Genomic DNA, 100,839 nt, shown 5'->3' on the forward strand with positions numbered 1-100,839 from the left:
AAGCTGCGGGACCGCCACGCCAAAGGCGGCAACGAGGGGCGCGAGCGGCAGCGTAATCTTATCGCCAACGCCACCGGTAGAGTGCTTGTCTGTGGTCTTCTTAGACAAGGACTCAAAGCTCATCGTCTCACCGGAGGCAATCATCGCCTTGGTCCACTGCGAGATTTCCTCGCGATTCATGCCGTTGAGGAAGATCGCCATGTTGAGTGCGGCCATCTGCTCATCGCCCACGACACCGCGCGTATAGGCATCGATGACCCAGTCGATTTCCTCCGGGCTAAACACCCCCTTATCGCGCTTGGTGCGAATAACATCTACCGCATCGAATTTCTCGGCCATGACGACTCCTCCTGTACTGATTTGGAAACCGAAACATACAAGCACATAATGTGATTTACTGCACTATATATAGCGGTTGTACACTCCACCACGTCCAATTATTATTCCCTATAGAACAGATGTCAATGAGTATTTTTCTTTTTGTTCTAATGGAGAATTAACGCAGTCTCTCTTCACCCCGTAGAAAGAAAGTCCATACCGCAATGAACGCCACCCCGGATTCGCCTCCCACCGATGCCGAATTGCTCAGCCTCGCAGAAGACGCAGCCCACCACGCCTGGGCGCCCTATTCCTCTTTCCCAGTCGGTGCGGCTTTGCTGCTTGCCGATGGCCGCATTGTCACCGGCTCCAACGTCGAAAACGCCTCCAGTCCGCTAGGCATTTGCGCCGAACGCAATGCCGCCGCGCACATGGTCACCACCGCAGACGTAACGGCCACCGATGGCCACTTGCCCAGCATCCCGCAGATTAAAGCGGTTGCTATCGTCGGTTTGAAGTCCGCACCTTGCTACCCTTGCGGTGCCTGCCGCCAGGTCCTGCGGGAGTTTAATTGCGAGCGCGTCATCGTCTCCGTCGATGGAAAGCCCCGGAGCCACGACTTTGCCGAGATCCTCCCCCTCTCCTTTGGCCCAGAGTCACTCTAATTAAAAAGTCCCTTCAAAGAACGGTCAGAAAATATGGAACGCTTCCAAGGATTGCTCGGCATCATCGCCATTCTTGCAGTAATTTACGTCCTGTCGAGCTCGCGTAAAAATATCAAGTGGCGCACCATTGGCGTGGGCCTTGTCCTGCAGGTGGTCTTCTGTTTCTTGGTCCTCGCGTGGGAACCTGGATTCAAAGCCCTCAAGGGCATCGCCAATGGGCTAACTAAGCTCACGGAATTTACCAACGAGGGCACCCAATTCGTCTTCGGCGGCCTCTTCGGTGATGACTTCGTTTTCGCCCTCAATGTGCTGCCCGTGATCATTTTCTTGGGCGCCATCATCGCCGCCCTGTACTACCTCCGGGTTATCCAGTACTTCGTGGAATACGTCGGATCCGCCATCAAGTGGCTCATGGGCACCTCCAAGGTGGAATCCGTCTGGGCCACCACCGTGATCTTCCTCGGGCAATCCGAGGCCCCACTGGTGATTAAACCCTACCTTCCCAAGCTCACCCGATCCGAGCTTTATACCTGTATGGTCGGCGGCTTTGCCTCCGTGGCCGGATCCACGTTGATCGGCTATTCGCTCTTGGGCGCGCCCCTGGAATACTTGCTCGCCGCATCGCTCATGAATGCGCCGGGCTCCCTGCTCGTCGCCAAGGGCCTTATGCCAGAGACGGAAGAGACGAACCTCGACGCCACCGTTAAAGACGTCCGCGATACCGAATCTAAAAACATCATTGACGCCATCAGTAGCGGTGCCATGGCCGGCGGTAAGATCGCCATCTCGGTTGCCTGCTTGCTCATCGCCTTCATCGCCTCGATCGTGATGCTCTCTGCCATCCTCGGCGGCATTGGTTCCCTCTTCGGCCAGGATAACTGGTCGCTCGAAGGCCTCTTCGGCATCATCTTCGCCCCAGTGGCCTGGCTTATCGGTACGCCTTGGAACGAGGCCCTCGAGGTGGGTAACTTCATCGGCCAAAAGACCATCCTTAACGAGTTCGTTGGCTACACCGCCTTTGGTGAAAGCGTCGATGAGCTCAGCGATAAGGCCATCTTGATCTCCTCCTTCGCCCTCGCTGGCTTCGCCAACCTGTCGTCCATCGGCATCCAGATTGGCTCCATCGGTGGCCTCATCCCTGAGCGCCGCGGTGAAGTAGCAAAACTTGGCCCGCGCGCACTCTTCGGTGGCTTCCTTACCAATATGCTCAATGCCGCCATCGTCGGCGTCATCGTTGCACCAATGGTTCTCTAACCCGCCCGGCCAGATTCGATAACTAATCACGCCAAAATTTCCCAAAAGCAACCGCGTTTCCACAAAAATCAGGGCCGAAAATGGCCAAACGCGGTTGCTTTTAGACGTTTCCGCGAACTAGGTATGCAGCGACACAATTAATTGGTTGCGTCCTCTAGCTTTATACACCTTGAACCGTACGGAGTTTGTGTCAGCTCACGGCGCAGACGAGCATTCTCAGCGCGAAGATCGGGCTAGCTTAGCCCATCGGAGGATCCTCGGCGTTCGCGCTCATTTTGCCCCACCGGCCTAAAAGAACCTCGGCAGTGGGAGTGTCTAATGGTTTGTGTGTGGCAATCTATCCCGAATCAAATACTGGGCTCGACGAGAAAGAGAAACCTGTGATCCGATTCGCCATGAGAGATTACGGCACCCTAAAACCTCTAGACAGGCTCTTGTGACTTACATGCCAGGCACAAGGAGCCAAGCCCATCAATAGAACAGGAACGCACAATCATACCCAAGGTTTTAATCCAAGATTACTTCCTGAAACAATTGAATCGCATCAAAGCTACCGCCCCCTAGGGCCAGCCACCTGTCTGCTAACCTGGCAACGATGTTGACAATAGATGCAGACTACGGACATTCCGCCGCCTTGGGGCACCTCAATCGCAGCTTTAATGCCGGTCGCGTATACGGCCTAAAAGGCCCGAATGGTGCGGGTAAATCTACGCTGCTGCAGACGTTGAGCGGCGAGATTGCCCCACTAAATGGCACCGTTTTCATCGACGGTGCCGCGCCCGGTAGCGCTGCGGCGGCCGGTTCCGTCATCTCCGTCGGGGACCCAGTCTTCCTCCCCGATCTCACCGTGGGTGAGCACTTTAGCTTGCTATCCCGCCGCTCCGGCGTAAACTTTGCCGAGGTCCATGAGCTCTGGGCCATCGACGACGCCATCCGGAACTCCGCTGTCAGCAGCCTTTCTTCTGGCCAGCGCCAGCGGGTCTACCTCGCAGCCCAGCTTTATCAGCCGGCCAAAGCCTTGCTTATCGACGAACCCGAGCGCCACCTCGACCACACCTGGACCGCCTTCTTGGCCGAGGAGCTACGCCACCTGGCAGCCAATGGCCGCTGTGTGGTGCTCGCTTCCCATTCTCCGGCCATCTTCGCTGCCTGCGACGAAGTAGTGAAGATTTCATGAAACTTCTCTCCACAGCTTCCTCAGCCATCTATTACGCCTTCATCGCGGCACTTATCGCGAGCGTCAGCGTCTACGCCTGGCACAATGCTGCAGCGCTTCTGCCCTCGCTAGCACAGCGCACGGCCGCTGCTCTGCCCGCAACCGCGACCATTGGTGCCGGGCTCGGCTCGCTCGCCCTCATCATCCTCCTCGAGGCGCTCTATCCGCTGCGCAGCCTTTCGCTCGGGCGTTGGGTCTATGCGGATAGGCCGCGGGGGCGCATGGGAGGCGTCGATAAGCTGTCTATTGCCCAGCTCGCCGGCGTGAGCCTCCTAGGTCTTGCCCTGTGTGCATCGCTGCATCTTCCACTCTATGCGGCGATAACCCTCCCCCTGCTGCGGTTTGCCATCGGCTGGCGATCCTTCGAACTCGCCTCGCTCCTCCGCGCGGGCCGTACCCGTGCCATCGGCTCGTCCTCCTTTGGGCTACTGGATTCTGAGGTTTCTGCCGATGCTATCGCCTCCCAATCCGCTCGCCTGCGCCCGCGCTCACATGCCACGGCTTCGCTCAGTCTCCTCTTTGCTCGGCGCCTGTTTCGCCGGTGGTACATCCCCCTCGGTGCGGTCGCCGTCATGGGACTGACCCTAGCGCTAGCACCTCAGCTCGGCGGCCTTGCTCTTATTGGATTTGCTGCCGCTTGGACCATTGTCGGCGCCGCTACTGGCCGCGCCGCCTCCTTCGGCCGCATCGTCGATGGTGCGTGGCCCGACTGGGGACTGCCACTGGCTGCCACCGCAGGTGCTGCCGTTGTCGGCACCGCCTTCATCGCCACCGTGTGGAAGCTGTCCCTGTTCACGCTCGCAGCATGTTGTTTGGGGCTTAGTTACACCGCTTTTAAGCGCTCCCGTCCCGCACGCGTTACCACCATGAATATCATCGATACCGGCGGCTTCGGCGCCTCCTTCTCTCCCGAGGTCTTCGGTTACTTCATGCGCGGGAGCTACGGTATTGCTGCCATCGCTGGGGCCCTTTTTCTCTAGTCTCCCTGCCCCGCAACCCAGGTACGTCACTGCATTAAGTCGCAGGTACCTGGGATTCTTTTTGCCCTCTTTTCTGTACCACATAAAATAATACAGCTTGTGTTACAGCAAGTAATACAGAAAAAGATTGGAGGTGACAGATGTTCATTACCCTTCACCCCGAATCTGACGTCCCCGTTTTTCAACAGATTCACGATGAAATCGTTTTGGCTATCGCTCGCGGACAGCTTTCCGATGGCGACAAGCTAGATCCCGTCCGCCGCGTTGCCAAGGATATAGGCATTAACCCTGCCACCGTGAAGAAGGCATACGACCTCTTGGTTTCCGAGGACCTTGTAAAACCGCCGGACGCTCCGGCTCCATCGTCAGGCCTGGTGCTCGCACCACCGCGCAAGAAAAACAACTGGAAGAGCAATTAAGCCGCATAGTCGCACTCGCCCGCGCCCAAGGCTTTAGCCCAGATGAGCTCCACGCTCGACTCAGCTCCACCCTTAATGACCTGGAAGTATCACCATGATTTTCACACTCATAATGGCCGCCACCACCCTGGTTATCACCTGGATCATGGCCACAGCCCCCTCCCTGGCCTCACCTGGCACACCGCTCGGAGTGCGCGTGCCCAAGGCTTATCTTTCTGATCCTGCGGTTACCTCCGCCCTCGCCGGATTCAAGATACGCACGTGGAGCTGCGGCATCGTGGCAACGGCCATGTCCCTCTTTGCCTGGAAACTGCCGTTATTAACCGCACTACCTTCCCTCGTGGTGGCGCTCGGTGGCATGTGGGCTTATGCGTCCCAACGCCGCCGTATCATCGCGGCTAAAAAGGCGGGCGGCTGGTTCGACGAGGTTGAAACCAGCATCGCTGCCCGTGTTTCCACCACAGCCATTGATGCGCCCGAATTTCGCGGCATCCCTACCCCGACCTTTCCGTGGGTAACCATGCTCTCTTCCCTGCTGTGCATCGCGGCCGGTGCCATCATCGTCGCTTCCCACTGGTCCGCCATTCCGGACCCCGTTCCCGTGCACTGGAATGAATCCATAGAGGCCGACAATTGGAGCGACAAATCAATTGGGAGCGTATTTTCCTCCTCATTCGTCGCTTTAGCATTGCTGGGCCTATTTGCCATTATCTGCTCTTTTATCGCGCATAGTGAGGTGTCCCCACGCTCTGAGCGCAGCATTAAAGCGCGGCTGCGTAACGAAGCAAACCTCGCCCTGACGAACACCGGCATGGGAGTCCTCACCCTGCTCATCAGCGCCGGGATGGCGCTGATGCAGGTAACCGGCCCTATCCCGCATTATCAACGCTTCAACGGCGCCGCGATCACCACAATGCTGATTCTCACCATTGGTGGCAGCATCGGTCTAGTTGTATTTCTTCTCTACAAGCAATCCCGGTTATCCGAACAATTGCGCGGTATTCACTTCGCTGATGAAGACAAAGAATCACCGGACAATGACCACCTCTATAAATGGGGAGTAATATATTACAACCCGGATGATCCGGCGGTACTGGTAGATAAGCGCTTCGGTACGGGAATGTCATTTAATTATGCCCAGTGGCAGGCCAAAGTCTTTTTCGGCCTCGTGGTACTCATCTTGGTCGGCTCGTTAGCATTGCCCGTCATCCTTGGTTAAGGCGAGCCTCCGCCATCCTCGCGAATCAACGATTTCGTCCATCTAGAGCAAGGATTTCGTCGACGGTTGCGGTCATTTGGATGGACGAAATCGTTGATTTTTAGCACAGCTAGACACCAAAGCGCCCCGCTGCCTCGAGATAAATCGAGGGAAGCGGGGCGCTTGAGTGTGCAGACTAGTTGATTACGGCAATGAGGTCGCCGCCTTCCACCTTGGTGGCCTGGCCAATGGCCACGCGGTCCACCACGCCATCCTTGGTGGCGGAAATGGAGGCTTCCATCTTCATGGCCTCGATGACCGCAACTTGGTCGCCGGCCTTGACCTCGTCGCCTGGCTCTGCCGTGGGGTTGACCACACCGGCGAACGGGGCCGCCACGTGACCGTCGTTGGACGGATCCGCCTTCTCCACCGTGGCCACGGTGGACTCGGCGTTTTCATCGCGCACCTTCATCGGACGGATTTGGCCGTTGACGTTGAGCACGACATTGCGCATGCCCTTCTCATCCGGCTCGCCCACGGCGTCGAGGCGCACCACGATCTGCTTAAGGTTGGAGCGATCGGTGGAATCTTCTGGGAAGAAGTGCACCACCTTCTCTTCACCTTCGGTCAGGCCGTAGAAGAAGGTCGTATCCGTCAGCGCCTCGGTATTGCCATACTTGCGGCGGAACTCGTTGAATTCCTCGAACTGCTTGGGGAAAAGCAGGCGGTTCAGGCTGGCGCGGCGCTCATCCGAGTTATCCGATTCCAGGTGCGGCTGCTCCTCTGCCGGGACATCGTTAATCTGCGCACCGGTTTCGGCGCGACCATCGAGGACCTTATCGCGCAGCTCCGGCCAGCCACCCGGAGGGGTGCCCAGCTGACCGCGCAGGAATTGCTCCACGGAATCCGGGATATCGTACTTCGTCGGGTTGGCCGCGAAGTCTTCCGGAGCAACGCCGGTGCCCACGAGGTGGAGCGCCAAGTCACCCACCACCTTGGAGGACGGGGTGACCTTTGTGGGGCGACCCAGCATCTCGTTGACGGCAGCGTAGTTATCCTCGATGACCTCGAAGCGATCCGCCAAGCCCAATGCGACGGCCTGCGCGCGCAGGTTCGACAGCTGACCACCCGGAATCTCGTGCTTGTACACGCGGCCGGTCGGGCCAGGGATGCCGTTTTCAAACGGAGCGTATAGCTGGCGCACGGCCTCCCAGTACGGCTCCAAGTCCGAGACTGCTTGCAGGTCAATTCCGGTATCGCGCTTGGAGTTGGAGAATGCAGCGATGAGCGCGGAAAGCGAAGGCTGCGACGTGGTGCCGGCCAGCGGCGCCGAGGCGCCATCGACGATATCGGCGCCGGCGCGCGCCGCCGCGAAGTAGGTAGCGATCTGGCCACCGGCGGTATCGTGCGTGTGGACGTGGACCGGCAGGTCGAATTCCTTGCGCAGCGCGGTCACCAGGGTGTGCGCGGCCTCTGGACGCAATAGGCCCGCCATGTCCTTAACGGCCAAGATGTGCGCGCCGGATTCTACGATCTGCTCGGCGAGCTTCAAGTAGTAATCCAAGGTGTAGAGGTCTTCCTTCGGCGAAGAAAGGTCACCGGAATACGCCATGGCCACCTCGGCCACGGTGGTATTCGTCTCGAGCACGGCATCGATGGCCGGGCGCATCTGGGAGACATCGTTAAGCGCATCGAAAATGCGGAAGACATCCACACCGGACTTGGCCGCTTCCTGCACGAAGGCGCGGCAGACCGAATCCGGGTACGGGGTATAACCCACGGTATTGCGCCCGCGCAGGAGCATCTGGATGTTCTGATTCGGCATGGCCTCGCGCAGCAGATCCAGGCGCACCCAAGGATCCTCGTGGAGGAAGCGCATGGCCACGTCATAGGTAGCACCGCCCCACGCCTCCACGGAGAAGAGGTCTGGGGTCAGGCGCGCCACGGCCTCCGCCGCGGACACCAAGGCGGTGCTGCGCACGCGGGTGGCAAGCAGGGACTGGTGGGCATCGCGGAACGTCGTATCCGTGACCATCAAAGGCTCTTGAGCGCGAATCTTTTCCGCGTACTTCTGTGGCCCCAGCTCCAAGAGGTCATCGCGGGAACCGCGCGGGAGCGGTTCTTCCGCATTAAACTTCGGCAGCTTATCAAAGGGGCGCAGCGCGGTCGGCCTATCGCCATTGGGCTTATTCACAGTGACATCCGCGATGTACTCCAAGATACGGCCGGACTCATCTATAGCTGGTGGGGCCTTGAGCAGATCTGGGTGCTCGGTAATGAATCCGGTATCGACGCGGGTATTGACGAAGTCGGACTCATTGAGCAACGCGCGCAGGAAGCCGATATTGGTCGCCACTCCGGACACATGGAACTCATTCAGCGCGCGGCGGGCACGGTGGACGGCCTGCTCGAAAGTGGTGCCGCGGCAGGTCATCTTCACCAACAGGGAGTCGAAGTTGGGCGATACTTCAGCACCCACGGAGGTCGCACCGTCCAGGCGCACACCAGCGCCGCCCGGCGAGCGGTACGCGGTCAACGTACCCGTATCCGGGCGGAAGCCGTTATTTGGGTCTTCGGTAGTAATGCGGCACTGCAGGGCGGAGCCGGTAATGGTGATATTTTCCTGCGACAGGTTGATGTCTTCCAAGGACGCACCTGCGGCGATATTCATCTGCGCCTTGACGATGTCCACACCGGTAACCTCCTCGGTCACGGTGTGCTCCACCTGCACGCGTGGGTTCATCTCAATAAAGACGTGGTTGCCGCGCTCGTCCACGAGGAATTCCACCGTGCCGGCGCCCTCATAGTTAATGTGCTCGCAGAAGTTCACGGCATCCTGGCAGATGCGATCGCGCAGCTCCGGATCCAGCGACGGCGCGGGAGCGATCTCTACGACCTTCTGGTGGCGGCGCTGCACGGAGCAATCGCGTTCAAAGAGGTGAATGACATTGCCCTGGGCATCCGCGAGCACCTGCACCTCAATGTGTTGCGGATTAATCACCGCGGTCTCGAGGTACACGCTGCCATCACCAAAGGCCGCCTCGGCCTCGCGCGAGGCTTCTGCCGCCCGTTCGCGCAGCTCAGATTCTGATTCCACGTAGCGCATACCGCGCCCGCCACCACCGGAAACGGCCTTGACAAAGACCGGGAAGCTGAAGTCACCGGCGTCTGCTACCAGCTTATCGATGTCCGTAGTCGGCTTCGAGTCCTGCAGCGTCGGCAACCCCGCTTCCTTCGCGGCATTGACGGCTGCGGATTTATCACCGGTGAGATCTAGCGTGCTCGGGGTGGGGCCAATGAACTTAATGCCATTGTCCTCGCAAGCACGGGCCAAATCGGCGCGCTCGGACAAGAAGCCGTAGCCCGGATAGATCGCATCCGCTTCAGACTTCTTGGCAGCGCGGATGATTTCCTCGATATCGAGGTACGCCTTGACGGGCTGTCCCTCGTCACCAATGCGCACTGCTTCATCCGCAAAGGCGCGGTGGAAAGAGTTGCGATCTTCACGAGGATAGACGGCGACGGTCTTCGCCCCCGTTTCAAAGGCAGCGCGGAAGGCACGCACGGCGATTTCACCGCGGTTGGCTACCAAAATCTTGTCGAACGATGGAAGGGCGGAATTGGCCACTTGGGTGTTCCTTTCAACTTGGAAGACACTGCGTTGCAATGTCCCCACTGGGGTGATCCGTCTCTCAGTTTAGAGATAAAAATAGTTTTTATCATCCCTTTTTTGAACGGAATTTTCTACACTCACCTGCAACTTAAACCCCGCGAAAGCAATTTCTGCCAGTCAACCAGTAATAACAGGCCTAACAATTTTGCAAAGTCTGCAAATTTCATCTGGCAAATTTTTCGCAGCCGGTACCGCAGCCGCAGCTGGATCCGCAGCCGCAGTCGGGGCCGGAGCTGCAGCCGCTACATGCGCATCCTCCTATGCAATACCTGAGGCGAAAATGCAACATCTGAGGGCGCGGGTCGCTCAGTTATACCGTAGAAGGATGCACATATAGCGTAGGAGGATGCGCAAATGCTCCCCACGCAGGCATGGGGAGCATGGACGGCTCACTACCCGGTTACACGGACCGCCCGAACCGCGCGGGAAGCCGAGTGTTTAGAAGGACTTCGGTGGAACGGAGCGCTGGTCTTCGCCGACGTAGGCGGACAGCGGGCGAATCAGCGAGTTGTTTTCGTTTTGTTCCACGATGTGCGCGGTCCAGCCGGTGATGCGGGCCATGACGAAGATCGGGGTGAAGAACTGAATATCGAACCCGAGGATGTGGTAGGCAGGGCCGGCCGGGAAGTCTAGGTTCGGCTTGATCTTGATCGAGGTGTTTTCCTCCATGGTCTTGGCCATGATGTCGTACATCTCGATCCACTTGGTCTGGTCGTGCTGCTCGGCCAGCTCCTTGAAGGCGGCCTCCATAGTGGGAACGCGGGAGTCACCGTTCTTGTACACGCGGTGACCAAAGCCCATGACCAGGTCCTTATTGGCCAGCTTGTTCTTGGTCCACTCCTCTGCCTTGGCAGGATCGTCTACCTCGAGGAAGTTCTTCATGACTGCTTCGTTAGCACCACCGTGCAGTGGTCCCTTGAGCGCACCAATGGCGGCGACGATGGCGGAGTAGGTATCAGACATCGTAGAGGTAACCACGCGTGCCGAGAAGGTGGAGGCATTGAAGGAGTGCTCGGCGTAAAGGATGAGGGACTTATCAAAGGCCTCGATATCGGCGCGGTTTAGCGCAGGGGAGCCTTCTTCGTCGCCGAAGACCATCCACAGGAAGTTTTCAGCAAAGCCCTTCTTGCGGGAAGGCTCAATGTAGCCTTCACCGCGGCGGCGACGGATGTCGAGCGCGATGATGGTGGGGATCTTCGCCATGAGTTCGAGCGCGGTACGGCGGACGTGCTCGGAGTCCCTGGTGTATTCCTCCGCATCCTGAGCGCCAATGAAGGAAATCGCCGTGCGCAGCACGTCCATGGGGTGGCAGCTTTGCGGCATGGACATGATGAGGTCAATGAGATGGCGGTCCAGGTGACGCAATGCCTTTTCACGCGCGGAGAAACGGATGAGGGATTCTTGGCCCGGCAGCTTGCCATTCCACAAGAGGTACGCAACCTCTTCGAAGGAACAGTAGCGGGCGAGTTCTTGCACCGGGTAGCCGCGGTAGGTCAAGGAGTTGGTCTCAGGAACAACCTTGGAAACGGCAGTTTCATCAACGACGACGCCGTAAAGGCCCTTGCGGATTTCTGGGGTTTCGTTTTTCTTATCGGACATGGTCACTGGCTCCTTAGCTTTCAAAAGTGGGTTGATAATTGTCTTTGGAATAGGTGAATACGGACTGGTCGAACTCGTTGTATTCTTGGTAGCGGACCAGCTCGTACAGGCGGGAGCGGTGCTGCATGCGCTCTAACCATTCGGTCTGGATACCGGTTTCCTGCAAGTCGCGCAGGAATTCTTCGGTAGCTCCCATGGCCACGCGGAAGCTGGAGACCGGCCAGATCACAGCGTTGTATCCCAACCCGTCGAGGGTCTTTGCTGATTGCAGCTCGGTTTTGCCAAACTCCGTCATATTCGCCAACAGCGGCGTATCCACGGCGGCGCGGAACTTTTCAAAGTCCGCAGGGGAATACAGCGCCTCGGTGAAAATCAGATCCGCACCGGCTTCGGCATAGGCCTTAGCGCGGTCGATGGCGTCATCGATGCCATTGACACCGGCGGCATCGGTACGCGCGCAGATGATGAAATTAGGATCGCGGCGCTCGTTGACGGCCGCGCTGATGCGGCGGACCATGACCTCCTTGTCCACCACCTCCTTGCCGTCGAGGTGCCCGCAGCGCTTCGGGTTGACCTGGTCTTCCAGGTGGCAGCCGGCCAGCCCGGCATCCTCGAGGGCGGCGACGGTGCGGGCGGCGGACATGGGTTCGCCGAAGCCGGTATCGGCATCGACAAGCACGGGCAAGTCCGTAGCGCGCGCAATCTGCCCGGCGCGCTGGGCCACCTCCGTCAAGGTGGTAAGTCCAATATCGGGTAGGCCCAAATCGTTAGCCAGCACCGCGCCGGATACGTAGACGCCATCGAAGCCGCCGATGTCCTGGATAAGGCGGGCGGTAAGCGGATTAAACGCGCCCGGCAGGGTAGTAATCGATCCGGATTCGATGGATTTGCGGAAATTCGCGCGCTTTTCTGCGTTGGTGATTGTAGAACCAAATAGTCCAGCCATTAGAAGATTCCCTCCGGTTTCTCGGGCGCGGTGGCGAGGTGCTCATCGCTGACCCGCACGTTGAGTTCGGTTAAATCGGTGAGGTTTTCTAGGTCTTGCACGGCGGTGAGGAAGCGCTCTTGCTCGGCCTCGTCGACGACGCCATCGGCAAGCTTTTTGAACTTGGCAATGTACTGCTCGAGGGCGAAGGGGCGGGCGCCCAGCGGGTGGGCGTCAGCTACGGCGCGCTCATCCTCGATGACGGTGCCGTCCTTGAAGGTGATGACGGCCTTGCCGCCGAAGGCTTTTTCCTCAAGGTCGTTGGAGTGATAGCGGCGCGTCCACTCGGGATCCTCGACGGTGGAGATCTTCTGCCAGAGCTCGATGGTCTCCGGGCGGTTGGAGCGCTCAGGGGAATAGGAGGTTTCGTGGTCCCAAACGCCATCCTCTAGCGCGACCGCGAAGATGTACATCACAGAGTGGTCCAGCGTTTCGCGGGAGGCGGATGGATCCATCTTTTGCGGATCGTTCGCTCCGGTACCGATGACGTAGTGGGTGTGGTGGGAGGTGTGCAGCACGATGGACTCGATATCCGCCGTCTTCAGGCCCTTGTCCTCCAGCGTCTTTTTCAGCGCAAAGGCCATATCGATGGGAGCCTGCGCCTGGTATTCCGCGGAGTGTTCCTTGGTGTAGGTATCCAGGATGGCGGTCTTGGCCTCACCGTTTTCTGGCAGGGGCACGGTGTAGGTGCGCTCTGGTGAATGCAGCATCCAGGCGATGAACCCGTCCTCACCCTCCCAGATCGGCGCCGGGGCGCCCTCGCCGCGCATGGTGCGGTCGACGGCCTCGATGGCCATCTTGCCGGCGAAGGCTGGCGCGTAGGCCTTCCACGAAGAAATCAGGCCCTTGCGGGACTGGCGGGTTGCCGTGGTGGTGTGCAGCGCCTGGCCGACGGCCTGGTAAATCGTGTCCCTATCCAGGCCCAACATGGTGCCAAGCCCTGCGGCTACCGATGGCCCCAAGTGCGCCACGTGGTCGATCTTGTGCTCGTGTAGGCACATGCCTTTGACCAGGTTAACCTGGATTTCATAGCCGGTCGCGATGCCGCGGATAAGGTCGCGGCCGCTCAGGCCCTTGTGCTGTGCAGCGGCAAGAAGCGGTGGAATATTGTCGCCGGGGTGGGAATACTCGGCGGCGAGGAAGGTGTCGTGGTAGTCCAACTCGCGGACCGCAGTGCCATTGGCCAGTGCTGCCCACTCCGCGGAATACGTGCCATCGATGCCGAAGATGGTGGATCCGCCCTTGTCCACGGGGTGGGCTTCTGCCATCACCCGCGCGGATGTGACGGGGCCACGGGCAACGGAGGCCATAGCTACGGCGGCGTTGTCGATGATGCGGTTGATGATCATCTCGGTGGTTTCTTCCGGAACCTCTATGGGGTCCGCGGCCACCTCGGCCACCTTGTACGCCAAGTGCTCCTCGTAGGGGAAGTCCTCGGCGGATTTATGAGTGCGTACCTCATGGTTTTTCACTGGTTGCGTCCTCCTTTATCAAGAATGCGTTGCACATCACAGTAAATGCTTGCATGTGGTGCACGCTATAGGTAATGTTTGTGGAAATTAGCGGACTTCTTTTGTGAAATCTGCAAAACTTGTGATTTTCACAGCGCATGGGCCTTAAAGAAAGGACGGGGACGCATGACCAAGCACTACGCGGGGGCACGGATTCACGCTTTGCGCAAACAGCGCGGACTCACTCAGGTGGCGATGGCTAAGAAACTCGGGTTATCCACGAGCTACCTCAACCAGTTGGAAAACGACCAGCGCCCGCTTACCGTGACCGTGTTAATGCAGCTAGCCCAGCGCTTTACCGTGGATCCCAGCTACTTCGCCGAAGACCGCGATATCCATACGATTACCGAGCTCCGCCATATCTTCCCTGATGCCTCTGAAGAAACGCTTTCGGATCTCGCCTCCCGCTTTCCCGAGTTGATGCCGCGGTTTGTTGATGTTGCTTCCCGCGCGCCCGCTGCGGACCCCTCCCCCTTTGAAGTGGTGCGGGACTTCTTTTATGACGCGCATAACTACATCCACGAGCTCGATGTGCTCGCAGAAGAACTCGCCGGCCAGTTGGGCGATCGCGTCCTGCGCCGGGGCCGGCTCGCCTCCCGCATGCATGAGGATCTGGGGGTTACGGTGCGCTTTTCCCGCCCCGGCCCTCGGCGCAGCTTCGATCCAGACACGCGCGAGCTTTCGCTGCGCGATGGATTATCTGAGGCACAATTGGTCTTTGAAATGGCCCTGCAATACTGCCTGCTGGCCTACGGCGATATCTGTGACAACCTCGTGTCTGAACTGCCCGAAGGCGAATCCCAGGATCTGGCTACCTTGGGCCTTGCGCAGTATTTCGCGGCGGCTGTGACCATGCCCTACCAGCGCTTTCTCACCATGGCAGAGGATACCCGGTACGATATCGACCTGCTGTGTAACTACTTTGGAACCGGGTTTGAAACAACGGCGCAGCGCCTCGCCACGCTCCAGCGCCCAGGGCTTAAGGGCGTGCCGTTTTCCTTCATCCGCACCGACCGTGCGGGCAATATTTCTAAGCGGCAGTCCTCTACCGCCTTTCACTTCGCGCGCTCTGGTGGTTCCTGCCCCCTGTGGGTGGTCCACCGCGCCTTTGAAACCCCGAACCGCATTACCCGCCAGGTAGCCGCCATGCCAGACGGCCATGCTTACCTGTGGATCGGGCGTTTCGTGCAGGGAACGGCCAAGTCGTGGGGTACCCCGCGCAAGGAATTCGCGGTAGGCCTAGGCTGCGATATCGCCCAGGCGGATCGCATCGTCTATGCCGATGCCCTGAACCTGGACATTTCCGCCGCCACCCCGATTGGCCCAGGCTGTACCGCCTGCCCCCGCGAATTCTGTCCACAGCGCGCCCTGCCGGAGGCAGATAGGCCGATCAAAATCGAGCTCAACCGCACTGCAGAGCAGGCCTACTCCACGTTCTAGGAACGAGGTTTACTCCAGGTCATCGTGGGCCACCAAGCGGCGGGCGGCCTCGGTAATGGTGCCGGAAAGCGATGGGTAGACCGCGAAAGAATCGGCCAGCTGGTTCACCGTGAGCTGGTTGGTCACCGCCATCGCAATCGGCAGGATGAGCTCGGAGGCAGTCGGTGCGACGATGACGCCACCAATCACGCGGCCAGAGGTAGCACGGCAGAATAGCTTGACAAAACCGTGCTGCAGCGAGCGCATCTTTGCACGCGGGTTGGTATTCAGCGGCATGGTAATGGCGCGGGCGGCGACCTCACCGGCCTCGATCTCGGCCTGGGTAAAGCCGACCGCGGCGATCTCCGGGCGGGTAAAGACCGCGTTAGCCACGGTCTTCAGGCGCAGCGGCGAGACGCCTTCACCAAGCGCGTGGTACATCGCCACGCGGCCCTGCATTGCGGCCACGGAGGCAAGCGGGAAGAGATCGGAGCAGTCACCGGCGGCGTAGATGCCGGCGATATTCGTGCGCGAGACGCGATCCACCTGGATGTGCCCAGACTTCGCGGTTTCCACGCCCACGTTTTCCAGCTTCAGATCCTTGGTATTCGGGACGGAACCAATGGACATGATGACGTGCGAACCGTGAATCTCGCGCCCGTCCTGCGTGGTCACCACCACGTTGCCGTCCTCGGTGCGGTTAACGGTTTCCACGCGGCAGTTCTTTTCCAGCTCCACGCCGCGCTCGCTCAGCACGGTTTCGAGGACGTCGGCGGCATCGGCATCATCATGCGGCAAGATGCGATCGCGCGAAGCCACCATCGTGACCTTGACGCCCAGCTCGGCAAAGGCGGATACAAACTCGGCACCGGTGACACCGGAGCCAACCACAATGAGGTGCTCCGGCAGCTCGGTGAGGTTATATACCTGCTGCCAGGTCAGGATGCGCTCGCCATCCGGCTGGGCGCCGGGCAAAATGCGTGGGGTGGCACCGGTAGCCACCAAGACGAGGTCCGCATCCAGCGTCTCCTCGTGGCCATCCTCGTTGAAGACCGCGGTGACCTTGTGCCCACCAAACGCATCGGCCTGCTGATCCTCCGGGAAGTGCGCACGGCCATCGATAACGCGGGCACCCAAGGAATCCATGGTATTGCGGATATCACCGGATTGCTTAGCCGCCAAGTCCTGCACGCGCTGGTTCAGCGCGCTGATGGAAAGCTGCGCCTTGCCGATGCCCTCGTTCAGCTCCATGTCATCCGCGCGGCGCAAGTCCGTTTTAATATTGGCGCCGGCAATGAAGGACTTGGAGGGAACACAGTCCAGGACCACGCTATTGCCGCCCATGCCTTGGTCTTCGATGATGGTGATTTCCGCGCCGTACTTGGCGCCAGCCAGCGCTGCCTCGTAGCCCGCCGGGCCACCGCCGATGATGACAATTCGCTTGGTCTGGTTCAACACGCAATTGCTCCTTTATAGGCTCCACTTTTAAAGTCGCCTACGAGTCTAACCCGTAGGTAACCCCAGCGCGTTAGTCCGCCTGCGCATTCTCCCCCATAAATTGCTCGACAACGGCACCGAAAAGCTTAATGCCCACACCAATTGCCCGCTCATCCACGATGAGGTCGCCCATGTGCAGATCGTGCTGTTCCCCCTCCCCGGACCAGCAACCAAGGCGCGCCATGGAACCGGGCACCTTTTCCAAATACCAGGAAAAGTCCTCGCCGCCGGAAGACTGCGGGGCCTGGACCACGGCTTGCGGGTCGATGGACTGTGCGGCAGAAGCGAGCATGGCGGTTGCGACGTCATCGTTAAGCACCGGCGGCACGCCGCGGTTATAGGACAATTCGTACTCTACCCCCACCGGCGCAAGGATCTGATCCACTAACTCCGCGAAGAGTTCCTGCATCTGGCGCCAGATGGTGATATCCGCGGTGCGCATCGTGCCGGTCAGCATGCCGGTTTCCGGGATTGCGTTAGGGGCGTAGCCGGAATTGACCTGGCCAAAGACCAAAACCGTGCCGGTGCGCGGGTCGACGCGGCGCGACAGCAGCGCCGGCAGCTCAGTAATAACCTTGCCCAGCGCATAGACCACGTCCGCGGATAGGTGTGGGCGCGAAGTATGCCCGCCCGGCCCCTTAATCTTGAGTTCCACTACGTCGGTTGCCGAGGTAATGGCCCCAGCGCGGATTCCGATGCGCCCCACGCGCAACTTCGGCTCGGCGTGGATGGCGAAGATGGAATGCACGCCTTCTAACGCGCCCCAAGAAATAACGTCGGTGGCTCCGCCGACCCATACTTCCTCCGCCGGCTGGAAGATGACGCGAATACCCAGCTGCAGCTGATTAACCCGCTGAAAATCCGCCAGCGCGCACGCCAAGCCGAGCGCCACGGTGGTGTGCACGTCGTGGCCGCACGCGTGCATGGTACCGGGCTTCTCGGAGGTAAACTCCAGCCCTGTTACCTCCGTGATGGGCAGCGCATCGATATCGGCGCGGAAGGCCAAGCGGCCAAGCTCCGTGTTTGGGCCGATGTCCACCATCAGGCCGGTGTGCGGGAAGCGCTGCGGCTCAAGCCCGTAATCCGCAAGGATATTCGCGATGTAATTGGTGGTTTCCACCTCTTGGTTCGCCGTTTCCGGATTGCGGTGGATATGGCGCCGCCACGCGATGACCTCCGCACGGTGAGCATCGAACCACTCGCTAATAAACTCCGAGATCACGCGCACGCCTCCCTGTTGCTGGACTATCTCTTGGAGGCAGTCTACAACTAGACCATGCGGTTCAGTAAGTCAGGGTGGTTAGCCCCGCGCATTACTAAAGCGCCGCTGGTTGATGTAGTCCTGCGGAAAGGGCGCCACATCTTCTACCCCGAGCACGGCGGAATCCGCCAAGTGGCCCTCCACCACGTCCCCACCGGCCGGCAAGAGGACCGCCGGCGGGATCTCTAAAGCCAGCGCCAGCTTGTACACCGTGGACAATTGCGGGTCCGCCATGGTATGTAGGCCATTTTCGTTGCGTTCCAGATTGGAAATCTGGCTGCGCGATACCCCCGAAATATCCGCAAGCACTTGCTGGGATACCCCGCGCCGCTCGCGCACGCGGCGCAGTTGTTGCGAAAATCCGTAGCCGTAGCTCGACCACATTAGTTGAATAAAACTCACGATCTTTTCCCCCTTTTGAAAGCCACCTTCGGGCTTTCAGGGAGAAATACTAGCTTAAAGATCGATATTGCGCGGGCCGTAGAGGCGATCGCCGGCATCGCCAAGCCCCGGCACGATATAAGCATCCGCATTGAGCTTAGGGTCGATGGCAGCTGTTACGAGGCGCACAGGAAGGCCCGATTCTTCCAGCGCATCCACACCATTTTGGGCCGAGACCATGCAGATGGCGGTGATATCGGTAGCGCCGCGAGCAGCCAACAGGCGCAAGGCGTGCAGCAAGGAGCCGCCGGTGGCCAGCATAGGGTCAACGACAAAGACGGTGCGCCCCGTCAGGTCTTGCGGCAGCGCCTCCAAGTACGGCACGGGTTCGTGGGTTTCTTCATCGCGCGCCATGCCAATGAAACCTACCTGGGCATCAGGGATCATCGACAGGGCGGGATCCACCATGCCGAGCCCGGCGCGGATAATGGGCACGATGATGGGCGGATCCTGCAGGCGAGTGCCCTGCGCGGTGGCAACCGGCGTTTCGCAATCGAAGTTTTCTACCGCCAAATCGCGGGAAGCTTCATACACGAGCATGGTTCCCAAGTCCTTGAGCGCGGCGCGAAAAGCGGAGTTATCGCTGCGCGCATCGCGCATCAAGGTCAGGCGGGAAGCGGCAAGCGGGTGGTCTACGACGTGGATATCCATGCCCACTACTTTAAACTTTTTGGGAACCACTTGGGCTATTGGCCAGTCCAATAGCCCATGAGACCATTTCAAATTGATACCGCCCACGCCCGCCATTTAGCCCGTGACCTGCATTCAAACGCGCAAGGAGAAAATCCGCCCCACCCGGAATTGCCCGAGGCTCCGGCCTTTACCGCGTTCAATGAGGCCGTCCATGCCGCCTTAGACAATATTGGGGCGCGGATGACCATGCTGCGCCGCGATATGGGCCACATCGCGCAGTCTTCCTTTCAGATGTCGCGCGAGGCTGAAGACTCCGATGCGGCGTTGCGCGACTTACTCGGGGCGGCGATGTAAGTGCTTGCTACCGCCATTAAAAATATTGCCGCGCTGCAGCCCTCGCCGCTTCCCGATGTCCAGCTTCCCCGCGTCCCAGATATCTCCGCCGCGCAGCCACTGGCGGATATCGCGCACGGTGACGCCTCCCAGCTTATCGCCGCCGCGGATCTCCTCACCGGTGATAACGAGACCGTCTCCGCCGTACTTGGCCAAGCGCGCAGCCTTATCGCGGTGGCCGCCGGCGATATCTTCGGCATCGGCACGCGGCTTATCCGCGCCGCGGCACCAATCGCGATGGGATTAATCTCCCTCGACCCCGCCTCTCGCGCCGCAGCACTTGCCTCACTTCGCGCCGTGATAGATGAGCATATTGGCTTGGCGATGGCCCGGGTTAAACGTCTGAAAGACGAACTCACTAACGCCGCTGCGGCCCTGTTGCCTATCTCCCAGCGCCCGGTGGAATCCGCCGTGGGCCAGCCCCAGCAGCTAACGGCTGCCGCGGCGACGCACACGGCCGTGGCCCCTCCACCAGAACTGGGCCCTGCTCCCACACCGAACCCGCCGGCGAGTACCGAAGCCGGATCGGGCGCAGGCCGGGCGGCCGTTGCCGCGGCCAAGAGCCAATTGGGCCAACCTTATACCTGGGGCGGAACCGGAAATGGCGGCTTTGACTGCTCGGGGCTTACCCAATGGGCCTATTCCCAGGCGGGGGTGGATATTCCGCGCACGGCGGACCAGCAGGCCATCGGCAAGCAGGTCAGCGCCGATCAGCTCCAGCCCGGCGATCTGGTGGTTTGGGATGGCCATGTGGCGATGTATTCCGGCAATGGTGAGATTGTGGAGGCCGGCGACCCCGTGCAGACCAACCCGCTGCGAACGAATAATATGGGCATGCAATTTAAGGGCTTTTGGCGGCCGACTGCATGACAAGCGCCCGGCAATTCCGCGCGGCAGCTGGGGCGTTGGGTAGACTAAAAGGCCATGAGTAACCGTGCGATTGTGCCTATTAAGCTCTCCCTGACTGAGGGCGATTTTTATACCCTCTGGGCGCCCAAGTGGCGCGAAAGCGGCTCCGAATGGCAAGCCTTTTTGGGCGACGATGACTCCGTCTTGGTCTTCGACTCCCCCGCTGAGATGCTGTGCTACCTGGAGTCCGATGCCAAGCATGACCTGCTAGATCACCCGCAGTGGGAGCAATTTTCCGCCCGCCCGGCGCACCGCGTCACCCCAGCCAAGCGCGATGAATACGATCTCATCGGCATGCCGGAAGCCCTCGCCGGCCGCCCCAGCCACGCCAATGTCTCCACCGTGGCGCGCGACCTCGAGGTGGCATCCGCGCTTGCCGATGTCGCCGCTGCCGAACAGACCACCATCTTCTTCGCCACTCACTCCATCCTGCGCAACGTCTCCCGCGGCGCCGATCACTACTCCGGCGAGCAGGGTATGAACGAGTGGACCGGCGTCGGGCGGGTCATCTTGACCAACTGGAAGAAGGTCATCGCGGATCTGGATAAGCACGTCCACGTGGTTCCGAGCGATGAATTCGACGCCGCCGCTATCTCCGATGCCGAAACCCGCATCTCCGAGGCAGCGAGTGCCGCCGACGCTGCCGCCAAGGAAGCCGAAGAAAAGCGCAAGGCTGCAGCAGATGCCGCCGACCCCTATGACGAGTCCCCCTGGGCCGCCGCCGGAATCGACCCGATTAAAATCACCGCGCAGTCCAAGTCCGTCTACACGCTGCGCACCTACTTGGACGGCAATCCCATCTTCTTAGGCAAGTGGGGCGAAATCTTTACCTTCGATTCCTCCAAGACGCTGGTGCGGTGGCTCATCGATAATGATGACCACGACTTGGCGCGCGTCTCTACCTGGCAGGACGTCGTCACCGCCGCCAATGCCGGTGAGCTAGAGGTCCAGGTCCACCCGGATAACCAATATTCCTTTAATGGCATCGTGCGCGATATTGAAAAGGGACCGGAAGCGGTCGACTCCGACCAGCTAGCCCGCTGCTACGAGGTCTGCGCCGATGCCGCGGACTGGGCCGGGGATGATTCCATTAATTCCTATATGCTGGCCAATCCGCGTTTGCAGGACTACCTCGGCTACATGCTCGGTTCCACCGAACACGCCGGTTACGTCCCGTCCAAGCCGTATAACGAGCATGCCGAGTCTTGGAAGGGCCTCGAGAGCATGCTAATTAAGCGTTTTTCCCGCTTTTAGTTTTCCTCTGCTCTGCGGACTACCGGCCCTAGCGACCTCAGCTGCCGGTAGCCGCTGCTAACCGAAAACCGCCCCAGCCCAACCACTCCTCAAACTGGAGCGTGGGCTGGGGCGATTGCTGTATTTTTACCTACACCTCAATCCGCAAATCGTGCGGCTAGAGGTGAGAGCCGAGGTGCTCGATAAGATCTGCCAGCATTCTGCGCGACTGGGGCGCACGCGGGCGTACCTGATCGAAGCCGTGATAGGCGCCTGCATACACATCAAGTGTGGTCTCGACTCCGGCGTTCTGCAGTGCGGTAGCAAAGGCTACGGATTCATCATGAAAAAGGTCGATGTCTCCCACGCCGATCCACGTGGGCGGCATCCCCGAGTGATCCGAACGCGTCGCCGGCGATGCATACCGTGGCAGCGGGGTTCCTAAATGGTCCTTGCCTAAGTACATATCCCAAGCGCCGCGATTTAAATTCGGAGGACAAATAAACTGCCCCACCGCACCCTCTTTAACAATGGTGCGGTGATCAAGCATTGGATAGACCAATCCAAGCGCTCGAATGGAATGACCTTCATCCACCGTGCGCTGGGCAAGGCCTGCGGCCAAGCCACCGCCGGCGCTATCGCCAGCGACCGCAATGCGCGAAGTATCCGCGCCTAAAAGCTCGCCATTTTCCTGCATCCAGCGCAAAGCGGCATAACACTCTTCCAGATCCGCAGGAAAAGGTTCCTGCGTGGATTTGTGATAGCGCGGCGCGATGACAATGGCCCCCAGCTCCGATGCGATGAGCGAAGTTTGGGGATCATGCATCGCGGGACCACCGAGCAGGTGACCTCCGCCGTGAATCCACATCACCACGGGACGTGGCTCGGCTGGCGCTCCATCTCCGCGTGGAGTAATAACGCGGGCACGGAATGCTTGGCCTTCAAAAGAACAAGATAGCTCTTCGATGTCCACCGGACGCCACTTCGGACGTGCCACGTCCATATTGGCAAATAGCCTGCTCGTTCGAGCGAATCGATCACCCGAAAGCAAGTGCAGCGGCAGGTACAGTAATGGGCTGCGAAGCTCAGGAGCAACGCTGCGTAGATAAGGACGGCGGCTCTTTATATATGCCGCCGCCCCTACTACCGCGCTACCTGCAGCGAGAGCTTTCAGCGCCCGCATTAAAAGTCGCGCAGGATGCGCTGTGCCAAAGGCTCAGAGGATGCTGGGTTCTGGCCCGTGTAGAGGTTGCGGTCAACCTCGACATAAGGCTGCATCGGATCGGTCTGCTTGAAATCAGCGCCGAGCTCGCGCAGGCGGGTCTCAACAACCCACTTGGCAGCGGCGATGGTCTCCTCGCCCTCTTCGGCGTTGGTAAAGCCGGTCATGGTGTAGCCCTTGAGTGGCCAGTTGTCATTGTCCAGCGCGAGCAATGCAGCCGGTGCGTGGCATACCAGGGACAGTGCGCGACCGGACTCGATGCGCTCCTGCAGCAGCTTGGCGGAGTCCTGGTCATAAGCCAAGTCCTCCATCGGGCCGTGGCCGCCGGGGTAAAAGACGAGGTCGTAGTCGGCTTCCTTAACATCGGCCAAGTTCAGTGGGTCTTCCAGGTCTGGACCGATTTCTGCGAGGTAGTTCTCCTGCTCTGCGCGGTCGCCCTCAGACAATACCTCGAGGCTGTACTCGTCTACCACTGGAGCCTTCGCGTTCGGCGTAGCAAAGTCGATATCCCAACCAGCGTTTTTAAAAACGCGGTGCGGAGCAATGAGCTCCTCGGCCCAGTAACCGGTAGGGCGGGCGCTGCCATCAGCAAGCGTCCACTTATCAGCGGCGGTAACAACGAATAGTGCGGAAGGCATGTCTTCCTCCTTTTTGTAGATTAACTCTCTATTACTCTTCGGAAGCGTTGTCATTCAGGTTCACTGAGAACCCGGAATCTTGGAGCGACTCCTCAGTATCGGGGCCGGCAAGTTCCGGATCGGAGAGGTCCTCGTAGGCCGGAAGGACAACGGTCTCAGGGATACGCTGCCTTGTTTCTTCGGTGTCGAAAATATTCTCAATCGCCTTCACGGTAAGATCGAAAAACTCCTCCAGTCCGTACCCAAAGGTCTCGCTCAAGGCGAGAAACTGCCTGCTCAGCGTGGAATCGCCGGAGGAGACCGAGCAGGTAAAACCGAGCTGCTGTAACAGCGGCAGCGGATGATCCGTCAGTTCCTCAACGTCATCCAAGGGCGAAAATACCAACGGGATGTGTCGGTCGCGGATCCATCCGGAGGCCTTGCCTGGGCGGATTCCATCGACATCGGCGGTGAAATCATCAATCATATTCACCGGTCGCAGCAAGCGGTTCACGCCGGCCTGCGCCGCGCTTTCGGTGGCGGCGAAATCCTCGCCCACCGCGATCTGGGTAGGCAGGTACTTCGTGCGGAACTCCGCCGCGGCGGCAGCATTCCCCTCCGGCAGGGTGTAGCCAGCAATGCCTGCAGAGTCCTCGGCATTAGCCGCCGGCTCTGCCGCCTCGAGGACAAACCGTACCTCGAGTTCTCCGAAGCGTTCCGCGGTCACCTCGCGCACGACTGCGGACGTATCGAAAGAGTAAGCCGCGGGGTTGAGCTGCAGCTCGGCGTAGACCACGTGGTCATCGGCAAGCTGGGCACACTGCTCGCGAATATCCGCGTTCAATTCCTCCGCGGTGCTGGCCTGCGAGCGAACCGGTTCCCACAGGGATACCTTTGGAAGTTGTTCCACCACGCTCTCGGCGGAATCCTTATTTTCGGGGCTAATTAATGGTGCATCATGCATGCGCACCATCGTAGGTATCTGCCCGAAGTTGCGCCATGCAGCGTCCTACTTGCGCGGCTTCCTCTTGACCACTTCTGCGTTGGCGAGCTCGTCATGGGAACCGCGCCGGTTGTTTTCCTCATTAATGGTGGTTGTGTGCACCACCGCGCCCACCAGTCCCGCCAATTGCCCAATTCCCGGGACCACGTTGATAAGGCGCCACCACTGGCGCTTTGCGGACTGGCTGAGGCTGAGCTTTTTCTTCGTATCCACGTCCCGCACGGTGTACCCGGCAAGAATTTTTGCTGGGCTGGCACCCATCCACACCTCGCTGCCCACAACGTAGACCACCATCACGATGCAGGCGACGACGTAGTACAAAGTGTCCGCATCCACGAGGTCGTCTACGCCCGCAGCAAACGCACTGCTGATGCCACCGGCCAAGAAGAAATCCACAATGCCCATGCCAATGCGCGTACTTTGCGATGGCCGTTCCTGTGCCTGGTGCTGGAACGGCGCCGGCGCGGCAGCGAACGACGGCGACATTTGCTGCTGCGATGATGCGTGCTGACCGAATGGGTTGTGCGTGTACGGGGAGCTATACGGGCTGGGTTCGGCAAAATCCGGCGCCTGCTCCGGACCACCCTGCGGTTGATTGTGGAAGCTCGGCTGCGGGCGCGGCGCCGGAGACCACTGCCCCACCGAACTCAGCGTGCCGAGCTCGCCCCACGTCGGGCGAAGACCTGTGCGCAATGCTTCATCATATTCGGCCCTCTTCTTCGCCGAACCCAAAATGCTGGATGCTATGCGCAGCTGGACACGTCGCGGCTCATCGGGGTTATACCCTTGTTGCCCGAGCTTGATATCTTTTGCTTCCAATAAAACGAAAAGCTCATCCTCGCCACCACTGCGGTCGAGGTCCCACTTTTCGTAGAGATCTGGGGCAATATCATCGGCGTTCATAGTGTCCTATCTTAAAGGTAAAGAGCGCGGCGGCCCTCACCCGTAGGGAGGATTTTTATTTCCGGCGGAAAAGCTTCGTCGCGCCCACAGCCGCAGCGCCCAGAGCGGCGCCCACACCGAAGACCGCACCTGCTGGTGCACCCTCGCGCACCTCGTTGCGCACGCGAATAACGGCAGGTTCTGGAACCGGCGGGTGCGCGTACTTCAGGGATTCTGCGGTCGTCGCGGTCCATGCGGAAATATACAGCACCACGCGCCACACCAAGTACATGACAATCATCAGGACGATGACCGGGCCAAAGACCGCACCGGCCGGGCTGCCGGTGGCAGAGGCCATGATCATCGTGGACAGCTGTTTAATGGCCTCGAACGCTACCGCACCGATGGCGGCACCGATAAAGCCGGACTTCTTAGGCACCTTCGTGCGCGGCAGGATCATAATCAGCCACCACATGACGATGAAGTTGGCGATAAGTCCCAGCAACAAGCCGCTGAAGAAGAAGACATAACCCATGCCGGGGAAAGAATCGATACCTAAGAGGTCAAATATCTTCTGCGTAAGGCCGGAGGAACCCGCCGCGGTCACGCCGAAGGCGACGACAAAGGCAATGATCAGGCCGATAAGCCCCAGAAGGTCAGAGAACTTCTTTTTCAGGAAGGAGCCGCCATCATTGGCATCGATGCCCCACATGGCGGAAATGCCGATGCGCAGGTGGTTCATCCACCCCAGTCCGGACCACAGAGTAGTCAAACCACCAATACCGAACATGGCGCCGCGCTGGTCGATGGCCGTATCCAAGATCTCATTGACCGACTCGCTGAGGTTCCCGTCAATGGAGTCGGTGATATAGGACTGGAGATCATTGAGTAGGTCCTCACGGTTAGCAAGGACAGCGGCGATGGTGGCCACCAGCAGCATCGCCAACGGGAAGATGGACAGGACCGAGTAATAGGTAATGCCAGCAGAAAACTGGTTGCCGCCCTCTGCGGCATAGCGCTCCTGCATGCGCATGAGGTGGTCAACAAAGGGCGATTTACGCCGTACCTTATCTATCGCTCCCGGATCATCGGCGTTCGCACGCTCGATGCCGTAATGGTCCGTCTTCTTAGATGAGGATTGCGTGGTGGTGGACACGTGCTTCCCTTCTTGTTCGCACAGCGCTTATCCCGTATAGCGTAGCTGGCAAACACCCACTTGTCCCTCGGTGGGGTGGGTTAAGGGGTACCTACTACCTGCGCGGGCGAGGAAGGAAGCCGACTTTTTCATAGACGGCATCGACAAGCGGCTGCGCTACTTCCTGTGCGGTCTGGGCACCGCGCTCCAAGATGCGCTCCAGCTCGCCACGATCCGCCATGAGCTCGTCATAGCGCTGCTTGAGCGGCGTGGTGAAGGCCTCGAGCGCCTCCGCGGTATCCACCTTCAGGTGCCCGTAGCCCTTGCCGGCGTACTTTTCCACCAAGGAGTCGATGGACTCGCCGGTCAGCGCAGACTGGATGACCAGCAGGTTCGATACGCCCGGCTGGTTTTCCCGGTCGAAGGCGACCGAGCCCAGGTCATCGGTCACGGCGGACTTAATGCGCTTGGCAGAGGTCTTCGGGGCATCGAGCAGGTTGACCAGGCCCTTCGGATTCGGGCCGGACTTGGACATCTTGGACGTCGGGTCCTGCAGGTCATAGATCTTCGCCGCGCCCTCTGGAATGAACGGCTCTGGCACGTGGAAGGTCTCGCCGTATTTATTGTTGAAGCGCTCAGCCAGATTGCGGGTGAGCTCCAAGTGCTGGCGCTGGTCCTCGCCCACTGGCACGTAATCCGGCGAGTACAGCAGGATATCGGCCGCCATCAGGATGGGGTAGGTAAAAAGCCCCACCGAGGTGCGATCGGCGCCGCGCTTGGCGGATTTATCCTTGAACTGCGTCATGCGGGAGGCCTCACCGAAGCCGGTCAGGCACTGGAATACCCAGGTCAGCTCCGCATGGGCGGGCACGTGGGACTGGACGAAGAGGGTGGATTTCTCCGGGTCGATGCCCAGCGCGATGAGCTGCGCCGCACCGGCCATGGTGCGGTTGCGCAGCTCCTCCGGATTCTGCTCCACGGTAATCGCGTGCAGATCCGGGATGAAGTAAAAGGCATCGTAGCCTTCCTGCAGATCGATCCACTGCTTGAGCGCTCCCAAGTAATTTCCCAAGTGATAGGAATCAGCGGTGGGCTGAATGCCGGAAAGTACGCGGGATGCAGAATTAGATGCAGTGGAATCAGTCATGTCAGGTAATGTTACTCCGTCATTTTTGCTTGTTGATTGGCCGCCCCAAGATGCTGCGCGGCATCATCAAAAATCGAGACCAGCCGGACACCGCGGGTAACGTGCGGCGTCCACGAGGTGTCGATCACGTCATCGAGCTTGTCATCCTCCAGCGAGGTCACATACGCCTTGACCTGCTCCAATGCTTCCTGGGTATAGCTGCGGAGCTTGCCGATGTCCTGCGTGGTCACGGCACGCGCTTCCTCCGCCGATTGGCCATAACCCATGGCGTCCGGCAGGTCGAGGTCGTAGCGCTGCCACAGCTCTTCTTCCCCGGTCAGTTGCGCAAGCTGCAGGTCTGCCATGCGGCCGGTGTGCCATAGCAGCCACGTGATCGAGTTCGGGTGATCACCAAAGTGCGCATTGGCGGTCTCGTTGCTCAGCTCCGGCAATGCGGAGAGCGCATCGAGCGGGCGCTGCGCCATGTCCGTGAGCAGATCGATAGCTTTCATCTCAGACCTTTCCCCTTAGACCTTGCGGGAGGTGGGGCTGACGATGTCCATGAAGATGGCGAAACCGGTCACCATGAAGGCACCGCCGACGCCCATGAGAACGATGGGGCCAAGGAAGGCGAAGGACGGTCCGACAGTAGTCCACCACCAGATGCTCAAGGCGAGGATTACGGCGCCAAGGACAAAAGGAATAATTGCGCGAGCCATGAACTTTCTCCGTTGCAGATTTCGAAATTTTTAACGTGTTTATACTAGCACTACTGCTTGTGCTTGGGGGTCCTTTGCCTGCCCACATCCTCCTTGTTGAAGGTCCATTGCTGCTGCGCATCCACTCCTCTCGCCCCAGGTGAGTGCTTGCCGCTGGGGCGGGTAATGGATGAGCGGGCGGTCGGCCGTGCAATCCGGTTGCTATTTAGATCCTCGAGGCTGAGCGGGGAGGAAAAATCGCTTGCGTTGCGCTTGCTGCGGCCCAGCGGCCGGGTAATCGGGCTGGCGTAGCGGGTGGCCGCGCCCGCCTTCCGCTTTGCACGGCGGGCGCCATCGCGCACGATGCGCGCCGATAGCCGCAGGCGCGGATCCATCTGTTGCTCACCATCGCGGTATTCAAAGACGGGCAGGCCCGTCTTGAAGTAGATAGCCGCAAGGCGCGCAGCGAAGCAGACCAAGGCGGTAATGATCGCCGTGGGTTCCTCCGATAGCCCGGCGCGCAGGAGAATCATGTAGAGTCCGGCCGCGAGGATCGAGATCGCCGCATAAAATTCGCCAGAAAATACCAGCGGAATGCGGTCTGAGAGCAGATCACGCAACACGCCGCCGAAGACGCCGGAGATGACCGCGGATACCGAGGCGATGATGAAGCCGTAGCCCAAGTGCGCGGCAATCTGGGTGCCCAGCACGGAAAAGACCGCCAGCCCCAAGGCATCGAGGATGAGGAAGAGGTGGCGGAAATAGTGCATGAGGAAGGACATGCCCACCGTGACGATGGCGGCGGCGATGACGATGACCAGATAGATGGGGTGCTCCACCCAGGTCAGCGGCGGATCCGCGAGCACGATATCGCGGACGGTGCCGCCGCCTAGCGCCGTGATGGAGGCGATCATCGTCACGCCGAAGAGATCGAGCTTCTGCCGTCCGGCCGATAGCGCAGCGGTCATGGACTCGGCGGTAATACCAATGACGTACAGGACGCTAAATAGCGGCGACATCAGGCGTATTCCACCAGGAGCGGCGAGTGATCGGACCAGCGCTGCTCCACGGTCGGGGCCTTATCCACCCAGGTGCGCTGCGCGCGATCGAGCAGCGGCTGGGTAGCGGCCTGGTAGTCGATGCGCCAGCCCGCATCGTTATTGAAGGCCTGGCCGCGGTAGGTCCACCAGGTATAGGGTCCATCGGCCTCTGGGTGGAGCCGACGCGCCACGTCGAACCACTGCGGCGCGGTGGACGGCTCCCACGGCGTGGTGCCCGCGTAGTCCACGACGCCGAGCCACTCACCCAAGTTCTTTTTCTCCTGCGGCGCCTCATCCGGAAAGCTGCCGAAAACATGATCCATAAAGGCGCGCTCTTCCGGCAGGTGGCCGGCTTTCTTCTCGTTGGCCTTATTATTCTTCAAATCCTGGGCGCGGTGGCAGATATTCCAGTCGCCGCCGATGACCATCTCTTTATCGGCGTTTTCTGCCAGCACGGAATCGAATTCATCCAAGAAGCGGTATTTTTCATCCAGCTTCGGCGAATCGGTATCGCCGGAGGGCAGGTACAGCGAGGCCACGCGGATATCGCGGGTGGTAGCAGCAATCCAGCGGCCGGCGTCGGTGAAGGAACCGAAACCGATTTCGACATCGGCAAGCGGCGTACGAGAGAGGATGCCTACTCCGGCGCGGCCCTTGGCGGCGGCATCGGCAAGCTCCAAGTGCCAGCCCGCCTCCAGGGCTGGTGCCAGGGCCTTTCTGGCTTGGTCCGGGGTGGCGCGGACCTCTTGCATCAGCACGATATCGGCCGGGGTCTGTTCCAACCAGGCATTCATGCCGGGGTTATTCTCATTGCGCTGCTTGCACGCGGCGCGGATTCCGTTGACGTTGACGCTAGCGATGGTAAGGCTCATGGTGCTCCAGAATATAGGCGTGTGCGGTGGTAGTTCTAGCCGCGATTGGCAAGGCGTTTTTTATCCCACATTGTTATCGCCCACACAACGCAACCCGCGGCCGCCAAGCCGGCGCCCGCCAGCGCCGGAGCAGAGTAACCCAAGCCCGCGCCGACGACGATGCCGCCGATGGTCGCACCGGCCGCGTTCGCGATATTGAGCGCGGACTGGTTGAGCGCTGCGGATAAGGTTTGGGCATCGCCCGCCACGTGGACCAAGCGTAGCTGCAGGGATGGCACCAGCGTGGAGCCCATAAACGCCACCATGCCAAAGCAAATGGTGGCCGGGATGGCGTGGCTGGACAGGAAGTAGAAGGCCGTGAGGATGATGATCAGGCTGGCCAAGGCGAAAATGATCCCGAATTCGAGGTTGCGGTCCGCCAACCAGCCGCCAAAGGCATTGCCAATCGTCATGCCAATGCCGTAGGCCATGAGCACGACCCAAATCAATCTATCGCTCAGGCCCGCGACCTCGGTCATGGTCCAGGAAATATACGTGTAGACGGAGAACATGCCGCCGAAACCCACCACGCCCATGATGACGGTGAGCCACACCTGGCTGTTTTTAAAGGCGCCGAACTCGGTGCGGATATCGGTCTGTTTCATCTCCGTCATGTGCGGCATGAGGAAGAACAGGGCCACGGCGGTAATAAGGCCGATGACCACGACCACCAGGTAGGCCGCGTGCCAGCCCAGCGCGGAACCCAAGGCCTGTGCCGCGGGCACGCCGATGACCGTGGCGATGGCAAGGCCCATGCCCACAAAAGCCATGGCCTTGCCGCGCCCGCCGGGAGGGGCCATCGATGCCGCAGACAGGTTGGCCACGGAGAAATACGCACCGTGGGGCATGCCGGCGATGAAGCGTGCCACCATGAGCACCCAGTAATTCGGCGCGAGGACCGAGAGCAGGTTGCCCACCACCAAAAAGCCGATGAGCAAGAGGATGAGGCGGCGGCGCGGGAGCTTGCCGGTAAACGCCGCAATCAGCGGCGCGCCGACCACCACGCCGAGCGCGTAGGTAGTAATCAGCGTGGAGGCGGTATCTTCAGAAACCCCGAAATCCTCCGCGATCAGCGGCAGCAGGCCCATCGAGACGAACTCGGTAGTACCGATAGCAAACGCACCAAGGGCCATCGCCACCATGACGATGGTGCGGCGCGCAGTAGAAATCTCCGTCTGGCGGGGCAAAGGCCGACGGTGAATGCGGTGTTCATGGGCGCTGCGCGGGCTTAACTGATCGATAATTTTCACGAGGGGCGACGATACACCCCACCTGCGCATAAAGCATGTTCAGGGCGTGGACAGGTGAAGAGATTTACCCAGCGCATGGCCCCGTGACCGATGCCACCCAGCCCCAGAATGTACCGAGCGCTCCACATGGAGCGGACAAAATCGGTAATCTGGTCACCTGAAGAAATTTTCCCACATTTAATAGGAGAATCATGGCTAAGATTACGTGGACCCGTACCGATGAGGCGCCGCTTCTGGCGACCTACTCCCTCAAGCCCATCGTGGAGGCCTTCGCTTCCACCGCGGGCATTGACGTAGAAACCCGCGATATTTCCCTAGCTGCCCGCATCGCCGCGCAGTTCCCGGAGCGCCTCACCGAGGAGCAGAAGGTGGAAGACGCCCTGGCTGAGCTGGGCAAGATGGCCAAGACCCCAGAGGCTAATATCATCAAGCTGCCGAATATCTCGGCTTCCCTGGTGCAGCTGAAGAAGGCCATCGCCGAGCTGCAAGCCGCCGGCTACGATCTGCCTGATTACCCGGATAACCCGTCCACCGACGAGGAAAAGGACATCGCGGCCCGCTACGATTCCGTCAAGGGCTCCGCCGTTAACCCTGTCCTGCGTGAGGGCAATTCCGACCGCCGCGCGCCGGAGGCCGTAAAGAACTTTGTTAAGAAGCACCCGCACCGCATGGGTGAATGGTCCAAGGATTCCAAGACCAACGTCGCCACCATGGACGATAACGACTTCCGCCACAACGAGAAGTCCGTCATCATCCCTGAGGAAGACACCCTGTCCATCGTGCTGAAGACCGCCGACGGCGAGCAGACCCTGCTGCCGGAACTGCCGGTTCTTAAGGACGAGGTCATTGACGGCACCTTCATGTCCGCCAAGGCCCTCGATGAGTTCCTGCTCCAGCAGGTCAAGCGCGCCAAGGAAGAGGGCGTGCTCTTTTCCACCCACCTGAAGGCCACCATGATGAAGGTCTCTGACCCCATCCTCTTCGGCCACGTGGTACGCACCTACTTCGCCGATGTCTTTGATAAGTACGGCGATGAGCTCATCTCCGCCGGCCTGAACGGCGAGAACGGCTTGGGCTCCATCCTGGAGGGCCTGGACAAGCTCGACAATGGCGAGGAGATCAAGGCTGCTTTCGACACCGCGCTTGCCGATGGCCCCGATCTCGCCATGGTCAACTCCCACAAGGGCATCACTAACCTGCACGTGCCTTCCGATGTCATCATTGACGCCTCCATGCCGGCAATGATCCGCACCTCCGGCCACATGTGGAATAAGAACGACGAGGAGCAGGACACCCTCGCCGTCATCCCGGACTCCTCCTACGCCGGCGTGTACCAGGCCGTCATCGAGGACTGCAAGGAAAACGGCGCCTTCGACCCCACCACCATGGGTACCGTTCCGAACGTCGGCCTGATGGCCAAGAAGGCCGAGGAGTACGGCTCCCACAATAAGACCTTCAAGGTGCCCGCAGCCGGCACCGTTGAGGTCCGCAACTCCAAGGGCGAGGTGCTCATCGAGCACGACGTCGAGGCCGGCGATATCTGGCGCGCTTGCCAGACCAAGGACGAGCCGATCCAGGACTGGGTCAAGCTCGCCGTCAACCGTGCCCGCCTGTCCGGCATGAAGACCATCTTCTGGCTCGACCCAGAGCGCGGCCACGACCGCAATATCCAGTCCCTGGTGGAAAAGTACCTCAAGGACCACGACACCGAGGGCTTGGACATCGAGATCCAGGATCCGGTCACCGCTACCAAGACCTCCATCGAGCGCATCCGCCGCGGCGAGGACACCATCTCCGTGACCGGTAACGTGCTGCGTGACTACAACACGGACCTCTTCCCCATCCTCGAGCTGGGCACCTCCGCAAAGATGCTGTCCGTGGTTCCGCTGATGGCAGGCGGCGGCCTCTTCGAGACCGGTGCCGGCGGCTCCGCCCCGAAGCACGTCCAGCAGGTGCAGGAAGAAAACCACCTGCGCTGGGACTCCCTCGGTGAGTTCCTGGCGCTGGCCGAGTCCTTCCGCCACGAGAACCAGACCAACGGCAACGAGAAGGCCGGCGTGCTGGCCACCACCTTGGACAAGGCCACCGAGCGCCTGCTCAATGAGGGCAAGTCCCCATCCCGCAAGGTGGGCGAGAACGACAACCGCGGTTCCCACTTCTTCCTGGCTACCTTCTGGGCCGAGGAGCTGGCTAACCAGACCGAGGATGCCGATCTCGCGGCCGCCTTCAAGGACGTTGCCTCCGAGCTTTCCGGCAAGGCCGATGAAATCTCCCAGGCTCTTATCGATGCCCAGGGTGAGCCCGCCGACCTCGGCGGCTACTACTGGCCCAACGACGAGAAGACCTCCGCTGTCATGCGCCCCGTCGCACAGTTCAACGAGATCATCGATGGCCTGAAGAAGTAAGAGCTTTCTTCACCAGCTAGATTTCACCGCGCGTTCCCTTTGCAGGGCGCGCGGTGTCGCCGTTTTCGCCCCCCTCGTTTTCACACAACTGAAAAAATTTTTCACCTTCCGGGAACCAGGGTTGCCTAAGTTCCGACTATTAGTGCAGTTGATATCAGCACCCATGCAACTGACCACTAAGCACGAAAGAAACTATTTTATGAGTCGGACGACTCTGCGTTCCTTCATCCAACGCATACACTTTTACGGCGGCATGTTCGTCGGCCCCTTCATCCTGATCGCGGCATTGACCGGCTGCCTCTATGCACTGGCGCCCACCCTGGAAAAGTTTGCTTACCACGACGTCATGACCGTCGAGGAAGTAGATCACCCGGTAAGCCTGGAGGACCAAATCAGCGCTGCCCAAAAGGAGCACCCGGATATGCCGGTCTTCCAGGTGTGGCCGGCAGAATCGGCGACGGACTCCACGCGCGTGCTGGTGGCGGATCCGGGCATCGACGAGAGCCTGCAGCGCACCGTGTTTATTAATCCGGCCGATGGCAAGGTCATCGGTGACTACCCCACCTATTCTGGCCTGGGCGAAATGCCGCTGCGCCGCTGGATCTCCTCGCTGCATGAAAGCTTCCACCTGGGCCAGCCGGGCGAGCTCTATTCCGAGCTAGCCGCCTCCTGGCTGTGGGTCCTAGCCTGCGGTGGCCTTTACATGTGGTGGATTCGCCGCCGGCCCAAGAAAGCTGCCGCACCGCTGAAGAACCAGCCGCAGCGCTCCAAGCGCTGGAAGGCCACCCGCCTGCACTCCACGATGGGCGCTTGGATTTTCATCGGGCTCATTGGCCTGTCTGCCACCGGCATCACCTGGTCCCAGCTGGCCGGCGGGAACGTCAATTCCGTGGTGGAGAAGTTGAACTGGAAGGCCACGCCGGTAGAAACCGCGCTTACCACCGATTCCTCCGCCGATGCCGCACACGATGCCCACGCCGGGCACGAAGGCCACGGCGCCCACGGCGCCCACGGTGGGGATGCGGAAGCTGCGGGCGAGGCACCGGAGCCGGCGGTCATCGCCGAGCAGGCCGAGCGCGTCTATGCCACCGGCCGCGCAGAAGGCCTAACCGGCCCGCTACGCCTGTACGCCCCGGAAGACACCGACTCGGGGTGGAAGGTCAGCGAGCGCTGGGTCGAGTGGCGCTATACCTCCGATGAGGTTTCCGTCGACGGTTCCACCGGCGAGGTCATCGACCGCCTGCCTTTCTCCGAACTGCCGCTATTTAGCAAGCTCAGCAGCTGGGGAATCTACCTGCACATGGGCATTATGTTTGGCCTGCCGCTGCAGATTGCCCTGTTCGCCCTCGGCCTCGCCATCGCCGCCATGGTGGTTCTGGGCTACTACATGTGGTGGAAGCGCCGGCCGCAATTTGCCCCTGGCTCCAAGCGGCACTTCTCCTGGGCCACCACCGGCCTGGGCGCGCTCTTTGCCGCAACTATCGGTGTATTTATGCCGCTTTTGGGCATTACCCTTGCCGCATTCCTCGTACTAGACATCATCTTGATGAATACCGGAAAGCGAAAGACCACGCCGTCGAAGAAGGAGAAGGATGAAGACGCGGAGCTAGTACCGGTGGGCTAGCCTTCTCAGTGAAAGCCATCACAGAGGGTGAGGTTAATGGGTACATTGGTCATTTATGACTAATCCATTACTCCACCCTTCATCGTTGCCCTACCAACTCCCGCCGTTTGCGGAGATTAAGGTCGAGCACTACCGCCCCGCCTTCGACGAAGCGCTCGCGCGCCACGACGCCGAGCTCACCGCCATTACCGAAAACACCGCCGCCCCCACCTGGGAAAACACCGTGGAGGCCCTCGAGCGATCCGGCCAAGACCTCGACCGCGTGATGTCGGTCTTTGGCAATCTTTCTGGCACGGACGTCACCGATGAGATGGAAGAGATCGCCGCCGATATCTATCCGCGCCTTTCCGCCCACTACGATGCGATGTACCAGGACGAAAAGCTCTACCAGCGCATCAAGGACGCCACCCCGCCCGCCGGCGACGAGGAGGGTACTCGCCTGCACGAACACCTGCTGCGCACCTTCGCACGCCAGGGAGCGGATCTCGATGCCGCCGGCAAGGCCCGCCTCTCCGATATCAACCAGCGCCTCTCCGCCCTCTCGGAGGAATTCGGCCGCAATCTCATGGCCTCCACGCGCGAGCTCGCCGTCGAGTTCACGGAGGAAGAGCTCGAGGGCCTGCCGCCGGAACGCATCGCCTCGGCCAAGGCAGATGCCAAGGCCTTGGGCCGCGAAGGCTACGTCATCCCGCTCGAGCTGCCCACCGTGCAATCGGAGCAGTCCCGCCTGGCGCAGGAGGGGGCGCGGAAGAAGCTCTATGCGGCATCGGCAAGCAGGGGCTCCGAGAACAACATTCCAGGGCTAATCGAGGCCGTCCAGCTGCGCGCCGAGCGCGCCGAGCTGCTGGGCTATGCCTCCCACGCTGATTACGTCATCGCGGAAGAAACCGCTGGCAGCGCCGATGCCGCGCGCGACATGCTCGCAGACCTCGCTCCCGCGGCCGCGGCCAATGCCGCCGGCGAGCACAAGCTGCTAGCCGAAGAAGCCACGCTCAACGAGCAAGACTTCCACGCCGCCGACTGGCCCTACTGGGAATCCAAGGTCCGCGCCCGCGATTTCTCGCTCGACGAGGAAGAGCTGCGCCAGTACTTCCCCCTAGACAACGTCCTTACCCAGGGCGTATTCGCCGCCGCCGAGCGCCTGTACGGCATTACCGTTATCCCGCGCGAGGACCTGGAGGGCTATGCCGAGGGCGTGCGCGTGTGGGAGGTGTTCGACAAGGATGTCGAACACGAAGAACAGGGCGAACACGGAGATAAGGGCGAACACAGAGATAAGGGAATCGGCCTGCTGCTCACGGATTACTTCGGTCGCCCCACCAAGCGCGGTGGCGCGTGGATGAGCCAGTTCGTGGGCCAATCGGGCCTGCTGGAACGCAAGCCGGTCATCGTCAACGTGCTGGGCATTACCAAGCCCGCCGATGGTTCCCAGCCCCTGCTGAGTCTGGACGAGGTGCACACCCTCTTCCACGAATTCGGCCATGCCTTGCATGGGCTGCTTTCCGATGTCCACTACCCCACCTTCGCCGGCACCAACGTCCCGCGCGACTGGGTGGAGTTCCCCTCGCAGATCAATGAGAACTGGGCGCTGGATAAGACTCTGGTCAAGCAGTATGCGCGCCACGTCGATACCGGCGAGCCGATCCCCGATGAGCTGCTCGATGCCGTGACCGCCGCCTCCGAATTTGGCCAGGGCTTTGCCACCTCGGAGTACTTGGCGGCCTCCATTATCGATTTGGCGTGGCATTCGCTCAGCGCCAAGGACGCCGCAGCGCTGGAGGCCACCCCGGAGGCCGTGGACGCATTCGAGGAGGAGGCCCTGCGCGCGGTGGGCCTGGATAACCCGCACATCGCTCCGCGGTACCGCTCGACGTACTTCAACCACATCTTCGCCGGCGGCTACTCCGCGGGCTACTACTCCTACCTGTGGGCGGAGGCGCTCGATGCCGATGGTTTTGAGTGGTTCAAGGAGCAAAGCGATCTGCACGCCGCAGGACAAAAGTTCCGGGACCTCATCCTCTCCCGCGGCGCCTCCCGCGATTTCGGTGCGGCCTACCGCGACTTCCGCGGGCGCGATAAGGACGTCGCGCCGCTGCTCAAGCGCCGCGGCCTATCCGGCGCCTAGCGGATACTGTCCAGCCAGGCGGCGTGCACGCGCGCCTCATCATTTTCTTCCGGGTGAAAGCTCAAAGCGGTGACGCCGCCGTGGCGCACGCCCACGACCGCTTCCTCCGCGCCGTCGCGCGGCACGGTCGCGATGGCCTCCACGCCCTCGCCCACACGGGTGACCAGCGGGGCGCGGATAAAGCTGGCCTCGATGGGCAGCGTTTCTTCCCCGACCACAACCGGCACGGTGCGCTCGGCGGAAAAGCGCTGGTTGCCAAAGGCATTGCGCCGCACGGTGATATCGAGCAGCCCCAGGGTCTGCTGGCCCGGCGAGGGGTTATCCAGCTCGCGGGCGCAATAAATCAGCCCGGCGCAGGTGGCGAGCACGGGAAGGCCGTGGTCCACGGCCGCGCGCAGCGGACCTGCCACGCCGAAGGTGCGGGCGAGCTTGTCGATGACACTCGACTCCCCGCCCGGGATCACCAGCCCATCCAGCCCCTCAAGGTCGCGCGGCACGCGCACCCGGCGCGTGTCCGCCCCTAGGCCTTCGAGGATGCGCAAGTGCTCTTCCACGCCGCCTTGCAGCGCGAGCACCCCGATCGTGGCGCTAGCTTCTTGTGGCATCACCACGCGATTACCAGCCGCGCTCGGCTAGGCGGTGCGGTGCCGGCACATCGCCGACATTGATGCCGACCATGGCCTCGCCCAGGCCGCGGGAGAGCTTGGCGAGCTCGGCGGGGTCATCGTAAAGCGTGGCGGCCTTCACGATGGCCTCCGCGCGCGCCGATGGGTTACCGGATTTGAAGATGCCGGAGCCCACGAAGACGCCTTCGGCGCCCATCTGGCGGACGAGGGCGGCATCGGCAGGCGTGGCCACGCCGCCGGCCACGAAGAGGACGACCGGCAGCTTGCCGGTCTCCGCCACCTCCGCGACCAGGTCGTACGGTGCCTGGAGTTCCTTAGCGGCGACGTACAGCTCGTCGCGATCGAGGTGCTGCAGGCGGGCGATTTCCGCGCGAATGGTGCGCAGGTGCTTGACGGCCTCGGAGACATCGCCGGTGCCGGCCTCGCCCTTGGATCGAATCATGGCCGCGCCCTCGGTAATACGGCGCAGGGCCTCGCCCAGGTTGGTGGCGCCGCACACGAATGGCACATCGAAGTCCCACTTATTGATGTGGTTGACGTAATCGGCGGGGCTGAGCACCTCGGACTCGTCGATGAAGTCCACGCCGAGCTCGCCCAGAATCTGCGCCTCGACGAAGTGGCCAATGCGCGCCTTTGCCATCACGGGGATGGATACGGCGTCGACGATGCCCTCGATAAGCTCCGGATCGGACATGCGGGCCACGCCGCCCTGGGCGCGGATATCGGCAGGCACGCGCTCAAGTGCCATGACGGCGCTCGCGCCCGCATCCTCGGCGATGCGCGCCTGTTCCGGGGTCACGACGTCCATGATGACGCCGCCCTTGAGCATGTCAGCTAGTCCACGTTTCACGCGCGTGGTCGCAATGTTTTCGGTCATGCGCTCTATACTGCCCTGCCGAAGTGGTACAAGTAAAGAACCATTTCCCGCGTGTTGGGTTGTACCACTTATACTGTGTTTATGCCCCTGCGCCTCGACCCCGCCGATACGCGCGCCCTGCCGGTCCAAATCGCCGCCGCCGTGCGCGCCGATGTCACCTCCGGCGCCCTGCTGCCCGGCGAGCCCGTCCCCTCCACGCGCGCGCTGGCCACCCAGCTCGGCGTCTCCCGCGGCAGCGTCGTTACCGCATATGAGCAGCTCACCGCCGAGGGCTACCTCAGCGCTGAGGTTGGTTCCGGCACCGTCATCAATCCCCGCCTGCCCCACAGCCCGCCACCGCGCCCCGAGCCCGCGCCGCAGCCCGCTCCCGCGCCCGACCTTTTGGAACTAACGCCCGGCCTGCCCGATACCGCCGGCATCATCACCCCCGAATGGCGCGGTGCCGCCGCCCAGCCGCTTTCCGATGCCCCTCCACTCCCCCACCACATAGCCAACCACCTGCGCCACATGCGCGGGCTGCGGGTAGATCCGCGCCGCATCGTCGTCACCGCCGGTGCCCGCGATGGCCTCGCTTTAGTGCTGCGCACGCTCGGTACGGCGCTGCGCGTCGGCGTCGAATCGCCCGGCTACCCCAGCCTGCGCCGCATCCCGCAGGCACTCGGTCATGAGTTGGTGAACGTGCCCACCGATGCCGATGGCGTTACCGTTCCCGATACCGACCTCGACGCGCTCATCGTGACCCCAAGCCACCAGTATCCGTATGGCGCATCGCTGCCGGCCGAACGCCGCGCCGAACTCGTGGCCTGGGCCCGCCAGCACGGCGCTTTACTGATCGAGGATGATTTCGATTCCGAGCTACGCTACGTGGGTCAGCCGCTGCCAGCACTCGCCGCGCTCGCCCCAGAGCGCACCGTATTGCTCGGAACCTTTTCCACCGTGATTTCGCCGTCCATCGCCTGCGGCTATGTGGTGGTCCCGGATGGGCTGAGCGGGGGCATCGACAAGCAGCGCGACATCTTTGGCCAGCCGGTTGGCACCATCCCACAGGCCGCGCTCGCCCACTACCTGGCCAGCGGGGCGCTACGGCGTCACACCGGCCGCATGCGCCGGACCTATAAGCGCCGCCGCGACCTCGTGGCCGACGCCCTGGGCACTCTCCCCGGCGCGCGCCTGCTGCCCATCAACGGCGGCCTGCACGCGGTTTTGCTCTGCGATCCGGCCATCGTCCCGCGCGCCGCCGCCCGCGGCATCAAGCTGACCCCGCTGCGCGGATACTGGGGCGGCGTGGACGCCGAAGACGGCGTGGTTTTAGGCTTTGGCCACCTAAGCGATGACGACCTGCGCCGCAGCCTGAGCGCAGTCGCCGCCGCGCAACGCGAATGTTAGCCTGAATTTAAATGCCCTCGCACAGAAAGACGTAAGAATGACGCTTGGCCCGCTCGAACTTCTGCTCATGCTCATCCCGCTAGCTATCTTCATCGGACTTATAGCCGGTGTCATTTATTTAATCGTGCAGGTCGCGCGCAATTCCAATGATATTAAGCAGAATTCGCAGGCCATCGCGCAACTTCGAGAGGCACAGAAAAACGGCCCCTCCGCTGGGCAGAGGCCGCATTCTTAAATGGTTAGTCCGCAGGCTTTTCCGTATTCACCGCGTGCGAAAAGTTTTCGCTGAATTCCTTGAAGCCCTTATTAAAGGTGCCCAGGTTTTCCATGAACCCGCCCATGATGTCTATGGGCAGCGGGAAGACGATGGTGGAGTTTTGGTCCGCGCCAAGCTCCAGCACCGTTTGTAGGTAGCGCAGCTGCAGCGCCGCCGGAGCCTTGCCCAGCTCCTCTGCGGCCTCGCGCAGCTCGCGGGAGGACTGCAGCTCACCGTGGGCCGAAATAACCTTGGCGCGGCGTTCGCGCTCCGCCTCCGCCTCGCGCGCCAGGGCGCGCTGCATCATCTCTGGGATCTCAACGTCCTTAATCTCCACGATGCGGGTGAGCACTCCCCACCGTTCGGTTTGGCCGTTGATGATCGCCGCCAGGTCCTCGTTGAGCTCCTCGCGGTGGGCCAACAGGTCATCGAGGCTCGCCCGCCCCAAGAGCGAACGCAGGGTGGTCTGGGCAATCTGCGAGGTGGCCACGGCGTAGTTTTCGACCTCGAGGACCGCCTTGCTCGAATCGGTGACCTCGAACATGACCACCGCATTCACGCGCACGGACACGTTGTCTTTGGTGATGATTTCCTGCGGCGGAATCGTCAGCGTCACCACGCGCAAATCCACGCGCTCCAGCTTATCGATGCCCGGCAGCAAGAAATGCAACCCCGGCTCCAACATCGGCCGCAGGTGGCCAAAGCGGAAGGTCACGCCCCGCTCATACTGTTTAATCACCTTGAGCGAGTAGGACAAAAATACCCCGATGAGGGCGATGATGATGCCGATGACGATCGGCCAGAATACGGGAGCGGACACTTAGACTTCCCCTTCCAGTTCTTGACGCACCGAGCGATAGCGCGTGGATTTTCCGTACTTCGAACCATAGCGGTCAACCTGCGCCGCCAATTCCGCCTCGCGGTTATCCATCTCCGGCACCACCAGCTGCGGCGCGTTCGAGGGCGTATTCCACAGGTGCCGGGCCAGCGGGTACACGCCGAATCCGGTAATGATGAGCACCGTGGCCAGCGTCAACGCCACCTCCGCGGGCGAATGATGGCTAATCAGCGAGGCCAACGGCAGCAGGTAGCCCATCGCCGCCACCGCCAGCGCAATGCCGCGGTGGAAGCGCCCCGAATCCGAGTGCGGCCACGGGTCCAATTGGCGCGTGACCTCCCGTCCGTGGTGCGAGACCGTGCACTGTTGCTTGACCGGGCAGGTATTGCACACGGTCGGGTTCGCGCGGTAGCGCATGACGCGGTTTTCCGGGTCGAAGCTGGAGGGCCAGAGCCAGTGATCTTCGGGGCATCGCCAAGCATCGTGGTCTTCCAAGTACCGGAACGTGCCGGATTGGTTGGACATGGTGCGGTTGGCGGTTTGTTGCGCCAGCAGGTCGAATACCCAGGCCACTGCGAGCAGGAAGAGCCCGTAGCACGCGGATAGTACGGTAAATGCACCCGGCATTAGTCGTCCTTCTTATCCGAGCGGTAGGTACCGCCCCACTTGGTGCGCGAGTCAAATTCCTGGCGCGGCGCGGTGGCGGAATCGCCGCGCTCGGCATCGGGATCTTCTTCCTCCACGAAGGCACCGCGCTCATCGATGTACCCGTAGCGCCGGCCCGTGGAGCTGCGCTTGTCGACGCGCCCCTTGCCGCCCGAAACCAGCCCCACCGAGGAACCCACAGGAACCTCGCCCGCGTGATCGTCCTCATCTGGGGTGATGATGCTAAACAGCGGATTGGTTGGGTGCTCCTCCACCGTTGGGATTTCCTTCTTGTAGAGCACGCCGCGCAACGCCATCCAGAGGAAGGGCAAGACGCCGAGGAGGAACATGACATCGCCAGGCAGGCGCAGCCATTCCATAATGAAGTTGCCGGGCTGGGTGATATAGCCCAGCGACCGCGCTTCCACGTAGCCCGATCCGACGGATTCGTAGAGCTGCATGATGCCCAGCGGCAGGAGCGAAATGACCACCATCCACAACAGGCCCAGGTTTTGCAGCCAGAAAGCCCAGCCCATGGCCTTATCGGACCACTTGTCCTTGGGGATGAGGTAGCGCAGCGCAAAGACCGACAGGCCCACGGCCAGGAATCCGTAGACGCCCATCATCGCGCCGTGGGCGTGGTTGGCGGTAAGCGCCGTACCGATTTCGTAGTAAGAAACGATAGGCAGGTTGACGAGGAAGCCGAAGATGCCCGCGCCCAAGAAGTTCCAGAAACCGACGGAGACCAGGAACATCACTGCCCAGCGATGCGGGAAGGGGCGCTCGCCCGAGGCGCGCTGGCGGGAGCCCAGCTGCATGAAGGTCCATGCCTCAACGGTCAACAGGGTCAGCGGCACGACCTCGGCGGCCGAGAAGAATGCGCCCAGGGCCATGTGCTCGACCGGGGTGCCCGAGAAGTACAGGTGGTGCATCGTGCCCAGCACGCCACCGGTGGAATAGAGGATGACGTCCAAGAAGATGATGCCCAGGGCGATCTTTTCGCGGACCACGCCGAGCAGGACGAAGACGTAGGCGACCATGACGGTGGTAAATAGCTCGAGGAAGTCCTCGACCCACAGGTGGACCACCCAGAAGCGCCAGAACTCTGCGACGGAGATGTGGGTTTCCGATCCCGCCAGGTTGCCCACCGCGTAGAACGCTGGGATGGCCAGGCCGGCGAAGAAGAAGAGCCACGGCATATTGGACTTGTGCTCGTTTTTCAGGCGGCCGCGCAGCTGGCGGTAGATAATGCCAATCCACACGAACATGCCGATGGTCAGCAGCACCTGGAAGAAGCGCGGTAGGTCCAGGTATTCCCATTGCTGGGAAAAGAGCGTGCCCTCTTCGATGTAGCCCATGGTGGAAAGCCATTCAAAGGCCATGGAGCCAAAGACCACGACCGCGATGGCGCCGAGCAGGAACCATACGAGCCAATTCTGCTTCTTCGGTTCCTTCTTACCCACGAACGAGGCCAGGAAGATACCGGCTGCCAAGAGCCCGCCGGCGGTCCACAGGAGGGAGAGCTGCACGTGCCAAGTGCGCGAGACGTTATAGGGGAGGATTTCTTGCAGCGGGATGCCAAAGAAGCCGGTTAGCTCCGTGCGATAGTGCTGGCTCGCCGCACCCAGCAGCGCCTGGATCAAGAACAGCAACGCAATGACCAGGACGAACCAGGCCACCACCTTCTGCGATTTGGTCAGCCCGACCTCACCCGGCTGCTTAAAGTCCAGGTTCGGCGCCTCTTCTGAGTGCCAACCGATGGACTTAGACCACCGGCCGTAAATCGCAAAGATCAGGCCGGTACCGCCGATGAGCGCGATGAGCGAGAGCACCGACCACACCACGAGATCCGCGGTCGGACCGTTGTCCACGCGCGATTCCGCTGGCCAGTTATTGGTATAGGAATAGTCGTGGCCCGGACGCTCTGCCGCCGAAGCCCACGCGGTCCAGCCGAAGAAACCGACGAGGTTATTGATGCCTTGCTCATCGGTAATAAAGTCCGACGGCAAGCCACTGTTGTGGGAATCCGGGCCAAAGTACTGCGCGTAGTAGTCCTTATTGGCCTCGAATGCCGAAATCTGGTTATCGGTCCACTCCAGCACGCCCGTTTCTTCGTCATAGCGGTTGGTGCGGAATTCTTCTACCACGGCCTCTTCGGGAGTGGCGGAGGAATCAATGAAATCGGGGATACCGTTCGCGTCGTTTTCCTCGCGGGCATGGTCGAGGGCGCGGCGCAGGTACTCCGCCGTATAGTCAGGGCCCAGGTAGGCACCGTGCCCCAGCACGGAACCGTATTGCTGCAGGCCGCGGGCTTGGTACAGCGCCTGGCCGTTAGTGATTTCGTCCTTGGTGAGGACCGTTTCGCCCGTGGATTCGGAGACAATCTTTTCCGGCAACGGCATGGATGCGTCATAGGTGCGGTACGCCAAAAATCCCATGACCAAAAAGCCAAAGATCATGACGAGGGCGATGCCCTGCACCCACACGTTGCTCACCTTGAGGACCGGTTTCTTCCGGTCTTCAACCCCAGTCGTGGTGGTGGCCATAAAGTGTCCTTTTCACAGTTGTAGAGAGTTCGACATACATCATTATGAACGGATAAAGCGGTGTTAAATAGTCGAACGGAAGACCCCTACCCCCATTCACCCTCATTAGACGGCCCGCACGCGGTCACTATTGGAAAAATCGGTGCACCATATAGCCGGGTTCCGCCCCCAGAATGCCCACCCAGCTTGTTTACCCCCGGTTTTTCCGTAACAATTAATGCATGACATTCGCAGAGCACACCAAGCGCAATTGGCTCATCACGTTATTCGCCGCGATCTTCCTCGCCGCCATCGTTTGCATGATTTTCTTAAACGATCCGCACCGCACGATGGTGGTCGCCATGGTCTTTATCGCCTCGGCAATCCTGCTCTTCGGCGCGATCCTCGGGCTCTGGTACCTATTTCGCCGCAAGGACGAGAAAGACCCGCAGTAGATAGGCTGGGGCGCATGGAATTTAGCTTGCTTGGCCACGCCTGCGTCGCCGTTGCGGCGCCGGGCGGGCGTATCCTCATCGATCCCGGCACTATGACGCCCACCATCCCCGACGCCGATGCGGTGCTCATTACCCATGCGCATGCAGATCACCTAGACCCGGACCGGCTTCCCGATGCCCCACTCTGGGCGCCCGCCGAAGCCTGCGAACAGCTGGGGCGCGGTACCGCGGTCTCACCGGGCGAGACCATCACCGTCGCCGGCCTCGACATCGAGGTACTCGGCGGCCAACACGCACCGATCCACCCGAATATTCCGCGCCCGGCCAACGTGGGCTACTACTTGGGCGGCCTGCTCCACCCAGGCGATCAGTACATCGATCACCCCGCAAACGTGCTGCTCCTGCCCATCGCTGGGCCGTGGGTAAAGGCCGCGGAAGGCGCCGATTATGCCCAGCGTGTCGGCGCCGCGGTCACGATCCCCATCCATGACGCCGTGCTTTCCGATGTCGGCCGCACCGCCTTCGACACCATGCTCACCAAAGCCGGAGTACAGGGCTATAAGCGGCTAAATCCAGGCGAAAAATTTACCGCTTAGTCTATTTTTATTCTCTGACTATCCTGCGGTTTCGCAGCGGGGTGCTGTACGTTACATACCGCTTGGTCTAGTCTTGCGTGGCATGACGACGAAATACGATAACTCCAACGCAGACTGGTCCTTCGCTACCCGCTCCGTCCACGCAGGCCAAAACCTCGACGGCGCGCACAACTCCCGCAATGTGCCGATTTACCAAACCACCTCGTACGTCTTTGATGACGCCGAGCACGCGGCCAACCGCTTTAACCTCTCCGATGCGGGCCCCATCTACACCCGCCTGACCAACCCAACGCAGGATGCGCTGGAAGAGCGCTTGGCCTCCCTTGAAGGCGGCGTGGCCGCCGTGGCCTTTGCTTCTGGACAGGCAGCAGAGACCGCAGCCATTTTCAACCTCGCCTCGGCAGGCGATCACATCGTTACCTCCCCGCGCCTCTACGGCGGCACCTCCACCCTCTTTACCGTCACCCTCAAGCGGCTTGGCATCGACGTCACCCTCGTCGAGAACCCGGATGACCCCCAGTCCTGGCAGGACGCCGTGCAGCCTAATACCAAGGCCTTTTACGGCGAGACCTTTGGCAACCCGGTAGCCGATGTCCTCGATATCCCAGCCATCGCCGAGGTCGCCCACACTAACCAGGTCCCGCTCATCGTGGATAACACCATCGCCACTGCGGCGCTGGCCCGCCCGCTCGACTTGGGCGCGGACATCGTTGTGGTTTCGACCACGAAGTTCTACACCGGCAACGGTTCTGCCGTGGGCGGCGCGATTATCGACGGCGGCTCCTTCGACTGGACCGTCGAACGCGACGGCAAGCCAGTATTCCCCTACTTCGTCACCCCGGACGAGGCCTACCACGGCCTAAAATACGCCGACCTCGGCGCCCCCGCCTTCGCGCTCAAGGCCCGCGCCGGCCTGCTGCGCGATACCGGCGCCGCCATTTCCCCGTTCAATGCATGGCTGACGCTCAATGGCATTGAGACGGTAGGGCTGCGCATCGACAAGCACAATGCCAACGCCCAGGCCGTGGCCGAGTACCTGGAAGGCCACGCCAAGGTAACAAAGGTCAACTACGCCGGCCTGGATTCCTCGCCGTATAAGAAGGTCAAGGAGAAGCTGGGCTACTCCTATACCGGCTCCGTACTGTCCTTCGATATTGACGGCGGGCGCGAGGAAGCATGGGCGTTCATCGATGCCCTAAAACTTCACTCCAACCTCGCCAATATCGGCGATACCCGCTCGCTGGCGGTTCACCCGGCGACCACCACGCACTCGCAATCCGATGATGCCGCCCTGGCCGCGGCGGGTATTGCGCAGTCCACCATCCGTTTGTCCGTGGGCATTGAAGATATCGACGACATCATTGCTGACCTCGAACTGGGATTTAACGCACTGGCATGAGCTGTATAAGTATCGGCGATTTTCGCACCGAAGCAGGCGCCACGCTTTCCGATGCCCACATCGCCTACCACCGCTTCGGCCATTTCCTCGGCGATCCGCACGGCGGAAATAACGTCATCTTGGTGGAACACGCGCTGACCGGCAATGCCGATGTGGCCGAGTGGTGGTGCGATCTCATTGGCCCAGGCAAGGCGCTCGATACGACGAAGTGGTGCGTAATCGCCATGAATGCACTCGGTGGCTGCAATGGCTCCACCGGCCCCTCCTCCCCGCATGCGGATGGCCGCCGTTGGGGATCCCGCTTTCCGGCGCTATCTATTCGCGATTTGGTAGCCGCAGAGAAAAAGGCGCTGGAAGAGCTCGGGATAACGCGCGTGCATGCGATCATTGGCGGTTCCATGGGTGGCGCGCGCACCTTGGAATGGACGCTGATGTATCCCGAGGCTGTTGATGCCGCGTGCGTCATCGCCGTCTCCGCGCGCGCCTCCGCGTGGCAGATCGGTATCCAGTCGGCGCAGATTTCCGCGATTGAACGCGATCCCTTTTGGCACGGCGGCGACTATTATTCCTCCTCTCAGCGCCCCCGCGAGGGCCTGGCGGCAGCGCGGCGCATCGCGCACTTGACGTATCGCGGCGAGCAGGAAATCGATGAGCGCTTTGGTGTTCAGGCCCAAACCGGCGAAGAACCGCTGGGGCCCTATCGCCGCCACGACCAGCGCTTCGCTGTGAACTCGTACCTGGATTACCAGGGCTCGAAGCTCGCGAATCACTTCGATGCCGGTTCCTACGTCACGCTTACCGAGGCCCTCAACCGCCACGACATCGGCCGCGGCCGCGGCGGCCTGAACCGCGCGCTCGGTTCTTCGCAGGTTCCAACCATGGTCGTGGGCGTCGACACGGACATCCTTTATCCGTATCACCAGCAAGAACACCTCTCGCGCAACCTAGGCAACCTGTTGGCCATGGCGAAAGTAGTCTCACCCGTTGGCCACGATGCTTTCCTCACGGAATCGCGCCAAATGGACCGCATCCTGCGCAACTTCCTCACCCTGTCCCAACCGCACCCGCTGGACGTGGACAGCACCATCGACTACGCCATCTAGCCAGCCCCACCTGCGCACGGCGCACTCGACCCCAGACACAACTTCTTGCGGTTGCCGAGTGGTCCGGCAAGGCTGAAACACGCAGCGCGCAGATGGCGGGCGGTGGTGGGTGGTTCGGCGCGACGGGTATGAGCAGCGCGCGGGTGGCCATCGCGCTGGCATGCCTTGGCGCATGGCTTGTCGTCGCGGGGTCCGCGCGGCATGCCGGGTGGCAAGGAAACTTATACAAGGATCGCCGAAGCGGCGCAGCATTTACTGCGCTGGCTTCGGCGATGTTTTTATCGGGCCCAGGGCGGGCGCCACACGATACCTTCGTGCGGGCGGCGCTCTAAGCGCCCACGACGGGGCGGGGCATTCGGGTCATCGTCGTTGACGGCGTTGTGATACTTGCAGGCGATGGTCAGGTTCTCAGCATTGGTCTCGCCGCCGAGCAGCCACGGTTGCAGGTGGTGAACCTGACATTCATCGGCCGGAATATGACAATCGGGCCACGGGCACACCGGATTTTCCGCCATCGCCATCTGCCGCTGCTTCCAGGTGGCCAGCCGGCGCGTGTGGTACAGGTTCACGGGGCCGGTGACGGGGTGGATGAGGGTGATGAGGCCGGCATCGGCAAGCGCGCGCTCCGCTAGCTGCGCACCGGTGATGGTGGCGCCGTTGGTCAGCTGCAGGGTGACCTCGTCCTCGCCGTGAGTGACCTTCACCATGTCATCCAGCGTGAGGACCACGTTCGTGGTGATGGTGGAGGTAGCCGCACCCTCTGCAAATACCCGGCGCGCATCGTCCACGGTGGAGACGTGGTTATTAATCTCGGCCACCAAGTCCGATTCCGCGGTGATGGTCAGCGTCCACAGGTCATCGGTGCGGCGGGTAAGCCGTACGCCCTCCGCGCGCTTCTGTGTGCGCTCCTCCTTGACGCGGCGGCGGGCGCGCTTTTCTATCTCGCTGGTAGAAACGTTGAGCCGGCACAACTCCTCGCGCAGGGCCCACGCCGCGCGCTGGGTCTTTAACTTCTGCGCGTGCACCTCAATGATTTTCAGCGCATCGAGCGGGAGCGCGGTGGTACGGGCGGCGCGCTGCTTTGCGCTAAACGATGTCCTGCCAAAATACGTATCCGCCAAGCGCGCGAATTCCGCGGCCTCTTTATCGCTGAAGCCGCGGTCTATCAATTCGGCTTCGGATAGCCCAGCGCACTCCCCGATGAGCGCCATCGGGGAGTTGATTGCTGCGAGGTAATCCGAAATCATGGCCCCGAGCCTAAACCGCGGGTAGCGGCGGGCGCGAGGCCAAGAGTGCTGCGGCTGTGGATAAGCACGCGACACGCCGCAGATTGGTGATACTGAAACAATCACCTGTGGATAACTAGCTGCCCAGCGCGTCCACGGAGTAGGCGAGAAAGGCCATCAGCGCGCCGATGACGCCGGTAAACGTGGCATCGAAGCGGCGCGATCGCACCGCCAGCACGCCGACGCGGCTCGAATCACACGTCAGGCGCACCACCGTCAGCCACAGCAGCGCGAGCCCGAGCAAGAAGGTGGCCCTGCGCCAATACTCGAAAATGGCGTAGCCGCCGGACAAAGCCACCCCGGCGATGAAGAGCCCGATGGCCACCCACTGCACGGAAGCAGGCAGCGGGGACGGTGCCAGGTGCGCGTCGTGAGGATTGTCTAAATTCACGCCAGCTTTTCCGCGCGCTCAACGATGTTGCGTACCAAAAAGGCGCGCGTGAGCGGTCCGACGCCGCCTGGATTGGGCGAGACGTATCCGGCCTTATCCCAGCAATCGGGGGCGATATCGCCGGTGAGCTTGCCGTCGACGCGGGACACGCCGACATCGAGAAGCGCGGCGCCTTCCTTAATCATGTCCGCGGTGAGCATGTGTGGCTGGCCGGCGGCGGCGATGACGATATCGGCATTGCGGGTTTCGGCGGCGAGGTCCTTCGTGCCGGTGTGGCACAGGGTGACCGTAGAGTTCTCGCTGCGGCGGGTCAGCATCAAGCCAATGGGGCGACCGACGGTCACGCCGCGGCCGATGACGACGGTCTTGGCGCCGTTCAGCTCCACGCCGAAGCGGCGCAGCAGGTGCAGGCAGCCATTCGGGGTGCACGGCAGCGGGGCTTCCTCGTTTAACACGAGCTTGCCCAGGTTGACCGGGTGGAGGCCATCGGCGTCTTTTTCCGGATCAATGCGCTCGAGGATGGCGTTTTCATCCAGGTGCTTGGGCAGCGGGAGCTGGACGATGTAGCCGGTGCAGGCGTCATCTGCATTGAGCTCATCGATGACCGCCTCGAGCTCCTCCTGCGAAATATCCGCCGGCAGGTCCTTGCGAATGGAATTAATACCCAGCTTTTCGCAATCGCGGTGCTTCATCTTTACATAGGACTGGGAGCCTGGGTCCTCACCCACCAGAACGGTGGCCAGGCCAGGGGTTATACCCTTATCCTTCAGGGCGGCCACGCGCTCGGCGAGGTCCGCAAAAATCTCGTCACGGTACAAGGTGCCATCTAGTTTGGTAGCGCTCATAGCCCCCATCCTAGACTGAAGGCATGAGCCAGCTGCACATCGTCTTTGATAATCCCGTCATTCCCACCAATACCGGCAATGCCATTCGCACCGCGGCGGTAACGGGCGCGAGCCTGCACCTGATTGAGCCGCTGGGGTTTAACTTTGACGATAAGCACCTAAAGCGCGCCGGGCTGGACTATCACGACCTGGCGGATGTGCAGATTCATAAGGATTTCGACGCGTGCATGGAGGCGCTGCCCGGCGCGCGCGTTTTCGCGTTTACCACGCATACGGATAAGTGGTTTACGGACGTGGAGTACCAGGAGGGCGACGTGCTGCTCTTTGGCACGGAGCCGACCGGCCTGCCGGATGAGCATGTCAACCATCCGCGCATCACCGATCAGGTGCGCATTCCGATGGTCCCGGCCAGGCGCTCGATGAACCTCTCCAACTCCGCATCAACCGCGGTCTTTGAGGCTTGGCGCCAGCTGGGTTTTAAGGGAGCGGTGTAAGTTCTGGCAGGTCGCGGGAGCGCAGGCGGTTAAGCAGCGCGTGAGCATCGGCAAGCGCGAGGTTGCGCGCCGCCATCTTGACGGGCCCCTGTACGAGGTCGAGCTCCACCGTGGCCAGGCCGAATAGCTGGGAAATCGGGCCGCGGCGCAGGGTGAGTTCCTGGATGTGGCGCAGCTCGATGGCCTGGACGAGGCGGTTGAAGCGGCCGGCCCGCACGATGACGTAGTCGCCGGCCAGCGCGACGGTTTGCTGCCGGTAATCGATGGGCGAGACCCATTTGGCGCGCGCGGGCGAAGCGTAGGTCGGGGCGGCATCGGCGGGCAGGAATTGCCGGGCTTGCTCGCGCTTGCCGACGGGCACGATCCGCGTCGACCCCGATCCCTCGCCGCTGGCCGTGCCACCGTAGCCGGCGACCGACACGCGCGTTTCGTACCAGTCGAAGGGCCGCCACAGGAACGGCTGGGTGACCTGGACGGCGTGGATACGCTCGAGGCGGATGTTTTGGCGGCGGCGATCGGCTAGGCCGTAGGTGATATTGAGCACGCCATCATCAAGACTGGCGGTATAGCGCCATGAGAAGTCAATCACGTTCCAGGCGCGCGGGACAGTAGCCAAAAGGATGGGCAGCGTGATGGTCAGGGACATCGGCGTGACCACGAGGAAGACGAGGGCCGCAAGCAGGACGATCGTGGACGCGTGCAAGGCGGCCGCGGCCAGGGAACGCGCGATGGGGATTTCGGGGATGAGGACGTTGTCCTCTTCTTCGGCCGACTGCTCCTCAGTCGGCCGTTCCTCAGCTGGCCGCTCCCGCGGCTTACCGTGGACGCGGGAGAGGATTTCGGCGCGCAGGGCCTCGGCATCGCGCTTTGTCAGGAAGGCGATTTCGATGGCGGACGACTGCCCTCCGGCCGTTTCCACGCGCACGGCCGCGAGCCGGAAGAGGCGGGCGATGACGGGCTCGACGACGTCTACCGCCTGCGTGCGGTCATAGCGCGCCGTGCGCTGCTGCTTCGAAATAACCCCGCGGCGCAAGGTGAGTTCCTCCTCGCCCAGCTGGTAGCCCATCTGGCGCCACCACACGCCGGAGACGAGCCAGACCACCGCGCACACTGCGATGAACCCGGCCAGCGCGAGGCCAATATCGCGCAGGTCTGACGCGCTGTGTTCGCCGGTAACGAAGGCAAAGATTCCGCGCAGCGCCTCCATATTGACGTTTAAGGCAAATGCTGCGATGACGGCCAGGATGACCGACCACAGCCGCAGCAGCGGGGTCAAGCGGTGGACGCGGTGGTACCTCATAGCCCGCTCATCCGTTCGCGGGCGTGGTGGGTGAGGCGGGTGCGGAGGGCATCGGCAAGCGGGGCGTCCAAACCCCTCACCGTGGCGTCCGTGGTTGCGGAGGCGGTGTGCAGCTGCAGCTCCTTGAGCCCGAAGGCGCGCTCGAGGGGGCCGGCGGTCACGTCCACGAACTGGATGCGGCCGTAGGGAACGACGGTGAAAGAATGCCACAGCTTGCCGCGCGTAATGAGCAGCTCATCGTCGGTTTCGCACCAGCCCATGCGGCGCACCTGGGCCGGGATGAGCCAGAGCAGCCAGAAAAAGAGGACGGCGAAGAGCCCCGCCGCCCAGTAAAACCACGGGGTCCACCAGTACCCTGCTGCTGCGGCCGCCGCAGCGAAGATAATCGTCCAGCCCAGGTGGCGGATGTAGCGCACCTTAACCAAACGCGGCGAGACGGGGTTCATTTCTTCGCTCATAGCTATTGACAGTAGCAATCGGACTCGCACCCTTGCGCAACTTATCGTTAATCGATATTATCGAATTACGACAACATCGAAAGTCGATAAGGAGTCGACGGAAAGGATTGTCATGACCACCCCACAGCCCACCTCCCAAACTGAGCGCCGCGAAATTACCGCGGCGGCCACCCTCTGCCTGTTCACCATTATCATCCTCGGCCCCACCTACCTGCGCGACCTTGTCACCGGACGCTTTTCCACCGCGCTGAGTGCGGCCATCCCGGAAGGCCTAAGCAAGCACAACCTCGACGGCGGGCCATTCTGGATGCTCACTGCGGGGCTCGTCGTCAAGATTGCAGGAATCTTGATTATCGCGTTCTTCGCCTACCGTTTGGTCAAACCAATGCTTCGTGGACAGGTTTTCAATACGAAAAACATCCGCTTCCTTAACGGAATGACCATCGGAATCCTTGTCTGGTTTATCGGACGCTTCCCACTCGAAGGTATGGGCAATAACTGGGCTTCCTCGCAGCTCGAAATTGACTGGTGGGCCAACCAGAGCGGATCCTCATTAGGCGAGCTCGCGCTGCCCTACCTTTTTGTCTGCACCCTCCAGCTCTTCTCAGTTGCCATCAAACGCGGCAGCAAGCTCGAAGAGGAGGTCGAAGGCCTTGTCTGAGGCGCAAGAACCCCAGGTGATCTGCCACCTCGACCGGATAATGGAGGAGCGCGGTATTACCGGAGCGGCGCTCGCCAAAGAGGTAGGTATCACGCCAGTTAACCTGTCCGTCCTGAAGAATAATCGCGCCAAAGCCGTGCGCTTTAACACCCTTGCGGCACTGTGTGCGGCGTTGGACTGCCAGCCGGGCGATATCTTCGAAGTGGAATAGAAAACCTTGTCAAAGTGTTGGGTTTATGCAGTACTTTGACCTATGTCCACGGAAATCTATAGGAAGAACTCCTAATGGATAACTAACTCACCGCAGGCGCTTAGTACTAGCCGGCGATGTTTTCTCGGCCTAGCCACCGCTTTTGGGCTTCGATGCGGAGAAAACTAACGGAAATCGCGGGAGCCGCGCGAGAGGAAATCGCCAAAATCCAGCGGCTCGAGCTTGTCTGCAACCACGCTTACCGCGCCGGTGGCATTTTGCACGATGCCGCGGATGATAAGCGCGCGAGCGGTGCGGGCGAGCACCTTCTGGCGGGACCACAGCCCGGGCGAGACCATCACGTTCATCAGGCCGGTTTCGTCCTCCACACCCAAAAAGGTCAGGCCGGAGGCGGTGCGCGGGCGCTGGCGGTGCGTAATGAGGCCGGCGATGCGCACGCGGGTGCCATCGGGGACGTGGGGAAGGTGGGAGGAAGGCAGGACATCGCCAAGCGCGGCCCTAACTAACTCCATAGGCTGCTTATCGTGGGTGACGCCGGTGGCGGCGACATCGGTAGCCATCAGCTCGAAGGCCGACATGCCAGGCAGGTGCGGCGAGGCGAGCGCGGAGGTGCCGGGCAACATGCCCTCGCGCTCGGTGGCGGCGACGCCAGCCTGCCAAAGCGCTTGGCGGCGTTCCAACCCCAAGCACTCCAGCGCCCCCGCCGTGGCCAGCGCCTCCACCTGCTCCACGCTGAGATCCGCGCGGCGCGACAGATCGGAGACGCTGTTAAAGGGCGCGGCGGCCTCCACGCGCTCGGCGGCCTTATCCCCCAGACCTTTGATGAGGTTGAGACCCAACCGGATTTCGCCGGTCGGCAGCGCCCTGGCCTGCGCGCCGGAGTCGTTGATGCTCACTGGCAGCACGCGCACGCCGTGGCGCCGGGCGTCTTGAATGAGCGACTGCGGCGAATAAAAGCCCATGGGCTGCGCGCGCAACAAGCCCACGCAGAACTCCGCCGGGTAGTGATGCTTGAACCATGCGGAAAAATACACCAGCGAGGCGAAGGACTGCGAATGCGATTCCGGGAAACCGTAGGCGGCAAAGGCGGTGATCTTGGCCCAGAGCTTCTCCGCGACCTCACCGTCGATGCCGTTGGTGGCGCGCAAGCCCTCGAAAAAGTGGCTGCGCAGCGCGGCCATCTTGGTGGGCGAGCGCTTCGAGCCCATGGCGCGGCGCAGGTCATCGGCCTCGGCGCCGGTAAAACCGGCGGCATCCACCGCAATCTGCATCAGCTGCTCTTGAAAAAGCGGGATGCCCAGGGTCTTGCCCAGCGATTTCTCCAGCACCGGGTGGTCATAGGTCACGGGCTCGAGGCCATCGCGCCGGCGCAGGTAGGGGTGCACGGAACCGCCCTGGATGGGGCCGGGGCGAATGAGCGCGACCTCCACCACGAGGTCGAAGAAGCAACGCGGTTTGAGCCGCGGCAGCGTGGCCAGCTGCGCGCGGGACTCCACTTGGAAGACGCCGACGGCATCGGCGCGGCAGAGCATGTCATAGACCTCGGGCTCGGCTAGGTCGAGCTCCCACAGGCGCACCTCGCGGCCGGTGGTGGCGCGCACGGCATCGATCATGTGGTGCAGCGCCTCCAGCATGCCGAGGCCAAGCAGGTCGAATTTCACCAGCCCGGCGGCGGCGCAATCGTCCTTATCCCATTGCAGCACGGAGCGGCCTTCCATGCGGGCCCATTCCATCGGCACCACGTCCGCGATCGGCCGGTCGCATAAAACCATGCCGCCGGAGTGGATGCCGAGGTGGCGCGGCTGGTCGAGGAATTGCTCGGCGAGTAAGGAGACATCGGCAGGCGGCTCGGTTATGCCCTTCGACCACGCATCGGCCGAGCCCTGCGGATAGCCCAGCGCGCGGGCGGCGTCGCGGGTAGCCCCCTTGCGGCGGTAGGTAATAACGTTGGCCACCTGTGCTGCGCGGTCGCGACCGTGGGTGCGGTAGACGTACTGGATGACCTCCTCGCGCCGGCCGGATTCGATGTCGATGTCGATATCGGGCGGGCCATCGCGATCCGGCGATAGGAAGCGCTCGAAGAGCAGCTGCGCGGAAATGGGCTCGGCGTTGGTAATGCCCAGCGCGAAACAGACGGCGGAATTGGCCGCGGAGCCGCGCCCCTGGCACAGGATATTTTCCTGGCGGCAAAAATCCACCAGGTCGCAGACGATGAGGAAGTAGCCCGGAAAGCCCAGCTGCTTGATGATGCCCAGCTCGTGCCGCATCTGCTTTTTCGCCCTGGCCTGTATTTCGGGCGGGCGCGAGGCGTAGCGCTTTTTACCGCGCCGCCACACCTCGTGCTCGAGCCAGCTCATCTCGGTATGCCCCTCTGGGACGACAAAGTCCGGCAGGTTGGGCGCAAGTGTACCCCAGGTAAAGGAGCACTCGCGGGCAAGGCGGACGGTTTCGGCGATAAGCTCGGGCCGGCCTGGGAGCAACTGGGCCATCTGCTCGCCGGAGCGCATCCAGCCTGCGCCCATCGGGTGGGCATCCGGTGCGGCTTCCTCTAAGGATTGGCGATGCGCCAAGGCGCGTTTGGCAGCGGCGAGCCTTACCTGGTCGCGCGTTGCTGCCGCAGGTCGAGCGGTTGCGATGGCGCGGAGATTATTGTACTTATCCAGAAAACCGTGGTGATCCGCATCTTCGGGAGACATTGTGCACGCATATTCGAGAACTATGCTGTCTATTTTTATTCTTTCGAGAACGTGATCGATTTTTTGCATAGCCTCCCACCCCAGCAGGAAAAAGCACTCTTCCTCCAGCTCGCGCGCCACGGCGTCTAGGGGCGGGTACGCGACACCCCCCTTCTCACCGGCGTCCATCCGCGCGCGGGCGATAAGGCGCGAGAGGCGGCGATAACCTTCCGGCGTGCGCGCGAGCACGGTCACCGGGGCTTCCGCGAGGGAAAGCTCTGCGCCGTACACGGCCGGAAGGCCCGCCTTAGCTGCGGCTTCCGCGAATTTCATCAGGCCGTAGAAGCCGTCCCGATCCACGACGGCCAACCCCTCGAGGCCAAGCTCTAGGGCGCGGGCGACCAGCTCTTCCGGCTCGGCGGCACCGTCAAGAAAGCTATAGGAGCTTACCGCGTGCAGCTCCGCAAAGGGCACGGCGGAGTGCCCACGCTGGACAGGCTCATCGCCGCCGCCAAGGTGATGTACGGCGACGGGCGCGGCAGTGTCCTTGCCGGATAGTATCCTTTCTAAACGCGACCACGGCAGCGCCTTTCCACCATTAAATTTCACCCTTCACAGGGTAGTGTCGAATTAGTGTTCTATACAACCCGACGCAATGAGACACGTTCAATAGACAAAGCGGTTCGCTTATTGCTAGATTGCTAAACGGTCAATTTATTTCAACTCCTACATGTAAGGGGACCTCATGCAGATTCGTCGCGCAGCGGCCGCTACCGCCGCCGTTACCGTCGCCGCCACCAGCCTCGTGGCCTGCTCCTCCGACGCAGATGATGACAAGACCATCACCGTTGGCACCACCGATGATGCAAAGCAGGCCTGGGTTGCCTTTGAGCAAGAAGCCAAGGACGCCGGCTACGACATCGACATCAAGTCCTTCTCGGATTACAACACCCCGAACCAGGCCCTGAACCAGGGCGAGCTGGATACCAATAACTTCCAGCACCTGAAGTTCCTGGCCGAGTACAACCACGGCAACGGCACCAACCTGGTGCCCATCGTCGCCACCGAAATCGTGCCGCTGGCGCTGTTCTGGAAGGGCCACGACTCCCTCGACGGCATCGAGGGCGAAGAAGTTGCCATTCCGAATGACTCCACCAACCAGGGCCGCGCCATCAACGTGCTGGTCCAGGCTGGCCTTATCACCTTGAAGAAGGACGGGCTTATCACCCCGACCCCGCTGGACATCGATGAGAAGAAGTCCAAGGTCAAGGTCGTGCCGGTCGATGCAGCCCAGACCCCATCCGCGCACGGCGAGGGCACCCCGGCGATTATCAATAACTCCTTCCTGGAGCGCGCCGGCATCGACCCGGCCACCGCCGTCTTCCAGGATGACCCGAACTCCGAGGAGGCAGAGCCTTATATCAACGTCTTCGCCGTTCGCGAGGAAGACGCCGATAACGAGGACATCAAGAAACTCGCCGAGCTCTGGCACTCCGATGCGGTACAAAAGGGCGTCGACGAGGACTCCGCAGGCACCTCCGTCGAGGTCGAGCGCACCCCAGAAGAACTCCAGGAAATCCTGGACAAGCTCGAAGCAGATTTGGACTAATCACCCTTGCCTTCTACCCCGCCGGTTTTCACCCCGGCGGGGTTTGGCACTTCCTCACTAAGGACGCAACCCGTGGCAGATTCCACCCAGAACGGCACTCGCATCGAGTTCCGCAATATCACCAAGGTCTTCCAGCAGAAAAAGGCCAAGGTCAAAGCTCTTGACGATGTCTCCTTGACCGTCGATTCCGGCGAAATCATCGGCATCATCGGCTACTCCGGCGCCGGCAAATCCACCCTGGTCCGCATGATCAACGGCCTGGATACGCCCACCTCCGGCGAATTGCTGCTCGATGGCCAGAATATCGTCGGCATGTCCGAAAAGAAGCTGCGCGGCATCCGCCGCAATATCGGCATGATCTTCCAGCAGTTTAACCTCATGAACTCCCGCACTGCGGCGGGCAATATTGAGTACCCGCTGCAGCTGCAGGGCATCGGCAAGCGCGAGCGCCAACAGCGCGTGCAGGAGCTGCTGGATTTTGTTGGCCTGGGAGATAAGGGGAAAAGCTACCCGGAGCAGCTTTCCGGCGGCCAGAAGCAGCGCGTGGGCATCGCGCGCGCCCTGGCCACGAATCCGTCGCTGCTGCTTGCCGACGAAGCCACGTCCGCCCTCGACCCCACCACCACGCAGGAAGTCCTTGACCTGCTGCGCCGGGTAAATAAGGAGCTCGGCATCACCATCGTGGTCATCACCCACGAAATGGAGGTCGTGCGCTCCATCGCGGATAAGGTTGCGGTGATGGAAAATGGCCACGTCGTGGAACAAGGCAGTGTCTACCAGGTCTTTTCCAATCCCCAGACCGCCGTGGCCGCCAAGTTCGTCGCCACATCGCTGCGCAATGAGCCCGACGTGGTGGAAACCGATGACCTGCTCGCCCACGAAGGCCGCCTGTTTACCATCAACCTGACCGAGGAATCGGGCTTTTTCGGCGCCGCGGCCAAGCTGAAGGATGCTGGCGTATCCATCGCCGTCGTCCACGGCGGTATTACCACCTTGCAGCAGCACTCCTTTGGCAAGCTCACCGTGCGCTTGAGCGGCGACGATGCCGCCATCGAAGAGTTCTACCGCGCCCTATCTGCCACCACTCAAATTGAGGAGATTGAACGATGAACGTCAACTATCTCGCCGCCGCCGACTGGGACCGCTTAGGCGGATCGCTTGTCGATGCCATCGTCGACACCCTCATCATGGTCTCGACCACCCTCGTCGTCGCCGGCATTCTGGGCCTAGGGCTCGGCATTTTGCTCTACACCGCCCGCCCGGGCGGCATCCTGCAAAATAAGGCCGTCTACCTGGTGGTCAACCTGCTGGTGAACTTCGTTCGCCCCATCCCGTTTATTATTTTGCTGGCGTTTGCGCAGCCGCTCACCGTCGCCGTGATGGGCGGGTCCATCGGCCGCGAACCGGCCACCTTCGTGATGGTCATCGCCGCCACGTTCTCCGTGGCGCGCGTGGTGGAACAAAACCTCGTGGCCATCGACCCAGGCGTTATCGAGGCCGCCCGCGCCATGGGCGCTTCACCGTGGAAGATCATTACCTCCGTGATTATCCCGGAGGCCCTCGGCCCGCTGATTCTGGGCTATACCTTCCTGTTTATCGCCATCGTGGATATGTCCGCCATGGCCGGCTACGTCGGCGGCGGCGGACTGGGTGACTTCGCCATCGTCTACGGCTACCGCGCCTTCGAATGGGAAGTTACCGTCGTGGCCACGCTTATTATCATCGTGCTGGTGCAGGCCGCGCAGTTCTTTGGCAACTGGCTCTCCTCCAAGGTTATGCGCCGCTAATAAGCTCCACGCCCGTGGCCACAAGCGCCTTGCCGGTCTTGGGCGCGTCGCCGCAGGACGAGACCACTCCTTCCACGGCGCGCTGCTCGAGCGTCACGCTCCACCGCCGGCCATCGGCATGCGTGACCACCGTGCCCTGCTTCGCGTCTTCTGCGTGGAGCTGGCCGTAGTAGAGATCCTCGGAGGCATCGATAAGCTCGCGCGCTACTGCCAACTCCGCCACCTGGCCGCGCGGGCCGAAGATGCCGCGCCCGCGATTGACCGGGTAGAAATACTTTCCTTCCGCCGCCGCCGCAATCATCTGCGCGGCGGCTTCCTTATTCATCCGGCCAAAGGAATACCCCCAGGGCATGAGCATGACCGAGGGCGCGAAGCGGTGCCCCTTCGTGTGCGAGGTCTCCCACACCAAATCCGGGTAATCCTCCACCAGCTCCGCGGCGAGCGGCCGGCCCTTCACGGCGCAGCACTTATCGCGCTTAGCATGGGTGCACACCAAAACCAGCGGCGTATCGAGGATTCCTCCCCCATTGCGGCCCGGCGCGGTGAGATCCAAATCCAGGATCTTTTCCGGGCCGGTCAAAAGGACCAATTCCATCACGCCCTGCTCGGCCCACACCAGGTAGCACCGGTGCATGGTGCCGATTTGGCGGCCATCGCGGCCGGGGCGGCGAATCAATTGCAGCCCGGCCTGACCCTTGAGCTTTTCCTTCAGCTCGGCCGTGAGCTCCGGGCCAAAAGTATCGCCATCAAGCACATCGCGCGACCAGCCGCCGGGCCACTCAAAGAGGACAAACACGGACTCTTTTTTCGCCGTGCCGGGCAGCGGTTCCACCTGGTAATCTGAACAGAAATCGGTCATGTACCCTAGCCTAACCTGTCTGCAACTCAGCTCACATATTTGGCAACAATTCGGTCAAGATCTGCCCCAACGCTAGGCAGTAATTACTAGAAATTATACTCTAGTGGTCATGTATAAAGCCCGCCTCTCACTCCTGCTTGCCGCCGCAGCCTTCCTCACCGGCTGCAGCACCGAATCAGCGGATGACACCACCATGGCGGCCTCTGTGGGAAACTCGCACATCAACCCTCTGGGTGAGGCGGATATGAGCATGAAAACGCTGCGCCCTGAGGCCCCCTCAGAACTCGTGGTGACCAAGGTGCGCGTGGGCCAGCACGATGGTTTCGAGCGCGCCGTTTTCGAGCTCGAGGGCGAGGGTTCCCCAGGATGGTTCGTGGATTACGCCGATAATCCCAAGCAGCAAGGCTCTGGCCAACCCATTAACTACGCCGGCGATACCGCGCTCAATGTCAATATCGACGGCGTGGTCTATCCGTTTGAGGCCGGCATCGACGAGCCGCGCATCGGCGTCGTCGACGCCCCCGCCGGTGGCGTTATTACCCAAGTGGTCAACGGCCGCACCTATGAGGGCCGCAGCCAGTTTGTCATCGGCATGAACCAGCGCAAGCCTTATTCCGTACAGGTGCTAGAAAATCCCACGCGCCTCGTGGTAGATATTCGCTCCTAATACGTCGCCTCCACGCGCCAGCGCCCCTCTGACCACACCAAGAGCCAGGCGCGCTGGCGTTGCTCCCGCTCAGCTTGGCCCACAATTTGTAGCCGCGCCGCGTGCTGTGGCTTTTCGGTCCACCACTGCGTATCCACCGGCCACGGGCCAGCCCAGCCAATGACGCGGTAGCGGTGCGCGCCCCACCCGAGCGCCACGGGCACAGAGGATAGGAGGGCCTCGGCGGTGACGATGACGTCCCGCGCGGCGGCATCGATAAGCCGAATGCGCGCGGCCGGATGGTTCGGCCCGCCGCCTAGGCGCGCGGGAAGCGGCGCGGGGATCCTGCCTGGCCAGCTGCCTTGTGGCGTGGCATCGCGCTGCTCCCCGTAGGGAACGTACTCGATGCGCTCGGCCACCCCACGGCCACCGGCGGCCCGCGGCTGCAAGACGCGATCTATGCCCAGCTGCGATTGCACGCGCGAAATTACCCGCTTGACCTGTTCCTGTGAGGCATCCCCGCCCCAGAGGCCATCGGCCTGCGGCCTAGCCACCTCCACCGGTTCGAGCACCAGCCGCACGATCGCGGCGCCGTCCTTGCCGCTCGACCGCGCCGCCGTAAGCCACCCATCCAGCTGCCAGCGCACCCGGTCCGCGGTCGCCTGCTCCGTGAGCGCCTCGTGCGTGCGCCATACCCGGGCCACAGTTTCACCAGTGGCCAGCTCCGCCACCACGCGCAGGCGCATGCACACCACTTCCGCCTCCGCCAACCGCACGTGCAGCTGCGCGGCCAATTGCCGGGCCACGAATGCCGCCGCATCCACGCGCTCGATGGATTGCTCACTGCTCACGGACAGATCGGGCCGCGCCATTTCCGGGGACACGCGTTGGTCCGCCCGCGCGTGCGCCACCTCGTGCGCGCGCTTGCCCTGCTGCCCAAACCGGGTAACCACCTGCTTAAACGGCAGCGCCGCCACATCACCCAGCCGGCGCACGCCCAATTTCTGCAGCTGGGCCACAAACTCCGCAGAAAACCCCAGCGCGGCCTCCGCGGCTAAAACACTCACGGGCTGGGCGGCCAAGAAATCCCGGGACCCGCCCTCCGGCACCACCGCGCCTACCCCGCGATGTCGAGCCGCGATGATGGCCGTGGCAATCTCGTCTGCCACGCCGAGGGTGGAATCAAAACCGGCGTGCGCGGTGGCATCGGCAAGCATCTCCAGCGCCTCCGGCCCGTGATAGCGCAGCGCCGCCCCCACGTCCACGATGGCCAGGCCGGGCCGCAGCATTTCCACGGACGAGGCCACGGCATCCAGGCCCGCCGCAATCTCCGCGAAGGCCGCGCCATCCCTATCCGGGTTCGCCTCCACCACCTTTACCTCAGGGCAAATCGCCTGGGCCTGGCGCAGGCGCATCCCGCGCCGAATGCCCGCCCGGCGCGCCGCGCTATCGCAGACCAGCACCGCATGATTGCGCGCAACCAGCACCGGCCCTGTCTGCCCAACCGCCTGGATGGGCCAATCCGGAAACCACACCGCAGCCGCCCTCATACGGCCTCCAACCTGCGGGGTTCGCCCATGGTGAGGCTCCCACGCGCCACACCCTTTTTCGAGTCCACCGCAAGATCGATATCCACGCCGCGGATGCGCCCGCTGCCCTTGCCAATGCCCCGATACGTACTCACCTCCGCCCCAATGCGCACCGCGGTGCCCGGCAGCCGCGCGCCCACGGTCAGCACCGCGGCCTGCCCGCCGCGGATCTTCGCCCACACCGGCCGCGCCTTGGCCGGGCTCAGCTCGCCGGGCGGGCCATGGTGGATGATAAGGTCCATACCCTCTGCCAGCACGCTGGTTACCGCCCATGACTCCAGGCCCGGATCGGGGACGGTGACCACGTTGTTGAGCTGCCCCATTTCGGCAACTTGTGCGAGAGAAAGATCCGGCCACCCTACTATCCCCACATGGCCCCCGCGGGCCGTAAGATGGCAGATGAGCTCCACCACGAGCGCGGGACACTCCGCGCAGGAGACCACCTTCCGCCGGGCGAGCCCACCTGCGGGAAGTAGCCGAGCCAGCTGGGGAAGGGTGTCTACCAGCTCGTCTTCATCCTCCTGCTCCATCGCCTGCATGCGGGCGCGCAGCACCGCAACGCGGTCAGGCCTATCCAGCCCCGCCACCGCTTTTTCTAGGCGAACGTTCGTTTGACTCACCCACACAGTATGAACCCTCAACCGGACACATGCAACTGTATGTTCGAATGGTAGTCTTAAACGCATGAACCTGAACGAGGCCTACGGTGCTATGCGCGAGAATCCAACCCCCATCCCCACCCCACCGTGGGTGCGCCTCGGATCCTCCATCCTGCTCGGCGCCACCGTCGCGCTGCTGACCACCCGCACCCATTTCTTCGCCACCCTATCTGGGGCCGCGGTCTGCCTCGTGGCGGCATTCGTCTTGGTCTTTGCCCACCCCTACCGCCGCGAGATGCGCTCCTACGCCGACCGGCACGATGCCGATCTCATCCCCACCATCGCGCAGCTAGTACCGCTGATGATTCTATGGCTCCTCATCATGCTCGCGCCCATCCTCGGCCTGCCCGCGTGGGGCTCGGCGCTGGTGTGGGTTGCGGTCTCCTGTGTCAGTTTTATTGCCTTCCCCCACGTGGATGGCACGCGCCGGCTGGCCTTTGTCTAACCTATGCGACACTGCGGGGACTTATCCACAGGATTTCCCCTGGTTTTCGCGCTGCGGATCCGGGTTATCCACAGATTGCGCACTTGCGGTTGCCCTAGCGATTGAGCGCGGGCTAACACCGCCCTAGCGTAGGCGGCATGAACGCACTCGAGACCTACCTCACCGCCCTCGCGCCCGGCATGGATATCATCGCCGCGTGCCGCGGTCTATCTGGGTCTGAGCTCATGGAGCGCGGCGCGCCCGATGCCATCGCCGCCGACCTGCTCCTTTTGTGCGACAGCTACTACGGCCGCACCGCCTTTAGCCGGATGCAGCGCCGCGCCATTGCCGATGCCCGCGCCAACTCCCACCCCATTGCCCTCCTCGCCGGCATCGAGCGCGTGGTTAACCGCGCGCCCAGCAAGAAGCAGGCGTGGGAGTTGCGCGCGGAATGCTGTGCGATGTCCGCGGAGATGAGCGCCATTATCAAACACGCCCGGCGCCGGGTGCGCGAAATGAAAAAGTCCACGGTCAGCCCCGGCGTGCGCACCTACCGGCGCCCCAATGACTACTGGACGCTCGCCATAACGGGTACCTCCCGCTTCATTGCGGACCTGCAGGGCGCGATTACGGCCGCCGATAAAAAGCCGCTGCAGGCGGTGGAAGATATCTTCTTCGGTGCCGGCAGCGCCGCGCGCTCCACGGTGGTCACTAACGCCGTCGTGCCGCTAGAGAAATTCATTCGCATTCGCGATGGCCACGGCGACGACGTGCAGCTCGATCTCACCAATGGTGCGACCATGTCCGGTACCGAGTACCTGCGCCGCGTGCTTAACGATGCTGGCTATTCCGCCCCCGGCCCCAGCGGCAGCGGCAGCGGTGACGGTGAAACGGGCTATGTCACCCTCGTGCATCCGGTGGAAGGGCCGGTCAACCTCTACCGTACGGCACGCGTGGCCACCGATAAGCAGAGGATGATGGCGGCCGCGGAAAATCCGCGCTGCGCCTGGCCCGGATGCAATCAGCCGGCCGATTTATCCCAGATCCACCACCTCACCGCCTGGAGCCGCGGTGGGGAGACCAATATGAACAACCTCGTCGTGTGCTGTGCTTACCACAACGGCATCAACGACGACGATCCCAATGCCCCGCCCCGGCGCGGGCGGCTAGAAAGGGTGGGCGGTCGCATCGTCTGGCGGCCACCGGTGACACCCCGCAACTAGCCGCAGGTATGCGAAAAGGCGCTCAAGTACTGAGCGCCTTCTACGCATGCCGTTTTGTGGGTTTTACTCCCACTCGATGGTTCCCGGTGGCTTGGAGGTGCAATCCAAGACCACGCGGTTGACGTCTTTAACCTCGTTGGTGATGCGGGTGGAGATCTTCTCTAGCACGTCATAGGGCAAGCGGGTCCAGTCCGCGGTCATGGCGTCCTCGGAAGATACCGGGCGCAGCACAATGGGGTGACCGTAGGTGCGGCCATCGCCTTGGACGCCGACGGAGCGGACATCGGCAAGCAGCACGACTGGGCACTGCCAAATCTGCTCGTCCAAGCCGGCGTTGGTCAGCTCGGTGCGGGCAATCAGATCCGCTTGGCGCAGGGTCTCGAGGCGATCCTCGGTAACCTCGCCGATGATGCGGATGCCTAGGCCCGGGCCCGGGAAGGGCTGGCGGCCGACGATCTCTTCCGGCAGGCCCAACTCGCGGCCCACCGCGCGCACCTCGTCCTTAAAGAGCAGGCGCAGCGGCTCCACGAGCTCGAACTCGACGTCATCCGGCAGGCCGCCGACGTTGTGGTGCGACTTAATATTGGCGGTGCCGTCGCCGCCGCCGGATTCGACGACGTCCGGGTACAAGGTGCCTTGGACGAGGTAGTCGACGGTGGAGCCGGCGGGGGCATCGGCAAGCACGCCGGCCACGGCGCGCTCGAAGGAGCGGATGAACTCCGCGCCGATGGCCTTGCGCTTTTCCTCTGGGTCGCTAACGCCCGCCAGCTTCTTGAGGAAGGCCGAACGCTCGTCGGCGGTAACCAGCTTGGCGCCGGTCGAGGCCACGAAGTCAGTTTCAACCTGCTCGCGCTCGCCCGCGCGCAGCAGGCCGTGGTCGACGAAGACACAGGTCAGGCGATCACCGATGGCGCGCTGCACCAAGGCCGCAGCCACGGCAGAGTCCACGCCGCCAGACAGGCCACAAATAGCGCGGCCTTCCTCGCCTACTTGGGCGCGGATATCCGCGATGAGCTGCTCGGCGATATTATCGGCGGTCCAGTTCTGCTCCAGACCGGCGATCTCCGTGAGGAAGCGGGTGAGCACTTCTTGGCCGTGTGGCGAGTGCAACACCTCGGGGTGGTACTGCACGCCGGCCATCTGCTTGGCCGGGCACTCCATCGCGGCGACTGGGGCGCCGGCGGAGGTTGCGGTTACGTCGAAGCCCTCGGGGGCGGCGGAGACGGCGTCGCCGTGGGACATCCATACCTTGTGCGTGGGCTCGAGGCCCTCGTGCAGGATGCCGCCCTTGACGTCGATATCGGTGCGGCCATATTCACGCTCACCGGTAGACGATACGGTACCGCCGAGGATGTGGTTCATGGCCTGGAAGCCGTAGCAAATGCCGAAGACCGGAACGCCAAGCTCTAGCAGCTCAGGTTTGAGCGCTGGGGCGCCGTCGGCATAGACGGACGACGGGCCGCCGGACAAAATGAGCGCGGCGGGGTCCTTGGCTTTGATTTCCTCGATGGAGGCGGAGTTGGAAACAACCTCGGAGTAGATTTTGGCCTCGCGCACGCGGCGGGCAATGAGCTGCGCGTACTGAGCGCCAAAATCCACGACGAGGACTGGGCGCGGGGTAGTATTTGGCTTAGTCACGCCCCATAGTCTAACCCATAGGCCCCGCGGCCCAGGAAGCGCTTGCCCATGTGGGGCATTGCGGCGGCTTTCGCACCGTGGGGCGCTGGCTGCACAAGTGACTCGGGCCATGCAAGGGGACGCGGGAGTGAGCTGCGAGGGGCGCAGCAATTCGGGGGAGCAGCAGCGCGGCGCGGGCCCGCACGATGCGAGGCGCGCCGCACGCAGCGCGCTACTTAATAGCGAACCGCGAGCTCGACCTTCTGGAACGACTTCAGGTCGGTGTACCCACACTTTGCGAGGGCACGCCGCAGCGCACCCACGAGGTTGGTGCGGCCGAATGGTTCGCTGGATGGGCCGTGCAGCACGGTTTCCAGGCTCGGCGCAGCCGCGGGTGCGGCGTCGCCTGCGGCAAGAAAATCCACATCGAGGTCGGTATCGACGCCGGCGAACTGCGCGTATCCGCGCGGGAACCGCGGATGGCCTGCGGTAGCCGGCCAGTACCATCCCCTACCGCCTGCCTCTCGGGCCTGGGCAAGAAGGGGGCCGAGCGCGACGCTATCGGCACCGCAGGCGAAGGCCTTGGCGATGGTCCCGGAGTTATCGAATTCCGCATCCGCAATGATGTGCACGTAGCGGCCTTCGGTCTCGTCGAGGTAATCGCGGCGGGCCGCGGCGGCATCGGCAATGGCGGTGGCCATAGCGGTATCGATGCCGACGGTTTCCGCGTTGGTCGTCACGCCCGCACCCACGATGACGCCAGCCGCCCCGGTGCGCATCAGGTGCAGCGCCGTGGTGTAGTCGGCCACGCCACCGGCGATGACGGGCACTTCGAGCGAGCCGATGAATTCCTTCAGGTTAAGAGGCTCGCCGCCGGTGGCGACGTGCTCCGCGGACAGCAGCGTGCCCTGGATGAACAGTAGCTCGGCCCCAGCGGCGATAGCCTTGGGCGCCATCTCGCGGGCGTTTTGGGGCGAAACGCGCACGGCGACGGTCACACCGGACTCGCGCACTTGGGCAATGCGGGAGGCAAGGAGGGCATCGTCAAGCGGGGCGGCGTGCAATTCCTGAATGGTGGAATTATCGCCCGGCTGGGAATAGATGCGCGCCAAGGCACCCTCAAGGTCCTCGTGGCGGCCCCACAGTCCTTCGGCGTTGATGACGCCGAGCCCGCCCTGCTTGCCCATCTCGATGACGAACTCGGGCGTGGCGAGTGCATCGGTGGGGTGCGAAACGAAGGGGGTATCGAAGGTATAGGCATCGATATTCCAAGTGGTGTCCACGTCCTTGGACGAGCGCGTGCGGCGCTGGGGAACGATGGAGACCTGGTCTAAATCAAAGGTGCGGCGGGCCTCGCGGCCGATGCCGATTTCGGCGTATTCACGCATGTTTGTCCTAGCGGTAGTTCGGGGCTTCGGCGATTTGCTGCAGGTGGTGCGGGTGGGATTCCTTCAGGCCCGCGGCGGTGATCTGGACAAATCGCTTGGTCTTGAGCTCATCTAGGGTGGCCGAGCCGGTGTAGCCCATGGCCGCGCGCAGGCCGCCGATGATTTGGTGCACGATGGCATCGATCTCGCCGCGGAAGGGCACGCGCCCCTCCACGCCTTCTGGCACCAGCTTGTCCTCGCTGCGTACGTCGGCCTGGAAGTAGCGGTCCTTGGAGTAGGAGCGCTTTTCGCCGGAAAGCCCGCGACCCTGCATGGCGCCCATGGAGCCCATGCCGCGGTAGCGCTTGTACTGCTTGCCCTGGTACACCACGATGTCACCGGGCGCCTCGGTGGTGCCGGCGAACATAGAGCCCAGCATGACGGTATCGGCACCGGCGGCCAGCGCCTTGGCGATGTCACCGGAGTACTGCATGCCGCCATCGCCGATGACCGGCACGCCCGCGGGGGCGGCGACGGCTGCGGCTTCCATCAGCGCGGTGATCTGCGGCGCGCCGACGCCAGCGACGACGCGGGTGGTGCAGATGGAGCCAGGGCCGATGCCAACCTTGATGGCATCCGCGCCGGCGTCGATCATCGCCTGGGCGGCCTCGCGGGTGGCGAGGTTGCCGCCGATGACATCGACCTTGTCGCCAAAGTCCTTCTTCACGCGGGAGACCATCTCGAGCACGCGGTTGTTGTGGGCGTGGGCGGAGTCGACGACGAGGGCGTCAACGCCGGCATCGACAAGCGCGGCGGCGCGCTGATAGGACTCCTCGCCGGTACCAATGCCCGCGGCAACCAGCAAGCGGCCGGAAGCATCCTTGGAGGCGTTGGGGTACTGCTCGGATTTGACGAAGTCCTTGACGGTAATAAGGCCAATGAGCTTGTTATTGGCATCAACGATCGGCAGCTTTTCTACCTTATTGGCCGACAGTAGCTCCAAGGCCTCCTCCTTGGACACGCCCTCGCGCGCGACGACGAGCGGCATCGCGGTCATGACATCGCTGACCTTGCGATCAAAGTCCGGCTCGAAACGCATATCGCGATTGGTGCAAATGCCCAGCAAGGTGCCGTCCTTATCCACGACCGGCAGGCCGGAAATGCGGAAGCGGGCGCACAGGGCGTCGATCTCGCCAATAGTCATCTCGGGGCGGGCGGTGACCGGGTCCGTGACCATGCCGGACTCGGAGCGCTTGACGATTTCTACCTGCTCGGCCTGCGCTTCCGCAGACAGGTTGCGGTGCAGCACGCCAATGCCGCCCTGGCGCGCCATGGCGATGGCCATGCGGGCCTCGGTCACGGTATCCATCGCCGCGGATGCCAGCGGCACGCCCAGGCGAATATTGCGGGTAAATTGCGCGCCGGTATCGACCTCGGAGGGCACGATATTGGACTCGGCGGGCAAAAGAAGCACGTCATCAAAGGTCAAGCCGCGCAGGGCTACCTTGTTCGGGTCATCTCCACCAGTGTGAATAGGGTAATCGCTCATCGAGGTATCTCCTTAAACAGGTTCAGCGGCTACCCCAACTGTAGTGCGTGCCCGGCCAATGACACCATTCAGGCTAGGGGTTAATTGCCTTAAGCGGGCAAGTTCAATAGGCTCGCAGGCGTGAACTTCTTCGCCAATATGCCCCGCGATCCTTTTGCAGACGATCCGAATGACCCCGCCTCCTTCCTGGAGGAGGACGAGCAGGTCATGCCGCTTTCCGATGAAGACCGCGTCGCCCTCATCCACGATCTCGCCCTGGTAGAGAAATTCGCAAGTGTGCTCGGCCCGCGCGGGATCGATGGCATCTTCTTCTTGTGTGAAGACTGCCAGGAAAACCACTTCTACGAGTGGGATATTATGGCCGCCAATATGCGCGCCACGCTGGCAGGCGAGCTCGCCCCAGTGCACGAGCCTGGAGCAGAACCCGACCCGCGCCGCTACGTGCCGTGGGACTACGCGCTGGGCTACTTGGACGGCCTCGAGGGCCGCTAGGGTTGTAGCACTGCCCTCGCTACTCGGCGCCCGCCCCCAACTGAATGGTTGTGGTGGGTGCTTCTTCGGGCTCGCGCGTCTCCGGCTGCGGATTCGCTGGCGCCTGCTCCGTTACCACCACGGTTGAGGTCTCGTACTGCGTTTTCGTAACGGTTTGTGGCGCTGGTTCAGGCTTGTCCTGCGGCTTTTGGCCCGGCGCGGTCTCGGTGGCGGTTTCCGTCACGGTTTTCGTCTTCGGGCGGGCAGGACGCTTCTTTTCGGCTTCCTCCTTGGCGGCGATGGCATTTTCTTCTTTGTCTTCAGCCTCTTCGAGCTTGGAACGGGCTTCTTTCATAAGCTCGCGCGCACCTTCGAAATCTCCCTCTGCCGCGCGGGATTCCATCTCATCTAAGGTGCCGGCCAACTCCACATTGCGGGTCTCATCCGGCCTATCAAATACGCCAGAATTAACCATGACCCCGCCCGCACCGGCGAGGATGACTGTGGCGGCGGCCGCGCCGATAAGTCCATGCATCACGGGGCGATTACGTCGGCGAGACCGCGCCTTATCGAGGCTGATGACTTCCGATTCTTCCTCTGCCCCGTCCACGCGAGGGGCTGGCGGCATCTGCTTATCGATGTCCCCCTTCAGCCCCAACAGCAGCCCGGCGAGCTCATCGCTGCCGTTGGAGGGATCTTTGCCCTGCGACAGCTCGGTGAGGAATGCATCATCATCCACCAAGGGCTGGAGCTGCTCCGTCAGGTCATCGTTATTCTTTTTAGAATGCTTGGAGGCCATGATGGTTTCTGTCCCTCCTTCCTTTCTTAAGGTTTACGCGTGTCTCTAGAGCGGGGGTTGTGGCTTTAGCCCTCGGTGGCTAATTGTTGCCCAAGGGCCTTTCGCAATTGTGCGAGAGCTCGGTGCTGTGCGACGCGAACCGCACCCGGGGTGGACCCCACGATATCGGCGGTTTCTTCTGCCGAAAGCCCAACGAACACGCGCAAAATAACGATGTTTTTTGCCTTGTCACTTAAGGTATCGAGCAAGGCGCGCATTCTGTTACTACCATCATTTTCTAGCGCCCATTCCTCGGGAGTCGCCTCGTTTGCGGTGCTTTCTGGAAGCTCCTCGGCGGGCGTGGAGCGATCGCGGCCCATGGCGCGGTGGGCATCGGTGACCTTATTAAAAGCGATGCCGTAGACATAGGCCATGAAGGGTCGGCCCTTATCTTCATAGGATTCGATAGATGTGGCGACGGCGAGGCAGATTTCTTGGGTCACGTCCTCCGCGGTGGGCTGGCGCCCGCCACCGATGCGCGCACGACAATAGCGCAGCACCTGCGGATGAATAATTTGCAGGATAGATTGCAGTGCGCGGCGGCTTCCACCAGCGGCCAGCGGAACGAGATCCGCTAGCTCTTTATCCTTATCGCTCACGAGTGCACCCTCTGCAGACTTTTAAATCGATATTCAACCATATTTCCTCTGGGGTATTGAGCGCAAAGGGACAACGACGCTACACATCAGCAAGCTTGCAACCCGACAACCGGGCAACGCTTTTGCTTGGCGATGCCCCAGTAGGAAAAGCACCGCAATTGAGCCTGTGTCGGCGGTTTTCTTGGCTCTACACCAGGCTTTATGCCATCTGCATCATAGAAAGAGGAAAATTCATAATTCGTTAACCTTAGCCATTATTGCAGGTAAAAGGGTGTTAACGAGTCACATAAATGGAGGCAATACTTGGAAGTCAAATACTAGTAACCCTCTGTTTACCAAGACGCGACACACTACAAATCGTTGCGGTTCGCGGATGACTCTCCACCAGCCGCCAGAGTAAGAATTCTCGTCCTGTTAAAGGAGCGTAAGTAACGTGTCTCAGTCCAAGTCTCCTCTCGGACCTACTGCAGATGTATGGGATTGGCAGTTGCAAGGTGCGTGCCGCGGTGAAAACTCGGACGTGTTTTACCATCCAGACGGAGAGCGTGGCCGCGCCCGCGCCCAGCGCGAAAATCGTGCCAAGGCCATTTGCAATTCCTGCCCAGTTATCGAGCTCTGCCGCGAACACGCCCTGCGATCGGCAGAACCATATGGCGTATGGGGCGGCATGAGCGAATCCGAGCGCGTCGTGGTGCTGCGCAAGCGCCGCCGCGCGACGGTCAACGCCTAATCCAAAATTTAAGTTAGCGCGTAAAACCCACACACCGCGCTCGCGGCGGGCGGGAGTGCGGGGTTCCGGATTAGCCCTGCGTAGCAAGCGCCTGCTGCAAATAACGCCCCGTGAGGGACTCCTTTGAGCCCGCTAAGTCCTTGGGCGTGCCGCTGAAGACAAGGCGGCCACCGGCAGAGCCGGCACCAGGGCCGAGCTCGATGACCTGATCGGCGTGCGCGAGCACGGCGAGGTTGTGGTCGATGCAGATGACGGTATTGCCGGCATCGGCAAGCTGATCCAGCAACTGCAGCGTGCGTTCGGTATCGGCGGGGTGCAGGCCCGTGGTTGGCTCGTCTAGCACGATGACGTCTGCGGTCGACTTTTTATCGGCAAGGTGCGCGGCCAATTTAAGGCGCTGGCGCTCGCCACCAGACAGCGTTGATAGTGGCTGGCCAAGGCTTAAATAACCCACGCCGGCAGAAACGAGCGTGTCACAAATCTTGGCGGCGGCGGGCACCTTGACGCTGCGCAAATAGTCGGCGGCGCGGGAGGCGGAAAGCTCGAGGACATCGGCGATATTGAGCTCGCCCAGGCGGTACTCCAGCACGTCGGCGGAAAAGCGCCGGCCCTGGCAGATCTCGCAGGGAACGTCCACGCCGTCCATGACCCCGAGTTCCACGTACACCACGCCCGCGCCATTGCATTTTGGGCACGCGCCTTCGGAATTAGCGGAGAAGAGTCCGGGTTTTACGCCATTGGCCTTGGCAAAGGCCTTGCGGATGGGGTCGAGGGCGCCGGTATAAGTCGCGGCATTGGACCGGCGCGATCCCTTAATGACACCTTGCCCGATGTGCAAGAGCCTGTCTCCTGCTACCCCTGGCAGGCACGCGGCCAGCGATGACTTGCCGGAACCGGCCACCCCGGCAATGACCGTGAGTACTCCCTCCGGAATATCGACATCGATTCCTTGGAGGTTATTGCGCCGCGCGCCGCGGATGGCAAGAGCCTTGGTGGACTCGCGCACCGATTCTTTCAGCGTGGCGGGATCGGCAAGGTACTGCACAGTTACGGTACCGCTGCGCCGCAGCTGCGCAGGCGTTCCTTCGAAGACGATGGTGCCGCCTTCGGCGCCGGCGCCGGGCCCGAGATCCACGACGCGATCCGCGATGGCAACGGTGGACGGGTTGTGCTCGACTACCAGGATGGTATTTCCTTTATCGCGCAGGCGAAGCAGCAGGTTATTGATGCGCTCGCAATCGTGCGGGTGCAGGCCGGCGGTGGGCTCGTCGAAGACATAGGTGACATCGCTAAGCGGCGAGCCCATGTGGCGCACCATGCGGGTGCGTTGGGATTCACCTCCGGACAGCGTCCCGGTAGCGCGCGATAAGGTGAGATAGCCAAGGCCCAGCTCGATGGCGGTATCAACGGCGGCAGAAATGGCATCTACCAGCGGCTGCGCACCGGGCAGATCGAGCTGGGTCAGCCGTGCAGATCCGTAAGCTCCATCTCACAGACATCCGCGATGGACGCGCCGGCGATATAGGACTCGCGGGCATGGCGCGCCAGCCGCGTGCCGGAACACTCAGGGCAATCAACGAAGTCTACGGCCTGCTCGACGAAGGCGCGCATGTGTTTTTGCAGGCTTTCGACCGGCTTGCTCAATACGTTGGTGCGCAAGCGCGTGGCAAGGCCCATGTAACTCATATTGACGCCGCCGACCTTGGTCTTGGTCTCGGCGAAATACAGGTTGTGCTTTTGCTCTTCGCTGAACTCGCGCACCGGAATATCATCGGGATACAGGCCAGATTCGGCGTAGCCGCGCCACATCCAGGAGCCGGGCTTCATGCCGGGGTAGATAATGGCGCCATCGGCAAGCGAAAGCTCCTCATCCACCAAGCAAGACAAGTCGATATCGGATACCTGCCCCGTGCCCTCGCACTTCGGGCACATGCCGCCGGTGCGCTCGAAGCGGCGGACCTCCTTGGTGCCGTTGACCTCAATGGCGCCCTGGCCTGAGGCGGAGGGAACATTGAAAGAATATGCCGCGGGGCCGCCGGCGCGCGGGGATGCGGCGCGCGAGAACAGCACGCGCAAAAGGCCGGTGATATCGGTAGCGGTACCAAAGGTAGAACGTGACGAGGCTGCCATGGGCTCCTGCCCCACCACGATGGCGGCGGTAAGGTGCGCCAAGCTATCCACGTCCGGCCGGGCCAGCGAGGGCATGAAGCCTTGGACAAAGCCGGGATAAGTCTCATTGACTAAGCGCTGCGATTCCGCGGCGACTGTATCAAAGACGAGCGAAGACTTACCGGAGCCGGAAACGCCGGTAAAAATGGTTAGCTTGCGCTTGGGAATCTCCACCGAAACATCGCGCAGGTTATTTTCCCGCGCGCCGATAATAATAATGCTCTCCACGAGCTTCAAGTCTAAACCAAAAGCCCCGCCGTGCCCTCCCCTGACTTGGCGGGAGAAGGTGCGGCGGGCTCTGGGCTATAGCGCAGGAATTAGTGGTGGTGATGGCCGTGACCGGCCTCAGCGTTGTCTTCTTCCTGCGGCTTTTCCACGACGGATGCCTCGGTGGTAAGAACCATGCGGGCAACGGAGGTGGCATTGACCACTGCGGAGTGGGTGACCTTGACGGGATCGATGATGCCGTTATCGATGAGGTTGCCGTACTCCAGGGAGTTGGCGTTAAAGCCTTCACCGTTGGCCATCTCAGATACGCGGGAGACGATGACAGAACCATCGAGGCCTGCGTTTTCTGCGATCCAGAATGCCGGGCGGGTCAGAGCACGGGCAACGGCGAGCACGCCGACCTTAGCCTCGCCCTCGAAGTCCTGGGCAAAGGACTCGAGTTCCTTAGAGATCTGCACCAGCACGGAACCGCCGCCGGCGATGACGCCTTCTTCTACGGCCGCACGGGCGGCGTTGATGGCGTCCTCGACGCGCAGCTTGCGCTCGTTGACCTCGGTCTCGGTTGCGGCACCGACGCGGATAACGGCGACGCCGCCGGAGAGCTTGGCCAAGCGCTCCTCGAGCTTCTCCTTATCCCAGGTGGAATCGGTACGGGCGATTTCGCCGCGGATCTGTTCACGGCGTTCATCGAGGGCTGCGGCGCTGCCGCCGCCATCGACAAGCACGGTGTCTTCCTTGGTGATGGTCACGCGGCGCGCGGAACCCAGCACCTCGAGGCCGACCTCGTTCAGGTTGACGCCCACCTCAGGGTCCACCACGGTGGCGCCGGTAACTACGGCCAAGTCATCCATGAAGCCCTTGCGGCGCTCGCCAAAGTACGGTGCCTTCACGGCGGCGACCTTCAGGACCTTGCGGATGGAGTTAACCACGAGCGCCTGCAGCGGCTCGCCCTCGACGTCTTCCGCGATGATGAGGGTCGGGCGGTTGGTTTCCGCGATCTTTTCCAGCAGCGGCAAGAAATCCGGCAGGGAAGAAATCTTGTTACGGACGAGCAAAATGGCGGCATCGTCAAGCACGGCGTGGTTGGTCTCTTCCTCCGTAGCGAAGTACGGGGAAAGGTAGCCCTTGTCAAAGGAAATACCTTCGGTGACATCCACGGTGGAGTCCATGGTCTGGGACTCCTCGACGGTGACGACGCCGTCCTTGCCCACCTTTTCCATGGCGCCGGCAACCATCTCACCGACCTCCGGATCGCGGGAGGACACGGTGGCTACCTGCGCGATTTCGGAGGCGGAGTTGACTGGGGTGGCGCGTGCCTTGAGCTCCTCGACGGCCTTTTCCGCCGCTGCGGAGATGCCGCGGTTGAGCTCAATCGGGTTAGCGCCGGCGGCAACGTTGCGCAGGCCCTCAAAGATGAGCGCCTGGGCCAGCAAGGTCGCGGTGGTGGTGCCGTCGCCGGCGATGTCGTTGGTCTTGACCGCAACGGACTTCACCAGCTGCGCGCCGAGGTTCTCGAAGGGCTCCTCGACGTCGATATCGCGGGCGATAGTCACGCCGTCATTGGTAACGGTCGGGCCACCGAAGGCCTTGGACAATACGACGTTGCGGCCGCGCGGGCCGAGGGTGACCTTGACGGCATCAGCCAGCGTATCGACGCCGCGCTGAATTCCCTCGCGGGCTTCTTGGTCGAATGCAATAAGCTTTGCCATAAGTAGTTCCTACTTCTCGATGATGGCGAGGATGTCGCGCTGACTCAGCAGCAAGTACTCTTCACCGTCGTACTTCAGCTCGGTGCCGCCGTAGCGAGAGAAGACAACGGTGTCGCCTTCCTTAACGTCCATGGGGATGCGGTCATCGTCGTCTTCCCAGCGGCCCGGGCCGACGGCGATAACGGTTGCTTCCTGCGGCTTTTCCTTTGCCGAATCCGGGATAACCAGGCCGGATGCGGTGGTGGATTCTGCTTCTACGATCTGTACGAGGACGCGGTCCTCAAGCGGCTTAATAGTTGCCATGATGTTTCCTCCGTATTGTTCGTTTGCGCACCTTAATGGCGCGCGCGTGCCGGTTGTGGATGTCCAGCACAGCCGTCGTCGCGGGTGAACAACTGTGGGTCAAACAACCTGATTAGCACTCTACCCTCGTGACTGCTAACCCTCAACAACGACGCGACCCCCGTTGCCGAGCCGCGCTACGGTGCCAAGTGCGTCAGGGACACCACGTGTACTCCGCTCGGATGCCGAAAGCTCAGGTTTCCTCCCGTCACGATCATCAAGACGGGCGGGACCTCCCAATCAAAGCGTTCTGCAAAGGCCTGCAAATTGCTTGCCGCCTTCTCAATGATCTCTTGGCTTTGCCCCAATTTAATTTCTACGAAAACGGTCCTGCCCGCCAGCTCAAATACCGCATCTACTTCCAGCCCAGATGCGTCACGGGCATGAAAAATGCGCTTTCCACTTAACACCGCTAAGTCATGGACTACTTGGGATTCAAAAAGCTGCCCGGCAAAGGCAAGGTTGCGCAGCAACTTGTCCGGGGACGCGTCCACGGCAGCAGCGGCCAACGCCGGATCCGCCAGATGCCTCTTCGGTGCCGTTCGCAGGCTAGCCCGCGAGCGAAGATGGGAGGACCATGCCAATTGTTCTTCCACGATGAAGATGCGCTGCAACGCAGCAAGGTACTCGCTGACCGTAGCCCTTTGCGCACCAATATCGGTAGCAATAGAAGAAATGGACTGTTCTGTGGCTACCCCACGGGCAAGCGAACGAATAAGTGTCGTTACTTTTACCGGATCCCTTCGCACACCATCGGCGGCATTAATATCCACGTGAGCCACAGTATCGATATAACTGCGCAGATTCTCCTGCGCCGCCTCAACGGAATAATTCCGGTTTGCGGGCCAGCCTCCGTGCGCCATGCGCTTGATAATCCCTGCAACATCCACGACCGTTTCCCCATTCGACTGCGGGGATTCCTGAGCTACCAATTCGGCTAATGATACTGCGCCATTAGAATGCCCCGACTCATAAAAACTGAAGGTCTTCATCCGCAGCCTGGCGATACGCCCCGCACCCGAGTGCCTGGATTGTTCCTCCATTGGCGCAGTCGACCCAGTAAGAATGAACTGCCCAGGCGCTTGCCGGCGGTCAATCTCATGCCGCACCAAGTTCCACAACTGCGGTTTTTCTTGCCACTCATCAAAAACTCGCGGCGTATCCCCCTCCAACGCCAAATCCGGGACGGTGCTGAGCTGCATGTCGAGGTTTAAATCCGTATCCACCTGGACAAGACTGCCCGCAATTTGCCGAGCGGTCGCGGATTTCCCACAGCCCTTTGGGCCTTCTATCAACACTCCACCGGATCGCTGCAGGGCTCCATGAAGCCGCGAATCCTCTACTCGCGAAAGATAAACATAGCCTTCTTGACCAGTCATTTTAAACCCATCCATCAGTTTGAGTGCGTTTCACCCATCAGAATATCAGAGTTTCACCCATCAGTTTGAGCGCGTTCTACCCATCAGAATATCGGCGATTCATCCATCAGTTTATGCGGATCTGGGCGGTTGAGCGCAGGAATCCCGCGAGAATGAGCTTGACCGCGCACAGCGCAAGAAACATGGCGCCAAAAATAAGGCCGAACGGCCCCCACCACACCCCGGCAAGCCCTTCCCACAGCGCGCCCATCCCGGAATAAGAATCGGGATGCAGCAGGTGATTGAGCAGCACGACCACCGTCGCGCTCAAGGTGATGACTATGGCCGCGGCAGTAATAGTCAGGCAGAAGGCCTCGCCCACCTGCACCCGCGCCCACGCCGCCGGTGAGGCGCCGGCCAATCGCAGGCCGCGCACATCGCTGGCGATGCGCGAGCGCATAATAAGTGAGGTCAGCACCGCACCAACGATGCTCGGGGCCACCACTGGTCCGAGGAATGCCGCGAAGACTCGCCCCGATGACAAGGTGTCGAGGCTGTCCGTATCTTTGAGCATCATCACCCCAGAGCCCACCGCAACAATCAGGCCGCCGAGCAGCACCCACGGCACGATATGGGGCACGGAAAAGCGGCGGCGCACCCGCACATTGGCCCCGGCGATGCCGCACAGGCGCGTCCATTGGTCCAGGGCGGGCATCAGCCACGGCGTCATGAGTGCCACCAGGATGACCAGCCCCATGCACGCGGCGAGGCTATCACCAGGATCCTCTATTTGCAGGCAGCCGTAGACGGCACCGCCTACCAAACCAACGGCGACAAGGCAGCGCAGCACTACCCACACCGGGCGCGGTTCCACTCGCGGGCGAAAGACCCGGCGCAGCGGTATGAGGGCACCGCAGACAGCCGATGCCACGCAGACAGACACGGCGATGCGGATGACCAGCGGCGTAATGGCCAACTCCGGCATGGGAATGCCGTCGCTGCGAAAGGCCGCGGCCATGGGGTCGACCAATAGCCGCGCCGGGAAGGTCCCGATGAATGCCGCAATAGCGCTCACGGCACTCACCTGCCCCACGATGAAGCTATTGATCATCCACCCGGGCATGCCGATCATGCGCCACGAGCGGTACACGGGTTCGCGTTCCTCAATGATCAGCCGCATCTGCGACAGCGTGATCAACACGACCGCGCAGACCGCCATGCCCAGCACGGTGCCGCCGAGCGGCCCAGTGGGATCTTCGTCCGCGTCTGAGGTGGCCACCAGCATCGATACCGCCAGCGCACACGCGGCCGATGAGACCACCATGGTTAGCGCCACGGCGAGCCATGAGAGCCAATTGCTTTGTAAGTCCTTAAGCCACACCAGCATGGTTGGCCTCCTGGAGCTCAATGATGCGATCGGCGGCCTCCGCGGCAAGGTGCGAGTGGGTCACCATGACCACCGCAGCCCCGTCCCGTGCGGCGGTGCGCAGATGGGTGAGGACGAGCTGGGCGGTGGCATCGTCAAGCGCGCCCGTAGGCTCATCGGCAAAGATATACGGCGCACCGGCCAGCAAGGCCCGGGCGACGGCGACGCGCTGCTGCTGACCGCCGGACAGCTGCGCGGGCAGGCGGCGCTCCAGCCCGTCAAGCCCCAAAGACGCGAAGGTTTTCTGCACCGCGTCCCGAGTACAGCGCCGGCCGGAAAAGTGCGCGGTCAACGTGGCATTTTTGCGGGCGTTGAGCGATTCCAGCAGGTTATAGTCTTGGAATACGAAGGCGCGCTCCGTGCGGCCCGGCGCGTTGACCGTGCCGGAGCTGGGCTTATCCAGCCCGGATAGCAGGTTCAACAGCGTGGTCTTGCCGCTGCCGGATGTCCCCATAATCGCGACAAATTCCCCCGGCTCGATGCTTAGGTCCACCTCGGCGAGAGCGGTATGGCTCCCGTAGCGCTTGCTCAGATTCTGTGCTTTTAACATGCCTCCCATACCACCGGCTTGCCCTCGCACGCGCGATGGGGAAGGCTGCCCGAAAAATGGTGGGGCTAGCTCTACTGCCACCACCCCGGCGCGGCGGCTAGGCTGAACGGATATGCGAACTGTCAAGGCCAACGGGTGGAGCCTCGTCCTCGGAATCCTTGCCCTTCCGGGACTGGTGATTTCGGTGCTCATGCTGCCGTGGATTCCGCTGGTAGCCCGCGCCGCGGAGTTTATCGGCCGCTGTGGTGCGAGGTGGATGGGCGTTGATATTCCCCCACGGCGTGCCAATCGTTGGTTTGATTGGCAGCAGTTTTATCACCTTTTACTGCAACTTCTTATTTGCGCGTCCTGCTTTGCTAACTGGGTCTTTGTCGGTTTTGTCGCGGGCGTCCTGGTCATCGCGCCGTTTATTCCGCAGGCCGAATTCAGCGTCGGCGAGTGGTCCACTGATAATCGCCCACTGATTTTTGTCGTGTGTTGGCTCGCGGCCGCCGTGCTCCTCAGCTTACTGGTGGTGCTCAACCGCCTGCTGGTCAAGGCCTCCATTTCTTTAACCCGGCTCGCCCTGAGCCCCTCCGCACAGGAGTTGGCGGCCTCGCGCGCCACGCTTATTGATGCCTTTTCGGGCGAGCGCCGCCGCATCGAGCGCGAGCTTCACGATGGCCCGCAGCAGTACCTCACCGCGCTCAAGCTCAACCTGGCCGCGGCGAAACTCCAGTCCCCGCCCGAGGCTCAGCAGGCGCTTGCCGATGCCGAACATAACGCCACCCAAGCCCTATCCGCCCTGCGCGCTACCGTGCGCGGCATTGCGCCACAGGTGCTTTTCGATGACGGCCTCATCCCTGCCCTCGATGAGCTCTTGGCCCACAGCGGGCTCGACGCGGACCTGCACGTCGAAGGCGCGGAACGATCGGTTGGGGAAACGACGGCGCTGCTGGCCTACCACGCGGTAGCAGAGGCACTGACCAACGCCTCCACCCACGGCGCGGCCACCGCCGCCACCGTGTCCATCTCTTTTGGCGACGATCTTCGCCTGAGTGTCCGCGATAACGGCGCCGGCGGCGTCTCTACAGGAGGAGGCCCTAGCGCGTCTAGCACCGCGCATTCCCGTGTCGGTGCTGATACCACCGCCGACGCGACTGCCGGCGCGGACACCAGGAAGCCCGCGGGAACGACTGGGGGCACTGGCCTGGCCGGGCTGCGCGAGCGGGCCGCGGCGCTCGGCGGCAGCGTCGACTTCTCCCCCGCGCACAATGAGGGACAAGGAGCAACTTTAACCATGTCACTACCGCTAAAGGAGGCCCGATGAAACTCTTATTGGCAGAGGATTCTGCCCTCTTGCGCGCCGGGCTGGAACAGCTTTTAACGGCACTGGACCACAGCGTGACCGCCGTCAACGATGCGGAAGAATTGCGCGCCCGCGCGGCCAGCGATGACTTCGATCTGATCATTAGCGATGTCCGCATGCCGCCCACCATGAGCGATGATGGGCTGCGCGCGGTGCACGATGTGCGTGCAGCAGATCCGTCGCAGCCGGTGGTGGTGCTCAGCCAATACGTGGCGGCAAGCTACTTGGACCGGCTTTTAGAACACGGCGGATTCGGCTACCTGCTCAAGGAGCGCGTATCCGATGTGGACGAATTCGTGTACACCCTTGAGGAAGTGGCAGGCGGCGGCACCGTCGTTGACCCAGAGGTGGTCACCGCCCTGCTCTCCGCGCGGCGCACGGGGCTGAGCCAATTAACCGCCCGCGAGCGCGAGGTATTGGGGCTTATGGCGCAGGGCTTGAGCAATCAAGAAATCGAAGGCAAGCTGGTCTTAACCGCTGGGGCGGTAAGCAAGCACGTCTCCAATGTTTTTCTCAAGCTCGGGTTTCGGCCAGAAGACGCCAATCGCCGCGTCAAGGCCGTGCTGATGTGGCTGCGCCACACCGAACGCTAAAGGATGGGTGCTTATGCGCTCTTCGTGGAGTTGATGACCGCCGCGCGCCAGAGCGTGTACTCGTCAGGAAAATCCTCGCGGTAGTTTTGCACCGCGCGGATGCCGTGCTCGACGGAAGCGATGACCTCATCGATGGAGTCCTCCTCGCCCTCTGCATCCACGAAGATGACCGGGCCGCTAATAGCACGGATGGGATCCTGCAAAAAGGCGGAGTTTCCCGTGTCCGCGGCATTGCGCGCCAGGGATGCAACCGGGTTGGGCTCGGCGCCTTCCTGCTTGGCTTCTGGGTTATACAGCGCGGCGTAGGTCGTGCCGTCATCTTGAAAGACGACGGAGACGCGATCCTCGGTGGTGCCGCCCAAGAACTGGTTGGCGTGTTCTAATTCGAACTCGATTTTCCGGCGGGTGAGATCGGGGTTGACGAGGAAACCAACGGTCATGAGAGAAAGCTCCTTTAAAGCCGAGAGGGCGTGAACGCGTTAAACGTTACCGCCGACTCCCCCACCCCGCAGTGCGAGGAAGAAGAACTTTAGGTTAACTGCGGCTCTTCCACATCCAGTTGCGTATCGGTGCCAATACCCAGGCTTGACGGCGCAGCCCCCTCATGAATGAGCTGGGCGCCGAGGGCTGCAATCATCACGCCGTTATCGGTACACAGGTTAAACCGCGGCACGCGCAGCTCCACCCCGGCGGCGCCGCAGCGCTCGGCGGCCAGCTCCCGCAGCCGGGAATTGGCCACCACGCCACCACCGAGCAGGAGCACCTTCGCCCCGGTATCCTCGCAGGCGCGAATGGCCTTGGCGGTGAGCACATCGGCCACGGCCTCTTGGAACGAGGCGCATACATCCTCCACGGAGATGGTCTCGCCGGCCTTTTCGGCGCGCTCCACATAGCGCGCAACGGAGGTCTTCAATCCCGAGAAGGAAAAATCATGCCGGTGCTCGCCGCGCAGGTCCTCGGCGCGCGACATGCCGCGCGGGAAATCGATGGTGGGTTTTCCGCGGGCGGCCAGCTTATCGATGACCGGCCCACCCGGGTAACCCAGCCCTAGGAGGCGGGAGACTTTGTCGTAGGCCTCACCGGCGGCATCGTCAAGCGTGGAGCCCAACTCGCGCATGGGCTTTCCCACGGCCTCGACCTCGAGCAGCTGGGTATGCCCGCCGGAGACCAGCAGCGCGACCGAGTGCGGCAGGCTCTCGCCCTCGAGGTTGGCCACGGCCACGTGGCCGCCGAGGTGATTGACGCCATAAAAGGGCACGCCCCACGCGGCGGCATAAGCCTTGGCAGCGGAAGCGCCGACGAGCAGGGCGCCGGCCAGGCCCGGGCCCACGGTGGCGGCAATGGCATCGGGCTTATCGATGCCCGCCTCATCCAACGCCGCCCGCATCACCTGCGGCATGGCCTCCAGGTGCGCGCGGGAGGCGATTTCTGGCACGACGCCGCCAAAGCGCGCGTGCTGCTGCATCGACGAAGCAACGGCATTGGCGATAATCTCCATGTGGCCGTTCTGATCTAGCTCGACGATGCCCACCCCGGTCTCATCGCAGGAGGACTCGATGCCCATGACCTTCATTACTGCTCCTTTGCTTCGCGCTGGCTTGCTTGTGGCGACTGGCTGGCGCGCACCATGACGTGCGCATCCGCGCCGGAGGGCTGGTAATAATTGCGGCGGATTCCCTCGATACTAAAGCCATAGCGACGGTATAGCTCGATGGCGGGATCGTTTCCCACCCGCACCTCTAAAAAGATGGGCGCGCTTTTTAAGTCCGCGATATAGCAAATATTGTGCATCATCATGCGCGCGATGCCGCGGCGCTGGGCCTTAGGATCGACGCCGATGGTATGAATTTCAAACTCTGGATCTGCGGCTGGACCCATCATGCCGATGCCGGCATAGCCCAAGAGGACCGGCTCCTCGTCGCCTTCTGAGGCTGCGGGATCGAGGGTGCCTTCCACCCCGAGGTAAAAGTTGAAGGGCTGGGCCATTTCTTGCTCAAATACCGATTCCGTCCACGGGGTTTCACCGGGAAATAGCACCTTTTCCAGCTCGGCGCAGCGCGGGGCATCGGCGGGGGTGAGCTCGCGGAGGTTCACAGGCGCACCTCTGGAATGGCCGCAGAAAGCTGCTGCTTTTTGGGCGGGACCGCATCGGGGCGACGCAGGTACCTGGGCACGAACGGCGCCGGATCCGCGTCAAGCCGCGCGACGGCCACCAGGCCCTCGGCGGTGGGTGCGGCCTCGCTGCGTGGCAGCGCGGCGAGTTCTTCCGGCAGCTGGTCGGCCAGCTTCTCAGGGATTACCACCTGCGCGATATCCTGCACAGAAAGCTCCCCCGGCTTCGATACGTCTGGGCCAGCCAGGCGTTGCCCCGCGCGGTAGGTGGCCCAATAAATTTCCTTGCGGCGGGCATCGGTGGCGACCAGCGCCGCGTCCTTTTCCTCGGCCCCCGCTAACGCGGCGTGCGCGATGGCATCGTGGGTGCAGACGCCGTGGAGGGGGATGGAGAGGGCATCGGCAAGCGCCTGCGCCGTGGCCATGCCGACGCGCAAGCCGGTAAAGGGGCCAGGGCCCACGCCCGCCACGATGGCATCGAGGTTGCCGAGCTCCAGGCCGGCCTCGCTCATCACCTCGAGGATGGTGGGCATGAGCCGTTCATTATGCGCGCGCGTATCGGCCAGAACGCGCTGCGTCAGCTGCCCAGACTCGGTGTCGACTACCCCGGTGACCAGGGCGGTCGTCGCCGTATCGATGGCCAGGACGCGCATTAGCCGACCAGCTTCCACACGCCGTCTTCGCTCTGGAAGGCCAGCGGCTGGGAGCCCTGAACCAGCGGAACCCCGCCGTCTAGGCCGTGGCCCTGCTGCTCCATGGCCTTAACCTGCGCATTGATCGTTTCGCAGACCTCAACCTCGGAGGAATCCAGTTCCTCTACATAGGGATCGACGCTGTGGCCCAGCGCCATGACGTAGCTCTTGCCCTCAGGAACGACGCCGTCCTCAAAGGTGATGTCATCAGGGTTCGGGGCGGCTTCCTTGACCTTGTCTTCCGCCATGCCCGGGCAGATGAAGCCGATGGCGCTGTAGTCCGCGCCGTAGACATCAGAAGGAATGAGCGACATTACCTCAAGGTTCCGCGGGGCATGCTGCAAGGTGTTGGTGAGGTTGCCCTCCAGGGAATCCTCATCACGCAGGGTAGCCCCTGCAACGAGCACCATCATCACAATGATAAATAGCGCGATAATGGTCGTGGTTAGGTTGCGAGCAAATTTAGTCATGGGGTGAGTAACGCTCCTCGGGTCAAGGGGGTCCTATATGTACATATGGTGAAGTGATTGTCAGTTCTATTACCGAGGCTACTCGGCGGCCAACAAGCACTCACCCACTGGGTAGTGCCTGCCAGTGTAGGCGGCTTACCCAGTGGGTGAATAATTAGCGCGGGACATACGGGGCTAAAGCAATAACAATAGCAGCACCTGAGCGGCGATAATCTTGCCAATGATGGTGGTTGGATACACCGTTGCCCAGCCGCGCCCGGCAAGCTCCGTACCGGTTTGGCCCCGGATATAAGCAAACACGGCAGGGTTCGTGGTCATGCCGGCCGCACAGCCCATGGCCTCGTCCCACTTCAAGCGCAGCACCAGCATGCCGATGACCCCGATGAGGATGGCCGATACCAAGGTAATGATAAAGCCAACGCCGATGATGGTCAGCGAGGACGGATCCGTCAGCGCATCGCGGAACGATGCGCCTGCCGATGTCCCCACGCCCGCCAGGAAGAGCGTCAGCCCCAGGTTCGAAAGTGTTTCCCTGGTATGGAAGGGCATCTGCCAATTGATGGGGCCGGTGCGGTTCAGGTAGCCGAGGAATAGGCCGACCACGACGGGGCCGCCGCCAAAGCCCAGCTGCAGGGTCGATCCTCCCGGCATGGGGATGGGGATAAGGCCCAGCAACATACCCAAGGTCAAACCGATGGACATGGATAAGAGGTCAGCGTTGCCAAGCGCCGATTCGGAATCGCCCAAGTACTTGCGCACTTCGCGCACGTGGTGCGAGCTACAGACCACGCGCACGCGGTCGGAGTAATTCAACACCATATCCGGGTGCGGGACCGCATCGCTATCGCCCTTGCGCACACGCGCGATGATAAAACCGTGCTCGAGCGCATCGATATCGCGGATGCGCTTGCCAGCAACCTTGGGGTTGGACACGGTCACGCGCTTATACTGCAAGCCAGCCTCGGGGGTGAGCTCGACGGGATATTCCTCACCGAGCACCTCAATAGCGCCGGCGACGTCCTTCTCGGAGCCATTAATAAGGAATGCTTCGCCCTTGCGCAAGGGCATATCCGGGTGCGCCAGGCGGTGGTGCTCCATATCGGAGATCTCGCGGGTGGCCACCACGGTGTACCCGGTGACGCGGTACAGGTGCCCTGCCGTATCCGGGAAGTCTTTGGTCAACCGCACGCCTTTAGCCACCAGCGGGGCGGGAATCATCCCCTCTTCTTTGGCATCCGCCTCGTGGTCTACCTTCAGGATCTTCGCGCCGATGGCGGCGACTAGGATCGCACCGATGACCGCGCCCGGGTAAGCCAGCGAATAGCCGACGACCGGGGTGGAGTTGCCCAGCATATCCACCACCGCCGCCATACCTGGGGTGGACGAAAGCGAACCGGCAAACATACCGGCGGCTACATCGGTATCGAGGCCAAAGACGCGGATGAGTCCAAAGCCCACGCCCACGAGCAGGACCAACATACCGAGCATAAAGACGGTCAGTTTCCAGCCACGGGTAGCAAATTCGCGGACGAACGACGGCCCGAAGTTCAGGCCAATGGCATAGACAAAGATGGCCAAGCCGAATTGATACACCAGCGGTGGAATCTGGATATCCGGGTTGGCGGTAGAAAGCCCGAGGGCCACGAACATCGCTGCCGCAGCGCCAAGAGAGATGCCAAAAAATTTGATTTTACCGATGGCCAAACCAATGGCCATGATGGCAAAAAGGGCGAGCAGAGGACTAGAGGCTAGGAGATCTAACACCCTTTAAGGATCCCGCACCTTAAATACCTAAAGCAACTTGACGTCCTAAGATATCCATCACTTATACCTTCAAATTAATGAGACCTACCTAATCATTGTGGCGCCACGACCAGCTAACGCGCCGCACGTCCTCATCGGCACCGGCAAACTCCGCCGGTTCGCGGTCGATGCTGATAAAGAGGTATCTATCTGCAATCTGTTCGATGAGGCCGCCGCCCCATTCGGCGACGACGACGGCATCGGCAAGCTCGGTGTCCAAGTCCAAGGCATCCAGCTCCCCCAAGGGATCGCCGGAATTGGCCCCGCCCCCATCCAAGAGGCGGTACGCATCCACGTGCACCAAGTCCGGTCCCCCAACCCGGGAGCGGTGCACGCGGGCAATAACAAACGTGGGCGAGGTAATCCGGCCCTTGACCTGCATGCCCTGGGCTATGCCTTGGGTGAAGGTGGTTTTGCCCGCACCCAATGGGCCATCCAAGATGACGACATCGCCGGCTTCCAGCGCGGCGCCCAGTTCCTTGCCGCAGGCGTGGGTTTGTTCCACCGTTGCCAGATCGCGGGTTCCAGACTCCGGAAAATTACTGTGCATCGGCCCCTCCTATGTATTCGCGTTCGGTGCGGCCGGTGGGCCGGCACACCACTTCATAGTTGATGGTGCCCACGGCATCAGCAAGCTCGGTGGCAGACATGCCGCCCTGGCCAAAGATGGTGGCCTCATCACCGGAGGCAATGCCGTGTGGATTTTCTCCTAGATCCACCACAATTTGGTCCATGCACACCCGGCCTACCTGGGGATAGAGCCGCCCGCCGATGCCCACCTGAAGGTGGCCCTGGTACGCCCGCGGCAGGCCATCGGCATAGCCACAATCCACCGTGGCCAGGAAACCTGGCTTATCCGCGCTCCACGTGCGCCCGTAGCTGGTAGCTTCGCCCTTTTCGATGGGCTTGAGCCCGAAGACATTTCCGGACCAGGTCATTGCCGGACGCAGGCCATGGTCCCGCCCAGCGATGGGCTCGAGCCCGTAGCACGCGAGACCGACGCGCACCTGGTCAAAGTGCGCCGATGGGCGCGAGAGCGTGGCTGGTGAGTTGGCCAAATGATTGACCGGGCACTCCAGCCCAGCCGCGTGCGCCGCATCCAGGGCGCGCCGAAACTCTTCTTCCTGGGCGTCATTATGGGCGTTATCCGGATCGTCCGCGCAAGCAAAGTGGGACATGAGGCCTAGGACGGTGATATGCGGGGCATCCCGCAGCAGTGCAAAGACCTCATCCCAGTCCGCCTTATCCACCCCAGAGCGGTGCATTCCGGTTTCGACCTTGATATAGACCTCGGCGGGAATTTCCGCTTCCACCAGCTTCCGCGCCTGCGCCGGGGAATTGACCGCAATCTGGATGCCAGAGGCTAGGGCCTCTTCTAGCACCTGATCCGTCTGCCAGATCCATGCCGCGATGGGTGAGTCCACCCCCATGCGCCGCAGCCGCACTGCTTCTGTCAGCGTGGCGACGCCAATGGAATCCGCCCCTGCTTCCAGCATCACGGGCACGACCCTTTCTACCCCGTGCCCGTAAGCATCCGCCTTCACCACGCACATCAGCTTGACGTCCGGGCCGATCTTCTCCTTAATCAGCCGCACATTATGCGCGATGGCAGCAAGGTCAATTGTGGTTTTCAGCATGCCACTATTGTGCCACTTTCCACCCGCGCGCTGAATTTACTGCAGATATGCACAAGACCCCTCTCCCACCTGTGCAAAAAGGACGAGAAAGGGGTCAGAACCGCCGGAAGATTATTCCACGGTCACGGACTTGGCCAGGTTGCGCGGCTGGTCAACGTCATAGCCCTTGGACTTTGCCACGTGCGCGGCAAAGATCTGCAGAGGCACCGTAGCAAGGAGCGGCTGCATCAACGTCGGTGCCTTAGGCACGCGGATGACGTGGTTAGCGTAATCCTCTACCGCGGTATCGCCTTCTTCTGCGATCACGATGGTGATGGCACCGCGGGCGCGGATTTCCTGGATATTGGATACCACCTTGGAGTGCAGCGAATCGCGCCCGCGCGGGGAGGGGACGATGACAAAGACCGGCTGGCCCTCCTCAATCAGCGCGATCGGGCCGTGCTTGAGCTCGCCTGCGGCAAAGCCCTCTGCGTGCAGGTAGGCGATCTCCTTGAGCTTCAGCGCACCTTCAAGGGCAACCGGGAAGCCCACGTGGCGGCCCAAAAAGAGCACGGATTCCGCATCCTTCATGGAGTTAGCCAGGCCGGCTACCTGCTGTTCTTCATCGATGACGCTTTGTACCTTATCCGGCATATTGCGCAGCTCAGCAAGAACCCCCTGAATTTCATCAGAGAACATATTGCCGCGCAGCTGTGCCAGGTACAGGCCCAGCAGGTAGGTCGCGGTAATCTGCGCCAAGAAAGCCTTGGTTGAGGCCACCGCGATTTCGGGACCCGCGTGGGTGTAGAGCGCCGCATCGGATTCGCGCGGAATGGACGAGCCCTGCGTATTGCAGATGGCGATGACCTTCGCTCCCTGCTGGCGGGCGTGGCGCACGGCCATCAGGGTATCCATGGTCTCGCCGGACTGGGACAAGGCCACGACCAAGGTCTTCTCGTTGACGATCGGATCGCGGTAGCGGAACTCGTGGGCGAGCTCGACCTCGGTGGGGATGCGGCACCAGTGCTCGATGGCGTACCGCGCCACATGGCCGGCATAGGCCGCCGTGCCGCAGGCGATCACGATGATCTTATCGATGGACTTTAAGACCGATTCATCGATGCGCAAGTCATCCAAGGTCAGCTGGCCCTGCTCATCAAAGCGGCCCAACAGGGTATCGCGCACGGCGGCGGGCTGATCGTGGATTTCCTTTTCCATGAAGGAATCGAAACCGCCCTTTTCAGCGGCGGCCGCATCCCATTTGATCTCAAAGGACTTGCCCTCGGTGGGGTTGCCGTCGTAGTCAGTAATGACGACATCGTCAGCAGTGATGGTGACCACCTGGTCATTGTCCATTTCCACTGCGGACTTGGTGTAGTCAATAAAGCCCGAGACGTCAGAGCCCAAGAAGTTCTCGCCCTCGCCCAAGCCGATGACCAGGGGCGAATCGCGGCGGGCGGCAACGATGCGATCCGGCTGGTCAGCGTGAATGGCCAGCAGGGTAAACGCACCGTCGAGGCGCTGGGCGGTCAGCTGCATTGCCTTGGTGAGATCCCCTGCGGCGTCGTTGTGGAAAACATCACCAAGCAAGGCCGCGGCAACTTCGGTATCGGTTTCAGAAACGAAGTTATAGCCCTTGTTCAACAGCTCGGTGCGCAGCTCCGCGAAGTTTTCGATGATGCCGTTGTGCACCACGGCCAGCTTGCCGCCGTCAACGACGTGCGGGTGCGCATTGAGATCGGTCGGACCACCGTGGGTGGCCCAACGGGTGTGCCCGATTCCCAACACGGAATCCTTCAGCGGACGGGCTGCGATCTCATCATCCAAGGCAGCAACCTTGCCCGCCTTCTTCCGCCAGCTAATCTCCCCATCGGCGTACATCGCCACACCAGCGGAGTCATAGCCGCGGTATTCCAGTCTGTGCAGACCTTCCACGACTACATCCAGAGCGAAGTATTCGCGGTCACCGCTAGCGTGACCAACATATCCAACAATTCCACACATAAAAAGGAATCCTACCTCATTGGTCAACACGAACCGGGGGTTGGACCAAGGGCCTGTTATTTATGGCCGCATACTAATTCGGGCCGTTTATAGTTACTGAAAACTGGCCTGCACACCGCTAGTTTTCGCGCCCTCGGTGAGCAACCCTCCCGCACTGCAGCTGACCGGGGACGCGGGAGAAGAGGGGCATCGGCAAGCAGCCGCGCCCCTTCCCTGCCGGACCGTTAGCGGGTAGCGCGCTCTAGTATCTCAAGAACATGGTGGTAATCCTCGCCGGTGGCACGGGTCATGCCCAGCTCACATGTGCGGTTGGTCGAGGCGTGATACTGCGCGCCCAGCTCCGTGACCTGGGCGGCCTCGGCGCGGGTGGCGGACTCCGTAAGCTCTGGGTGGAGCATGCCGCGGTCGCCGGCATAACCACAGCAATTCCAGGCGGTAGGGATATGCACCTCCGTGGCTGCGGCCCGGGCGACCTTTTCAACATCGCCCATCATGCCGAGCTGGAACGCCGAACAGGTCGGGTGAATCGTCATGGAATCGACCGGCTGGGTGGTCTCGAGGCGCGGCAGCAGCGTATCGGCGGTAAAGCTCAGCGCATCGATGACGGTAATGCCGATGGATTCCAGCATTTCCTGAAAGCCCGCGGTACAACTGGACGCATCCACGATCACGGGCAGGCGGGCGTTATCGGTGGCCTCCATAATGCTCTCGCGCACGCGCTGTTCCATGATGTCGTGGCCGTTGCGCATGCCCTTTGAGGACCACGGCGTTCCGCAGCAGAGCTTTTCGATGCCCCTGGGAACCTCCAGCGCGATCCCCGCCCTCTCCAAGACGGTAATGAAGGCCTCCGTGGCACCCATGCCCTCGCCTTGTGGGGCGAACATGGAGTTTACGCAGGCTGGAAGGTAAATTCCCGCGGTCGCAGCGTAGCGATCGCCCACGCGCCCGGCCAGGCGCTCGCGGGACTTGCCGCCCTTTCCTAACTCCGGCTGGTATCCCGGCACGGTATCGGGGCCGATGAGCGAGCGGGCGACGTCGGTGACCTTCGTGACCAACTGCGCCGGCAACATGTGCGCGCCGGTAAGCGCCGTTGCGGCACCGCGGCTGGTGACCTGCCAATTCTTGGCGGCGGTAGACCAGACCTTTTCCTCGGCGGCCCCAGCATTCTCGTGGCGCAGCTTCTTGATGAATTTACCGGTATCAATGCCCACCGGGCAGGCGGTTAAACACATGGAATCCACGGCGCACGTATCGATGCCCATGTACTCATAGGCCTCATCGAGTTCTGCAACCAAGTGCGTATCGCCACTTTCCTGCGCCCGCTGGCGGGCACGGCGCACCACGATGCGCTGGCGCGGGGTCAAGGTGAGATCCCTCGACGGGCAGACCGGCTCGCAATAGCCGCACTCAACGCACGGGTCGATTTCCTCTTCCACCGTGGGGTTGAGCTTGATATTTGTAATGTGCGCATCGGGGTCATCGTCCAGAATCACCCCCGGGTTCATCGTGCCTGCGGGATCGCAGGCACGCTTGAGCTGCTGCATGACCTCGTAGAGCTCATCGCCGTACTGGCGGCGCACATACGGAGCCATGGCGCGGCCGGTGCCGTGTTCAGCCTTGAGGTTTCCCTCTGCCGAAAGCACCAAATCCACCATTTCTTCATTGAAGTTGTTGTAGCGGCCAATGGCGCTATCGCCTTCGAAGCGATCCGTTAGAAGGAAGTGGATATTGCCATCTTTCGCGTGGCCGAAAATGACCGCATCGTCGTAAGAATAGCGGGTAAAAAGCTCCTGCAAGGAGGAACAGGTATCGGCCAAATCGCCCACCGGCACCACAACGTCTTCCAAGAGCGCCGTGGTTCCTGAGGGCCTTGCTTCTGCCACCTGGGCATACAGGCCCTTGCGGAAATTCCACGCGGCGGTGCGGGTGGGAATATCGGCAGAAAACTCCGCCGGCGATTGCAGGTCCAATTCACGCAAAAGGGACGAGCCCTTGTTCTCTTTTTCCCGCAGCTCTTCCTTGTCATCGGATTGGTACTCGATGAGCAGCGCGGCCTGCGAATCCACATCGAAACCAGTAATGGCCTGCGGGACCTTATCAAAGCCTTGGCCCACGCGAATGGAGGCAGAATCCATCAGCTCCAGGGTGGCGGCACCGGTCTCCACCAGGGAAGGCAATGCCTTCGTAGCGGCGGAGAGATTATTAAAGACCGCCACGGTGGTCGTCGTGAGCGCAGAGATGGACACGGTGCGAAAGACCGCTTCCGCGATAAATGCGAGTGTTCCTTCGGAGCCCACCAACAGGTGCTCAAAAAGCTTGACGGGGCTATCAAAATCCAGGAAGGAATTAAGCCCGTAGCCCATCGTATTTTTCAGCTGGAAGTGGCGGCGGATGATATCTACTGATTCCTGGTTATCGCGCACGCGGCGCTGCAGGCGGATGAGCGTATCCACCAGCTCGGGTTCTTGTGCCTGGAATTGCCGGTCCGCATCCGCGTCCGCAGTATTGATCACCGTGCCAGAAGGCAAGACAAAGGTCAGCGATTCCAAGGTGTTATAGGTATTGAATTCGGTGCCGCAGGCCATGCCGGAGGAATTATTCGCCACCACGCCGCCGATGGTGCAGGCCGCTTCGCTGGCCGGGTCTGGGCCGAGCTTGCGGTTGCGCAGCCCCAAACGCGCATTGACCTGGCGCACGGTGGCCCCTGGCTGCACGCGCACCCGCTTGCCGTCATCGAGGACTTCAATGCCCCGGAAATGCTTGCGCACATCCACTAAGTAGCCCTCGCCGGAGGCCTGACCGGCCAGGGAGGTACCGCCCGAGCGCAAGGTCACCGGAATACCTTGTGCCGCCCTGCCTTGAAAATGGCGGCCACGTGTTCTGCCGAGCGCGCTTCAATAACGGTCTTCGGGGTGTAGAGGTAGTGCGAGGCATCGGAGGCATAGGCCACCCTGTCGATGATGCCGGTCTTTACCTCCGGCCCATCCTGCGGAAATAATTGGTCGATCTTAGGGGTGCCGGTAGTCATATGCGGCGACCTGCCTTCCCAGAGAAGCATAGAAAATGTTACCTAGTGCACATTTTCGCCTGATTTCTCGCCGCCGTGCAAGTAAGGCAACCCATATAACTTCGGCACCGCGTACCCCTTTTGGCCTCTGCGAATCCCCCGCATGTGCCACTCGCCACCCCTTGCCACCAGCACGGGGTGATCTTCATCTATCCTAGAATGCGTGTCTGCGAATTTGAATAAACACTTAGGAACGTTATCGAAGCGTGGCCGCAACCGCGTGCTGGTTGGCGACCTCGATTATGCGGGTATTACCGGTAAGGTTTATACCCCTGCGGAAGGCCAAGGCCTGCCCGCCGTCGCCTTTGGCCACGATTGGATGCACAAAATCAAGGATTACCACGCCACGCTGCGCCACCTGGCCAGCTGGGGCATCGTCGTGGTCGCCCCCAATTCTGAGACCGGCATGTTCCCCGATCACCGCAACTTGTCTGCAGACATGGAATCCGCGTTGCAGATCGCCGCTGGGGTAAAACTCGGAACCGGCAATATCACCGTATCGCCGGGCAAGCTCGGCATGGTAGGCCACGGCATGGGCGGCGGCACTGCGGTTTTGAGCGCGGTTGATAACCCGAAGGTCAAGGCCGTCGCCGCAATTTATCCCGCCGTAACCGCCCCGTCCGCCGTCGAGGCCGCCCGCAGCCTCGATACGCCGGGCTTGGTCATTGGCTCTGGGCGCGATGACATTTTCAATGCCGGAAACCCCGCCAAGCTGGCCTATAACTGGCGCGGCCAGGTGGCCTACCGGGCCATCGATAAGGGCACGCAGGCCGGCTTTAGCGAAGATCGCTTCCGCAAATTGGCCATCGGTTCCGGTGCCTTCCAATCCGGCCCCACCGAAATCGCCCGCGGCCTCGTCACCGGCTTCTTGCTCTCCACCCTCGCCGGCGAGTCCGCCTATGACGGCTTTGCGGATCCTAAGGCGAGCGCGAAGAAGGTAGAAAGCTTGACCGGCGATGAACTGGCCGAGCGCGCCGGCGTGACCCGCGATGACTAAAAGCTAATTCGCTGAACTAGACCTATCCACGTCGCAGCACAGATTTCACCTGCCCCGATGCGTTATTGACACGCGTTGGGGCAGCAGCATTTTGGCCGCTTCTGCCACCACGGCGCCACGTTCCAGCAGCTGCTTGCCGATGCCCCACCGCATTGCCGTCCCTTCCCCCATGCTGCTCATTTTTGGCCTGTTGGACGGCCTTGGCCGTGGACTTTTCTAGCTCGTCTTGGGCCTTAGCCAGGCTTTTTTCAAATTCCAGCATGCGTCGCGCGGTGCGCTCGCGAAACCCCTGCGCGAATTCTGCAAAATCGTTATTCATTACCACTGCCCTGCCTTTCGTGCAGTCACGGATGGTTCATCTGAGCTTGGCTCTGGTGCAGGCTCAGGGGCTGGGGCTGGGGTCGGGGCCTGTGGCTGTGCAGGTTCCGGTGCCTGCGCTGGTGCAGGCTCAGGTTGAGGCTGCGGTTCTGGTGCAGGTGCTCCAGCTCCAGCGGCTTCTGCTGCCTGCAGGTGCTGTACCTTTTCTGGTGGCGGGGTCGGTTCTTCCACCTGGGAAAGCTCCGGAGGTGGCTCAATGGTTCCATCTTCCGGGCATGGTTCAGGCTCGGGTGCGGGCTGCGGCTCAGGTTCTGGGCACGGCTCCGGCTCCGGTTCCGGTTCAGGTGCGGGCTCGGGTTCCGGCTCAGGCGCAGGTTCAGGTTCCGGTTCAGGCTCTGGGCAGTCGGCATCCACGATGTTTTCCAGGCACTCCGCGGCACCCTCAATGATGAGTCCTACGCCCACCAGAGCGATTCCTGCACCGACGATTCCCAAGCTGCCGCTGCAAGAGGACTCGATGTCACAAGCTGCATCTTCTTCCACTGCAGCCGGTGATGTTGGTTCCTCCTCGCACTCAGTATCCTCCGGCACAGGCTCAGGTACTGGGTCCTGTTCTGGCTGCGGTGCGGGCTGTTCCCGTTGTTCTGGTGGGCAGTCTTGTGGTTTGGGTTCCGGCTCAGGATCCGGCGCCGGTTCCGCGTGCGCCGGGGTGGTCGTGGACTCGTTCTGTCGAGGCGGCTCGTTTACGAAACCGCGGCACTGTTGGCACTGGCACCCGGAAGGGTGCTGCTCAGGTGCGGGTTCAGGAGCCGGCTTTGGAGCCCGTCCTGGTTTCGGCTCCGGTTGCGGCTCGGGAGCTGGTTTCGGCTCGGGTGCGGGTTGTGGTTGCGGTGCCGGTTTCGGATCTGGCTTCGGGTCTGGCTTTGGCTCTGGCATCGGTTCCGGCTTGGGCGGGCACTCAGCGGTGGATGCGGGCTGCGTTGGCTGCGCTGGCTGTGGCGGGGTGGAGTCGGTGCCGCCCCCGCCATCGGGCATCGGGCGCGTGGAAGCTGGCGTATCTGGGCACTTTTCCACTGGCGGTGGGCAGGCATCCTCTTCGGCCTCTGCCGGCTCAGGACATTCCTCAGGCAGAGGACGCTCGGAGACGCATTTGCAGCGCGACTCAAACTCGTCGTAACAGGATTCAATGGCATCATCGCGGTCCCGGCACGTGCTGGCGATGGAGTCATTGGTGTCATCGATGATTTTCGAACCAATGGTGGAGACGATGGGAATAATGAACTTGGCCAGCGGGTGCCTGGTAGCCACCATGGACAAGATATTGAGCAGCGGGATGACCGCGGAAATCAGCTCGGTGAGTGCGGTGTCGGAGGTATCGACGACATCGGAAATAGCGCCCGAGCATTGCTTGGCAGAGTCAGTAAGCTGCTTGCCTTCATCGCGGTGGATATCAAAATCTTTTTGAATGCCGGTCAGGTGCTCGCGCAAGGTTCCATGGGCAACATCGGAGTCATCCGTGCGCAGGAAATCCGCAAGCCCTTTCCCGCCGCCATGCGGGAGATTTCCTCCCACCGCGGAAATGGTATGGCGCATTATGTTTTGTGGGGCGATTCCATCTACCGCGCTGATGAGCTCACCCAGAAGCCCCAATGGCATGCTGGGACCGGAATAATGTCCCAAGCAGGCCAATTGGAACTGCGAAATGGCGGCGGAATAATCCCCTAAAAGCGATTTAGTCAGCGTACTCACTAGTTCGCAGCCTTTCCGCTCTCTCCTGCAAAGGAGCGGCTAAAGCCGGCATCATACGTGGCGAATGCACGCATCTGATCGTGCGCTGCCTGGCCTGTGGCAGAGATATTGTCTAAGCGCCACGTTCCATTGGCATGAATGCGCGCGAGGATGCTGCGGATGCGCTCCCCGTGCCCGGAAAAATTTCGCCCTGCCGCGGCAATAGGAAAGTCTGGAACGTCGGCGCGGTGCGCCTGGCGCTGTTCATCATTGGCGCTTATAGCTTGTTGTAGTGCGGACATCGCCTCTGCGGGGCGAAGAAAAACCTCAGACATCGGTATAAATCCCCAAATCCATATGCGGTAAGTGTGCTCACCTTCATTGGACTGGGGTTTATACCAAATGGTTCCCGGTACTTCTTATTTTCCTGCCTATACCGAGGCGACGACGGCAGAAAGTCTGCCTGCCACCTTGCGGGCGTGTTCCTCTTCAGCTGCTTCCACCATGACGCGGAACAGCTCTTCGGTGCCAGACGGGCGCAGCAGCACGCGGCCGGTTTCCCCGAGCTCTTCTTCTGCCTCCACGATGGCTTGCTTGACCTCGACAGAATCCATGATCGCGGCCTTATTGGATACCGGAACGTTGATGAGCACCTGCGGCAATACGGTCATCACGGAGGCCAATTCCTTCAGGCTCTTTCCGGACTTGGCCATGCGCGCCATGATGGAAAGGCCGGTGAGGGTGCCATCGCCGGTAGTGGAGTCATCGGGAAGCACGACGTGCCCGGATTGCTCGCCGCCCAGGGAGAAATCGCCGCGGTGGAGTTCTTCAAGCACATAGCGATCGCCCACCGCCGCGTGGCGAACTTCAATGCCTTGCTTTTCCATGGCGAGAGTCAGGCCGAGGTTGGACATGACCGTGGCCACGAGCGTGTTAAAGCGCAGGTCATTGTCTTCCTTCATGCCTACCGCGAGCAGCGCCATGATCTGATCGCCATCGACCACGTTGCCTTCGGCATCGACGGCGAGGCAGCGGTCCGCATCGCCATCGTGGGCAAGGCCCAAATCGGCACCGTGCTCGAGCACTGCTGCCTGGGCTTTTTCGATATGGGTAGAGCCACAGTTCTCGTTGATATTAAAGGCATTAGGCCGGTGGTAGATCGGGATAACCTCAGCGCCTGCTGCTTCATAGGCGCTGGGAGCGACCTTAGACGCCGCGCCATTGGCCGTATCCACGACTACCTTGATGCCGCTCAAGTCAGTGGATACGACCTCCTTCAGATGCTCTAGGTAGCGCTCACGCCCATCGGGAGCCTCCGAGATAATCCGGCCCAACTTGGTGCCCGTTGGGCCTTCCTCAACGAGGTTATCCATCGCGGCCTGAATCTCATCTTCCACGCTATCCGGCAGCTTCTTGCCGCCAGCGGAGAAGAACTTAATGCCATTATCTGGCATCGGGTTATGGGAGGCAGAGATCATCACACCGAGATCCGCTCCGTAATCATCCGTCAAAAAGGCGATGGCTGGGGTAGGAAGCACCCCCACGCGCACCACGTCCACACCGCGTGACGCCAAGCCTGCGGCGATAGCGGCATCGAGCATTTCACCCGATACGCGGGGATCACGTCCGATGATTGCCAAGGGGCGACGTTCATAAGATTCACGCTGCGCAGTAAAGACTTCTGCAGCCGCTTGCCCCAGCGTCAAGGCCAAAATGGGAGTCAGCTTTTTATTCGCGAGGCCGCGAACACCATCGGTTCCAAATAGTCGAGTCATGCAGACAATTATGCCTTGTAGGACCCGCCGGTTGCATGTTTGGGCATCGGCAAGCGGGCTAATTAAGTAACCAACATCACGAAAAATGTCCTTGTGGCGAAAAGCTAAATTTGCTTTAAGTCGTACTTTTCGGCATTTATATGAAATTATTAGCTAGGTTATACTTCACTCTTTTGCCTTAGAGAGGATCAACGATGAACGAACCTAGATCTTCAGGTGACAAGTCACCTGAAACTACCTCGCAGAAGGCACGGTCAGCCATTGCGAAAGCCGCTTCTGGGGAACGCGCTATTCATCCAGCCCTCATCCCCGGAGTAAGTGTCGAAAACACCCGCGCCGATTTTAAGACCAATAAAACGGTCTTTGCGGTGGCCTTGGCATCCACATTTGCCGTTATCCTATGGGCCATCATCGCCCCAGATAATCTGGCTAGCACAGGAAGCACCATGCGAGCGTGGGTCGTCCAAAACTTTGGATGGCTATTTACGATCATCATGATTGCCACCACGGCATTCCTGCTGACAATCGCTATCGCCCCAACCGGAAAAATTAAGCTCGGCGCCGATGATTCCAAGCCCGATTTCTCCCGGAACGCCTGGATCGCCATGCTCTTTGCCGCTGGTATGGGAATCGGCCTGGTCTTCTACGGCCCGATGGAGCCGCTTGCCCTATTCTTGACTCCACCGCCGTATCTCTCCGGCGTCGAATCCGGCAGCCAAGAGGCCATCCTCCCGGCCTTTGCCCAGGCAGTACTTCACCACGCTACGTTGCCGTGGATGATCTTTGCACTGGTCGGCGGCGCGCTTGCCTATGCCGCTTATCGACGCGGCCGTATCCCGCTTATTTCCTCGCTCTTTGAGCCTCTCATTACGGATTCGAATAACCGAGTATTTGGAAAGATCGTCGATATCTTCGCGGTTTTGGTCACCCTCTTCGGCACGGCCACCTCGTTGGGTATCGGCGCGCTGCAGATCCGCACGGGAACCTCGATTCTTACCGGCAAGCCCCTCGAAGGAAACGGCATCATGGTGGTGATCATTACGATCCTCACCATCCTTTTCATCCTTTCCGCAATGTCCGGTATCAAGCGCGGCATCCGCATCCTGTCCAATATCAACATGGGCTTGGTCATCGGACTCGCGGTCTTCGTGCTCATCACCGGGCCGACGCTCTACATCCTGGATCTGATTCCCGCATCCCTGCTGCAGTTCTTCAAGCACTTCGAAGACATGATGTCCCTGTCCGCCTCCCAGGGTGAGCCGGAAAAGGAATTCGTCACCGCATGGACCATGCTGTACTGGGCGTGGTGGATTTCCTGGTCGCCCTTCGTCGGCATGTTCATCGCGAAGATTTCCCGCGGCCGCACCATCCGCGAATTCGTCTTCGTCATCATGCTCGTGCCTACCACCCTGTCGCTTTTCTGGTACGTCATCTTTGGTGCCACTGCAATCAAGACCCACCTGGATGGAGACGGAATCGAGATTGAAGGTTCCGGCGAGAATGTGATGTTCGATCTCATGAGATCGCTGCCCCTATCCAGCATCACCACGGTCATCGTCCTCCTTGCTGTGGTGGTCTTCTTCAATACGGCTGCTGACTCCGCTACCAACGTCATGGGCTCCATGTCCCAATCAGGTCGACCAATCCCCTCGACGTCGATTTCCGTTATTTGGGGCGTTGCCCTGGGTGGCATTTCCTTGTCCCTGCTCCTTATCGCCGGCAAGGATGCCCTGAGCGGCCTGCAATCCATCATGGTCTCCAGTTCGCTGCCGTTTACCTTCATCCTCATCGGCATCATGGTGGCGTGGGGTAAGGACCTGGCGAGAGTGTCTAATGGTTTGTGTGTGGGAACCTAACCCGCATAAGGAGATGAACCAGAATGACTACTATGGCGAGAC

General features: G+C 61.5%; 89 protein-coding genes and 3 pseudogenes (1 of these 92 only partly in view). 33 read left to right on the forward strand and 59 right to left on the reverse strand.

Translation table 11 applies throughout. The features are described 5' to 3' along the window. Nucleotides 1-339, reverse strand: partial view of a thymidine phosphorylase gene (locus ABRP86_RS02645; protein WP_349862332.1) — the 5' portion only. Its footprint begins 948 nt before the window's first position; 339 of the gene's 1,287 nt are visible here — the first part of the coding sequence; the start codon lies at nucleotides 337-339; its stop codon lies beyond the left edge, outside the window. Nucleotides 340-542: 203 nt separating this feature from the next. Here ABRP86_RS02645 and ABRP86_RS02650 point away from each other — a divergent pair, with 203 nt between their 5' ends. The 6 genes and pseudogenes from ABRP86_RS02650 to ABRP86_RS11600 form a co-directional block, all read left to right on the forward strand. After that, nucleotides 543-983 carry a cytidine deaminase gene (locus ABRP86_RS02650; RefSeq protein WP_349862334.1) on the forward strand — a complete coding sequence of 147 codons (441 nt, stop codon included), beginning with the start codon at nucleotides 543-545 and terminating at the stop codon, nucleotides 981-983. A 33-nt stretch (nucleotides 984-1,016) separates the two neighbouring features. Next, nucleotides 1,017-2,237: a NupC/NupG family nucleoside CNT transporter gene (locus tag ABRP86_RS02655; RefSeq protein WP_349862336.1), complete on the forward strand. Its 1,221-nt coding sequence runs from the start codon at nucleotides 1,017-1,019 to the stop codon at nucleotides 2,235-2,237. A 595-nt stretch (nucleotides 2,238-2,832) separates the two neighbouring features. Continuing rightward, nucleotides 2,833-3,414 carry an ABC transporter ATP-binding protein gene (locus tag ABRP86_RS02660; protein WP_005281569.1) on the forward strand — a complete coding sequence of 194 codons (582 nt, stop codon included), beginning with the start codon at nucleotides 2,833-2,835 and terminating at the stop codon, nucleotides 3,412-3,414. Then, nucleotides 3,411-4,433, forward strand: coding sequence for a hypothetical protein (locus ABRP86_RS02665; protein ID WP_023028369.1), 1,023 nt, complete (start codon nucleotides 3,411-3,413; stop codon nucleotides 4,431-4,433). Before ABRP86_RS02660 ends, ABRP86_RS02665 begins: the two co-directional genes overlap by 4 nt. A 140-nt stretch (nucleotides 4,434-4,573) precedes the next feature. Then, nucleotides 4,574-4,852, forward strand: coding sequence for a GntR family transcriptional regulator (locus ABRP86_RS02670; RefSeq protein ID WP_005281564.1), 279 nt, complete (start codon nucleotides 4,574-4,576; stop codon nucleotides 4,850-4,852). A gap of 520 nt (nucleotides 4,853-5,372) precedes the next feature. Further along, nucleotides 5,373-5,993 (forward strand): annotated as a pseudogene (locus ABRP86_RS11600) (DUF1648 domain-containing protein); the annotation flags it as partial. A 253-nt stretch (nucleotides 5,994-6,246) separates the two neighbouring features. On the opposite strand, the gene ABRP86_RS02680 reads toward ABRP86_RS11600, so the two are convergent. From ABRP86_RS02680 to prpD, 4 genes are all read right to left on the reverse strand, one after another. Beyond that, complete coding sequence (locus tag ABRP86_RS02680) at nucleotides 6,247-9,678, reverse strand: pyruvate carboxylase (protein WP_349862341.1); 3,432 nt, start codon at nucleotides 9,676-9,678, stop codon at nucleotides 6,247-6,249. 483 nt (nucleotides 9,679-10,161) lie between these two features. Beyond that, complete coding sequence (locus ABRP86_RS02685; RefSeq protein ID WP_349852143.1) at nucleotides 10,162-11,322, reverse strand: bifunctional 2-methylcitrate synthase/citrate synthase; 1,161 nt, start codon at nucleotides 11,320-11,322, stop codon at nucleotides 10,162-10,164. A gap of 13 nt (nucleotides 11,323-11,335) precedes the next feature. Next, nucleotides 11,336-12,268: a methylisocitrate lyase gene (gene prpB, locus ABRP86_RS02690; protein ID WP_349852144.1), complete on the reverse strand. Its 933-nt coding sequence runs from the start codon at nucleotides 12,266-12,268 to the stop codon at nucleotides 11,336-11,338. After that, nucleotides 12,268-13,779, reverse strand: a complete 1,512-nt coding sequence (prpD, locus tag ABRP86_RS02695; RefSeq protein ID WP_349862343.1) for a 2-methylcitrate dehydratase PrpD — start codon at nucleotides 13,777-13,779, stop codon at nucleotides 12,268-12,270. The genes prpB and prpD overlap by 1 nt, the downstream gene beginning before the upstream one ends. Before the next feature lie 165 nt (nucleotides 13,780-13,944). Here prpD and ABRP86_RS02700 point away from each other — a divergent pair, with 165 nt between their 5' ends. Then, nucleotides 13,945-15,258, forward strand: coding sequence for a short-chain fatty acyl-CoA regulator family protein (locus ABRP86_RS02700; protein ID WP_023025387.1), 1,314 nt, complete (start codon nucleotides 13,945-13,947; stop codon nucleotides 15,256-15,258). A 9-nt stretch (nucleotides 15,259-15,267) separates the two neighbouring features. Here ABRP86_RS02700 and ABRP86_RS02705 read toward each other — a convergent pair whose 3' ends face one another. The 4 genes from ABRP86_RS02705 to upp all read right to left on the reverse strand — a co-directional run bounded on the left by ABRP86_RS02705 (nucleotide 15,268) and on the right by upp (nucleotide 19,087). Then, nucleotides 15,268-16,695, reverse strand: coding sequence for an NAD(P)H-quinone dehydrogenase (locus tag ABRP86_RS02705; protein WP_349852148.1), 1,428 nt, complete (start codon nucleotides 16,693-16,695; stop codon nucleotides 15,268-15,270). Between the two features lie 70 nt (nucleotides 16,696-16,765). Next, entirely contained in the window at nucleotides 16,766-17,956 is a 1,191-nt protein-coding gene (locus tag ABRP86_RS02710) for a M20 family metallopeptidase (protein WP_349852338.1), read from the reverse strand. Nucleotides 17,957-18,034: 78 nt separating this feature from the next. Beyond that, nucleotides 18,035-18,397, reverse strand: coding sequence for a helix-turn-helix domain-containing protein (locus ABRP86_RS02715; protein ID WP_005281543.1), 363 nt, complete (start codon nucleotides 18,395-18,397; stop codon nucleotides 18,035-18,037). A 54-nt stretch (nucleotides 18,398-18,451) separates the two neighbouring features. Further along, nucleotides 18,452-19,087 (reverse strand): uracil phosphoribosyltransferase, encoded by a 636-nt coding sequence (upp, locus tag ABRP86_RS02720; RefSeq protein ID WP_349852150.1) that lies wholly within the window; start codon nucleotides 19,085-19,087, stop codon nucleotides 18,452-18,454. A gap of 57 nt (nucleotides 19,088-19,144) precedes the next feature. Between upp and ABRP86_RS02725 the strand changes: the two genes are divergently transcribed. The 3 genes from ABRP86_RS02725 to ABRP86_RS02735 are packed head-to-tail and all read left to right on the forward strand — an operon-like array spanning nucleotide 19,145 to nucleotide 21,625. Then, nucleotides 19,145-19,423 (forward strand): chemotaxis protein, encoded by a 279-nt coding sequence (locus ABRP86_RS02725; RefSeq protein ID WP_349852152.1) that lies wholly within the window; start codon nucleotides 19,145-19,147, stop codon nucleotides 19,421-19,423. Beyond that, entirely contained in the window at nucleotides 19,424-20,332 is a 909-nt protein-coding gene (locus ABRP86_RS02730) for a C40 family peptidase (RefSeq protein ID WP_349862345.1), read from the forward strand. A 54-nt stretch (nucleotides 20,333-20,386) separates the two neighbouring features. After that, entirely contained in the window at nucleotides 20,387-21,625 is a 1,239-nt protein-coding gene (locus ABRP86_RS02735) for a SatS C-terminal domain-containing protein (protein ID WP_349852156.1), read from the forward strand. Nucleotides 21,626-21,782: 157 nt separating this feature from the next. On the opposite strand, the gene ABRP86_RS02740 is transcribed toward ABRP86_RS02735, so the two are convergent. The 11 genes from ABRP86_RS02740 to ABRP86_RS02790 all read right to left on the reverse strand — a co-directional run bounded on the left by ABRP86_RS02740 (nucleotide 21,783) and on the right by ABRP86_RS02790 (nucleotide 31,488). Further along, nucleotides 21,783-22,607: an alpha/beta hydrolase fold domain-containing protein gene (locus ABRP86_RS02740; protein ID WP_349862347.1), complete on the reverse strand. Its 825-nt coding sequence runs from the start codon at nucleotides 22,605-22,607 to the stop codon at nucleotides 21,783-21,785. Nucleotides 22,608-22,786: 179 nt separating this feature from the next. After that, nucleotides 22,787-23,464 (reverse strand): type 1 glutamine amidotransferase domain-containing protein, encoded by a 678-nt coding sequence (locus ABRP86_RS02745; protein ID WP_023025374.1) that lies wholly within the window; start codon nucleotides 23,462-23,464, stop codon nucleotides 22,787-22,789. Nucleotides 23,465-23,495: 31 nt separating this feature from the next. Further along, entirely contained in the window at nucleotides 23,496-24,407 is a 912-nt protein-coding gene (locus tag ABRP86_RS02750; protein ID WP_502880297.1) for an amidohydrolase family protein, read from the reverse strand. Nucleotides 24,408-24,452: 45 nt separating this feature from the next. Further along, nucleotides 24,453-25,349 (reverse strand): RDD family protein, encoded by an 897-nt coding sequence (locus ABRP86_RS02755; protein ID WP_349862350.1) that lies wholly within the window; start codon nucleotides 25,347-25,349, stop codon nucleotides 24,453-24,455. A 55-nt stretch (nucleotides 25,350-25,404) separates the two neighbouring features. Continuing rightward, complete coding sequence (locus tag ABRP86_RS02760) at nucleotides 25,405-26,484, reverse strand: YhjD/YihY/BrkB family envelope integrity protein (RefSeq protein ID WP_349862352.1); 1,080 nt, start codon at nucleotides 26,482-26,484, stop codon at nucleotides 25,405-25,407. A 94-nt stretch (nucleotides 26,485-26,578) separates the two neighbouring features. Further along, the gene (gene trpS, locus ABRP86_RS02765) at nucleotides 26,579-27,610 is read right to left on the reverse strand and encodes a tryptophan--tRNA ligase (protein ID WP_239270103.1); all 1,032 of its coding nucleotides are present in this window, start codon (nucleotides 27,608-27,610) and stop codon (nucleotides 26,579-26,581) included. A gap of 11 nt (nucleotides 27,611-27,621) precedes the next feature. Beyond that, on the reverse strand, nucleotides 27,622-28,101 hold the full coding sequence (locus ABRP86_RS02770) for a DinB family protein (RefSeq protein WP_349862353.1): 480 nt from the start codon (nucleotides 28,099-28,101) through the stop codon (nucleotides 27,622-27,624). Nucleotides 28,102-28,116: 15 nt separating this feature from the next. Beyond that, nucleotides 28,117-28,308 (reverse strand): hypothetical protein, encoded by a 192-nt coding sequence (locus ABRP86_RS02775; RefSeq protein ID WP_239270105.1) that lies wholly within the window; start codon nucleotides 28,306-28,308, stop codon nucleotides 28,117-28,119. 50 nt (nucleotides 28,309-28,358) lie between these two features. Continuing rightward, nucleotides 28,359-29,306, reverse strand: a complete 948-nt coding sequence (locus tag ABRP86_RS02780; RefSeq protein WP_349862355.1) for a trimeric intracellular cation channel family protein — start codon at nucleotides 29,304-29,306, stop codon at nucleotides 28,359-28,361. Further along, nucleotides 29,306-30,199 (reverse strand): exodeoxyribonuclease III, encoded by an 894-nt coding sequence (locus ABRP86_RS02785; RefSeq protein WP_349862357.1) that lies wholly within the window; start codon nucleotides 30,197-30,199, stop codon nucleotides 29,306-29,308. The genes ABRP86_RS02780 and ABRP86_RS02785 overlap by 1 nt, the downstream gene beginning before the upstream one ends. A 35-nt stretch (nucleotides 30,200-30,234) precedes the next feature. Further along, complete coding sequence (locus ABRP86_RS02790; protein ID WP_284771950.1) at nucleotides 30,235-31,488, reverse strand: MFS transporter; 1,254 nt, start codon at nucleotides 31,486-31,488, stop codon at nucleotides 30,235-30,237. Between the two features lie 191 nt (nucleotides 31,489-31,679). Here ABRP86_RS02790 and ABRP86_RS02795 point away from each other — a divergent pair, with 191 nt between their 5' ends. From ABRP86_RS02795 to ABRP86_RS02805, 3 genes are all read left to right on the forward strand, one after another. After that, complete coding sequence (locus tag ABRP86_RS02795) at nucleotides 31,680-33,893, forward strand: NADP-dependent isocitrate dehydrogenase (RefSeq protein ID WP_349862359.1); 2,214 nt, start codon at nucleotides 31,680-31,682, stop codon at nucleotides 33,891-33,893. A gap of 199 nt (nucleotides 33,894-34,092) precedes the next feature. Next, nucleotides 34,093-35,517, forward strand: a complete 1,425-nt coding sequence (locus ABRP86_RS02800) for a PepSY-associated TM helix domain-containing protein (RefSeq protein ID WP_349862361.1) — start codon at nucleotides 34,093-34,095, stop codon at nucleotides 35,515-35,517. Nucleotides 35,518-35,572: 55 nt separating this feature from the next. Then, complete coding sequence (locus tag ABRP86_RS02805) at nucleotides 35,573-37,642, forward strand: M3 family metallopeptidase (RefSeq protein ID WP_349862362.1); 2,070 nt, start codon at nucleotides 35,573-35,575, stop codon at nucleotides 37,640-37,642. Here the strand turns inward: ABRP86_RS02805 and pdxT are convergent. Together pdxT and pdxS are read right to left on the reverse strand one after the other, a co-directional pair. After that, a complete protein-coding gene (gene pdxT, locus ABRP86_RS02810) occupies nucleotides 37,639-38,247 on the reverse strand; it encodes a pyridoxal 5'-phosphate synthase glutaminase subunit PdxT (protein ID WP_349852177.1) in 609 nt (202 codons plus the stop codon). The two genes, ABRP86_RS02805 and pdxT, sit on opposite strands and share 4 nt — an antisense overlap. A gap of 10 nt (nucleotides 38,248-38,257) precedes the next feature. Beyond that, complete coding sequence (gene pdxS, locus ABRP86_RS02815) at nucleotides 38,258-39,145, reverse strand: pyridoxal 5'-phosphate synthase lyase subunit PdxS (RefSeq protein WP_126318381.1); 888 nt, start codon at nucleotides 39,143-39,145, stop codon at nucleotides 38,258-38,260. Between the two features lie 81 nt (nucleotides 39,146-39,226). Between pdxS and pdxR the strand changes: the two genes are divergently transcribed. Further along, on the forward strand, nucleotides 39,227-40,531 hold the full coding sequence (gene pdxR / locus ABRP86_RS02820) for a MocR-like pyridoxine biosynthesis transcription factor PdxR (RefSeq protein ID WP_349862364.1): 1,305 nt from the start codon (nucleotides 39,227-39,229) through the stop codon (nucleotides 40,529-40,531). Between the two features lie 239 nt (nucleotides 40,532-40,770). On the opposite strand, the gene ABRP86_RS02825 is transcribed toward pdxR, so the two are convergent. The 3 genes from ABRP86_RS02825 to ABRP86_RS02835 are packed head-to-tail and all read right to left on the reverse strand — an operon-like array spanning nucleotide 40,771 to nucleotide 44,816. Next, nucleotides 40,771-41,607 (reverse strand): slipin family protein, encoded by an 837-nt coding sequence (locus ABRP86_RS02825; protein WP_023016814.1) that lies wholly within the window; start codon nucleotides 41,605-41,607, stop codon nucleotides 40,771-40,773. Beyond that, nucleotides 41,608-42,252, reverse strand: a complete 645-nt coding sequence (locus ABRP86_RS02830; RefSeq protein WP_349862366.1) for a hypothetical protein — start codon at nucleotides 42,250-42,252, stop codon at nucleotides 41,608-41,610. Continuing rightward, nucleotides 42,252-44,816 (reverse strand): nitric-oxide reductase large subunit, encoded by a 2,565-nt coding sequence (locus tag ABRP86_RS02835; RefSeq protein WP_349862367.1) that lies wholly within the window; start codon nucleotides 44,814-44,816, stop codon nucleotides 42,252-42,254. The genes ABRP86_RS02830 and ABRP86_RS02835 overlap by 1 nt, the downstream gene beginning before the upstream one ends. 221 nt (nucleotides 44,817-45,037) lie before the next feature. On the opposite strand from ABRP86_RS02835, the gene ABRP86_RS02840 reads away from it, so the two are divergent. The 4 genes from ABRP86_RS02840 to metX all read left to right on the forward strand — a co-directional run bounded on the left by ABRP86_RS02840 (nucleotide 45,038) and on the right by metX (nucleotide 48,348). After that, nucleotides 45,038-45,250, forward strand: coding sequence for a hypothetical protein (locus ABRP86_RS02840; RefSeq protein ID WP_349852191.1), 213 nt, complete (start codon nucleotides 45,038-45,040; stop codon nucleotides 45,248-45,250). A 14-nt stretch (nucleotides 45,251-45,264) separates the two neighbouring features. After that, nucleotides 45,265-45,846, forward strand: a complete 582-nt coding sequence (locus tag ABRP86_RS02845) for an MBL fold metallo-hydrolase (protein WP_349862369.1) — start codon at nucleotides 45,265-45,267, stop codon at nucleotides 45,844-45,846. A gap of 82 nt (nucleotides 45,847-45,928) precedes the next feature. Continuing rightward, nucleotides 45,929-47,245, forward strand: a complete 1,317-nt coding sequence (locus tag ABRP86_RS02850) for an O-acetylhomoserine/O-acetylserine sulfhydrylase (protein ID WP_278722795.1) — start codon at nucleotides 45,929-45,931, stop codon at nucleotides 47,243-47,245. Next, nucleotides 47,242-48,348, forward strand: coding sequence for a homoserine O-acetyltransferase MetX (metX, locus tag ABRP86_RS02855; protein WP_349862371.1), 1,107 nt, complete (start codon nucleotides 47,242-47,244; stop codon nucleotides 48,346-48,348). Before ABRP86_RS02850 ends, metX begins: the two co-directional genes overlap by 4 nt. Before the next feature lie 278 nt (nucleotides 48,349-48,626). On the opposite strand, the gene ABRP86_RS02860 is transcribed toward metX, so the two are convergent. The 3 genes from ABRP86_RS02860 to ABRP86_RS02870 all read right to left on the reverse strand — a co-directional run bounded on the left by ABRP86_RS02860 (nucleotide 48,627) and on the right by ABRP86_RS02870 (nucleotide 50,870). Beyond that, entirely contained in the window at nucleotides 48,627-49,595 is a 969-nt protein-coding gene (locus ABRP86_RS02860; RefSeq protein WP_284630445.1) for an HNH endonuclease signature motif containing protein, read from the reverse strand. A 115-nt stretch (nucleotides 49,596-49,710) separates the two neighbouring features. Further along, entirely contained in the window at nucleotides 49,711-50,025 is a 315-nt protein-coding gene (locus ABRP86_RS02865) for a DUF3017 domain-containing protein (protein WP_023030162.1), read from the reverse strand. Next, nucleotides 50,022-50,870 (reverse strand): bifunctional methylenetetrahydrofolate dehydrogenase/methenyltetrahydrofolate cyclohydrolase, encoded by an 849-nt coding sequence (locus ABRP86_RS02870; protein WP_278722798.1) that lies wholly within the window; start codon nucleotides 50,868-50,870, stop codon nucleotides 50,022-50,024. The genes ABRP86_RS02865 and ABRP86_RS02870 overlap by 4 nt, the downstream gene beginning before the upstream one ends. A gap of 23 nt (nucleotides 50,871-50,893) precedes the next feature. Here ABRP86_RS02870 and ABRP86_RS02875 point away from each other — a divergent pair, with 23 nt between their 5' ends. Next, nucleotides 50,894-51,364, forward strand: a complete 471-nt coding sequence (locus ABRP86_RS02875; protein ID WP_298693445.1) for a tRNA (cytidine(34)-2'-O)-methyltransferase — start codon at nucleotides 50,894-50,896, stop codon at nucleotides 51,362-51,364. Here the strand turns inward: ABRP86_RS02875 and ABRP86_RS02880 are convergent. Further along, the gene (locus tag ABRP86_RS02880; protein ID WP_349862374.1) at nucleotides 51,348-52,664 is read right to left on the reverse strand and encodes a PH domain-containing protein; all 1,317 of its coding nucleotides are present in this window, start codon (nucleotides 52,662-52,664) and stop codon (nucleotides 51,348-51,350) included. The genes ABRP86_RS02875 and ABRP86_RS02880 overlap by 17 nt on opposite strands. Then, nucleotides 52,661-53,122 carry a PH domain-containing protein gene (locus ABRP86_RS02885; RefSeq protein WP_349862376.1) on the reverse strand — a complete coding sequence of 154 codons (462 nt, stop codon included), beginning with the start codon at nucleotides 53,120-53,122 and terminating at the stop codon, nucleotides 52,661-52,663. The genes ABRP86_RS02880 and ABRP86_RS02885 overlap by 4 nt, the downstream gene beginning before the upstream one ends. A 112-nt stretch (nucleotides 53,123-53,234) precedes the next feature. On the opposite strand from ABRP86_RS02885, the gene ABRP86_RS02890 reads away from it, so the two are divergent. Both ABRP86_RS02890 and ABRP86_RS02895 read left to right on the forward strand, forming a co-directional pair. After that, nucleotides 53,235-53,783, forward strand: a complete 549-nt coding sequence (locus ABRP86_RS02890) for a hypothetical protein (RefSeq protein WP_349862377.1) — start codon at nucleotides 53,235-53,237, stop codon at nucleotides 53,781-53,783. Further along, a complete protein-coding gene (locus ABRP86_RS02895) occupies nucleotides 53,776-53,994 on the forward strand; it encodes a helix-turn-helix domain-containing protein (protein WP_502879287.1) in 219 nt (72 codons plus the stop codon). The genes ABRP86_RS02890 and ABRP86_RS02895 overlap by 8 nt, the downstream gene beginning before the upstream one ends. A 164-nt stretch (nucleotides 53,995-54,158) precedes the next feature. On the opposite strand, the gene ABRP86_RS02900 is transcribed toward ABRP86_RS02895, so the two are convergent. Further along, nucleotides 54,159-57,278, reverse strand: coding sequence for an error-prone DNA polymerase (locus ABRP86_RS02900; RefSeq protein WP_349862379.1), 3,120 nt, complete (start codon nucleotides 57,276-57,278; stop codon nucleotides 54,159-54,161). 136 nt (nucleotides 57,279-57,414) lie between these two features. Between ABRP86_RS02900 and ABRP86_RS02905 the strand changes: the two genes are divergently transcribed. The 3 genes from ABRP86_RS02905 to ABRP86_RS02915 all read left to right on the forward strand — a co-directional run bounded on the left by ABRP86_RS02905 (nucleotide 57,415) and on the right by ABRP86_RS02915 (nucleotide 60,065). Beyond that, nucleotides 57,415-58,278: a MetQ/NlpA family ABC transporter substrate-binding protein gene (locus ABRP86_RS02905; protein WP_023016795.1), complete on the forward strand. Its 864-nt coding sequence runs from the start codon at nucleotides 57,415-57,417 to the stop codon at nucleotides 58,276-58,278. 72 nt (nucleotides 58,279-58,350) lie between these two features. Continuing rightward, nucleotides 58,351-59,388 (forward strand): methionine ABC transporter ATP-binding protein, encoded by a 1,038-nt coding sequence (locus ABRP86_RS02910; RefSeq protein WP_023016794.1) that lies wholly within the window; start codon nucleotides 58,351-58,353, stop codon nucleotides 59,386-59,388. Then, a complete protein-coding gene (locus tag ABRP86_RS02915; protein ID WP_005277229.1) occupies nucleotides 59,385-60,065 on the forward strand; it encodes a methionine ABC transporter permease in 681 nt (226 codons plus the stop codon). Before ABRP86_RS02910 ends, ABRP86_RS02915 begins: the two co-directional genes overlap by 4 nt. On the opposite strand, the gene ABRP86_RS02920 is transcribed toward ABRP86_RS02915, so the two are convergent. Further along, nucleotides 60,052-60,924 (reverse strand): ferredoxin family protein, encoded by an 873-nt coding sequence (locus tag ABRP86_RS02920; protein WP_349862381.1) that lies wholly within the window; start codon nucleotides 60,922-60,924, stop codon nucleotides 60,052-60,054. The genes ABRP86_RS02915 and ABRP86_RS02920 overlap by 14 nt on opposite strands. A 109-nt stretch (nucleotides 60,925-61,033) precedes the next feature. On the opposite strand from ABRP86_RS02920, the gene ABRP86_RS02925 reads away from it, so the two are divergent. Continuing rightward, nucleotides 61,034-61,591, forward strand: a complete 558-nt coding sequence (locus ABRP86_RS02925; RefSeq protein ID WP_023025301.1) for an AMIN-like domain-containing (lipo)protein — start codon at nucleotides 61,034-61,036, stop codon at nucleotides 61,589-61,591. Here the strand turns inward: ABRP86_RS02925 and ABRP86_RS02930 are convergent. Together ABRP86_RS02930 and imuA' are read right to left on the reverse strand one after the other, a co-directional pair. Beyond that, complete coding sequence (locus tag ABRP86_RS02930; protein WP_349862383.1) at nucleotides 61,588-63,120, reverse strand: DNA polymerase Y family protein; 1,533 nt, start codon at nucleotides 63,118-63,120, stop codon at nucleotides 61,588-61,590. The genes ABRP86_RS02925 and ABRP86_RS02930 overlap by 4 nt on opposite strands. After that, nucleotides 63,117-63,779: a DnaE2-dependent mutagenesis accessory factor ImuA' gene (gene imuA' / locus ABRP86_RS02935; RefSeq protein ID WP_502880298.1), complete on the reverse strand. Its 663-nt coding sequence runs from the start codon at nucleotides 63,777-63,779 to the stop codon at nucleotides 63,117-63,119. Before imuA' ends, ABRP86_RS02930 begins: the two co-directional genes overlap by 4 nt. Nucleotides 63,780-63,843: 64 nt before the next feature. Between imuA' and ABRP86_RS02940 the strand changes: the two genes are divergently transcribed. Both ABRP86_RS02940 and ABRP86_RS02945 read left to right on the forward strand, forming a co-directional pair. Then, nucleotides 63,844-64,263: a hypothetical protein gene (locus ABRP86_RS02940; protein ID WP_349862387.1), complete on the forward strand. Its 420-nt coding sequence runs from the start codon at nucleotides 63,844-63,846 to the stop codon at nucleotides 64,261-64,263. A gap of 137 nt (nucleotides 64,264-64,400) precedes the next feature. Then, on the forward strand, nucleotides 64,401-65,465 hold the full coding sequence (locus ABRP86_RS02945) for an HNH endonuclease signature motif containing protein (RefSeq protein WP_349862388.1): 1,065 nt from the start codon (nucleotides 64,401-64,403) through the stop codon (nucleotides 65,463-65,465). Nucleotides 65,466-65,528: 63 nt separating this feature from the next. On the opposite strand, the gene guaA is transcribed toward ABRP86_RS02945, so the two are convergent. The 3 genes from guaA to guaB all read right to left on the reverse strand — a co-directional run bounded on the left by guaA (nucleotide 65,529) and on the right by guaB (nucleotide 69,998). Continuing rightward, nucleotides 65,529-67,103: a glutamine-hydrolyzing GMP synthase gene (gene guaA, locus ABRP86_RS02950; protein WP_023025292.1), complete on the reverse strand. Its 1,575-nt coding sequence runs from the start codon at nucleotides 67,101-67,103 to the stop codon at nucleotides 65,529-65,531. Between the two features lie 215 nt (nucleotides 67,104-67,318). Further along, nucleotides 67,319-68,470: a GuaB3 family IMP dehydrogenase-related protein gene (locus tag ABRP86_RS02955; RefSeq protein WP_349862390.1), complete on the reverse strand. Its 1,152-nt coding sequence runs from the start codon at nucleotides 68,468-68,470 to the stop codon at nucleotides 67,319-67,321. A gap of 7 nt (nucleotides 68,471-68,477) precedes the next feature. Next, nucleotides 68,478-69,998 carry an IMP dehydrogenase gene (guaB, locus tag ABRP86_RS02960; RefSeq protein WP_349862392.1) on the reverse strand — a complete coding sequence of 507 codons (1,521 nt, stop codon included), beginning with the start codon at nucleotides 69,996-69,998 and terminating at the stop codon, nucleotides 68,478-68,480. Between the two features lie 120 nt (nucleotides 69,999-70,118). On the opposite strand from guaB, the gene ABRP86_RS02965 reads away from it, so the two are divergent. Next, a complete protein-coding gene (locus tag ABRP86_RS02965; RefSeq protein ID WP_349852222.1) occupies nucleotides 70,119-70,490 on the forward strand; it encodes a DUF5319 domain-containing protein in 372 nt (123 codons plus the stop codon). 19 nt (nucleotides 70,491-70,509) lie between these two features. Here ABRP86_RS02965 and ABRP86_RS02970 read toward each other — a convergent pair whose 3' ends face one another. Together ABRP86_RS02970 and ABRP86_RS02975 are read right to left on the reverse strand one after the other, a co-directional pair. Further along, nucleotides 70,510-71,268 (reverse strand): hypothetical protein, encoded by a 759-nt coding sequence (locus tag ABRP86_RS02970; protein WP_349852224.1) that lies wholly within the window; start codon nucleotides 71,266-71,268, stop codon nucleotides 70,510-70,512. Between the two features lie 65 nt (nucleotides 71,269-71,333). Further along, on the reverse strand, nucleotides 71,334-71,906 hold the full coding sequence (locus ABRP86_RS02975) for a sigma-70 family RNA polymerase sigma factor (RefSeq protein ID WP_239269037.1): 573 nt from the start codon (nucleotides 71,904-71,906) through the stop codon (nucleotides 71,334-71,336). A gap of 433 nt (nucleotides 71,907-72,339) precedes the next feature. Here ABRP86_RS02975 and ABRP86_RS02980 point away from each other — a divergent pair, with 433 nt between their 5' ends. Further along, complete coding sequence (locus ABRP86_RS02980) at nucleotides 72,340-72,636, forward strand: WhiB family transcriptional regulator (protein WP_349852226.1); 297 nt, start codon at nucleotides 72,340-72,342, stop codon at nucleotides 72,634-72,636. Between the two features lie 70 nt (nucleotides 72,637-72,706). On the opposite strand, the pseudogene ABRP86_RS02985 reads toward ABRP86_RS02980, so the two are convergent. From ABRP86_RS02985 to ABRP86_RS03010, 6 genes and pseudogenes are all read right to left on the reverse strand, one after another. Beyond that, nucleotides 72,707-75,033 (reverse strand): annotated as a pseudogene (locus ABRP86_RS02985) (AAA family ATPase). A gap of 89 nt (nucleotides 75,034-75,122) precedes the next feature. After that, the gene (gene groL / locus ABRP86_RS02990; protein WP_349852230.1) at nucleotides 75,123-76,742 is read right to left on the reverse strand and encodes a chaperonin GroEL; all 1,620 of its coding nucleotides are present in this window, start codon (nucleotides 76,740-76,742) and stop codon (nucleotides 75,123-75,125) included. A 9-nt stretch (nucleotides 76,743-76,751) separates the two neighbouring features. After that, nucleotides 76,752-77,045: a co-chaperone GroES gene (groES, locus tag ABRP86_RS02995; protein WP_005277188.1), complete on the reverse strand. Its 294-nt coding sequence runs from the start codon at nucleotides 77,043-77,045 to the stop codon at nucleotides 76,752-76,754. Nucleotides 77,046-77,221: 176 nt separating this feature from the next. After that, nucleotides 77,222-78,478, reverse strand: a complete 1,257-nt coding sequence (locus ABRP86_RS03000) for an ATP-binding protein (RefSeq protein ID WP_349862394.1) — start codon at nucleotides 78,476-78,478, stop codon at nucleotides 77,222-77,224. A gap of 91 nt (nucleotides 78,479-78,569) precedes the next feature. Then, nucleotides 78,570-79,829: an FtsX-like permease family protein gene (locus tag ABRP86_RS03005; protein ID WP_349862396.1), complete on the reverse strand. Its 1,260-nt coding sequence runs from the start codon at nucleotides 79,827-79,829 to the stop codon at nucleotides 78,570-78,572. Further along, entirely contained in the window at nucleotides 79,813-80,418 is a 606-nt protein-coding gene (locus tag ABRP86_RS03010) for an ABC transporter ATP-binding protein (RefSeq protein ID WP_349862398.1), read from the reverse strand. Before ABRP86_RS03010 ends, ABRP86_RS03005 begins: the two co-directional genes overlap by 17 nt. 112 nt (nucleotides 80,419-80,530) lie before the next feature. On the opposite strand from ABRP86_RS03010, the gene ABRP86_RS03015 reads away from it, so the two are divergent. Beyond that, on the forward strand, nucleotides 80,531-81,727 hold the full coding sequence (locus ABRP86_RS03015; protein ID WP_349862400.1) for a sensor histidine kinase: 1,197 nt from the start codon (nucleotides 80,531-80,533) through the stop codon (nucleotides 81,725-81,727). Further along, complete coding sequence (locus tag ABRP86_RS03020; protein ID WP_349862401.1) at nucleotides 81,724-82,359, forward strand: response regulator; 636 nt, start codon at nucleotides 81,724-81,726, stop codon at nucleotides 82,357-82,359. Before ABRP86_RS03015 ends, ABRP86_RS03020 begins: the two co-directional genes overlap by 4 nt. Before the next feature lie 11 nt (nucleotides 82,360-82,370). Here the strand turns inward: ABRP86_RS03020 and ABRP86_RS03025 are convergent, their stop codons facing one another. The 10 genes and pseudogenes from ABRP86_RS03025 to ABRP86_RS03070 form a co-directional block, all read right to left on the reverse strand. Continuing rightward, complete coding sequence (locus ABRP86_RS03025) at nucleotides 82,371-82,799, reverse strand: hypothetical protein (RefSeq protein ID WP_349862403.1); 429 nt, start codon at nucleotides 82,797-82,799, stop codon at nucleotides 82,371-82,373. Nucleotides 82,800-82,888: 89 nt separating this feature from the next. After that, complete coding sequence (gene tsaD, locus ABRP86_RS03030) at nucleotides 82,889-83,932, reverse strand: tRNA (adenosine(37)-N6)-threonylcarbamoyltransferase complex transferase subunit TsaD (RefSeq protein ID WP_349862404.1); 1,044 nt, start codon at nucleotides 83,930-83,932, stop codon at nucleotides 82,889-82,891. Further along, the gene (rimI, locus tag ABRP86_RS03035) at nucleotides 83,932-84,453 is read right to left on the reverse strand and encodes a ribosomal protein S18-alanine N-acetyltransferase (RefSeq protein WP_239269055.1); all 522 of its coding nucleotides are present in this window, start codon (nucleotides 84,451-84,453) and stop codon (nucleotides 83,932-83,934) included. The genes tsaD and rimI overlap by 1 nt, the downstream gene beginning before the upstream one ends. Further along, nucleotides 84,450-85,124, reverse strand: coding sequence for a tRNA (adenosine(37)-N6)-threonylcarbamoyltransferase complex dimerization subunit type 1 TsaB (tsaB, locus tag ABRP86_RS03040; protein WP_239269057.1), 675 nt, complete (start codon nucleotides 85,122-85,124; stop codon nucleotides 84,450-84,452). The genes rimI and tsaB overlap by 4 nt, the downstream gene beginning before the upstream one ends. Next, on the reverse strand, nucleotides 85,124-85,633 hold the full coding sequence (locus ABRP86_RS03045; RefSeq protein ID WP_239269059.1) for a hypothetical protein: 510 nt from the start codon (nucleotides 85,631-85,633) through the stop codon (nucleotides 85,124-85,126). Before ABRP86_RS03045 ends, tsaB begins: the two co-directional genes overlap by 1 nt. A gap of 174 nt (nucleotides 85,634-85,807) precedes the next feature. Further along, nucleotides 85,808-87,397 carry an aspartate:alanine exchanger family transporter gene (locus tag ABRP86_RS03050; RefSeq protein WP_349862406.1) on the reverse strand — a complete coding sequence of 530 codons (1,590 nt, stop codon included), beginning with the start codon at nucleotides 87,395-87,397 and terminating at the stop codon, nucleotides 85,808-85,810. Between the two features lie 88 nt (nucleotides 87,398-87,485). After that, nucleotides 87,486-87,986 carry a tRNA (adenosine(37)-N6)-threonylcarbamoyltransferase complex ATPase subunit type 1 TsaE gene (gene tsaE, locus ABRP86_RS03055; RefSeq protein WP_349862408.1) on the reverse strand — a complete coding sequence of 167 codons (501 nt, stop codon included), beginning with the start codon at nucleotides 87,984-87,986 and terminating at the stop codon, nucleotides 87,486-87,488. Next, on the reverse strand, nucleotides 87,976-89,073 hold the full coding sequence (gene alr / locus ABRP86_RS03060) for an alanine racemase (protein WP_239269065.1): 1,098 nt from the start codon (nucleotides 89,071-89,073) through the stop codon (nucleotides 87,976-87,978). Before alr ends, tsaE begins: the two co-directional genes overlap by 11 nt. Before the next feature lie 111 nt (nucleotides 89,074-89,184). Then, nucleotides 89,185-91,056, reverse strand: coding sequence for a glutamine--fructose-6-phosphate transaminase (isomerizing) (glmS, locus tag ABRP86_RS03065; RefSeq protein ID WP_005277153.1), 1,872 nt, complete (start codon nucleotides 91,054-91,056; stop codon nucleotides 89,185-89,187). A 224-nt stretch (nucleotides 91,057-91,280) separates the two neighbouring features. Then, nucleotides 91,281-94,084 (reverse strand): annotated as a pseudogene (locus ABRP86_RS03070) (FAD-binding and (Fe-S)-binding domain-containing protein). Nucleotides 94,085-94,286: 202 nt separating this feature from the next. On the opposite strand from ABRP86_RS03070, the gene ABRP86_RS03075 reads away from it, so the two are divergent. Next, the gene (locus ABRP86_RS03075) at nucleotides 94,287-95,120 is read left to right on the forward strand and encodes a dienelactone hydrolase family protein (RefSeq protein ID WP_349862411.1); all 834 of its coding nucleotides are present in this window, start codon (nucleotides 94,287-94,289) and stop codon (nucleotides 95,118-95,120) included. A gap of 22 nt (nucleotides 95,121-95,142) precedes the next feature. Here ABRP86_RS03075 and ABRP86_RS03080 read toward each other — a convergent pair whose 3' ends face one another. From ABRP86_RS03080 to glmM, 4 genes are all read right to left on the reverse strand, one after another. Next, nucleotides 95,143-95,439 (reverse strand): hypothetical protein, encoded by a 297-nt coding sequence (locus tag ABRP86_RS03080; protein WP_349862413.1) that lies wholly within the window; start codon nucleotides 95,437-95,439, stop codon nucleotides 95,143-95,145. Then, nucleotides 95,439-97,187: a hypothetical protein gene (locus ABRP86_RS03085; protein WP_349862415.1), complete on the reverse strand. Its 1,749-nt coding sequence runs from the start codon at nucleotides 97,185-97,187 to the stop codon at nucleotides 95,439-95,441. The genes ABRP86_RS03080 and ABRP86_RS03085 overlap by 1 nt, the downstream gene beginning before the upstream one ends. Beyond that, on the reverse strand, nucleotides 97,187-97,501 hold the full coding sequence (locus ABRP86_RS03090; RefSeq protein ID WP_349862417.1) for a hypothetical protein: 315 nt from the start codon (nucleotides 97,499-97,501) through the stop codon (nucleotides 97,187-97,189). Before ABRP86_RS03090 ends, ABRP86_RS03085 begins: the two co-directional genes overlap by 1 nt. A gap of 96 nt (nucleotides 97,502-97,597) precedes the next feature. Next, complete coding sequence (gene glmM, locus ABRP86_RS03095; RefSeq protein WP_349862419.1) at nucleotides 97,598-98,941, reverse strand: phosphoglucosamine mutase; 1,344 nt, start codon at nucleotides 98,939-98,941, stop codon at nucleotides 97,598-97,600. Between the two features lie 194 nt (nucleotides 98,942-99,135). On the opposite strand from glmM, the gene ABRP86_RS03100 reads away from it, so the two are divergent. Further along, a complete protein-coding gene (locus tag ABRP86_RS03100) occupies nucleotides 99,136-100,797 on the forward strand; it encodes a BCCT family transporter (protein ID WP_349862420.1) in 1,662 nt (553 codons plus the stop codon). Nucleotides 100,798-100,839: the final 42 nt, after the last annotated feature.

Origin of the sequence: Corynebacterium sp. KPL3927, assembly GCF_040225835.1 — a bacterium.
Classification (GTDB): Bacteria; Actinomycetota; Actinomycetes; order Mycobacteriales; family Mycobacteriaceae; genus Corynebacterium.

Coding starts and splice junctions, on each gene's coding strand:
- ABRP86_RS02650 (WP_349862334.1), top strand. CDS start 543: ATGAACGCCACCCCGGATTCGCCTCCCACCGATGCCGAATTGCTCAGC.
- ABRP86_RS02655 (WP_349862336.1), top strand. CDS start 1,017: ATGGAACGCTTCCAAGGATTGCTCGGCATCATCGCCATTCTTGCAGTA.
- ABRP86_RS02660 (WP_005281569.1), top strand. CDS start 2,833: ATGTTGACAATAGATGCAGACTACGGACATTCCGCCGCCTTGGGGCAC.
- ABRP86_RS02665 (WP_023028369.1), top strand. CDS start 3,411: ATGAAACTTCTCTCCACAGCTTCCTCAGCCATCTATTACGCCTTCATC.
- ABRP86_RS02670 (WP_005281564.1), top strand. CDS start 4,574: ATGTTCATTACCCTTCACCCCGAATCTGACGTCCCCGTTTTTCAACAG.
- ABRP86_RS02685 (WP_349852143.1), bottom strand. CDS start 11,322: ATGTCCGATAAGAAAAACGAAACCCCAGAAATCCGCAAGGGCCTTTAC.
- prpB (WP_349852144.1), bottom strand. CDS start 12,268: ATGGCTGGACTATTTGGTTCTACAATCACCAACGCAGAAAAGCGCGCG.
- ABRP86_RS02700 (WP_023025387.1), top strand. CDS start 13,945: ATGACCAAGCACTACGCGGGGGCACGGATTCACGCTTTGCGCAAACAG.
- upp (WP_349852150.1), bottom strand. CDS start 19,087: ATGGATATCCACGTCGTAGACCACCCGCTTGCCGCTTCCCGCCTGACC.
- ABRP86_RS02725 (WP_349852152.1), top strand. CDS start 19,145: ATGAGACCATTTCAAATTGATACCGCCCACGCCCGCCATTTAGCCCGT.
- ABRP86_RS02735 (WP_349852156.1), top strand. CDS start 20,387: ATGAGTAACCGTGCGATTGTGCCTATTAAGCTCTCCCTGACTGAGGGC.
- ABRP86_RS02740 (WP_349862347.1), bottom strand. CDS start 22,607: ATGGACGTGGCACGTCCGAAGTGGCGTCCGGTGGACATCGAAGAGCTA.
- ABRP86_RS02745 (WP_023025374.1), bottom strand. CDS start 23,464: ATGCCTTCCGCACTATTCGTTGTTACCGCCGCTGATAAGTGGACGCTT.
- ABRP86_RS02750 (WP_502880297.1), bottom strand. CDS start 24,407: ATGCATGATGCACCATTAATTAGCCCCGAAAATAAGGATTCCGCCGAG.
- ABRP86_RS02755 (WP_349862350.1), bottom strand. CDS start 25,349: ATGAACGCCGATGATATTGCCCCAGATCTCTACGAAAAGTGGGACCTC.
- trpS (WP_239270103.1), bottom strand. CDS start 27,610: ATGACTGATTCCACTGCATCTAATTCTGCATCCCGCGTACTTTCCGGC.
- ABRP86_RS02770 (WP_349862353.1), bottom strand. CDS start 28,101: ATGAAAGCTATCGATCTGCTCACGGACATGGCGCAGCGCCCGCTCGAT.
- ABRP86_RS02775 (WP_239270105.1), bottom strand. CDS start 28,308: ATGGCTCGCGCAATTATTCCTTTTGTCCTTGGCGCCGTAATCCTCGCC.
- ABRP86_RS02780 (WP_349862355.1), bottom strand. CDS start 29,306: ATGTCGCCGCTATTTAGCGTCCTGTACGTCATTGGTATTACCGCCGAG.
- ABRP86_RS02785 (WP_349862357.1), bottom strand. CDS start 30,199: ATGAGCCTTACCATCGCTAGCGTCAACGTCAACGGAATCCGCGCCGCG.
- ABRP86_RS02795 (WP_349862359.1), top strand. CDS start 31,680: ATGGCTAAGATTACGTGGACCCGTACCGATGAGGCGCCGCTTCTGGCG.
- ABRP86_RS02800 (WP_349862361.1), top strand. CDS start 34,093: ATGAGTCGGACGACTCTGCGTTCCTTCATCCAACGCATACACTTTTAC.
- ABRP86_RS02805 (WP_349862362.1), top strand. CDS start 35,573: ATGACTAATCCATTACTCCACCCTTCATCGTTGCCCTACCAACTCCCG.
- pdxT (WP_349852177.1), bottom strand. CDS start 38,247: ATGCCACAAGAAGCTAGCGCCACGATCGGGGTGCTCGCGCTGCAAGGC.
- pdxS (WP_126318381.1), bottom strand. CDS start 39,145: ATGACCGAAAACATTGCGACCACGCGCGTGAAACGTGGACTAGCTGAC.
- pdxR (WP_349862364.1), top strand. CDS start 39,227: ATGCCCCTGCGCCTCGACCCCGCCGATACGCGCGCCCTGCCGGTCCAA.
- ABRP86_RS02830 (WP_349862366.1), bottom strand. CDS start 42,252: ATGCCGGGTGCATTTACCGTACTATCCGCGTGCTACGGGCTCTTCCTG.
- ABRP86_RS02835 (WP_349862367.1), bottom strand. CDS start 44,816: ATGGCCACCACCACGACTGGGGTTGAAGACCGGAAGAAACCGGTCCTC.
- ABRP86_RS02840 (WP_349852191.1), top strand. CDS start 45,038: ATGACATTCGCAGAGCACACCAAGCGCAATTGGCTCATCACGTTATTC.
- ABRP86_RS02845 (WP_349862369.1), top strand. CDS start 45,265: ATGGAATTTAGCTTGCTTGGCCACGCCTGCGTCGCCGTTGCGGCGCCG.
- ABRP86_RS02850 (WP_278722795.1), top strand. CDS start 45,929: ATGACGACGAAATACGATAACTCCAACGCAGACTGGTCCTTCGCTACC.
- metX (WP_349862371.1), top strand. CDS start 47,242: ATGAGCTGTATAAGTATCGGCGATTTTCGCACCGAAGCAGGCGCCACG.
- ABRP86_RS02860 (WP_284630445.1), bottom strand. CDS start 49,595: ATGATTTCGGATTACCTCGCAGCAATCAACTCCCCGATGGCGCTCATC.
- ABRP86_RS02870 (WP_278722798.1), bottom strand. CDS start 50,870: ATGAGCGCTACCAAACTAGATGGCACCTTGTACCGTGACGAGATTTTT.
- ABRP86_RS02875 (WP_298693445.1), top strand. CDS start 50,894: ATGAGCCAGCTGCACATCGTCTTTGATAATCCCGTCATTCCCACCAAT.
- ABRP86_RS02880 (WP_349862374.1), bottom strand. CDS start 52,664: ATGAGGTACCACCGCGTCCACCGCTTGACCCCGCTGCTGCGGCTGTGG.
- ABRP86_RS02885 (WP_349862376.1), bottom strand. CDS start 53,122: ATGAGCGAAGAAATGAACCCCGTCTCGCCGCGTTTGGTTAAGGTGCGC.
- ABRP86_RS02890 (WP_349862377.1), top strand. CDS start 53,235: ATGACCACCCCACAGCCCACCTCCCAAACTGAGCGCCGCGAAATTACC.
- ABRP86_RS02905 (WP_023016795.1), top strand. CDS start 57,415: ATGCAGATTCGTCGCGCAGCGGCCGCTACCGCCGCCGTTACCGTCGCC.
- ABRP86_RS02915 (WP_005277229.1), top strand. CDS start 59,385: ATGAACGTCAACTATCTCGCCGCCGCCGACTGGGACCGCTTAGGCGGA.
- ABRP86_RS02920 (WP_349862381.1), bottom strand. CDS start 60,924: ATGACCGATTTCTGTTCAGATTACCAGGTGGAACCGCTGCCCGGCACG.
- ABRP86_RS02925 (WP_023025301.1), top strand. CDS start 61,034: ATGTATAAAGCCCGCCTCTCACTCCTGCTTGCCGCCGCAGCCTTCCTC.
- ABRP86_RS02930 (WP_349862383.1), bottom strand. CDS start 63,120: ATGAGGGCGGCTGCGGTGTGGTTTCCGGATTGGCCCATCCAGGCGGTT.
- ABRP86_RS02940 (WP_349862387.1), top strand. CDS start 63,844: ATGAACCTGAACGAGGCCTACGGTGCTATGCGCGAGAATCCAACCCCC.
- ABRP86_RS02945 (WP_349862388.1), top strand. CDS start 64,401: ATGAACGCACTCGAGACCTACCTCACCGCCCTCGCGCCCGGCATGGAT.
- ABRP86_RS02955 (WP_349862390.1), bottom strand. CDS start 68,470: ATGCGTGAATACGCCGAAATCGGCATCGGCCGCGAGGCCCGCCGCACC.
- guaB (WP_349862392.1), bottom strand. CDS start 69,998: ATGAGCGATTACCCTATTCACACTGGTGGAGATGACCCGAACAAGGTA.
- ABRP86_RS02970 (WP_349852224.1), bottom strand. CDS start 71,268: ATGGCCTCCAAGCATTCTAAAAAGAATAACGATGACCTGACGGAGCAG.
- groL (WP_349852230.1), bottom strand. CDS start 76,742: ATGGCAAAGCTTATTGCATTCGACCAAGAAGCCCGCGAGGGAATTCAG.
- groES (WP_005277188.1), bottom strand. CDS start 77,045: ATGGCAACTATTAAGCCGCTTGAGGACCGCGTCCTCGTACAGATCGTA.
- ABRP86_RS03000 (WP_349862394.1), bottom strand. CDS start 78,478: ATGGATGGGTTTAAAATGACTGGTCAAGAAGGCTATGTTTATCTTTCG.
- ABRP86_RS03005 (WP_349862396.1), bottom strand. CDS start 79,829: ATGCTGGTGTGGCTTAAGGACTTACAAAGCAATTGGCTCTCATGGCTC.
- ABRP86_RS03010 (WP_349862398.1), bottom strand. CDS start 80,418: ATGTTAAAAGCACAGAATCTGAGCAAGCGCTACGGGAGCCATACCGCT.
- ABRP86_RS03015 (WP_349862400.1), top strand. CDS start 80,531: ATGCGAACTGTCAAGGCCAACGGGTGGAGCCTCGTCCTCGGAATCCTT.
- ABRP86_RS03020 (WP_349862401.1), top strand. CDS start 81,724: ATGAAACTCTTATTGGCAGAGGATTCTGCCCTCTTGCGCGCCGGGCTG.
- ABRP86_RS03025 (WP_349862403.1), bottom strand. CDS start 82,799: ATGACCGTTGGTTTCCTCGTCAACCCCGATCTCACCCGCCGGAAAATC.
- tsaD (WP_349862404.1), bottom strand. CDS start 83,932: ATGAAGGTCATGGGCATCGAGTCCTCCTGCGATGAGACCGGGGTGGGC.
- tsaB (WP_239269057.1), bottom strand. CDS start 85,124: ATGCGCGTCCTGGCCATCGATACGGCGACGACCGCCCTGGTCACCGGG.
- ABRP86_RS03045 (WP_239269059.1), bottom strand. CDS start 85,633: ATGACTAAATTTGCTCGCAACCTAACCACGACCATTATCGCGCTATTT.
- tsaE (WP_349862408.1), bottom strand. CDS start 87,986: ATGCACAGTAATTTTCCGGAGTCTGGAACCCGCGATCTGGCAACGGTG.
- alr (WP_239269065.1), bottom strand. CDS start 89,073: ATGCTGAAAACCACAATTGACCTTGCTGCCATCGCGCATAATGTGCGG.
- glmS (WP_005277153.1), bottom strand. CDS start 91,056: ATGTGTGGAATTGTTGGATATGTTGGTCACGCTAGCGGTGACCGCGAA.
- ABRP86_RS03080 (WP_349862413.1), bottom strand. CDS start 95,439: ATGAATAACGATTTTGCAGAATTCGCGCAGGGGTTTCGCGAGCGCACC.
- ABRP86_RS03090 (WP_349862417.1), bottom strand. CDS start 97,501: ATGTCTGAGGTTTTTCTTCGCCCCGCAGAGGCGATGTCCGCACTACAA.
- glmM (WP_349862419.1), bottom strand. CDS start 98,941: ATGACTCGACTATTTGGAACCGATGGTGTTCGCGGCCTCGCGAATAAA.
- ABRP86_RS03100 (WP_349862420.1), top strand. CDS start 99,136: ATGAACGAACCTAGATCTTCAGGTGACAAGTCACCTGAAACTACCTCG.